Genomic DNA, 115,343 nt, shown 5'->3' on the forward strand with positions numbered 1-115,343 from the left:
GGGCTTCGGTGACCGCCGCAAGGCCATCCTGGAAGACATCGCCGTGCTGACCAATGGCACCGTGGTGTCCGAGGAAGTCGGCCTGCAGCTCGAAAAGGCCACGATCGCCGATCTGGGCCGCGCCAAGCGCATCGTCGTCACCAAGGAAAACAGCACCATCATCGACGGCGCCGGCGATGCCGAGCGCATCCAGGCCCGCATCAAGCAGATCAAGGCGCAGATCGAGGAAACCTCCTCCGACTACGACCGCGAGAAGCTCCAGGAGCGCGTGGCCAAGCTGGCCGGCGGCGTGGCCGTGATCAAGGTCGGTGCGGCGACGGAAGTGGAGATGAAGGAAAAGAAGGCGCGCGTCGAAGACGCCCTGCACGCGACCCGTGCGGCGGTGGAAGAAGGTGTTGTGCCGGGCGGCGGCGTTGCGCTGATCCGCGCCAAGGCTGCGGTTGAGCAGCTCAAGGGCGCCAACGAAGACCAGAACCACGGCATCCAGATCGCCCTGCGCGCGATGGAAGCGCCGCTGCGCGAAATCGTGGCCAACGCTGGCGAAGAGCCTTCGGTCATCGTCAACCAGGTCAAGGCCGGCACCGGCAACTTCGGCTACAACGCCGCCAACGGCCAGTTCGGCGACATGGTGGCCTTCGGCATCCTGGATCCGACCAAGGTCACCCGCACCGCGCTGCAGAATGCGGCCTCCATCGCCGGCCTGATGATCACCACCGAAGCCATGGTGGCCGAGGCTCCGAAGAAGGAAGAGCCCGCGGCTGCCGGTCACGGCGGTGGCATGGGCGGCATGGGTGGCATGGATTTCTGATCCGGTTGGCCCGGTCGTCAGGGAACCGGACCGCGCCAGCGCGGTCCGATCCCGGCAACGACCCGACATCAAGGCCCCAAGGACGGGGCCGGAGCCCGGCAGCGATGCCGGGCTTTTTGTTGTGCCCGCGCCGCGGCAATGTCTGACGCGAAGATCAGAACGCACCGATACGAACGTGCGAACACAGGCGCAACACTGAGCAGCCGTCCCCGCACCGGAGCGCTGCGTGCCGCGCCTCGCCACATCCCGGCGGCAAGCCGCGGGATGCGCGCCACTGCCGTCCGCCCACACCGGTTCGCGGTACGCGCGCCACGCGCCCGAGCGCACGCTGCTGTACGCGTTGGTAGAGGCGCACTACCCGGACTTCATTGCACGGATCGAAGCGGAGGGCCGCTCGCTGCCCGGGTATGTCCGCGAGGCGTTCGATGCCTACCTGCGTTGCGGCGTGCTCCAGCACGGCTTCCTGCGGGTGGTGTGCGAGCACTGCCGTGCAGAGAGGCTGGTGGCCTTCTCCTGCAAGAAGCGCGGGTTCTGCCCGAGTTGCGGCGCGCGACGCATGGCTGAGAGTGCGCGGCACCTGGTCGAGGAGGTGTTCGGCCCGCGGCCTGTGCGGCAATGGGTGCTGAGCTTTCCGTACCCCTTGCGTTTCCTGTTCGCCAGCAAGCCAGAAGCCATTGGCCCGGTGCTGGGCATCGTGCAGCGCGTGATCGCCGGCTGGTTGGCCGATCAAGCCGGCATCGACCGCGCCAGCGCCCAGTGCGGCGCGGTGACGCTGATCCAGCGTTTCGGCAGCGCGCTGAACCTGAACATCCACTTCCACATGCTGTGGCTCGACGGCGTGTACGTGGAAGCCACCGAGCTGCCGCGGCGCGAACTGCGCCTGCACCGCGCCCGTGCGCCCACCACCGCGCAGTTGACCCAGCTGGCAGCTACCATCGCGCACCGGGTGTGTCGGCACCTGACGCGCAAAGGCTGGCTCGAAGGGGAGGGCGAATCGGCCTTCCTGGCAGACAGCGCTGCAGGCGACGACAGCATGGATGGGCTGCGGATGAGTTCGATCACCTACCGCATCGCCACCGGCCGCGACGCTGGCTGCAAGGTCGTCACGCTGCAAACGCTGCCCGGTGACGCCGGTTCGCTGGAGGGCGAAGCCGGCAAGGTCGGCGGCTTCTCACTGCATGCCGGCGTGGCGGCCGAAGCACACGAAAGCCACAAGCTGGAAAAGCTGTGCCGCTACATCACGCGCCCGGCGATCAGCGAGAAGCGGCTGTCGATAGCGCTCCAGGGCAGGGTGCGTTACCAGCTCAAGACCCCGTGGCGCAATGGCACCACGCATGTGGAATGGGATCCGGTGGATTTCATCGCCAAGCTGGCGGCGCTGGTCCCGCCACCGCGCGCCCACCTGACCCGCTTCCACGGGGTGTTTGCCCCGAACGCCGCCCTGCGCGCACAGTTGACGCCATCGGGGCGCGGCAGGCGGCATGACGCCGCTGTGGAGCCGGCGGACGCAAGCGCGAACGACGCGCCGCGCAGCCCCGAGGAGAAGCGCCGTTCGATGAGCTGGGCGCAACGCCTCAAGCGGGTCTTTTCCATCGACGTCACCGCCTGCGTCCACTGCGGTGGCACCGTGCGGATCGTCGCCAGCATCGAGGAACCTGCCGCCATCCGCGCCATCCTTGGCCACTTCGTGAAGCAGGGCGCGCGGGAAGAAGCGCACTACAGGCCCGCAGCGCGCGCACCGCCAGTGCAAGCCGCGTGACGATCTGCCGGCTGCACAGCCGACGGCGAAACCGGAATCCGAGCCGATGCGGCCACGATCCGCAGGGCGGCGCTCGGCCCGCTGTCGGGAATCAGCGAAGCATGGCTGCTGACAACGCCGCTGCGTGGCCCCGCGATGCCGAAATCCCACTCACAGACGTCCGATCCGTGCCCAAAACGGGGCTTGCGCGACCGCCGCCTACCCAGCAGACTGCCCGAAAAGGGCGTTTGAACTTCCTATACGCCGAACATCCCGGCCTTGCCGATCCACACCGTCTCGTCGCCGAGCGTGGCGGTGACGCCGCGGCCGATCAGGTTCTCCAGGTCGTTGGCGGCGGGGATCTCGCGCCCACCCAGCCGCTCGCGGCCATCCCGGGCGATGGCCGAGGCCAGCGGATGATCACTGAGCGACTCGACCGCGACCGCAACAGTGAGCAGTTCCTCTTCGGTCACCCCATCGACGGCGATGACGTCGGTGATGCGTGGACGGCCCTCGGTCAGGGTGCCGGTTTTGTCGAAGGCCATCGCGTTGAGCGCGCCTAGTTCCTCCAGCGGCGCGCCGCCCTTGATCAGCACGCCGCCACGGGCCGCACGGGCGATGCCCGACAGGACCGCGCTGGGCGTGGCGATGGCCAGCGCGCAGGGACTTGCGGCCACCAGCACTGCCATGGCGCGGTAGAAGCTGTCGCGGAAGGGCTCGTCGATCACCACCCAGGCGAACAGCAGCAGGACAGCCAGCGCCAGCACTGCGGGCACAAAGATGCGTTCAAAACGGTCGGTGAAGCGCTGGGTCGGCGACTTGCGCGTCTCGGCTTCGCTGACCAGCTGGACCACGCGCGCCAGGGCCGAATCTCTGGACTTGCGCGTGACCTCGACCTCGATGGCACCGCTGCCGTTGATGGTGCCGGCGAACACGCGCGAGGCGGCATCGACACCATCGGGCCGCATGCGCGCCATCGCGGGATCGTCCACGGGCCGTTTGTCGACCGGGATGCTCTCGCCGGTCACCGGCGCCTGGTTCACGCTGGAGCTGCCGAGCACGAGGAAGCCGTCGGCGGGCAGGCGCTCGTTCGGTTTGACCAGCACCACGTCGCCGACAACCAGCTCCTCGACCGCGATCTCCTGCACCCGGCCGTCGCGCCGCACCGTTGCCGTGTCGGGCGCAAGCTCGGCCAAGGCCTCAATGGCGCGCTTCGCCCGCCCCATCGCATAGTGCTCGAGTGCGTGGCCGAGGCTGAACAGGAACAGCAGCAGCGCGCCCTCGGCCCACGAGCCGAGCGCCGCGGCGCCCGCCGCCGCCACCAGCATCAAGGTGTCGATCTCGAAGCGCTTCAGGCGCAGGTTGTCGATCGCCTCGCGCAGCGTGTAGAAGCCGCCGAAAAAATACGCCGCGACGTAACAGGCCAACGGCACCCAGGCGGGCGCACCGGCGCTGAGCGTGTCCACCAGGAAGCCGGCGAGGAGCAAGGCACCGCAGGCCAGCGAGAAGATCAATTCGGTGTTCGGACCCAGCAGCCCGCCGTGCGCGTGCGCCGCCCCGCCCTTGCCATGCGCATGGTCGTCATCCAGGGGCTTGGCCGGAACGACCCGCATCCCGGCCAGGTCCGCCAGGATGCGATCCTCCGACACCTCGAGGCGGTCGTACTCGACATGGACCATGCCCGCCGCGCTCGCCTCGGCCTCCAGCACGCCTGCAAGCGACTTGAGCCGCTCGGCGACGGTTCGCGCACGGCGCGGGTGGCCGATCCCCTCCACCTCCCACAGCGCATGACCATAGCGCTCGCTGATCGCCGCGCCCGCGCTTTCAACCACCTCGCGGATGCGGGCGAGCGGCACGACGTCCGGGTTGTAATGGACACACAATTCCGCTGGCACGCTGTCCGAGCCCGGGCGGAGATGCACCTGTTCGATGCCGTTGCGACCGTCCAGATCGTCGATCAACCGCCTGACGCAGGCGTCGGCCTCGTCCGGCACCTGCGGCAGCAGGATTTGCAGATCGATGCGCAGTTTCTCGGTCATGGCCGTCATCCCTCGATTCGAAGGCATGCGAGTCACTTGCGCGAGCACCTTGTGCATGAGCCCCTCGGCCGAAAACCCCGGCGCAGCCAGAACCTATCCATCGGATCGCTTGTCCTCGCGCACGCTCTGCAGGATCTCGATGCCGCCCTTGAACGCGACTGCGGCAATCAATGCACCGGCCACCAGGTCCGGCCAGGACGAACCGAGCCAGAGCACGAGCGCTCCGGCCACGATCACGCCGCCATTGGAAACGAAGTCGTTGACGCTGAAGGTCTCCGCCGCCTTCATGTTCACGTCGTCGGAACGGACACGGCGCAGCAATACGAGACACCACAGATTGATCGAAGCGGCGACCAGCGCGAGCCCGATCATGACCGGGCCGACCGGCTCTGCCCCGTACATCCATCGCCGGACGACGTCCGCCAGCACCGCAACGGCGAACATCAACAGCAGGATCCCCGACACGGTCGCCGCTCCTCGCTTCCACGTGGAGTGACGGTCGATGGCGAGGTAGCTCAGCAGGTACACGGCCGCATCCGAACCGTTGTCGAGGGCATTTGCGAGCAGGGCGCTGGAATCGGCCACCCAGCCGGCCACGCCCAGGCCTGCGAACAGCGCGAGGTTCCACAGCAGCACCTGCCGCAGCACATTCTTCTGACGAGCCAGATCCTGCATCATGTCGCTTGCCCCTTCGGTCTGTGTGCCATGGCCTGCGCCGCGAAAGTGGGCAGTACCAGCAAGGTCAGCACGGTAGCTGAAATCAACCCGCCAATGACCACCGTGGCGAGCGGCTTCTGCACTTCCGCACCCGCGCCGGTCGCGATCGCCATCGGGATGAATCCGACGATCGCCACCAGCGCCGTGGTCAGCACCGCGCGCAGGCGGCCTCCCGCACCGTTGGCGGCGGCTTCCCGTGGCGAGTCGCCGGCCGTGAGTCGTTCGCGGATCGCCTGCATCAGCACAAGACCGTTGAGTGTCGCCACGCCGGAAACGGCGATGAAGCCCACCGCCGCCGACACCGAGAACGGCATGCCGCGCACCAGCAGCGACAAGACACCGCCGACCAGCGCCAATGGCACGCAGACGAACACCAGGGCTGCTTCGCGGATCGTTCCGAGCGCCATGTACAGCAGGCTGCCGATCATCAGGAACACGAACGGGATCACCAGCGCCAGGCGTGCTTCGGCACGCTGCAGGTTCTCGAACTGCCCGCCCCAGTCCAGGTAGACGCCGCTGGGCAGGGAAAGATCGGCCACGGCGGCCTGTGCCTCGCCGACGAAGCCGCCCAGATCGCGGCCGCGGACGTTGGCCTGGACCACGATGCGGCGGCTGCCGTCGTTCCGGCTGATCTGGTTGAGACCTTCGCTGACCGCGATGCGCGCCACCGAAGACAGCGGCACCACGGTGCCGTCGGGTGCGACCACAGGCAGGGCAGCAAGCTGCGCCGGATCGTTGCGGGCGTCCTCGTCGAGGCGCACCACCACGTCGAAGCGGCGATCGCCCTCGAAGATCTGGCCGGCCGCGGTGCCGCCGACGCCGGTCGCCAGCGCCTGGCTGACGTCGGCCGCGCTCAGGCCGTACTGCGCCGCGGCAGCATGATCGATCCGCACGGTGAGCGTGGGCAGGCCTGATACCTGCTCCACGCGCACGTCGGCCGCGCCTTCGATCCCGCGCAACTTGACCGCGATCTGCTCGGCGACCGGCTGCAGGACATCGAAGTCGTCGCCGAACACCCTCACGGCCAGGTCGGTGCGCACACCGGAGATCAGTTCGTTGAAACGCATTTCGATCGGCTGGCTGAACTCGAACGCATTGCCGATCTGGTTTTCGATGCTGGACTCGATCCGACCGATCAAGGCCTCCTTGTCCAGGGCGCTGTCCGGCCATTCGGCTTTCGGCTTGAGCATGATCACGCTGTCGGTGACACTGGCCGGCATCGGGTCGATTGCCGCCTCCGCGGTGCCTGTCCGCGAGAAGATCGTCTTGACCTCGGGTGCGCTTGCGATGACCGTCTCCAGGGCCAGTTGCATCGCCAGCGACTGCTCCAGCGAGGTGGAAGGCACCCGCACCGCCTGCATCGCCAGGTTGCCTTCATCCAGCGTCGGCTGTAACTCCCGGCCCAGCGAAAGAAACGTGGCGAAGCCGATGGCGAGCATGGTGACCGCGCCGATCAGGACGGTGCGCGGCCGCATCACCGCGGCGCGTATGACGGGTTCAGCCTTGCCACGCACGTAGCGGATAATCCGCGTTTCATGCTCGCCATGGTGCGCGGCCTCGTGTCCTTGCTCGGGTGTCGCATCGGACTTCATCTTCGGGTCGCGCACGAACAGCGCCGCCATCGCCGGCACGAGGGTGAAGGACAGGATGAAAGCGCCGATCAGCGCGAGCATGAACGTGGCCGCCATCGGCTGGAACGTCTTGCCCTCGACCCCTTCGAGCGTGAGGATCGGTGCGAACACCAGCAGGATGATCAACTGGCCGAACGCCGCCGGCCGCACCATCTTCCGTGCTGCCTGGATCGCCACGCCCAGCCGCTCGCCCGCCGAGAGCCTGCGCCCCAGCTCCGCCTGCTTCTGGCCGAGCATCAGCAAGGTGGCCTCGATCACGATCACCGCCCCGTCGACCAGGATGCCGAAGTCGAGCGCGCCCAGGCTCATCAGGTTGCCGCTGATCCCGAAGCGGTTCATGCCGATCACCGCGAACAGGAACGAGAGCGGGATCACCAATGCGGTGATCGCCGCCGCGCGCATGTTGCCCAGCAGCAGGAACAGCACCACGATCACGAGCAATGCGCCTTCGGTCAGGTTTCTGGCGACCGTCTTGATAGTGGAATTGACCAGCACGCTGCGGTCGAGCACCGGTTCGGCCACGATGCCGGCAGGCAGGGAGCGGTTGACCTCCGCCAGTCGCTCTGCCGCCGCCTGCGCCACGGTGCGGCTGTTGCCACCGGCGATCATCAGCGCCGTGCCGAGCACAGCTTCATGGCCGTCCCGGCTCGCGGCGCCCAGCCTCGGCGCCTGCCCAATGCCGACACTCGCCACGTCCCCGACCCGGATCACCACGCCGTCACGATTGGCGACCGGAGTCTGCGCGACGTCGTCGACGGTCTGCGCCAGGGCATCGGCACGCACGACCAGCCCTTCACCGGCACGCTGGACATAGCCAGCGCCGGCTTGGACGTTGGAACGTTCCAGCGCTTCCACCAGGTCGCCCAGGCCGAGGCCATTGGCGGCCAGCTGCGCGGTGTTCGGGCGGACGGCGTACTCCTTGACGTAGCCGCCGATCGTATCGACCCCGGCCAGGCCCGGCGTCGAACGCATCTGCGGTGCGATGATCCAGTCCTGCACCGTGCGCAGGTAGGTGGCGCGCTCTTGCGCCGTCGCCAGCCGCTCGCCCTCCGGGGTCAGGTAAACCTCATCGGCCTGCCAGCCGGGGTTATTCGGTTTGCCGACGGTCTTCGGGTCGAACGGTACATAGTCCACGGTCCACATCAGCACCTCGCCGAGGCCCGTGGTCACCGGCGACATCATCGGCGTCACGCCCTCGGGCAGGTCCTCCTGTACCTCGCGCATGCGCTCGGCCACCTGCTGGCGCGCGAAGTAGACATCGGTCTGGTCGGTGAAGATCGCCGTGATCTGCGAGAACCCATTACGAGAGAGCGAGCGCGTGCTGGTCAGTCCCGGGATGCCCGCAAGCGCGGTTTCGATCGGATAGGTGACCTGGCGCTCGATCTGGCCCGGGGGAAGCGCGGGCGCGATGGTGTTGATCTGCACCTGCCGGTTGGTGATGTCGGGCACTGCGTCCATCGGCAGCTTGCCAAGCTGGAACAGGCCGTAGACGGCTACGAGCGCCGCGGCGAAGACCACGGCCCACCGGTAGCGGACCGCTGTTTCGATGATGATCTTGAACATGTCGGGTCCTTAGTCGTCGTCCCCGGCCTCGCCCTTGGCGAGTTCGGCCTTCAGCAGGAACGCGTTGCTGCCAGCGACGCGCTCATCGCCGGCAAGCCCGTTGAGGATCTCGATGCGTCCGCCCGCGCGTCGGCCGGCCAGCACCGGGGTCGCGCGGAAGCCGTCGTCGCCGGCCACGAACACGACCGATCGGCCCTCCACCGTCTGCACGGCGTCGGCAGGCACAGTCAGGGCCTCGCCGTTTGCCGCGGCCACGACGATGCCGGAGACGGGCGAGCCCGCCGGCGGCAGCGGGCCGGACTCGGCGCGCGCGCGGATGATGGCCATGCCCCCTTGTTCACGCACATCGGCGGCCACCCCGATCACGAGTGCACTGAAGCTTCCATTCGTGCCAGTGACTTCGACGCGCGCACCGGGCGCGATCTGCGCGGCGAGCGCGGGCGGAGCGGAAAAGACGAGTTCGGTCTGAGAGGGATCCGCCACATTGGCCACGACGTCGCCCGCGGCGACGAAGCCGCCGGGCGTCACCTGGACCGCGCCGACGACGCCGGACACCGGGCTGGTGATGGTCACGCGTCCGCCCGCGTTCGGCGAGCCGGCCGCAGCGACCTCCGCTGCTGCGGCCCGGGACGCCGCATCGGCCGCCAGCGAGCGGGCGCGGGACGCCTCGAGTTCCTGCCGGGCGACGACGCCCTGGGTCACCAGCGCCTGGTCACGTTGATAGACCAGCCGCGCCGCTTCCGCCTCGGCGCGCGCGGCATCCGCGTTCGCCCGCATCGTCGCCGCTTCGCCGCTGACGATCACCGCGAGCGGCTGGCCGGCGCTGACCGAAGTTCCGGGCGCGACGATGACGCGCTCGACGCGGCCGCCGACCGAGGCGGCGACTGCGGCGCGTGCGCCGATCGCCGACTCGACGCGACCGCTCAGGCGCGTCTCACTTCCGCCGCCCCGGCCCACGGCAACGACCTGGATGCCCGACGCTTCGATCTGCGGCTGCGTCAGGACGACCAGGCCTTCCTCGCCCTCGGCCTCGCCAACGGCCTCTTCCTCGCCGTGGTCGTCATGCTCGCCCTTCTCGTCATGGCCATCATCGTCGGCGCGACTCGCCGGGGTGGGGCCGGCGTCCTGCCCGCCGGTGAGCTTGGCAAGGCCATAGCCTCCGATGACGGCGATCAGCAGCGCCGCGGTGAACATCACCAGTCGCCTGGAATCGGTTTTCATCGGGATTCTCCAAACGGGGCGCGGCCTTCCAGGCGCGCCAGATCGATTTCGGCAAGGACGCGCGCGATCCGCGCATCCACGGCGGCGTTGCGCGAAGCGATCAGCGCCGAGCGTGTGCTGCGAAGTTCAAGTTGCGAGATGCGGCCAGCCTCGAAGCCGATGCGGGACAGGCGGTAAGCCTCCTCGGCGGCTGCGACGCCACTGTCGGCGGCACGCGCGCGGGCATTGGAGGCGGCAAGCGCGGCCGTGGCGGCGAATCGTTCCGCCTGCACCGCCTGCTTCTGTGCGATCAGCCGGGCTTCGGCGGCCCGCTGCTCGGCGTAGGCGGCGCGGATACCGCCCCGGTTGCGATCGAACAGCGGGACGGTCAGTTCGATGCCGAGCGTGAACGCCTCATCGTCGGTTTCCCGGTACCGGCGCATGCCCACGACGGCTGTGACATCCGGGCGTGCGCGGCGCTGTTCGACCGTGACCAGCCGGCTGGCGGTGTCGAGCTCGGCCTCGGCGACCTGCACCGCCAGCGGGTCGTCATCCCCGGCTCCAGGCTGGCCCGGCGCACGGTCGAGCAGGCTCGCGCCGATGGCCTGGACCGGCCGGTCGAGCATGGCGATCGCCGACAACCGTGCGAACGCGCCGTCGCGAAGCGCGCGGGCTTCATCCACCGTGGCCCTCGCGGATTCGACCTCGCTCCGGGCCTGGATGCCCCGCAGGGTGGCTTCGCGCCCTTGCTCGACCATCGCGGCGACTCCGCGCGCATCCTGCTCGGTCAGCGAAAGGGCCTCGGCCGCGAGATCATGGCGCCGTGCCGCGGCTTCGGCCTCAGCGTAAGCCAGCGCCAACTGGGCCGCGACCTGCCAGCGAGCCTGTTCGCGGCGCAGGCCTGCCGTGTTGGCGTCAGAGCGTGCCGCCTGGATCCGGGCGCTGCGCTGGCCGAACAGTTCCAGGGGTTGGTTGATCGTCAGGGTCGTTTCGGCGTTGCCGACGCCGTTGTACGGGCCGGTGCCGTAAACGTTCTCCCGGTCGTACGCGATCGAGGGGTTGGGCAAGGCCCGCGCCTGCTCGGCGCGCGCGAGCGCCGCGTCGTAACGGGCAACGGCCTCGAGCGACGACGGCAGTGCGTCGAGTCGAGCGATCAGATCTTCATAGGGCGGGGCAATGTCGACGACGGGTTCGATCGCCACTGATGGCAACGCGAATGCCAAGGCAGCCACCGCGAACCCGACCGCCATGAGCGGCCGGACAAGGTGCGTGAACATGGGAACTCCAGAAGCAAAAGTTGACGTGGGAGCCCGTCATGACGGGCACGGCACGTCAGCTCTGCGGAGGTCTCATGGGTCTTTCGGACAGTCCGAACGCGCGACCGGGATCCTGCAGTGCAGGCTGCTCGACATGCACACCGAGGTACAACACGCCCGCGCTGAAAAAGAGATTGGCTGCCGCATGCTGGCAATGGTTATGGGCACACGCGCCATGCGAGCCGTCCGGAACATCGCCCTTGCCGGCTTCGTCTTGCAGCGATGATCCCGTGTGATCGTTTGTTGCGTGTTGCGCGTCGGATTCAAACGAGCACAAGAATGCATCGGCGACAGGCACGATCACCATCACTGCGACCAGCAGTGCAGCAACGGTGCTTCTCAGTCTGGCAAGGGCGCGATGCATCTGTCGAATAGTATCAATCACGCGTATCCGGATACAACAGCAACGCCGGCCAAAGACCTCAGCGGACGGCAGACTTGGGATTCCAAGGTCTAGCGAGACTCGCAGGAGCTACGCACCATGGCGGTGCCCCGAAGTTCCTGCCACGTACCGCGCATCACTCGGCTGGCGGATCGCAGGAACAGCAGCAGCAGGGCGGAGGCAATGACCAGGTCCGGCCAGCCCGCTCCGAACACCCACACCGCAAAGGCCGCCAACAAGACCGCGAAGCCCTCATAGATGTCGTTCCGCGAGCACTCCCAGGCGGAGGACAGATTGATGTCGCCGTTTCGATGCGGAGTCAGCAGCCAGAGGCAGAATGCGTTGGCGGCCAGGTTCAACACCCCCGCCAGCCCCATCGCCTCGAATACAGGCACGCCGGGATTCTTGAGCCGCCATGCGATCTGGACCGCGACCGCAACTGCTGCGCCCAGGATCAGCAGCCCTTTGAGGAAGGCGACTTTGGCCTTGGTCTGCAGGGACGAGCCGACGACGGCCAGGCTCACGGCGTATGTGAGTGCATCACCAAGGTTGTCGAGCCCACCCGAAAGCAGTGAGGAAGAACGGCTGAACCAGGCCGCGCCCATCATCATGACGAAGGTGGCGAGATTGATGGCCAGCACGACTTTCAAGGTGCGCCGCTGCGAATCCTCCATCGCCGCCACATCCACGACCTTTCCACAACTGCTGCAATCTGACATCACCAACTCCGGTCGCCAACTGGCACTGGGAACCGACACAGGGTAAAGTCCGTAGCCGCTACAGAGTCAAGCGGGATGCGCATGAAAATCAGTGAAGCCGCCGCCGCCAGCGGCTGCCACCTGGAAACCATCCGCTACTACGAGCGGGTGGGGCTCATCCCATCGCCGAAGCGGACCGGGAGCGGATATCGCGCCTACACGCCGGCAGACGTGGAGCGGTTGCGGTTCGTCAGCCGCGGGCGCGAGCTGGGTTTCAGCCTGGAGGAGATCCGCAGCCTGCTGCGCCTGAACGACGATCCGCAGCTGTCGTGCGGCGACGTCGATGCGCTGGCGCGCGTGCACTTGACCGACATCCACCAACGGCTTGAGGCACTGAAGCGCATGGCTGGCGAGTTGGAGCGGGTGATCGTCCAGTGCGCCGGTGGCGAGCGCGGCGCGTGCGCCATCCTGGGGGCCTTGCGGTGTACGGGCGACGACTCCGCGTCGTGTGCGAAGCCGGAGGGCCGCCAGTGACCTTGGTGCCCTATCTGGCGAGCAGGCCCAGCGGGGCTGATCGAAGCCTTGGCGTGTGACGGTGGCGTCGAGTCATCCGGCAACCGCCGCGTGTACCCGGGTCAGCCGCAACATGGCTTGTGCTGCTGGATCGGCGGACAGGGCACCGTTCCGAACGAGCAGAACACGCAGCAATCGCCCTGATTTGGCCGCAATACCACTCCACAGCCGGTGCACTCGTAGAAGAACTGGCACGCTGTGACCGGCATGGTCTCGGTCGCCCGGTGGCCGCATTCCGGGCAGGTCAGCACGCTTTCGAGCTCAACGTCACTCACCGCCGCCGGTCCGTGCCTTGGCCGGGAAACCTGCCTCGGTGACTGCTCGCGCGATCGCGGACGTATCCGTCTGGCTGGAATCGAACGTCACCGTGACGGTTTCAGCCCGGGTGTCCACCTTGGTGTCGGTCACGCCCGGCACCTTCTCCAGAGCCTTCCTGATGGTGATACCGCAGGCAGGACAGGTCATGTTTTCCGCATCGAGCACGACCGTCTCAGGCGCCGCCGCCAAGGCGACACCAACCGAAAGAAGGGCCACGAGGGCCAGTATCCACGTGCGCATTGCGCCTCCTACAGAATCCAGACGATGTAATAGGGAAACAGCAGCAACAGGGCGATGATGGCCGTCGCGAACCAGAGCCAACGCCGCCTGCGTCGCAGGGTGCCGGGTTCGATGCATTGGCCGTCCGCTCCGCACTCGGCCGCCGGGCGATACAGCATCCAGAACGCCACTGCCAAGCACAGCACGGCGGCCGCGCTGAACAAGGGCCTCAAGGGATCCAGCGCCGTGAGGGTGCTGATCCAGGCGCCGCTGATTCCCAGCAGCACGAGGACCAACGGCACCACACAGCAAACTGAAGCTCCGAGGGTGGCAAGGCTTGCGCCAACGAGGACGGTGACCGGGGATTTCGGCGACGTACGCGACATGATGGCTATACTAACTTCCGTACCATGGTACGGAGTCAAGATAATGAGTACCCCGACGCTGACCATCGGGCGGCTCGCAGCCGCCGCGAACGTGAACGTGGAAACCGTGCGCTATTACCAGCGCCGCGGCCTGCTTCCTGAACCCGAACGCCCTTCAGGCAGTGTCCGCCGCTACGGGGCTGATCACCTCGGGCGACTTCAGTTCATTCGCCGTGCCCAGGCCATGGGCTTCAGCCTTGAAGAGGTTCAGGCTCTCCAGCAGGTTGTGGGAGCGTCTTCCTGTGAGCAGACCCGGCTGCTCACCGAGCGCAAGCTGGCCGATGTCCGCAGACGGATTTTCGATCTCCGGAGGCTGGAAGTCGACCTGGAGAAGCAACTGGATCAGTGTGTCCAGACACCCGCCGGAACGCCCTGCCCCACGCTTGATGTGTTGAAGGGACGTAATGATCTGGAAGGCACCTCAAGCGCGGCATCGACAAGGCCGTGGTCGCCGCCGTCGACGAGCTGAAGAAGATCAGCAAGCCGACCGCCGACGACAAGGCGATCGCCCAGGTCGGCACCATCTCGGCCAACTCCGACGAGTCGATCGGCACCATCATCGCCGACGCCATGAAGAAGGTCGGCAAGGAAGGCGTGATCACCGTCGAGGAAGGCTCGGGCCTGGACAACGAGCTGGACGTCGTCGAGGGCATGCAGTTCGACCGCGGCTACCTGTCGCCGTACTTCATCAACAACCAGCAGAACATGTCGGTCGAGCTGGAGAGCCCGTACATCCTCCTGCACGACAAGAAGATCGCCAACGTCCGCGACCTGCTGCCGGTGCTCGAGGGCGTCGCCAAGGCCGGCAAGCCGCTGCTGATCGTCGCCGAGGAAGTCGAGGGCGAGGCGCTTGCCACCCTGGTGGTCAACACCATCCGCGGCATCGTCAAGGTGTGCGCCGTCAAGGCGCCGGGCTTCGGCGACCGCCGCAAGGCGATGCTGGAGGACATGGCGATCCTGACCGGCGGCCAGGTGATCTCCGAGGAAGTCGGCCTGCAGCTCGAGAAGGCCTCGCTGAAGGACCTCGGCCAGGCCAAGAAGATCGTGGTCACCAAGGAGAACACCACGATCATCGACGGCGCCGGCGACAGCGGCAACATCGAGTCGCGCATCAAGCAGATCAAGGCGCAGATCGAGGAGACCTCCTCCGACTACGACCGCGAGAAGCTGCAGGAGCGCGTCGCCAAGCTGGCCGGCGGCGTCGCCGTGATCAAGGTCGGTGCCTCGACCGAGATCGAGATGAAGGAGAAGAAGGCGCGCGTCGAGGACGCCCTGCACGCGACCCGTGCGGCGGTCGAGGAAGGCGTGGTGCCGGGCGGTGGCGTCGCGCTGATCCGCGCCAAGGCGGCGATCGAGGGCCTGAAGGGCATCAACGAGGACCAGAACCACGGCATCGCCATCGCCCTGCGCGCCATGGAGGCCCCGCTGCGCGAGATCGTCACCAACTCCGGCGACGAGCCGAGCGTGGTGGTGAACAAGGTCCGCGACGGCCAGGGCAACTACGGCTACAACGCCGCCAACGGCGAGTACGGCGACATGGTGGCCCTGGGCATCCTGGACCCGACCAAGGTGACCCGCACGGCGCTGCAGAACGCCGCGTCGATCGCCGGCCTGATGATCACCACCGAGGCGATGGTCGGCGAGCTGCCGAAGAAGGACGCCCCGGCCGGTGGCCACGACCACGGCGGCGGCATGGGCGGCATGGGCGGCATGGATTTCTGATCCAGGCCCGACCTCCGGTCCCGCTTCCCTGCCGGGGCGCGGGCCGGTGCCCAGGTTCGACACGGAAGGCCCCGCAGCGATGCGGGGCCTTTTCGTTTCCGGTCCGGCGACGTCGGAAGGACCCGGCGGGCCGGTTTTCACAGATGCGACTTCGGATGCCGCTGTCCGGACCCGGCCGTGCCCGGCTGTCGGATCGGCGAGAGGCCGACCGCTCGCGCTCCGGAAACCTTGGCGATGTCCGGGTTTATGCAACAGTTGGCCGTTTCCCCCTTCGCCTGCTAACGTGACGCATCGTCCAAGGGGCAACGCGCATGGATCGCCACGCGAACCCGTCCGCCGTGCAGCGCGATCGACGAATCCCGTGGCTGATGGCAACAGCGTTGATCGGCCTGGCGATGGCGGGCCGGATGCCGACGGCGGCCGCGCAGGAGCCGCTGCCGGTGCTGCGCGCGCAGCCCGACCTGTTGCTTCTTCGCGAGGGGCGGGTCGCCATCCTGGAGCGTCTGGACGACGGCAGCCTGCTGGCGGCCGGCGACATCGACTGGGCCAATGGCCGGGCCGTCGGCCGCGGCGTCGTACGCCTGCAGGCCGACGGCACGCCCTACCCGGGCTGGCAGGTGGCGCCGATCGGCACGCAGAATTCCGGGCTCTGGCTCAACTACGCCACCGCAACCAACTGCGGCGACTGGATCTACGTCGCCGGCACGCTGGCCTCACCCTCGGGCGGTGACGACGTCAACCTGCGGCGCATCGACCGCGACACCGGCGTGCCGGACCCGACCTGGACGTCGGCGGTCACGGGCAACATCAGCGCATTGGCCTGCGACGGCAACGGGCGCCTGCTGGTCGCGGGGGAGTATCTGTCGGTAGCCGGCACGATCTACTACGGGCTGGTGCGGCTGCACGCCGACTCCGGCGCGCACGATCCGTTCTGGACCGTGCAGGCGTCCGGGCGCATCCAGCGCCTGCTGGTCGCAGCCGACGGCACCCTGTATGTCGTGGGCTGCCATGGCATCGGCACACCTGCTCTGTCGTTCCTGCGCAAGGGTCTTGCCCGTGTCCTGCCCAGCGGCGCCGTCGATCCGGACTGGGATCCGGCGCAGGCGTTCCTGGACAACGGCCGGGTGTCTGCGATCGCCCTGGGCGAAGACGGCTGGCTCTACGTCGCCGGTCAGCTGGCGACCGCATCGCCGCCGCGCCACGGGTTGTTGCGGGTGTCGACCAGCGGCAGCGGCGCCATCGATCCGACCTGGCATCCGAACCCGGACTGGCCAACGGGTTTCAATGGCGAGCGCGTGGATGCGCTGCATGTCGACGGGCCATGGCTGTTCGTCGGCGGAAACTTCGGCCAGTTCGGCGGCCTGGCACGTGCGTCGATGGCGCGGGTGTCGACGATCGGCCACGGCGACGTCGACCCGGCCTGGGACTCGCCGCTGCGCCCGGCTGCGCCCTGGGGCAACGCGCTGGTGGCCATCGTGCCGGGGCCTGACGACTCGCTGTGGGCGGCCGGCCGGCTTCGCAGCACCGGGGCGACGCCGAGCGCCGGCCTGGTTCGCGTCGCGCGCGCGGACGGCACGCGCATCGGCAGCCACCTGATCGCGCTCGCGGGCAACGTGCTCCACGTCGCCGCGCATCCGGCCGGCGGTGTCGTCGTCGCCGGGGACTATTTCCATGCCAACGGCATGGAACGCGAGGGCATGCTGCGCCTGGACGCAAGCGGCGGCATCGATCCCGGGTTCGCCCCGGCCGTGACCGGCCAGGTGAAGGCCTTGGCCGTCGACGCTGCCGGTCGCGTGCATGTCGGCGGCGATCTGCACCATCCCGATCTGCCGCAACCGCTGCACCTGCTGCGCCTGCAGGCGGACAGCGACCAGCCCGACCCGACCTGGCTGCCAGCGGTGGACGGCACCGTCGATGCCCTGGCCTTCGGCCCCGATGGCCGCCTCCACGTCGGCGGGAACTTCGACCAGGTGGCCGGCCAGGCGCAGGCGCGGCTGGCGCGTTTCGATGCCACCGGCGCGTTCGATGCCGATTGGCGGCCGGTAGTCGCCGATGCCACGGTGGTGGCGATCGCCCTGGCGGACGGCTGGGTCTACACCGGGGCCGGCCATGGCCGCCTGAGGCGGTTCGCGGGCGCGGCGCCGGGTCTCGCGGATCCGACCTGGACCACAATCGTGGGCGATTGGTTGCGGCCGAGCCTGTTCGTACGTTCCGGCGGTCCGCTGGTGGTCGCTCACGGGCGCACGGTGTTCATGCAACTGAGGGGAAGCATCAGCCTGGTCTCACAGGCGCCGGGCACGCCGGCGCAGACGCTGTGGCAGCGAACGGTGCCGTGGACCCTGCCGGTCGTGAGCGGGGCAGCGACCGGACCGATGTTCGGTGCCATGCTCGCCGAGGGGCAAAGCATCGGCTACGAGGTTTTCCGCTTCGACGAGTCCGGCACGCTGGACACCGCCTGGCGCCCGCAGCTGGATCGCAGGGCGGTGATGATGCGGCCCTTGACGGACGGCACGACGCTATGGCTGGCCGGACAGTTCAGCCACGTCGACGGCGAACGCCGCTTCGGCCTGGCCGCCTTCGACCTGCGCGGCGACGCGCTGTTCGAACACGGCTTCGACTGATGACGGGCGACTGACGTCGATGGCGTCCCAGGTCGTGATTTGACCGCCGGCGGAATCGTGAGCCTTCGCCAGCGTTGGGCTGCTGGGATCACCTGGCCACGGCGGGAAGGCTGACGGCGGGATTCTTGCCGAGGCCCGCGAGGGTTTCCAGCGTCATGCAGCGGCGCTGGATCGACCGAGGCACATCATGACCAGGACCGCGGATCAACGATCTCCTGCGTTGCCCGATCAGGGGTTCTGGAAGCCGTCGGCGAACAGCTGGTCGATCTCGTAGACCCAGACCTGGCCGCGCCGGGCGCCCGGTGCCGGCAGGCTGCTGCCGACGCCGGGGTAGCCGACCGCCAGGCGCCGGGCGCCGACGCTGAAGTCGATACCGGTGCCGAACCGGCCTTCGGCGAGGGTGGTCACGGCCAGCGGCGCCGGGCGGACCACGCCCCGGTAGCTGTTGGCGTTGTAGTTGTTGCCGGTCGGGCGGCGCAGTTCGACCAGGCCGACATTGGTCGCGGTGGAACTGGACTGGGCGCGGGGGCCGTTGGTGTTCGGCGCGGCGACCGCGATATGGAAGTCGAAGCCGAAGGCGACCGCCGCGCCGAACTGCATGTCCGCCTCGGGGCCGGCCACCACACCGCCCGGCACGTTGGTCGGGAATCCGGTTTCGGCGAAGTTCCAGTTGCTTCCCGAACGTGCGTACCGGTACACGCGGCCGCAGCGCTGGCTGCCGGAAGGGCAGAAGTCGTTCGGTGCGCCGACCAGCAGGCTGGAGCGGACCAGGTCGACCGACAGTCCGAAAAGGGCGAACGAGGCCTGGGCCGGCGCGGTGAGGAAGGCGCTCTGGGTCCAGACCGGCGTGTCGCCGCTGGTGCTGCGCTCGAAGACGTGCACGCCGCCGGCCGAAATGAACGGGGTCGGGCTGCGCAGCGGCGCGCCGGCGGCGAGCAGGGGCGGCATGCCCAGCGACTGGTTCAGGGCCACACTGTCGCCGAAGCGAGCGTTGGCCATCGCGTTCGGCGGGCTGAGCGTCACTTCCAGGGAGGGGCTGCCCGTGGAGGGGTTGACCCGATAGACGCGCACGCGACCCCCCTGGTTGCTGGTGGCGACGGTGGGGCAGCCGACGGCCAGATAGTCCTCGCTGAGCGCCAGCGCGCTGCCGCAGCGGCCGTTGCTGGTGCCATTGATGGTGATGTTCACCGAGAACCAGTCGTTGGCCGGGATGTAGCGCGCCATGCGCACCCTGCCGGTCACCTGGCTGCCATCGGCATTTTCCGCTTCGGGGCAGCCGATCACGAGCTGCGGCATGCGCAGGGCCACGGCATGGCCGCAGCGGGCGCCGTTCGGGCTGAACGCGGTCTCCAGGAGCTGGTGCAGGGTCCAGCCGCCAGCGCCGCGCCGGAACATGAACACCGCGCCGTGCGCGGCAACGCCGTGATTGAAATCGTTCCAGAGCGCCCCCGGCGCGCCGACCGCGAGCCAGTCGCCATCGATGGCGACGCTGTGTCCGAAGCGCGCCCCCTCGCTGGTCTGGCCATGGCCGTCCGATGGGTAGTCCAGGACCGCGGTACGGACCAGGCCATGCTCGCTGCCGAAGGTGCCCCGCCCGAATCCGGAGGGGCCGGCGGCCCGCTCGCGATCGACCTCGGCCGCGATCTGGCGTTCGATCGCGGCCCAGGCCAGGTCATCGATGCCGATGTCGTCCGGCAGTGTTGCCGCGGCCAGCGAGGGTGCGAACAGACACGACAGCAGGGCGGGGAGCAGGGACGGTTTCATTGCAGCGTGCTCGGCTGGGGACTTGCCCATCGAAACGCCGCGCAGCACGCGACCGAACATCGGCCTTGAACAACACGACGCCGCGCGATCCGCGCCATGCATCCTGCACACGGTCGAACGGCGCACCCCCGAAGTGGGTGCATGCCCAGTATCTGGTCGAGATCTCCTGGCCAGCAGCGTGATGACCTGCACGAGCACGGCCGTGATCGGCGACGGCCGTGCAATCCGCGCGCACACACTCGAGTGCCACCCGTTTCCAGGCGGGACGACTGCCGGAAAACGCCCGATGCAGGGCCGGGCTGCCAGATCGCTGGTGTGGCGATCGAAGTTTTCGCCCGTCGCCGACAAGCAGCCTGGCCCGCGCGCGCCGCGGCCTGTGGCCCTGCGGCCACTCCGCAGGCTCGACAGCGCTCTTCAAGTGAACTAGCAAACTACAAGTCTGATTGACAAACCTATACACGTGTGCTATCCGGCAACTGGGACGGAGTGCCGTGAGGGCGGCCAGGCAGTTGCGGGCATGAGCCCTGAGGGACGGACCGGGGACGCCTTCACGCACGAACGGCTCGAAGCCGCGCATTCCGCGTCGGCGAAGGAGATCCTCATGTCGGTTTCGGCTCAGCGATCCTGTGGGCAGTTGGTGTCCTGCTCCCCTCCAGCGAATTCTTCTCCAGGCCTGATCGGGCGAAGAGTGCTTGGCGTGGCTTTCGTCTGGTCGCTGTGCGCGACCGGATGGACAGCGCTTTGGGCATCTCCGCTGGACAATGTCATTCGCAACGACGCCGCGGACCAGGAGGCCGTGGAGGCCTACTGGACCGAAGAGCGTCTGAACAACGCCACGCCTCTTCCTGTTCCGGAAGTCTCCGAGGAGGAGTTCCAACGCCTTCTGCAGCAGGAGGTGGCGCCAAGCGGACCGGTAACCATCCAATCGATGGAGGGCGGCGAGTCGACTGCGAGTACCCCCGGCGTGCCGGAACGGGCCAACGTGGGCGAGCGCCCGTTCTGGAACGGGGGCAGGCTGTTCTTCACCATGCCCGATGGCAAGGACTACTCCTGCACGGGCGCCTTCGCGGGGCAGAACAACATCGTCCTGACCGCCGCCCATTGCGTTCGCGACGGACAGACCGGGGCGTGGTACAGGAACTTCAACTTCCGCCGCGCCTACAGCAACGGCGGCGGTCAGTCCGTGGGCTGGAACTGCGCGAGCGCCTACTACATGTGGTACACGCCCCCGAACAACTACCGGTACGACTATGCGTTCATCCGAACCACGTCCGCTTCGGGCGCCGGCTGGCTCGGATGGAAGACGCAGATCCCCTACACGTCATGGACGGCGATCGGCTATCCGCAGAACTACGGCAGCAACCAGTACATGTACAAGGTCGTTGGCGACAAGGGACCGATCTCGGGCAACATCGTCCAGATGAACAACAACCCGTTCAACTTCGGCGCCAGCGGGGGCGCGTGGATCGCGGAGCTGACGACACCGCATGTGGGCGGCAACTTCGCAGTGGGGGTCAATTCCTTCATCAGAAGCTCCGACCCCGGCAAGATGTGGGGACCGTTGTTCGATGCGGATTTCGCCGCGCTGTACACGAAGGCGGTGAACTGCACCAACTAGCAGCTCGTTGAAGAACGACCACCCGGGTCGTTCTTCAAGTCGCCTGTCCGGCGCAGGCCCGCACGCGCTCCCGTCGAATCAACTGCCTACGCGGTTGATTCGACGAGCGGCCATCCATGGCCGCAGCCAGCTGGCCTGGTTTCATCATGGGGCCGCAACTGCGGCCTCATGACCGTACCTGGGCTGGGGCAAGCCACGTCGTCGGTGGCGCCGTCACGGAGCCAGGGCGGGGAGGTGTTGGTGCCCCCGTCCATGCGGCCGGATCCCGCCACCGTGGTCGGGCGCCGGCCGGCGCAGGCAGGTCTTCGCGAAGCTCGGGATGCCGCATCGCGGCAAGTGCAGCAGGCCAGTCACGGACAAGGACGCAACCCGGCCCGTTGCTGGCGCCGGGCGCGCGTTGCCCGTTCAGCAATCCTCTCCGTCGGCTACGGACGCGCAGACCACCAGGGTCCTGGTGTCCGCCAGCAGCCTGGCCGCCCGCTCGCTGCCCTCGGGCAGGGCGGCCAGGGCGGCTTCGGCCTGGTCGAGACGGGCACGCGCCTCGTCGGCCTGGTTGCCGCGTGCCAGGGCCTGGGCCAGCACGGCCAGGGCCATGACCTGTTCCTCGGCCGGCCTGGCGAACAGGCGCTCGGCCATGGCGACCGCTTCTTCGGCGTGCGCCAGTGCGTCCCCGGGCCGATCCACGGTCAGTGCCTGCCGGGTCAGGTTGACCAGGCCGAACACCACCACCGGATGGTCGCCGCGATAGACCTGGCGGCGCATCGCCACCGAGCGCTCCAGCAGGTCCAGGGCGCCGGCCTGGTCGCCGCGGTCGCGCGCCAGCAGGGCGCGGTTGTTGAGCAGGATGGCGATGTCGCGGCTGCCATCCGGGAATTCGCCGGCCAGCAGCGACGCGGCGCGCGCATACAGGTGGTCGGCCTCGTCGAGCCGGTCCAGGCCGTGCAGCGCCTGGGCCAGGTTGGCGACCATGTTGGCGTGCTCGTGCACGGTGACCTCGACGCCTTGGCGTTCGACCAAGGCCAGGGCCTGCTCGAGGTGCTCGCGCGCCTCCTCGTAGGCCGAGCGGTTCAGCAGCAGCACGGCCAGGTCGTTGCGGGTCACGGCATCGAGGCTGCTGCGCCGCCGGCCGGTATCGCGCAGGCGCGCCAGCACCTGATCGAAGGTGGCCTCCGCCTCGCCGCTGCGGCCCTCGTACTCGTGCAGCCAGGCCAGCGCGTGCAGCAGTTGCAGGGTCCGCGGATGGTCCTCGCCGAGCGCGGCCCGTGCCTGGGCGTGACCGGTTGCCAGTTGCTGCCGGGCCGCCTCCAGGCGGTGGCGGCTGACCATGCTGTAGCCGATCGCGTGGCGGATGCCGGCGGCCAGTGCCGGGCGGTCGTCGAAACGCGCACCGACCTGGGCTGCGGCCTCATCCAGGGCCTGCGCGAGCGTCGTCTCCTCGCTGGTGTTGCCGGGATCGGCGCGGGCCAGAATGTCGAGCAGGAACTGGTTGATGCCCTCGGCGTCGGCGGCGGCGCGCGCGGCCTGGCGGGCCTGGTGCAGGGCCAGCGCGGTCGCGCCCAGCACCGCGGCCAGGGCCAGGGCGGCGGTGGCGCTGGCCAGACGGTGCCGGCGCAGGAAGCGCGACAGGCGATAGCCGCGGCTGTCGGGATGGGCGCTGACCGGGCGGCCATCCAGCCAGCGACGCAGGTCGTCGGCCAGTTCCCGCGCCGAGCCGTAGCGGCGTTCGGCCTCGCGGTGCAGGGCCTTGCCGGCGATCCGTTCCAGGTCGTTGTCGAAGCGGCTGCGCGCGTTGCCGCGATCCGCCGCAGGCACGGCGCGGGCCAGGCCCTGGGCAAGGCTGGGCGCGGTCTGCTCGCCGACCCGCCGTTCCGCCTGGGCTGGACTCAGGCCCGCGAGGTCGTGCGGCAGCACCCCGGTGGCCAGCTCGTACAGGATCACGCCCAGCGCGTAGACATCGGCGCGGGTGGTGATCGCTTCCCCCCGGAGCTGTTCGGGGCTGGCATAGCCGGGCGTCATCGCCTGCACGGCGGTGGCCTCGGGACGGGCGTCCGGGCGCGCCGGGTCGAGCAGCTTGGCGACGCCAAAGTCGAGCAGGCGCGGCTGGCCGTCGCCGTCGACCAGGATGTTGGCGGGCTTGAGGTCGCGGTGCACCACCAGGTGCCGGTGCGCGGCCTCGACCGCCTCGCAGACCCGGCACAGCAGGCGCACGCGCGCGCGCAGGTCCAGGCCCTGGGTCTCGCACCAGCGCGTCAGCGACAGGCCGTCGACGAACTCCATGACCAGGTAGGGCACGCCGTCGGCGGTGCTGCCGGCATCCAGGATGCGGGCGATGTTGGGATGCTGGAGCTGGGCGAGGATGTCGCGCTCGGCGGCGAAGCGCGCCACCAGGGCCGCGCGCAGCGCGTCGCGTCCGGCCAGGTAGGCCGGCTGCACCAGCTTCACCGCGACGTCCTGGCGATAGGCGCCGTCGGCGCGCCGGGCGCGGTAGACCACGCCCATGCCGCCGGCCTCCAGCAGGGCGGTGAGCTGCCACGGGCCCAGGCGCTCGCCGACCGCCGGCAATTGCGGCAGGGACGATGCCCCGGGGCTTGCCGGCGACTCCAGGAAATTCCCGGCCTGATCGTCGCGTGCCAGCAGGTGTCCCAGGCGCTTCCGCACGCCGACGCTGACCGGCAGGGCCGCCAGCCAGGCGTCGCGTGCGTCGGCCGGCAGGGCCTGGCCCTCGGCGAGCAGGTCCAGGACCTGGCGTTCGGTCTCGGCGTCCATCCGGCCTCAGTCCGCCAGCGCGTCGTACAGCCAGGTCCGCGCCGCCTGCCAGTGCCGCTTCACGGTGGCCGGCGACATCGCCATGGCGGCGGCGGTCTCCTCGATGGTGAGTCCGGCGAAATAGCGCAGCTCGACGATCCGGCCCTTGTCGGCGTCCAGTGCCTCCAGGCGCACCAGGGCATCGTCCAGGGCCTCCAGGTCCAGGGCCGGCAGTTCGCCGGCGATGTCGAGCTGGGTCAGCGACAGCCGCTCGCCGCCGTCGCGCTTGGCGGCGTTGCGACGGCGCGCGTGGTCGACCAGGATCTCGCGCATCAGCCGCGCCGCCACCCGCACGAAGTGGCCGTGGCCCTGCCAGTCGATGCGGGCGACGCCGCCCAGGCGCAGGAACACCTCGTTGACCAGCGCCGTGGGCTGCAGGGTATGACCGCTGCGCTCGCCGGCGAGCTGGCGCACCGCGGCGGCGCGCAGCTCCGGATAGACGGCCTCGATCAGCCGGTCGCGCGCGCCCTCGTCGCCGGCGCGCCAGGCCTCGAGCAAGCGGGTCGCCTGGTCGTGCATGGCGCCAGTCTAGCCGCGCCCTTTCGGGAATCCTCAGCTGCTGGCGCGCCGCCGCGGCCGACGCCGCCGTGCAGAGGCGATGGCTGCCCCGCGAGCGGACGCCCTGGGCACCTTTGGCCGGCCGGCTCTACCATCGGGCCATGACCGACCCGCACCGCCCCTACGACAAGGCCGCCGGCGGCCTCGACGCGCTGCGCAGTTCGCTGAAGGCGCTGCGCGAGCAGGGCATCGTCGGCAAGGGCGCGCGCACCCTGGCGCGGGTCAACCAGCCCGAAGGCTTCGACTGCCCGGGCTGCGCCTGGCCGGACCGCAATCCGCATTCCAGTTTCGAGTTCTGCGAGAACGGGGTGAAGGCGGTTGCGGCCGAGGCCACCGCGCGCCGTGCCGACCCGGATTTCTTCGCCCGGCACCCGCTGGCCGAGCTCGCCGGCTGGGACGATTTCGCCCTGGAGGCGGTCGGGCGGCTGACCCATCCGATGGCCTGGGATGCGGCCAGCGACCGCTACCTGCCGGTGTCCTGGCAACAGGCCTTCGAGACCATCGCCGGCGTCCTGCGCGACCTCGACCACCCCGACCAGGCGGCCTTCTACACCTCCGGGCGCACCTCCAACGAGGCCGCCTTCCTGTACCAGCTGTTCGTCCGCGAGTTCGGCACCAACAACCTGCCGGACTGCTCGAACATGTGCCACGAGCCGACCAGCCTGGCCCTGCCCGAGGTGATCGGGGTCGGCAAGGGCACGGTGACCCTGGCCGACTTCGAACGCGCCGATGCGATCTTCATCTTCGGCCAGAACCCCGGCAGCAACCATCCGCGCATGCTCGGCGAGCTGCGCCAGGCGGCGCGTCGCGGCTGCCGCATCGTCGTGTTCAATCCCTTGCGCGAGCGCGGCCTGGAACGCTTCGCCGACCCCAAGCATCCGGTCGAGCTGGTCACCGGCCGCGGCACCCGGCTGGCCTCGCACTACTACACGGTGCGGGTCGGCGGCGATCTCGCCGCGATCACCGGACTGGCGCGCGCGGTGCTCGAGGCCGGCGCCATCGACCAGGCGTTCATCGCCGCGCACTGCGCGGGCTTCGACGTCTTCCGCGACGCCGTGCTGGCGACGCCCTGGCCGGACATCGAGGCCGGCAGCGGCCTGTCGCGCGCGCAGCTCGAGGAGGCCGCCGGCGTCTACATCGACAGCCCGGCGACGATCGCCTGCTGGGGCATGGGCCTGACCCAGCACCCGCGCGCGGTCGCCACCATCCAGATGCTGGCCGCCCTGCTGCTGCTGCGCGGCAACATCGGCCGGCCCGGGGCCGGGGCCTGCCCGGTGCGCGGCCATTCCAACGTCCAGGGCGACCGCACCATGGGCATCTGGGAGCGGCCGCCGGCGGCCTTCCTGGACCGGCTCGGCGCCGAGTTCGGCTTCCAGCCGCCGCGCGCGCCGGGCCTGGACACGGTCGGCACCATCGAGGCCATGCACGCCGGCCGGGTCCGGGCCTTCATCGCGATGGGCGGCAACTTCGCGGCCGCCACGCCCGACAGCGAGTTCACCCACGCGGCGCTGCGCCGCTGCGCGCTGACCGTGCACGTCGCCACCCGCCTGAACCGCTCGCACCTGGTGCACGGCGAGGCGGCCCTGTTGCTGCCCTGCCTGGGCCGCACCGAACTGGACCGCGTCGCCGGCCGCCGCCAGGCGGTCAGCGTCGAGGACTCGATGAGCATGGTGCACCTGTCCTCGGGCATGAACGCACCGGCCTCGCCGCACCTGCTCTCCGAGCCGGCGATCGTCGCCGGCATCGCGCGCGCCACCCTGCCCGGCAGCGCCACGCCCTGGCAGGCGCTGGCCGACGACTACGACGCGCTGCGCGCGCGCATCGCCCGGGTGGTCGAGGGCTTCGAGGACTTCAATGCCCGGGTGCGGGTGCCGGGCGGCTTCCATCTGCGCAACCCGGCGCGCGAGCGCGAGTGGCGCACGCCGGGGGGTCGCGCGCGCTTCATCCACCATGCCCTGCGGGGCGAGGGCGCCGCGGACTCCGGCGACCTGCTGACCCTGACCACCGTACGCAGCCACGACCAGTACAACACCACGGTGTACGGCTTCGACGACCGCTACCGCGGCATCCACGGCGAGCGCCGGGTGCTGTTCATCGGCGGTGCCGACCTCGCGCGCCTGGGACTGGCGGCCGGGCAGCGCGTCGACATCGTCTCGGTGTGGCACGACGGCGAGCGGCGGGTGAGCGGTTTCCGCCTGGTCGAGTACGACATCCCGGCCGGCTGCGTGGCCGCCTACTATCCGGAGACCAACCCGCTGGTGCCGCTGTCGCACCACGCGCAGGGCGCGCGGACGCCGGCCAGCAAGGCGATCCCGGTGCGCCTGGAAGCGCGGCCGGCGCCATGAGCGAAGCGGCGGTGCAGCCCGGGCTGGATCGCCTGCCGGGCGAGCGCCATGAGGCCGGTGCATGCATGGCGGTGCTGGACGAGGTCGCCGTCGAGGTGCCAGTGGTGCTGGTCTACAACGGCCACGACCATGCCGTGCTGATGGCCAGCCCGGGCGACCTGGCCGACTTCGCGCTCGGCCATTCGCTGGCCGAGGGCATCGTCGCCGCGCCCGGCGAGCTGGACCTGGTCGATATCCGTGCCAGCGCAGCCGGCATCGCCGTGCAGATGGCGATCCCGCCGGCGCGCTTCCATGCCCTGGCCGGACGCAACCGCGCGCTGACCGCGCCGGTCGGCTGCGGGCTGTGCGGTGCCGCCTCGCTGGCCGCGGCGATCCGGCCGACGCCGGCCCTGCCGCCCGGCCCGGTGCCGAGTGCTGCCGAGGTCGCCGCCGCGTTTGCCGCGTTGCCGGCCCTGCAGGTGCTCAACGCCCGTTGTGGCGGTCTGCATGCCGCCGCCGTGGTGCACGCAGGCGGCCTGCTGGTGCGCGAGGACGTCGGTCGCCACAACGCCCTGGACAAGGTCATCGGCGCCCGGGCCCGCGCCGGCCTGGACGGCGGCTTCGCCCTGGTCACCTCGCGGGCCTCGCACGAGCTGGTCCACAAAACCGCCAGCGCCGGTCTGTCGGCGCTGGCGGCGATCTCGGCGCCGACCACGCTTGCGGTGCGCCTGGCACGGGAAGCCGGGCTGGCGCTGTTCGCCTTCGCCCGCGGCGGCGCGGTCACCGTCTACAGCCCGGGCGGGGGTGTCGGCACGGCGGATGCGGCAGGCGTTGCCTGAGATGTCGTCGGCGCCTGCCCGCAATGCGCCACTTGCCGCCCGCGGCCTGCCCGGACGGGGCCCCAGGCTGCCGATCCCAGCCCTGACCTGACCACACCCATGGCCCGATTGCCCGCTCTTGCCGCCCTGACCGTCGCAACGCTCGCCCTCGTCGCCGGCACCGCACGGGCGGCTTCGCCGGCGCCGCCTGCGCCGGATGCCCCGATGGACTGTCGCGCCTGTGCGGCCTGGAACGCACCGCAGGCGCCGTTCCGCATCCATGGCGACACCTGGTACGTCGGCCCGCGCGGGCTGAGCGTGCTGCTGATCGACACCGGCGCCGGCCTGGTCCTGCTCGACGGCGCCCTGCCGCAGTCGGCGCCGCAGGTGCTGGACAACCTGCGCAGCCTGGGCTTCGACCCCGCGCAGGTGCGCTGGGTCGTCAATTCCCACGCCCACTTCGACCACGCCGGCGGCATCGCCGCCCTGGCCGCGGCGACCGGCGCGCGGGTCGCCGCCAGCCCCCAGGGCGCCCGTGCGCTGGCGCTGGGCGACGCTCTGTCGGGCGATCCGCAGGCCGATCCCACGGGCGGCTCGATGCGCTTCCCGGCGGTGGCCGGCGCGCACGGCCTGGCCGACGGCGAGTCGATCCGGCTCGGCCGGCTGCGACTCACCGCCCACCACACGCCCGGCCACACGCCCGGCGGCACCACCTGGAGCTGGCGCAGCTGCGAGGGCGCGCATTGCCTGGACCTGGTCTATGCCGACAGCCTGACCGCGGTGTCGGCGCCGGACTTCCGCTTCGGTGCCGACCCGCGCGCGCTGGCCGCCTTCCGCGCCAGCATCGACAAGGTCGCCGGCCTGCCCTGCGACCTGCTGGTCACCGCCCATCCGGAGGCCTCCGACCTGTTCGGCCGCCAGACCGCCGGCACCCTGGCCGATGCCTCGTCCTGCCAGCGCCTGGGCGAGCGCTCGCGCCGGGCGCTCGACGACCGCCTGCAACGCGAGGCGGGCGACTGACGACCGGAATGGCGTCGCGGTCCGGCCACGACCCTGCGCGAGGCCCGACGCTGGTCAGGCCTCCCGGAAGGACAAGCGAACAGTTCGCGTTCCGAATCCCGAATCCGGAACCTGGAACCCAGAACGCCTTGGTCCTTGCTCCCCCGGTCCCCGGTCCCCAGCCACTGGGCGACGCCAGTCCTCAACGCCCGACGCAGGCGTGCGCGCAGGTACAGGCGGCCTGCAGCCAGGGGTCGGACGCGGCGCCGGGCGGGTCGCAGCGGGTCGCGGCCGCGCCGGGATCGGCGAGCACCTGCAGGGCGCGCACCCAGGGGTGCGCTTCGCCCAAGGCGCTGGCGGCATCGGTCGCAGCGTCGGCGGCCAGCGCGCGAGCCTCGGCGGTCGCGCCGGCTTCGGCCACCGCGAGCGCCAGCACCAGGCGGGGCAGGGTGAGTCCGGGTGTCCGGTCCTGCGCCAGGCGGTCGAGGGTCGCTCGGACGGCGTGCAGGGCGGTGGGGTCGGCGCAGTCCGCCCGGGCGCGCTGGCAGGCCAGGGCCGACAGCGCCTCCACCAGGACCGCGGCCGCGCGGTCGGCAGCGCCATCGAACACGCCACGCAGTCCCTGCAGGCGCTCCAGGGCCGCCGCCGGTCGCTGCTCGTGCAGGTCGATCTCGGCGCGCAGACGTTCTACGCGGGCGCGGTTGCGGCGATGCGCCACCGGGTCGGGGAGGCGTGCCCAGGCGGACGAGAGGTGATCGGCCGCCTCGCTCAGTGCGCCCCGGCCGAGCAGTCGCAGGCCTTCGAAGCTCAGCGAGTCGCCATGGCCTGGCGAGTCCACGCCGGCCATGCCGGCACTGAGCGCCAGCATGCGCCCGCAACTGTCCGAGGCCTCCGGCAGGGCGAGCTGGATGTCGACCAGGCACAGCTTCTGCAGGTTGACCAGGTGCAGGCCGCGCGGCTGCCCGGGCACCCGCTGCAGCCCGTCGTCGACCTGCGCCAGGAGGGGCCGGGCCGATCGCGACTCGCCGGCCTGGACCAGGGCCCAGCCCCAGTTGGACAGGGTGTTGAGCACGTCGTAGCTGCCCGGGTCGCGGTGCCGCAGGTCGATGGCATGCGCGCGTTCGTAGGCGTCGGCGGCGTCGCGGTGGCGACCGACGCCGACCAGGGCATAGCCGAGGTTGTTCCAGCCGGCCGCGGTGCTTTTTCCGGCGACCCCATGGCGGCGGATGCGCGCGGCCAGGGCCTGCTCCTTGTGGGCCAGGGCCGCCTCGCGATCGTCGCGCTCCATCGCCAGAACGCCGAGATCGTCCAGCACGTCGATCCAGGCGGGGTCGTCCGGGTCGCCGCCGCGCAGCCGCTCGGCCGCCTCGTTCAACAGGCTTTCGGCCGGAGCCAGATGTCCGGTCGCCAGGTGCAGCCGCGCCTGGCGCGCCAGCGCGGCGATCGCCAGCGGATGGCGGGGCTCGAGATGGATCCGGGCCTGGTCGTGGGCCTGCTCGCCCAGGGCCAGCGCCTGGGCACGGTCGCCGAGATTGCCGGAGAGCCGGGAGAACAGCAGCAGCAGATCGACCCTCTCCGCCGGCCCCAGGTCGTCGACCTGCGACAGGCGGGCCAGGCCGGCGGCGACCAGCTCGGGCAGGGCCGGCATGCGACCCAGGGAGACGCCCTCGCGCACCGGTTCGAACAGCTGCTCGAGGAAGTCGCGCACGGTGTTCGCACGCGTCGCCTCCCGGCCGGCCAGCAGGGCTTGGCGGGAGGCCTGGTCGGCCTGCCGCAGGGCCACCACCAGCGTGCCGAGCAGCGCCACGGTCAGGCCGAGGATCACCGTGAAGGCCAGCCGGTGGCGACCGGCCACGCGCACCGCGCGCCGCCAGGACGGCGCCGGCAGGCTGCGCGGCAGACGCCCGTCCAGGCAGTCGGCGACGTCGTCGGCCAGCCTGCCGGCGGCCTCGTGGCGCAGGCCGGGCTGGGCACGGGTCGCCCTGGCGACCACGCGTTCCAGGTCCGCCCTCACGCTGGCCGGTGCCGCTGTCCCCTCGAGCAGGGCGGCCAGCAGCAGGCCCAGGGCATAGACGTCGCCAGCCACCGAGGCCGGCGCGCCGGCCAGCCGTTCCGGTGAAGCCCATGCCGGTGTCGCGCGCGCCGGCAGGCGCGCCTCCTCGCCATGCTCGTCGTCGCCGATCACCCGGGCGATGCCGAAGTCCAGCACCTTGGGATCGCCGGCGCGGGTCACCAGCACGTTGCCCGGCTTCAGGTCGCCATGCACGACCAGGGCGGCATGGGCCGCCTGCACGGCCCGCGCGATGCGCACGAACAGCGCCAGGCGCGCCCGCCAGTCCAGGCCCGCGGCATGCGCCAGCAGGGGCACGCCATCGACATGTTCGATCACCAGGTAGGGCGTGCCGTCGGTGTCGACGCCGCCGTCGATCAGCCGCGCGATGTCCGGATGCTGGAGGCGGGCCAGGATGCGCCGCTCGCGCCGGAACAGGTGCTGCTCGACCGGGTCGCTGATGTCGCGATGCAGCAGCTTGACCGCCACCCGCTGGTCGAAGTCGGCGTCGCAACGCCGGGCCAGGTGGACGCTGGCCATGCCGCCGCGTCCGAGCAGGCCGAGCAGTTCGAAGGCGCCGACCCGCCGGCCGACCATCGCCTCGGACGCCGCGCGCTCGCCGGGGGCCGGGCCGGTGGCCGCGTCGCCGCCGTCGTCGTCGAGTGCCCAGGCATGCAGACGGCCGGTGTCGTCGAGCAGCGGATCGGCGCGCAGGTCGGCGGCCGCGAGGTCCGCCAGCCGGGCACGCATCAACGGGTCGGCGACCTCCCGGGCCAGCCAGCGGGCACGCGCATCGGGCGGCACGGCCAGCATCCGGTCGAACAGCGCGCGGAGTCGTCGGGTATCCATGGCGTGTCGCCCCCGTCGCGATCACCGGACCGGGCGCAGCGTAGCCCGGATCGCCTGCTTCCGGCGCGGCGCCCGGCGGCCGGGTCCAGGCGCCGGGTCACTGGAAGCCATTGCGGAACAGGGTGTCGTCGGTGAGTTCGTAGGCGCCCAGGTCCTGGGGGCCGCCGGTGTCGACGATCCAGGGCAGATCGATCACCCGCGGCCTGCGGTCGCGCGTGGAGTTGGCCGGTTGCGCGGGCGCCGCGTCCAGCGCTGGCGAGTCCTGGCGCAGCCGGAAATCCGCGCCGGCCGCGTCCAGGAAGCGGGGGTCGGCTACCCGGTGGCTCGGCGACGGCGGCAGGCCGGCCTGCGGGTGCAGCAGCAGGTGCTCGAAGCAGGCGGCGGTCGTCGCTCCCGCGGTCACGTTCAGCACCTGGCGGCCGGGCTGCCAGACGATGCTGCGGTACAGGTGGCTGCCGTCGTAGTTGATCAGGTTGCATATGCCACGGCCGCGAAGCACGGCCTCGCCGGTCGCGACCTGATTGCTGGCCAGGGTGCTGGCCGAGACCACCACCGAATTGAACTCGCCCGGCGCATGCAGCAGCGGGCCCTGGCTGGTGTTGCCATCGATCACGCCACCGTCGATGGCGAACTGCCCGAAATCATGGCTGAAGTAGACCAGCGAGGCGCCGGTGTTGCCCCGCAGCCGCGTGCCGCGCAGGGTGGCGCCGACCCGTGGCCACTGCCATTGCTCGCCGTAGATGCGAATCGCGGCGCCGGGACGGGGCGTGCCGTCGGCGGCCTCCGCCCGGTTGCCGACCAGCAGGTTGCAGGATTCGGCGTTGGCGCAGGTGTTGGCGCCGGCCGGTGCGCCCAGGGTGGTGCCCTGCAGCAGCAGGTGGGTACCGCTGCCGCTGCCGCGGCTGTCGTGGAGGGACACCGCACCGCCGCTGCCCCGGGCGATGTTGTTCTCGATGCGGATGTCGTAGGCCGCGGCCTGGGCGCCGCCGGCCAGCGAAAGCGCGCCGCCGTCGCGGCCGGCGGTGTTGCCGGAAAGCCGGGTCGGCTGCTGCGGATCCACGGTGACGACATCCGCGCGGGCCTGAGGGCCGGACAGGTGCAGGCCGCCGCCGGAACCGGTCGCCGTGTTCACCGCCAGGACGGCGCCGAGCTGGCCGGTGCTGGCCAGGTGCAGGTGGCAATCGACCGCATGCAGGCCGCCGCCATTGCCGCTGCTGGAGTTCAGCCACAGCCGCGACTGCCCGAACAGGCGGATCGTCGATTGCCGGCAGTCGATGCCGCCGCCGTTGCCGGCGGTGGCCGAGTTGCTGGCGACCTGGCTGTCGCCGTGCAGCTCGAGCAGCACGCTGGCCGGCGTCGCCGTCGCGCTGTTGAATACCCGGATACCACCGCCGAAGCCGGCCTGGTTGCCGCGGACCCAGGTGTCGATCAGGAGCACGCCGGCATGCGGGCCGCCGGCGATGTCGATGCCACCGCCGCCGCGGTTGCCGGGCAACTGGGCCTGGCGGATGTCCAACCCGCGCAGCACCACGGCGGCGGTGCTGCTGCCCAGGATCGAGATCACCGGCGCCTGGCCGCCCAGCAGTGCCGTCCGCGCACCGGGTGCCGGGTCGTCGTCGAGGCAGCCCTCGCCGCCGCCGACCAGGATCAGCGGGCCACCCGGGTTGGCGATAACCAGGGCCTGGCCGGTCAGCGACTGCTGGCGGTGTACCAGCACCGTGTCGGTCCCCGGGTTGGCCACGGCGGCATCGATGGCGGCCTGCACGGTCGCATGGCTGCAGCCGGGTCCGGTGCCGACCCGGTAGACGGCGGCACCGGCCGGCCCGGTGCCGGGCAGGGTGGCGACAAGCACCAGGACGAGTGCGGGCAGGAGGTGGCGCATGGTCGGGCTCCGCTGCGGGTTCAGCGGGTCAGACGCCGTCGGTGGCGCCGATGGGACACGGTTAGGGCGTCCTGTCCTCCCGCGGTGCGGTCGCCGCGGGGCAGGGCGGCCAGGGTTGCCCCGCGATCAGTCCAGGGCCGCCAGCAGCCAGGCGCGGGCGAATCGCCAGTCGCGATGGATGGTGCGGCGGTCGCGTGCCAGCAGGCGGGCGATGTCGGCGAACGCCAGGCCGGCGAAGAAGTGCAGTTCGACCACTTCGGCCGCGCGCGGTTGCTGGTCGCGCAGGGTCGCCAGCGCCTGGTCGAGCTCGATCAGCCGGCCGGCCCAGGCATCGCCGGCGGCGTTCGCCTCCAGCCCCGGCCCGAGCTCGACCTGGCGCAGATCGCCCCCATGGCGGGCCCGACCGCGGCGGCGGGCACGATCCAGCAGCAGGTGGCGCATGGCGCGGGCTGCATAGGCGAAAAAATCGCGCGGCTCCAGGGCTTCGGGTCGATCCCGGAACTCCAGGTAGACCTCGTGGACCAGGCCGGTGGTATCCAGCGTCGCGCCGTCGATGCGGCGCCGCTGCTGGTGGGCCAGGGCATGCAGGCGCGCGTACACGGCCTGGAACTGGGCATCGACGTCCTGCGCGCGGCCGGCATCCCCACTCATCCCCGGTACCCCGTCGGGGCCGGCGGTGAACCGGCCCGGTCGCGGCAGTGTAGTCGCGCACGGCCCGGGTTCGCCCGCCGGTGTGCGCTCCGGCTGCTGCTCAGGGTGGGAGCTCGAAGCCGGCAAGCAGCAGGCCGTCCTGGGCGACCGACACCCGGTCGAGGTGGCCGAACACCGGTCCGTCCAGCCCGTCCCGCTCTGCCCGCCCGGTCACTGCCACGGAGGCGCCCGCGGGAAGTTCGCCCGCGAACGCCAGCGTCTGCGACAGCGGAATCCAGGCGCCGCTCAAGGTGGTCGTCAGGGGCACGATCGCCACCGCGCCGCCCGAGCAGTCCGGGCTGTGCCGGTGCACGTTGAGGGTGGCGGTGATCCGGGCGGAGGGCTGGCCGCCAGGAAGCAGACCACGCATCGAGAACACCAGAACGTGGGTGGGCCGCGTCAGGGTCGCGCATTGGTGGATCAGCAGCGGCGGCGGAACGCCCGGTCCGGTGGCGGGGTCGGTGAGGCGCGCCGAGCCCGATGCGGGGTCGTTGTCGGCATCCAGGGGCGACCAGGTCACACCGGGTGCCAGCCAGCCGGAGAGGTCGGTGTCGAAGCCGCCGTTGACGAGCAGTTCTCCGGCGCGCAGCGGAGTGGCTGCGGCCAGACCGGCGGCGAGGGCGAGGCAGAGCAGTGCGGTGTGGGTCCGGTCGATCATGGCTTCGGGCTCGGGGCTGTTGCCGCCACAGACGCCGGCAGCGGGGCGAATGGGACATCGGCCCTGGCCGCCGGTCGGACCAGGGCCCTGTGGGGGCGGCGCCGGCGGGGCGGAAGTCCGGCCCCCGCGCGGCGAAGCGAAGGCGCGCCGCCTCCGCAGCGCCGCGCAGCCTGCAGGGGCGCCACCGACGGGCGATCCCGCATCGCCTGCCGGACCAGGCACGCGCCGCGTGGTCCGCGCCGCAGCGTGACAGCGCCCGCCGCCCCGGGCAGGCTGGCAGGCCCGGTCCCGTGGAGCTGTGCCATGACCCTCGTCCGCCTCCTCGCCCTGATTGCCGGCGTGTTGACCGCCGGCCTCGCCGCCGCCGCCGAGGTCACCGTGTTCCGCGGCGTCGACGTGCTGCCGATGGATCGCGACACCGTGCTGCGCGACCAGACCGTGGTGGTGCGCGGCGAGGTCATCGAGGCGGTCGGTCCGCGCCGGCGGGTCGAGGTGCCCGAAGGCGCCCGCGTGGTGGAGGGCCGCGGTCTGTGGCTGATGCCTGGCCTCGCCGAGGCGCACGGCCACCTGCAGCCGCTCGACCACCCCGACCTGCAGCCCACCCTCGACCTGTTCCTGGCCCATGGCGTGACCACCGTGCGCGGCCTGCTCGGCGAAACCGGGCAACTGGTGCTGCGCCAGCAGTTGCTGGACGGCGAGCGCGACGGCCCGCGCGTCGTGCTGGCCGGGCCTTCGCTCAACGGCAACAGCGTCACCGACTCGGAACAGGCCGCCGCGTTCGTCGAGGAGATCCACCAGGCCGGCTTCGACCTGCTCAAGATCCACCCCGGCCTGGACATCCCGCGCTTCGACGCGGTGATGGCCGCGGCGCGTGCGCACGGCATGCCGGTGGTCGGCCACGTGCCCGAGGCGGTCGGGCTGATGCATGCGCTGGACCGCCGCATGGCCGGCATCGAGCACATGGACGACTACGTACGCGCCCTGGTCCCGGACGACCACCGGGCGCGCACCGCCAGTCCCGGATTCTTTGGACTGCTGGCCGTCGAGGCCGCCGATCCGGACCGGATTCCGGTGCTGGTGGAAGCCACCCGTGCCGCAGGCACCGCGATCTCGCCGACCGAGACCCTGATGCGCTGGATGCTGGGCGACGAGGACGTCGATGGCCTGCTGGCGCGGCCGGAGATGGCCTATGTGCCCGGGGAAGTGCAGGCGCGCTGGCGCACCCAGCGCGGCCAGATCCAGTCCGGTCCGGGCTTCAGCCGGGCGCGCGCCGACCGCTTCCTGGAACTGCGCCGGCAGCTGCTGAAGGCCCTGCACGACGGCGGTGTGCCGATCGTGCTGGGTTCGGACGCGCCGCAGTGGTTCAACGTGCCCGGCGTCTCGGCCCACCGCGAACTGGCGCTGATGGTCGAGGCGGGCCTGACGCCCTGGCAGGCCCTGCGCACCGGCACGGTCGCGGCGGCCGCCCACCTGGGCGCGGCCGGCGAACGCGGCGCAGTGGTCGCCGGGCAGGCCGCCGACCTGGTCCTGCTTGATGCCGACCCGCGCCGGCGGATCGGTCGGGTCGACCACATCCGCGGCGTGATGGTGGCCGGCCGCTGGCACGACCGCGCCGACCTGGACGCCCGTCTGGCGGCGCTGCGCGCGCGGGCCGCGGCGATGCCCTGATGTGCGGGCGCTACAGCCGGGCGGTCGGCTGGGATCAGGTCCGGGCGTTCTCGCAGCCGCTGGCGATCGCCGCGCCCGAGACGGACCCCGAGCCGGCCTGGAACATCGCGCCCACGCAGTCGTCCTGGGTCCTGGTCGCCGGACCGGCCGGCACCGGTGCCGTCGCCAGGCAGATGCGCTGGGGCCTGGTGCCGGCCTGGACGAAGGCGATCGGCACCGGCTACAGCACCATCAATGCGCGCGTCGAGACCGCCGCGGTCAAGCCCGCCTATCGCGGACCGTGGCGTCACCGCCGCTGCCTGGTGCCGGCCTCGGGCTGGTACGAGTGGCCGCGGCCGAAACGGCCGGTGTACATCCGTCCGGACGGGAGCCCTGTGGCGCTGTTCGCGGGCCTGTGGGACCACTGGCCGGGCACCCCGGAGCAGCCCGGTCTGGACAGCTTCAGCATCGTCACCACGGAGGCGCAGGGACCGCTGCGCGCCGTGCACGACCGCATGCCGCTGCTGCTTTCGCCGCCGGTGCTGACTGACTGGCTGCACGCCGACGGCGAGGCGGCGGCCGCCATCGCCGCCGCCGCGCAACCGCCGGTGCTGGCCTGGCATGCGGTGGCGCCTGCGGTCGGCAACGTCCGTGCCCAGGGCGCGGGCCTGATCGCGCCGGTGCCCGACGACCCAGCCGCGCCTTGAATGCCGGCAGCGCGTCGCCAGCGTGGCGGCGAAGGCTGCGGCCGGCGCGACGGCGGACCGCCAGGGGCGGCGCGGTTTATCCGGCGACGCGAGCCGGGCTAGACTGCCGGCGGCCGAAAAGGTGAAAACTGGCGATGGCTGACACAGGCAACCTCACGGTGCTGATGCGGGCCTGGCAGGCTGGCGATGCGCAGGCGCGCGAGCGCCTCAATGCAGCGGTCTACGACGAGCTGCGCCTGATGGCGCGGCGGCGTCTGTCCGGCGAGCGCGGTGGCCATACGCTGCAGCCGACCGCGCTGGTCCACGAGGCCTGGCTGCGCATGGCCGACGGCGACGCCGACTGGCGCGACCGCGCGCATTTCTTCGCCACCGCGGCCCTGCACATGCGTTCGGTGCTGGTCGACCATGCGCGCGCGCGCCTGGCCGACAAACGCGGCGGCGGCGCGCTGCGCGTGACCCTGGACGATGGTCTGGCGAGCAGCGATCCGGACGCCGACTTCCTGGCGCTCGACCAGGCGCTGGCCGAGCTGGAATCGGAGGACGAGCGCACCGCCAAGGTGATCGAGCTGACCTATTTCGCCGGCCTCAAGCGCGACGAGATCGCGCACGTGCTCGAGGTGTCGGTGCCGACCGTGGACCGCGCGCTGCGCTTCGGCCGCGCCTGGCTGCGCCAGGCGCTGGCGGCGTGAGCAGGATCGCGCGCCTGCAGGCGCTGTTCCACCAGGCGGCCGACCTCGATCCGGCAGCGCGTGCCGCCTTCCTGGACCAGGTCGGCGCCGACCAGCCGGAACTGCGTGCCGAACTCGAGGCATTGCTGGCGAGCGACCAGGACGACGACGGCGCCACCCTGGCGGCGCGGGTGGTGCCGGTTGCCGAGGCGCTGGTCGCCGGCGTCGGCCATGGCGCACCCGGCCAGCAGGTCGGCGGCTACCGCCTGCTGCGCGAGATCGGCAGCGGTGGCATGGGCACGGTGTTCCTGGCCGAGCGCGACGACCGGGAGTTCCGCCACCAGGTGGCCATCAAGCTGGTCCGCGGCTTTCCCACCTCCGAGGTGCTGGAGCGCTTCCGGCGCGAGCGCGAGCTGCTGGCGACGCTGCGTCATCCCAACATCGCCCGGCTGTTCGATGGCGGCACCACGACGGCCGGCCAGCCCTGGCTGGCCATGGAGTATGTCGAGGGTGAGCCGCTGGATGCCTGGATCGCGCGTCACCATCCGCCGTTGCGGGAGCGCCTGCGCCTGTTCCAGGCGCTGTGCTCGGCGGTCCAGCATGCCCACCAGCAGCTGATCGTGCATCGCGACCTGAAACCGGCCAACGTGCTGGTGCGTGCCGACGGCTCGCCGGTGCTGCTCGACTTCGGCATCGGCAAGCTGCTCGACGGCGGTGCCGAGGCCGCCGAGCAGACCCGCCTGCAGGCGATGACCCCCGCCTACGCCAGCCCGGAACAGCTGCGCGGCGAGCCGGCCACCACCCTCAGCGATGTGTTCGGCCTGGGCCTGGTGCTGTTCGAACTGCTCGCCGGCGTGCCCCTGCGCAAGCAGCAGGGCGACACCACCCGGCTGGCGCCCAGCCGGGTGGCCGCCACCGGCCAGGACTGGCTGCGCGCCGATGCCCGGCTGCTGCGCGGCGACCTCGACAACATCGTCCGCAAGGCCCTTCGCGAGGAGCCGCAGCGCCGTTACGCCTCGGCAGCGGCGATGGCCGCCGACATCGAGGCCTGGTTCGCCGGGCGGCCGGTCAGCGCGGCGCCGGACGCCTGGCACTACCGCATGCGCAAGTTCGTTGCCCGGCATCCGTTCGCGGTCGGTGCCACCCTCGCCAGCATCGTCCTGCTGGCGGCGTTGTCGGTGCAGCTCGCGCTGCAGCGCGACCGTGCCCTGGCCGCGCAGGCGCAGGCGCGCGCCGAGGCCGAGGGCGCAAACCAGGCGGCCGGGTTCCTGGTCGACCTGTTCAAGCTGGCCGCGCCGGAGACCACGCGTGGCGACGCCCTGACCGTGCGCGACCTGGTCGGCCAGGCACGCGACCAGCTCGAGACCCGCGATTTCCCGCGGCCGGAGGTCAAGGCACGGCTGCAGGTGGCGCTGGGCGACATCAACACCAGCCTGGGCCTGCCCGGGCCCAGCATCGAGCTGCTCGAGGCCGCGGTGGCGAACGCCAGGGCCGCCGATGGCCGGGGCGACCCCCGTGTCCTGGTCGCTGCGCTCCGCCACCTGGCCCGGGCCTACGAGATGGCCGGTCGCGACGGCGAAGCGGTGCCGCTCGCCCAGGAGGCGCTCGATCGTGGGCGCGTCGTGTTCGCCGAGGGCGATCCGGAGCTGGGCCATGTCCTGCAGATCCTGGGCGTCGCGCTGGAAGGCACCGGCGATCCGGCCGCTGCCGCGCTCCGCTTCGAGGAGGCACGCGCGCTGTTCGCCGCGGCAGGGGACAGCCACCGGGCGGAACTGGCCGCGGCGCTGCACAACCTCGGCTGGCTGGAGAGCCGCCATGGCGATCCGGGGCGGGCGACGGAGATCCTGGAGCAGTCGCTGGCGATCAAGCGGGAGGTGAACACCCTGGTGCATCCCTCGACCTTCAACACCCTGCAGGTGCTGGCCTCCAGTGCGGCGCGCGCCGGCGACCACGCGGCCGCCGCGCAGCGCCTGACCGAGCTGCTGGCCGCGCAGCGGCAACTGCTGGGCGAGCCCTCGGTGCGCGTCGCGCAGACCCTCAACGAACTCGCCTCCGCGCATCAGGACGGCGGCGATTTCGCGACCGCCGAAGCGCACTACCGGGAGGCGCTGGCGCAGCGGCAGGCGCTGGCGCCGGACGGCAGCGTCGACGAGGCGGTGGTGCTCAACAACCTGGCCAGCCTGCTCGAGGATGGCGGCCGCCTGCCGGAAGCCGAGCAGATGTCCCGGCGCGCCCTGGCCATGCGCATCGCCCATGGCGCCCAGCCGCTGGCGATCGCCCGCAACCAGCACAACCTGGCGCGCATCCTTTTCGCCAGCGGCCGGCCGGCCGCCGCGCGCCAGTACGCACAGGCCGCGGCACAGGTGCGCGCGACCCTGCCCGACACCCATGGGGAGCGCCTGGACACGGAGGTCCTGCTGGCCCGCCTGGACCTGGCCGGGGGCGCCACGGAGGCGGCGGTCCAGCGCATCGCCGCGTTGTCCGACGTGACACTGCCGGCACTGGGCCGGGTCCGTCTGGACCAGGCGCTCGCGGAGCTCGCCCATGCACGTGGCGACCGCGACGCAGCGCGCAGCTTCTGGGACCGGGCCGAGCACGGCCTTGCCGCCCTGCTGCCGCCCGGCCACCCGCGCCTGGCCAGTCTGGCGCGGGCGCGCACCGCCGCCGGTTACTGACCGGCGCCGTGGCCCGGCGTGGCGCCGGGCCGCTCAGGCCAGCCGGGTCTGGCCGGAACGCCGCAACAGCCGCGGCGTCACCCCGAAACGTTGCCTGAAGCGCGCCGAAAAGCGCGATGCGCAGTGATAGCCGACCTCCGCGGCGATCCGCCCGAACGGCTGGTCGGTACCGGTGACCAGTTCGAGCGCGCGGTTCATGCGGGCATCCTCGAGGATCGACCGAAAGCGCTGCCCCCCCTCGGCCAGTCGGCGACGCAGGGTCTGCGAGGACATCCCGAGCCGGCTGGCGATCTGCTCCGCGGTCTGGAAGCGAAAGGGGTCTGACAGCACCAGGGTCGCCACCTGGTCGCGCAGCGACAGGTCCCGGTCCGGGGGGGAGGGCAGCTCGACGCCGTCGATCGCCAGCTGCAGGAGGACGGCCAGCCCGTATTGTTCGATCAGCCAGGCGTGCAGCCCGGAATGCGCGCCCAGCACCAGGCACCGCCAGGCCGCCCGAAGATGCGGCGACTGCCCGACGATGGTGATCTCGGGCAGCATCCGTCGGGCGACCGGCGAGCTCAGCGCGGAGATCAGTCCCTGCGCCCGCTGGTGCATTCCGTCATCGACCATCAGCTGGTCCAGGCGTACGCCCCGGGCGCCGGGCTGAACGGTGACGTCGAAGACCAGGTCGCCGGGCACCAGGGCGAACTCCCCGGCCTGGGCCTCGACCGTGCCACGGGAGTGGCGAAGCTGCATGCGGCCGGATTCGACGTGGAGCACGGCCAGGCAGGGCAGGGCCAGCCGCTCGCCGCTCAGGCGACGCTCGCTGACGAGTTGCCGGAATCCTGGCGAGGGCGCGGCGAGCATTCTGGCATCCACAGGGGTCAATGCTCCTCGGGCGCGGGACTATCGACGAGGCGGGGATCCTCGGCGCGGTGGCGCCTGATCCAGGACCCGTCGGAGCATCCCTTGCCAAGCGGTGCAGACGACCACGCCCGCGGCCAGGACCCCGGCCCGCGCTGTGATGATGCCCCCGGATGTGGCACAAAAGTTTGCACAGTCTGGGCGATCCTGCTCAATGCGCCACCGTATCCGCACAATTCGCTCACGTACTGCTGCGTAAATTAGCGGCATACGATCCAAACGATGTGAAAAATTTTTGATGCGTGCCGGGACCGCTGCTGGCGGTACAGGCCGCACTTGTCGAAAGGTCCCGCCGATGCCAACCCGATCCACCGCCGACGTCGCCGCAGGGCGACGGCTGCTCGCTGCGCCCGATTTCCGTGGTCGATGCGAGAAGCGGCTAAACCACGCGCTGTCCGGGCAGTCCGATATCGACCTGCTGTGCCTGGCCTCGGTCGACGGCCGGGCCATCGCCTGCGTGCAGCGTACGGGCGCCAATCCGGCCCGTGTCGCGGCGATGACGGCCACCTTGATGAGCGTCAGCGAATCCCTGTCCAGGGAACTCGACGGCAGCGGCGTCGAGCATGCGCTGCTCTCGCTGCGGCACGGCGTGGTGGTCAGCCGCAGGTTGGGCGACCGGACCGGCATCTTCACGCTTTCCGCGCTGGGGCGCGGCACCACCAACCTGGCGCTCGCCCTGCGTTTCACCCTTGATCTGGCCGACAGTCTCGCGGCCGACATCGAGGCACTGATCGCGATGCCCGCCGGCATCCAGGTCAGCCCGGCCTGAGCCGGGGACCCCTACCGAGGCTGCATATCCAATCATTCCACGCTCAAGGAGCACGCAAACATGTCGTCCAAAGTGAGTCTCGAATCGCTGCGCAGCATCGATGGTTATGTCGCCTCGGCCCTGGTCGATTGCGAGAGCGGCATGCTGATGGCCGGCGACGGCAGCGGCGTCAATCTGGAAGTCGCGGCCGCCGGCAACACCGAGGTGGTCAAGGCCAAGCGCAAGGTCGCCAACGCCCTGAAGCTCAACGACACCATCGAGGACATCCTGATCACGCTGACCAAGCAGTACCACCTGATCCGGCCACTGGAATCCAACCAGAAGCTGATGCTGTATCTCGTGATCGATCGCGCGCGCGCCAACCTGGCGATGGCCCGGCACGAGCTGAAGACGTTCGAGAAGGACCTCAATTTCGCCTGATCCCCGGGAGATCGCCGGCATGGAAATCAAGGTGGCGCTCCCGGAGCTCCGGGAAGATTTGGCCCGCCGGGTGCGTATCGCCTGCAATCTCCAGGCCGGTTTCGGTCACCGGGTGAAGTACGTGCCCGTGGCCGACCGGGATTGCCAGATCCTGTTCGTCGAGTCGGCCGCGGCCGGCGCGGCCGACAGGATCCGGCAGGCCGTGTCGAGCGGCGTCACGGTGGTCGTTTTCGGGGTCGTCGACCTTCCCGGCCAGGCCGGGATCGTCGTTGCGGATGACCGCTCGATCGCCGAACTGGCGTCCGACATCCAGGCGGCGATCGCGCTTCGACGCGAGCGCCCCGTGGCCGCCGCCAACGGCCACGCCGGTGGCGATGCAGTCGGCAACCGCGGGCGGCTGGGGCCAGGGCAACTGCTGGAACGGCTGGCCGGACCGGACCTGGCGGGATCGGGCAATCTCAAGGTGACGGCCGGGTCTGTGGTACTGCTGATCCGTCGCGGCACCTCGCGCGTGCTCGGCCGTTCCCACAGCGACATCATGGCCGGCGCCGAACGTCTGGCCCAGGAAGGCGGGCAGATTGAGGCGATCGTCGATTTCGACCCGAAGCACTACGCAAGCTGGGCAGCGCGCAGCCTCGACAGTTTCCTGGTCCGCCTGGCCAAGGCCGCGCCCGGATTGCCGCCGGCGCGCGAGGACCTCAGCTTCCGGCTCGACGACTGGCCGGACCTCGCCGAATCCGGCGACCAGGTGGCGATCCACGTCGCGGCCCGCCTGGTTGCCGGCCCGGCGAACATCGCGCAACTGGCCCGCGAGACGGGTGCGGAGCCGGATGCCCTGTCCCGCCTGCTCTGGGCATTCCGGGCCGCCGGCCTGCTGGCCGATGGCGCTGGCACCCGCCCCGGGGCGGGCGCCAGCGTCCAACAACCCATTGTGCGACCGGCCGCCTCCCGGCCCGGTCTGCTGACCCGGATCGCGAGGCGCTTCGGACTGGAGATGGCGCGATGATCCACGATCACGATGTGCCCAAGATCGTCTTCGCCGGTCCGGTCGGAGCCGGCAAGACCACGGCGATCCGCTCGGTGTCGGACATCGCGCCAGTGTCGACCGACGTGCCGATGCTGGAAGAGCCGACCGGGGACAAGACCACCACGACGGTGGCGCTGGACTTCAGCACCGTCGAGCTGGATGACGGAACCCTGCTGCACCTGTTCGGCATGCCGGGACAGGACCATTTCGAGTTCATGCGCGCGATCGTGCTCGAGGGGGCGCTGGGTGTCGTTCTGGTGCTGGACGGCTCAGGAGCCGGCGTGGCCGAGGACTGCCGGCGCTGGGTGGCGTCGTTGCGGGACCATGCGCCGGACGTGCCGGGCGTGGTCGGCATCACCCATACCGACCAGGCGCCGGACTTCGACCTGTCGCGGATCCGGGCCGTGCTGCGCGAACTCGGCGCGACGCTGCCGGTACAGACTTTCGACGCGCGCGAGTCTGGGGAGACCACCCAGGTGTTGCGTGCCCTGGTGGCGATGGCCCTGGTCGATGTCGGCAGCTGAATCGGCGGCCCTGCGGCTGGACGCCTTCGCGACGTCCGGCCTGCGGCTGGACCGCCGACTGGAGGAGATGCTCGCCGACCATCCCTCGCACTGCACGGAGCGGCGCGGTTGCGGGTTCACCCAGGCGACCCGCCACCTGGCCGAGGCGATCAACCGGCCGCGGGACCCCCTGGATCCCGCCGACCTGCTGCTGATCGCCCGGCTGCCGGCCGAACGGCTCAGACAGCTGGCGCACCAGGCCCAGGCGCGCGGCTGGCCGGCCGGCTGGCGTGACCTCGAAAAGGCGCCGGGACACCTCCTGGCCGAGCTGTCCGAACCGCTGCTGGTGGACGCGCTGGCTCGGCTCGGCGGCCATCTCGCGTCGCTGTCGGGCGGAGCGGACCTGCCGGAGATCCGGCTGCTGGCGGCCCTGATGCGGGCCGTGCTCGCAGGGCCGGATGGCTGCCCCGACGACCTCCCGCCGATGCCCGAGAAGCCGGCCATCGGCAGCTGTTCGCAGGCCGAGGAGTTCTTCCTGGAGATCGCCCACGGCAAGATCCGACGCGGCGGCAGCGTCCGTGTCCATGTCGGCCGCGAGGGCGCCCCGGTCCTGCTGGAAAAGATGGGACTGGGCGAATCGCACTCGGCGATCTCGATGGTGCCCCTGCGATTGAACGGGGTGTCGCTGCCGGCGGGCAGCCTGTTCGCGCTGGCGCCGACCGGCGACCCGGCGGTAGCGGCAGCCGGCCAGACGGTGTGCCTGGTGCCGCCCGGGGGAATCGCCGCGGCCCGCTTCCTGCGCCTGTCGACCCTGGTGGTCGCACCCCGGGACCGGTCCCGGGTGTTCACCCGCCAGTTCCAGCACCAGTTGCACAGCCGCTTCCTGTCGCCGGCCTCGACCACGCTCGCGGACCTCGAGGCATTCTGCAGCCGGGCACTCCGGCCACCGCCATGACGCATGCCATCCCGGGTTTCTTCGCCCAGGCCTATGCGCCGGCCACCGTGCCCAGCCTGGCGCGCCTGGCGGTTGCCGCGGCGCGCATGCGGCGGCTCGGCCTGGTGGCGTTCCAGGAACCTGCGCCGCTGCCGCCGGAACTGCTCCGCGGCCTGCATGCCGATCACTACATCGACGCCTTCCTGACCGGCAGCGAGCCGCTGGCCTCGAGTCAGGGCCTGCCCTGGAGTCCGGCGATGCGCGACGCGACGCTGGCGATGCTGGGCGGCCAGCTGGCGGCTGCGCAGCATGCCCTGCGCCACGGCATCGCCCTGAACCTTGCCAGGGGTTTCCACCATGCGGTTCCCGAACGCGGCTCCGGCTACTGTCCGGTCAACGGCCTGGCGCTGGTCGCCCACGCCATGCCCGAGCGGCGAATCTTCGTGATCGACTGCGACGAGCATGGCGGCGACGGCACCGAGGAGTTCGCGGCGCTGCTGCCCAACCTGTACGCGGCGACCGTGTTCGGAACCCGGTTCGGCTGCCGGGGCGGCGAGCGCGCCTGGGCCTGGGAGGCCAAGGTCTGGCGCGACGGCTTCCAGACCTACGAGCGGGCACTGGCCGGTGTCTTCGAATGCATCGACCAGGTCCGGCCCGACCTGGTGCTCTACCAGGCCGGCGTTGACTGCCATGCCAACGATCCCAAGGGGCGGTCCGGCCTGAGCACCGCCCAGTTGTTCCGGCGGGACCTGTTCGTGTTCAGTGCCCTGGCGGAACGCGCGCTGCCGGTGGTGTTCGTGGTGGCGGGGGGCTACCAGGACCCGGTACGGGTCGCCCGGCTCAACTGCAATACCGTGCGCGCTGCGAGAAGGGCGCGACAGATCGCCCGCGCCGGCGTCGACTGAGCGGATGCGGCGGGCCGGCACGGCCGGTCCGCGCGGGCGGACCGTCCAGATCCGGACACCGACGTCCGCCGACAGCGCGCGCACGGCCCGGGGCGCCCCGGGGCAACCAGGCAAGTGACTGATCCGGAAAGGTGCAGGGGCGTTGGCACGGGGCCTGCTTCAAGTCCGCCATGGACATCCAGCGAAACGACCTCAAGCTGCGCAAGCGCCGACGCCAGATCGCCGCGACCGTCGGTGCCGTGCTGGCTGTGGCCGGACTGGCGCTGGTGGTAGCGCGCCTGGAGCCGGCCGCACCCCGTGTCGACCGCGGCACGGTGTGGACCGACATCGTCAAGCGCGGCGAGATGCTGCGCGAAGTGCGCGGCCCCGGCACCCTGGTGCCGAAGGCGATCCGCTGGATCGCCGCCGAGACCGATGGCCGGGTCGAGCGCATCGTGGTGAAGCCGGGCGCCGTGGTCGAGCCGGACACGGTGATCCTGGAACTCTCCAACCCGGTGCTCGACGACCAGCTCGCCGCCGCGCAGTCGGAGCTGGTTTCCGCGCAGGCCAGCTACGTCGCCCGCGAGACCGAGCTGGAAAGCCAGGTGCTGGACCAGCGTGCGCGTCTGGCCGGCTTCGAGGCCGAGCACGAGGGCGCCCGTCTGCAGGCCGAGGCCGAGCAGGAATTGTCCGAGCGCGGCATCATCTCGACCATCCAGTACCGGCGCAGCCGGCTCAGCGCCGACAGCCTGAAGGTGCGCGTCGACATGGAGCGCGAGCGCCTGGACAACAGCCGACGCAACATCGCCAAGCAGCTCGAGGCCGAGCGCGCCCGCATCGACCAGCTGGCCCGCACCCGCGACCTGCGCCAACGCCAGGCCGACGCCCTGCAGGTGCGCGCCGGCATCGCCGGCGTGCTGCAGCAGGTGCCGGTGCAGGAGGGCCAGCAGGTGATCGCCGGCGGCAACCTGGCGCGGGTTGCGCGCCCCGACGAGCTGATGGCCGAACTGCGCATCGCCGAGACCCAGGCCAAGGACATCGTGCTTGGCCAGCCGGTGCGGGTCGACACCCGCAACGGCATCGTCGCCGGCCAGGTGCTGCGCATCGATCCGGCGGTGCAGAACGGCACCGTGCAGGTCGACGTCGAGCTGACCGGGGCCTTGCCGGCCGGTGCCCGCCCCGACCTGTCGGTGGACGGCACCATCGAGATCGAACGCCTTCCCGACGTCCTGCACGTCGGCCGTCCCGCCTTCGGCCAGCCGGGTGGCCAGACCACCCTGTTCCGCCTCAACGGCGACGGCAGCGCACTGCGCGTCCCGGTGCGCCTGGGCCGCGCCTCGGTGAACCTGGTCGAGGTGGAACAGGGCCTGGCAGAGGGCGATGTCGTGATTCTTTCCGACACCTCGGCGTGGGACCAGCATGATCGGATACGGGTGGATTGAGGACCGGGGACCGGGGACCGGGGCAAGAGCAGGAGCAGGAGCAGTACCGAGCGACCGGGGTTCGTCCGGACAGTCAGGAACGTTGTGATGACCAACCAGAACCCGAACACGGACCAGGGCACGGCGAGCCGCGCGGTGTACCGGTCCCCGGTCCCCGATGCCATTGGGATGCGGAATCGACCAGACAGCAGGAGTGATGCGATGAACAATCAGAATTCGAGCGCGGGCCGAGGCGTGCCGGACCTCGCGGGCTTGCAGGCCCCGGTCCCCGGTCCCCGGTCCCCGGTCCCCGCTGCCGCCAACCAGCCCCTGATCAAGCTCGAAGGCATCACCAAGGTGTTCCTGACCGACGAGGTCGAGACCCATGCTTTGTCGGGGGTGCACTTCGACATCCGCCGCGGCGAATACGTGTCGATCTCCGGACCGTCCGGCTGCGGCAAGTCGACCCTGCTGTCGATCCTGGGCCTGCTCGACACGCCCAGCGAGGGCAGCTACCTGCTCAACGGCCGGCAGGTCGAGGACATCGGCGCCGGCGAGCGCGCCCGCATCCGCAACAAGGAGATCGGCTTCATCTTCCAGGCCTTCAACCTGATCGGCGACCTCACCGTGTTCGAGAACGTCGAGCTGCCGCTGACCTACCGGGACGGCATGGCCAAGGCCGAACGCCGCACCCGCGTGCAGGAGGCGCTGGAACGCGTCGGCATGGCGCACCGGCTGCGCCACTATCCGGCCCAGCTCTCCGGCGGCCAGCAGCAGCGCGTCGCGGTCGCCCGCGCCCTGGTCGGCCAACCATCGATCCTGCTCGCCGACGAGCCGACCGGCAACCTCGATTCCAAGAACGGCGAGGCGGTGATGACCCTGCTCGACGAGCTGCATCGCGCCGGCGCCACCATCTGCATGGTCACCCACGATCCCCGTTACGCCGAGTTCGCGCAGCGCAAGATCTTCATGTTCGACGGCCGCGTGGTCGACGAGGAGACCATGCACCGGCTGCGCACCGAGGAGGATGCCCGGCTGTTCCGGCGCAACGAGCCGGAACCGGTCGCCTGAGACCGCGCGGCGATCCCGACCCCCACAAGACCGACCGGTACCTGGCCATGCCCGAAGCCCTGATCCGAGACCTGCGGCTGGCCGCTCGCGCCCTGCTCGCCGCTCCCGCCTTCCTGGCCATCGCGGTGCTCACCCTGGCCCTGGGCATCGGCAGCGTCGCCGCGGTGTACAGCGTCGTGCACGGCACCCTCATGCACCCGCTGCCCTATCCCGACGCCGGCCAGATCGTGCGCATGCCGCGCGTGCAGGGCGCCTATGGTGGCCCGGTTTCCCAGCCGGCCTTCGAGGACTGGCGTGCAGGCACCGGCGAGGCCTTCGCCGAACTCGCGGCCTTCGCCGAATCGCCGGTCAACCTGGCCGGCGCGGGCGAGGTCGAGAGGGTCAGCGCCTATCGGGTGACGCCCGGCTTCTGGGCGGTCATGGCCCTCCCGCCGGCCGCGGGCCGCTACTTCGACGAGGCGGACGAGAACGCCGGCGAGCGGGTGGCGGTGCTCAGCCACGCGCTCTGGCAACGCCGTTACGGGAGCGATCCGCAGCTCATCGGCCGCGACATCCAGGTCAACGGCCAGGCGCACCGCGTGGTCGGTATCGCCCCCCCGGCATTCCGGTATCCGGCCGCCGGTACGCTCTACCTGCCCACCCATCTTCCGGCGGCGACGCCGGACCGCGGCACCAACTACCTGTCGGTGCTCGGGCGGCTGCGCCCGGGGGTGACGCTCGAGCAGGCGGCCGCTGCCCTGGCCACCGTCAATGCCGGGCTCGCGCAGGCGCATCCGGACGAGCACCGCGACCTGTCGGCGCGGCTGGTGCCGCTGCCGGAACTGCTGGTCAGCCAGGTCCGGCAGCCGTTGCTGGTCCTGCTCGGCGCGTCCGCCCTGGTCCTGCTGATCGCCTGCGCCAACCTGGCCAACCTGATGCTGGCGCGCGGCAACAGGCGGCGCCGCGAACTGGCGGTGCGTGCCGCGCTCGGCGCCGACCGGCGGCACCTGCTGCGCGCGGTGCTGGCCGAGGCCGGGTTGATTGCGCTGGGCGGGGTCGGCGCCGGCATGGTGCTGGCCTGGCTGGCGGTGCCCGCGCTGCTCGCCGCTGCCCCCGACCTGTTGCCGCTGCACAGCCGCCCGGGGCTCTCGGGCGGCGCCCTGGCGATCACCGTGGCGGCCGGCGTCGCCACGGTGCTGCTCACCGCGCTCTGGCCGGCCTGGCGCACCGCCTCGCCGGCGCCGGTCGCCGGTCTCGGCGATGAGGGTCGCACCAGCAGCGCCGGGCGCAGTCGGCGCAAGGCCCGGGCCGTGCTGGTCGTCATCGAGGTGGCGTTGTCGCTGGCCCTGCTGGTGGGTGCCGGCCTGCTGATCGAAAGCCTGCGCCAGCTTGCCCGCGTCGACACCGGCATCGACGCCGACGGCGTGCTCACCGCGGCCGTGGTGGTGCCCGGCCGCAGCGACCTGGAATCCGACTTCGTGGGCGCCTATCCCGAGCACACGCGGATGATCGCGCCGCGCCTGGACGCCCTGCGCGAGCGGGTGGCGGCGATTCCCGGCGTGCTCGCCGTGGGCGTCACCGACGCGCTGCCGCTGGCGGGGCGCGACAACGTCAGCTCCAACATCGAGGTGGTCGGCCGGGCCGGCGCCGACGGCGGCGTGGCTGCGGGGGGCGCAAACTGGCGGTTCGTCAGCCCGGGCTACTTCGCGGCGATCGGCCAGCGCGTCGTCGACGGGCGCGACCTGGGTGTTGCCGACCAGCGTCCCGGAGAGTTCCCGACCCATGTCCTGGTCAACCAGGCGTTCGCCCGTCGCTACCTCGATGGCGAGGATGCGGTCGGCCGCGAGATCCGTTTCCTGGGTGGCGCCAAGACCATCGCCGGCGTGGTCTCCGACGTGCGCCAGGCGGGTGCCGCCTACGAGCCGGTGCCCGAGGTCTACATGACGCACGCCAATGCCGTGCAGACCCAGTTCCATCTCGCCCTGAAGGTGGCGGGCGACCCGTCCGCGTTTGCGGAGACGCTGCGCCGCGCCCTGCAGGAGTTCGATCCGGCGATGCCGGTGTTCGAGGTCCGCGCCCTGGCGGAGCTGGGTGGCGACGGCGAGCTCATGCGCCGGTTCAACCTGTACCTGCTCGGCCTGTTCAGCCTGGTCGCCCTGGTGCTCGCGGCCGTCGGCCTGTACGGGGTGGTCAGCCAGATGGTCGCCGAGCGCCGCCACGAGTTCGGCATCCGGCGTTCGCTGGGCGCGGGCGCCACGCGCCTGTTGACCATGGTGCTCGGCCAGGGCCTGGCCCTGGTGGCCGCCGGCCTGGTGTTCGGCAGCCTGGCGGCCCTGGCGCTGGGCCGTCTGCTGGCTTCGCAGTTGTATGGCGTGGCTGCGGCCGAGCCGTTGATGATGCTGTCGGTCGCCGCCCTGCTGACGATGGTGGCGGCGCTGGCCTGCCTGGCGCCCGCCCTGCGCGCCGCACGCGCCGACCCGATGCTCGCCCTGCGCAACAGCTGATCCCACGCGCGAACGTGCAAACGCAACAGGAGCCGATGCCATGACCGATACCTTCCGCCAGGACCTGCGCTACAGCCTGCGCAGCCTGTTCGCGCGGCCGGGCTTCCTCATCGCCGCGGTGCTGACGCTGGCGCTGGGCATCGGCGCCAATACGGCGATCTTCAGCGTCGTCAACGGCCTGCTGCTGCAGCCGCTGCCCTATGCGGACGGCGAGCGGCTGGTGCTGGTGCACAATGCGTATCCGCGCATGGGCCTGGACTACGCGGGCACCTCCATCCCGGACTACTTCGACCGCCGCGAGCAGGCGCAGGCACTGGAAGATCTCGCTCTGTACACCGGCGAAAGCCTGAACCTGGCCGCCGAGGGCACGCCGCAGCGCCTGGTCGGCCTGCGCGCCACCGCCTCGCTGTTCAGCACGCTGCAGGCCAGTCCCCAGCTCGGCCGGGTGTTCGACGCCGAGGCCGAGACGCCCGGGCAGGATCGCGTCGTGGTGCTCAGCCACGACCTGTGGCGCAGCCAGTTCGCTGGCGATCCGGGCGTGCTGGGTCGCGATATCCGCCTCAACGGCGAGGCCTACCGGGTGATCGGGGTGATGCCGGCCGACTTCGTGTTCCCCAACCGCAACACCCAGTTGTGGCTGCCGTTCGCGACCACGCCGCAGCAGCGCAGCGACGACGAGCGCGGCAACGAGTACTCCGAGTCGATCGGCCGCCTGGCGCCCGGCGCCAGCATCGCCCAGCTGGAGTCGCAGCTGCAGGCGATCGTCTCGCGCACCGCCGACCGCGTGGCTGGCTCCGGCGACCCGCGCGGGCCCGGCTTCGCGCAGTTCCTGCGCGACGGCGGCTTCATGGGTCGCGCCGTGCCGTTGCGCGAGCAGTGGGTTGGCGATGTCCGGCCGGTGCTGTGGCTGCTGCAGGCGGTGGTCGGCTTCGTGCTGCTGATCGCCTGCGCGAACGTCGCCAACCTGATGCTGACGCGGGTCAGCGGCCGCCAGAAGGAGCTGTCGGTGCGCAGCGCCCTGGGCGCCAGCCGCGCGCGCATCGTCCGGCAACTGCTCATCGAGGCGGTGTTGCTGGCCCTGGCCGGCGCCGTCGCCGGGGTCGCCGTGGCGATGGCCTGCCTGCAGCTGCTCGACTCGATCAACCTGGCCCAGAGCCCGCTGCGTGCGGCGATCGGCATCGACACCCCGGTGCTGGTCTTCACCCTGCTGCTGTCGGTGGCCACCGGGCTGGTGTTCGGCCTGGTGCCGGCATTCGCCCAGCGATCGGGGCGGGCCTTCGAGGCGCTCAAGGAAGGCGGCCGCGGCAACACCGGCGGCCGCGGCGCGCGCGCCACCCGCGACGTGCTGGTGGTGGTGCAGATCGCTCTGTGCGTGACCCTGCTGGTCGGTGCCGGCTTGCTGGTCAAGAGCTTCCAGCGCCTGCAGGACGAAAGTCCCGGCTTCCAGCGCGACGGTCTGATCACGGTGCGCCTGGATCTGCCGGCCGGCAAGTACCCGGACGACGCCGCCATCGTGCGCTTCCACGAACGGGCGCTGGCCGAGCTGCGCGCCATCCCCGGCGTCACCCTGGCCGGCTACACCAGCAACCTGCCGTTCGGGCAGAGCACCTGGCAGAGCTCCTACGTGGTCGAAGGCCGCGACCAGGCCGCCGGCGAGGCGAATCCGCACGGTTTCGCGCGGATCGCCGATCAGGCCTTCTTCCGTGCCTTGGAGATCCCCCTGCTGGCCGGGCGTTACTTCACCGACGCCGACGTCGAGGGCGCACCGCGCGCGGTCATCGTCGACGAGCTGCTGGCCCGCAAGTACTTCCCGGACGGCGCGATCGGCCGGCGCATCCGCAGCACGGGCAGCGAGGAGGAGAGTCCGTGGTGGACCATCGTCGGCGTGGTCGGCACGGTCAAGCACGGCAACCTGGCCGCGGAGATGACCAAGGAGGCCTACTACTTCCCGTTCGGGCAGTTCCCGTTCAACCGCTTCGGCAACCGGGGCGGCTTTTACGTGGTCAAGACCGGCCTGGCTACCGGCGGCCTGGTCGAGCCGATCCGCCAGGCGGTGCTGCGCGTCGATCCGGAACAACCGGTCTACGACATCCGCACGCTGGACGAGCGCATTGCGCTGTCGCTGCAGGGACGGCGGGCGCCGATGCTGCTCCTGCTGCTGTTCGCCGGGGTCGCGCTGGCGCTGTCGGCGATCGGCATCTACGGCGTGCTCGCCTATTCGGTGGCGCAGCGTACTGGCGAACTCGGCGTGCGCCTGGCGATCGGCGCGCAGCGCGGCGACGTGGTGCGCATGGTGCTGGGGCAGGGCGGGCGCATCGCGGCGGTGGGCCTGGCCGTCGGCCTCGCCGGCGCGCTGGCCCTGGGCGGCTTCCTCAACGCGCAGCTGTTCGGCGTCTCTCGCTTCGACCCCGCCACCTTCGTGGCGGTGGTCCTGGTCCTGGCGGCGGTCGCGCTGCTCGCCTGCTGGTTGCCGGCACGCCGCGCCGCCCGCGTCGACCCGATGGTGGCGTTGCGGCACGAGTAGGGGCGGGACTGGGGACCGGGGACCGGGGACCAGGGACCAGGGACCGGAGCCGGAACTGGGACACGGACGCGGGACGCGGGACGTGGACACGACTCCCGAAACCCGATCGCCATGCGCTATACCCCACGCCCCAAGCGTACCGTCCCTGGTCCCCGGTCCCCGGTCCCCGGTCCCCGGTCCCGAATCGATGGCGTGTTTTTCGTGGATTCCGCGCTGGGAGGATCGGAGCCCGACATGGGCGATCCGATCCCCTCCCAGGAGTTCCCGAGATGTCCCAGCAAGTCCTCCTCGCCCGCCGTGGGTCGTGTTTTCGCCGACCAGGCCTGGCCGCCCTCGCGCTGTCCGCCCTGCTGCCCGCCTTGCCGGCCCTGGCCACGACCTACTCAGTGGGCTCCGGTCCCGCCTGCACCCACCTCACCCTGCTTTCCGCGATCAATGCCGCGGTCGCCGATGCCTCGCCCGGCCCGCATCTGATCAAGATCGACGCCGGCAACCGCCTGATCAGCAACTACGAGATCGTCAATCCCGCCCAGGACATCACCCTGGAGGGCGGCTACGCGGTCTGCACCGATCCGGCACCGGCGACCGGGCAGCGCAGCACCCTGGACGCCGGGGGCGCGTCCGGCACGCGGGTGTTCCGGATCGCCAACGACAACGGCAACCCGCGGCGCACCATCCGCCTGCGCAACCTGACCATCACCGGCGGCCTCAATCCGTCCACCCAGCTCGGCTGGGGCGGCGGCATCCATGCGCAGGGACGCCTGAGCCTGATCCTGGACGCCGAGACCCGTGTCGATGAGAACAGCGCCAGCAACGGCGGCGGCATCGCCCTGTTCAACATCACCGCCAACCCGGACCAGTTCACCCGGCTTCGGGTGGCCGGCGGCTCGCGGATCTGCCTGAACTCGGCCACGGGACCGGGAAGCAACGGCAATGGCGGCGGCATCCACGCTCTCGGCGGAACCGAGGTGACGATGTGGCGGGGACGCGTCTGTAGCAACCAGGCACGCCGCCACGGTGGCGGCCTGTTCATGGGTTCGCAGAACGACCGGCTGGTGTTCGACCCGCTCGGCAGCGAGGTGGCCGAATTCTCCGGCAACAGCGCTGGCGGTGCCGCATTCTCGGCCAGCGAGGGCTTCGGTGGCGCCATCTACGGCTTCCGCGCGGACATCGCGTACGGATCCGGGTCCACCCAGGCGACCCTGCGTTCGGTGGAGCTGCTCGGCAACAGCGCGAACTTCGGCGGCGCCCTGTACCTGGAGGGCAGCGCGAACGCCGCCGATCCGTTCACCGCCGCCGAGCTGCGCAACGCGGCGATCAGCGGCAACGATGCGCGTGCGCGCGGCGGCGCGGTCTATCTGCGCAACGCCGTCGATCTGCGCCTCGTCAAGTTCGGTGCCGGCAGCTGCACCTTGTTCGGCCAGCCCTGGCCCTGCGTCGACCTGTTCAACAACACGGCCTTCAACGAGTCTTTCAGCAACACCTTCGGCGCCGGCGGTTTCGCCTTCCTGGAGCAGGCGACCGGCGCGCCCCGGCCGGCCCTGCGCGTGGCCGGCGCGATGTTCGACAACAACGCCGATCCGAACGGCACCGCGGCCGTGGTCGATGCCCGCGGCGAATCCTCGGTGCGCATCCTGCGCAGCGTGTTCCGCGGCAACTCCGCCGGCGGTTCGGCCAGCTTCCGGACCCTGGTCGAGGCGCGCACCAGTTTCCTGTTCGCCTACAACACCGTACTCAACAACCCGGTCACGCACCTGCTGATCGTCAACGGCGCGGCGAACTCGGTGCGCACGACCGGCAGCATCCTGCACTCGCCAGGTGCCAGCCTGATCAGCGGCGGCGGCACCATGGTGCACGACGAGTGCCTGCTGGCGCACACCGACGTCGGCGTGCCGCCCGGCGTCAAGGTGGTCGCCTCGCCACGACTGGCCCCGGGCTTCGCGCCGCGGCCGCAGTCCGCGGCCATCGACACCTGCGACTTCGGCATCGCGGACAACTTCTGGCCCGCGGACCTGGACGGCTACGGCCAGCCGGCCCCGGTCGACATCGCCAGCATCGCCAACCAGCCCTGGGGGGGTTGGGATCTCGGCGCCATCGAGCAGCGCGACGTGCTGTTCTACGGCGGCTTCGGCACCCGCCCGAACCATTGATCGGGGTAGGGCACGCACCTGCCGGTGCGACCTGATTGGCGTCGTGTCTCAGCCCAGGATCGGGGACCGAGGACCAGGACTCGGTGTTCGGTGAGCGGAGTGTGCTGTGCTCCCCTCTCCGACCGGGGGAGAGGGCCGGCACTTGCCATGATCTGCATCGTTGCCGGCCCGGCGGCGCGCGCTGGGCCGGGCAGCCCTCTCCCCCGCCCCTCCCCCGCAGGCGGGGGAGGGGAGAAGTGCGGTGCCGCGGCCGGTCCGGGACCTGGGACCCGGGAATCGGGAATCGGGAATCGGGAATCGGGAATCGGGAATCGGGAATCGGGAATCGGGAATCGGGAATCGGGAATCGGGATCTGGGGTGCCCGATTTGAAGCGTGCTCTGCTCCCCTCTCCCTCTGGGAGAGGGGCCGGGGGAGAGGGTCGGGGCTGGCCATGATCTGCATCGTTGCCGGCCCGGCGGCGCGCGCTGGGCCGGGCAGCCCTCTCCCCCGCCCCTGCCCCGCAGGCGGGGGAGGGGAGAAGTGCGGTGCCGTCGCACCGGCGACACGTGGCCTGGCATTGGGCTGAGACACGACGCTGATCAGGTCGGCGCGACGGGTGCGTGCCCACTTCACTTGACTGAATCCGGCGCGATCCGGGTATTGGCCACCTCGCCGCAGGGGCCGATCGCGACATCGACCGCCGAGGCGCCCACCAATCGACTGGCAGGGGAGTTGCCCTGTGCTGCCGCATGCGCGCAGCACAGGGCAGCCAGCAGGGCTGTGCTCGACAGGGAAGGCATGCGAACCGGTTTCACGGTCATCCTCCTAGGGCGGGCGGGCCAGGGACAATGCCGCCGGCATTTCTTGGGCTCGGGGATTCGGACAGGTCATAGCCGAGCCTTCCGGGGCGGATCAGGCCGGGATCGGCGGTGATCGCTTCCGGTCGGGGCGTCCGGGAGCGGACGCCGGCTGCGCCGCGTGCGTTCGCGGGCGATGGCCGGGACGCGCCACTTTCCAGACCTGGCATCCTGCTTGCAGCGGGGCACCTGGTATCAGACCCGCCCGCCGACAGGAGCAGTCCATGGCAATCGATGCGTTCAGGCAGGCCGGACGGCGACTGCGAGCCCGGCCGGCGCACGCGATCCTGGCCCTGCTGACGCTCTCCCTTGGTCTGGCTGCGACGCTGTTCCTGTTCGGCGGGCTGAACAGCATGGTGCTGCGTCCCCTGCCATTTCCCGATGCAGGGCGCCTGGTGCAGGTGGGCTGGCAGTCGCCCGGCAGCGACGAGCTGGACAGCCTTTCGGCGGCCGACTACGCCCGGATCGACGGCATGCTGGCGGGGCTCGAGGCGGCCGGCGTCGATGCCGGCGCGGCCACGGTCACCCTCGGGCAAGGTGACGACTTCCGCCGCTACCACGGCACTCTGGTCGATCACGGACTGTTGTCCCTGCTGGCGGTTCGCCCCTTGCTCGGACGTGTCTTCACGTCCGCGGACGACGCGCCGGGGGCAGCCCTGACGGTCCTGGTTTCCGAGCGGGTCTGGCGGAACGACTTCCAGGGCCGGGCCGACCTGCCGGGCGCGGTGGTCAGGGCCAACGGCGAGACCGCCACCGTGATCGGCGTACTGCCGGACAGCTTCGGCTTTCCGGGCGGCCAGGACGTATGGTTGCCGCGCCGCCTTGCGCCCGAGGACCCCCTGGCGGTGTTCGTGACCGGACGCATCGCGCCGGATGCCTCACTCGAGATCGTCAACCTGGGTCTGGCGGCGTTGCAGCAGCGGCTGGAACCGGAGTTCCAGCGCAGCGAGCCCGGGCGCAGGCTGGCCGCCGTGCCGCTTGCCCACCGGTTCGTCGATCGCACCACGCGCAGCCTGCTGTGGGCCATGTTCGTGGCCGGCCTGCTGGTGCTGCTGCTGACCTGCGCCAACGTGGCCAACCTGCAAGTCGGTCAGGTGATCGGACGGCAGCACGAACTGGCGATCTGCGGGGCACTGGGCGCGCAGCGCAACCGCCTGCTGGCCGAGCTGATGGCCGAGGCCCTGTTGCTGACCATTGCAGCCACGGTGCTGGGCGGCCTGCTCGCCCACCTCGGCGGCATCTGGGTGATGGCGGACATGCTGGCCAACGACAGCCTGCCGGCCTGGTACGTGGACCTGAGCTATGACTGGCGGGACGTGGCCTTCATGGCCGCCGTCGCGCTCGCCACCACAATCCTGGCTGGCTTGGTGCCGGCCCGACGCGCGGCCGGCACCCCTGCCGCACAAGCCCTGCGTGCCGGCGACCGTGGCAGCCGCGGTGGACTGTTCTCGGGACTGACGCGCGGCCTGGTCGTTTTCGAGATCGCGCTGACCGTGGTCCTGCTGGTCGGCGCGGCGCTGTTCCTGCGCACCTTGATGATTCTGGGCACGTTCTCCCAGGGCGGCCTGACCGACCCGGCACAGGTGCTCACCGCGCGCATTGGCCTGTTTCCGGACCGCTACCCGGACGCCACCGACCGCCTCGCCGTATTCGAGCGGCTGCAAGGACGCCTGGCGGGTGAACCGGGCGTGCTGGCGGCAAGCGTCGCCACCGGCATCCCGGGGTCCTCCGGCCAGGGCGGGGAGTGGCTGGCGGTGCCTGGCCGGCCGCGGCCCGCCGAGGGGCACCTGCGCGTCGAGCAGGCGCGCATCGATCCGACTTTCGCGGACGTCTACGGTCTGCGACTGCGCGAGGGGCGCTTCGTGGATGCCGGCGACCGCGCCGACACGGCGTTGGTGGCGGTCATCGACGAGCGCATCGCCGACCGCCTGTTCCCGGGCGAATCGGCCCTGGGCCGGTCCGTGCAGGTCGATCCGGAGGGCGATGCGCCCCAGACCTACCTCGTGGTTGGCGTGGTCGAACCGGTGCATCTGCGCCCAGTGGATGCCAGTCCGCGTCCGGCGGTGCTGTTGCCCTTGAGCCAGGCGCCACCGCGCTTCGTCACGCTGGCGGTCCGGACCTCGGGTGATGCCGCCCTGTTCGCCCCGCGGTTGGCGGCGGTGCTGCGCGAGGTCGAGCCCGAGGCGCCGCCCTACTGGGTACGCAGCCAGGCGGATGCGATCGGTGCCGGTCGCGCGGGCATCGACCTGGTCACGCGGATCTTCACGGTGGTTGGACTGCTGGCCCTGGTACTGGCAGCCACCGGTCTGTACGGCGTGCTCGCCTTCTCGGTCGCCCGGCGCGCCCGTGAACTCGGTATCCGTCGGGCGCTGGGTGCCGGTGCAGCGGCGACGGTGCGCCCCGTGGTGGTCGGCACCGGCGCGCAGGTACTGCTCGGCCTAGTGCTGGGCCTGCTTGCTGCGGTGCCTTGGGCTGCGCTCCTGGCCGGTCTCGGCGTGGCCGGCGGGCGTCAGGATCCGCGCCTGTTCGTCTGGGTTGCCGGCTTGGTCGTGCTGGTTGCTGCCGCAGCGGCCGCGGCGCCACTGCGCCGCGCCTTGCGTGTAGATCCGATGGTCGCCTTGCGTCAGGACTGAACGACTTCGGGTGCCGACGTCCGGAACCGGACGCGGCGCTCGCACGCAAGCCGTTCAGCACTGGCCACTGCTGGCTTGGCCCGTCCCTTGCAAGACAGTCTCCAGACGCCGGTCCAGGAACGCCTTCCGAGAAGGCGGTCGGCCTGTACGGCGTGCTGGCGTTCTCGGTCACCCAGCGGATCCGCGAGATCGGCATCCGTCGCTCCCTGGGTGCCGGCGTGCCGGGCGTCGTCGCCCTGGTCGCGCGCCGCACCGGCTGGCAGGTCGCCGCCGGGCTGGCGCTGGGCCTTGCCCTGGCGGTGCCCTGGGCCACGGCGCTGGCCAGCCCCGTGCTGACCGGCGGCCGGGCGCAGCCGATGCTGTTCCTGGCCGCAGCGGCGGTCGTGGTCCTGGTGGCGCTGCTGGCCAGCCTGGTGCCGATGCGCCGGGCCCTGCGGGTCGATCCGGTGGTCGCCCTGCGTCACGACTGATCGCCCGGCAGCAGGGTCCGCCCGCTGTGTCGGAATCGTCCCAGAGGCCTCCTGTGATGAACACGGTGGGCGTTCTGGTCGCCGGACTCCGCAAGGCCCGGCCCGGCGCGCTGCGTCGTACCGACTTCCGGCGGTGGCGACACCGACCCTGGCGCTGGGCCGCCATCCGGCGCGGTTGCGGCGCCGACGTGGGGTTCCCGGATATCGCACCAGGGGCGGGCACGCAGGTCAGGCCTCTCGTCCCGCGTCAGCCCCCAGGCATCCCGAGAAGGGCGAAGTTCGCGACCCACGCTGCAATCGCTGGAATCCCCGGCGAGGGTACCGGGGTCTGCGCCGCCGCCTACGGGCAGGTGCCGGCAGTCGCCCGCCAGGAGGCGCCGCGCCCAGCGCACCGATCATCTCTCGAGTGCACCGGAACTGGACGTCGGCGCCCGAATACGTCCGGATACGGACGCGAATCGATCGCCCAAGCCATTGAGACAACGGGTGCCAAGGGTTGGCCCGTGGCTTGCAACAGGGATCGCCACCGGGCCATCGCCGGTCCCAGGTCGCAGGGAGCCCCAGATCATGACCGAACTCCGCAACGCATGGCGCCGACTGCAGTCGCGTCCCGGCTATGCCGCCCTGTCGATGACTGTGCTCGGCATGGGCCTGGGGGCCATGTTGTTCCTGTTGACCGCGGTCAACGGCCTGATCCTCAGACCGCTGCCGTTCCCCGACGGCGAGCGCCTGGTGACCATCGGCTTCCAGCGCGAGGGCAACAGCAACGTCGGGTCGATGTCCAGCGCGGACTTCGTCCGGCTGGCGCCCGAGCTGCGCAGCTACGAGTCGATCGGCGGCTACAGCCAGATGACCATCGTGCTCGGCCTGGAGGGCGGCCCCAAGCGCTATGAAGGCGCCGCGCTGAGCCAGCAGATGCTGCCGATGCTGGGCGCCCAGCCGGTGCTGGGGCGGATGTTCACGGCCGAGGACGAGCGCCCGGGATCGCCGCCGGTGCTGCTGCTCGGCCACGATGTCTGGCGCGATGATTTCGGGGCCGACCCGGCGGTGGTAGGTCGTGCGGTGCGGGTCAACGGGCAGGGCGGCATCGTTGCCGGAGTGATGGCGGCCGACTTCGGCTTCCCTCAGCGGCAATCGGTCTGGATGGCCAAGCGCGCCTACCCCGGCTCGGACTTCTCTCACCAGATGCTGGCGAAGCTGCGCCCAGGCATCACGCTTGCCCAGGCGCGCGCCGAGCTGGATGCGATCGCCGCGAACCTCGGGCACCAGCTCGAGGGACTGGCAGGCGACAGCCGACTCGTCAACCAGCCTCTGCATTTCAGCTTCGTCGATGCCACCACCCGCGGGCTGGTCTGGATGATGTTCGCCGCCGGCCTGCTGGTGCTGCTGCTGGCCTGCGCCAACGTCGCCAACCTGCAGTTGTCGCAGGTGCTGGGCCGGCGCCGGGAACTGGCGGTGCGCAGCGCCCTGGGCGCCGGCCGCGGCCGGCTGCTGCGGGCGCTGCTGGTCGAGAGCCTGCTGCTGAGCCTGGGCGCGACGGTGATCGCGCTGGGGCTGGCGCAACTCGGTGGTCGTTGGGTCATGGACACCTTCATTGCCGCCGAAGACGGGCCTGCCTACTTCATCAGCTTCGACATCGACCTGCGCATGGCCGGCTTCGCCGCGCTGGCCGCGCTGCTCACCACCGTACTGGCCGGCCTGGTGCCGGCGCTGCGCGCCTCGCGTACCGATGTGCAGGACGCCCTGCGCGATGGCGACAAGGGCAGCTCCGGCAGCGGCTTCGCCCGGGTCGCCCGCGGCCTGGTGGTGGCGGAGATCGCCCTGACCGTGGTCCTGCTGGTCGGCGCCGGCATGTTCATCCGCGCCCTGCAGTCGGTTCTGGCCTTCGACTTCGGCACCCGCGCCGACCCGACCACGATCATGACCGGCCGGGTCGGGCTTTTCCCCGAGCAATTCCCGTCCCCGGCCGAGCAGCTGCAGTTCTTCGAGCGTGTCGCCGGGCGCCTGCGTGCCGACCCCGAGGTGGTCGCCGCAACCGTTGCGAACACCGTCCCCGGCACCAGCTCCGGCGGCTGGCGCCGCTTCGTCGCCGAAGGCGAGCCCAAGCCGGCGCAGGGCTTCGCCGGCGCGCTGATGGCGCCCGTCGATCCGCACTTCGCGGACACCTACCAGGTACGCCTCGTCGCCGGCCGCTTCTTCGACGGCCGCGACCGTCCGGACAGCGACAAGGTGGCGGTGGTCGACGCGCGCATGGCACAGGCGCTCTGGCCGGGTGTGGACCCGCTCGGCCGCCGCTTCGTGGTCGATCCGGAAACGCCGCAGGCGACCACCCTGACCGTGGTCGGCATGGTCGAGGCCATGCACCTGGAGGACGCCGACGACACCGTGTTCCCGACCTACCTGGTGCCGTTCGCGCAGCAGCCCACGCGCTTCGCCACGCTGGCCGTGCGCCTGCGCGGCGACGCCGCCGCCTTCGGGCCGAAACTGGCGGCGCACGTGCGCGCAGAGGATGCCGATACCGCGGTCTACTGGCAGCGGACCCAGCAACGGGCGATCGAGATGGGCCGGGTCGGCCCGGTGATCCTGACCCAGATATTCACAGGCGTCGGCGTGCTCGCGCTGGTGCTGTCGGCGGCAGGCCTGTATGGCGTGCTGGCGTTCGCAGTCGCGCAGCGCACCCGGGAGATCGGCATCCGGCGGGCGATCGGCGCAGGCCGGCGCGGCATCGTCGGCGTGGTCGGTGGCCGGGTGCTCTGGCAGGTGCTGCTTGGACTCGCGATCGGAGTCGCCCTGGGCCTGCCCTGGTCGCTCCTGCTGGCCACGCCGGAGATGCAAACGCGCGGCCTCGACCCGCTGGTGTTCTCGGGGGCGATCGCGGTCGTGATCGCGGTCGCCGTGGTGGCCTCGCTGGCGCCGCTGCGGCGCGCGCTGCGCGTCGACCCGATCATCGCGCTTCGCCATGAATGAACCCCACGCCCCGGCACAACCGGGGGGCGGGTCAGCCCAGTCGAACGGAGGACCTCGATGGCCCCACTGATCGCCGAACTGCGCCAGGCCTGGCGCACCACCCTGCGCCGGCCCGGCTTCCTGGCGCTGGCGGCGCTGACCCTGGCGCTGGGCATCGGCGCCAGCGTCGCCGTGGTCGCCCTCGTCGACCGGGTATTGCTGCGGCCGCTGCCCTATCCGGCGCCCGGCCAGTTGTTCGCAGCGGGGCTGTTGCAGGGCGACGGCTCGGCCAGCATCACGCCGCGCGAGTACCAGGCGATCCGGAGTCTGGACGGCATCGCCAGCAGCGGCCTGGCCTCGCACACACCCCTGCCGGTCAACCTGGCCGAGGTCGACGACCCCCAGATGGCCCGCGCCCTGTGGGTCGATGCCGGGTTCCTGGCGGCGCTGGCACCGACGATGCCGCTGGGCCGCGGCTTCGCCGCCGACGAGGACCGGCCAGGGGCCGCGCGCGCCGTGGTGATTTCGTACCGGCTGTGGCAGGCGCGCTTCGGCGGTGACCCGCAGGTGATCGGCCGCACGCTGGCGATCGAGGGCGAGGCGACGCCGGTGATCGGCGTGCTGCCTGCCGATTTCCGGTACGCGGCGCCGTTCGACCTGCTGCTGCCCCTGGCGCTGCCGGCCGCCAGCGCCGACGACGGCCGCAACTTCCTGGCGATCGTGCGCCTGGCCGACGGTGCCGGCGCGCAGGCCCTGGCCGGCCGGGTCGACCGCCGCCTCCACGAGGTCTACGCCGGCACGCCCGGCGAGCGCTGGTACGCGACCACGCGCTTCGGCCTGCGGCCGTTGTCCGGTGCCCTGAGCGCCTCGTCGCGGCCGCTGCTCCTGTTGTTCCTGGGCGGCGCCTTGTGCGTGTTGCTGCTGGCCACCGTCAACCTGGCCAACCTGATGCTGTTGCGGGCGCTGTCGCGCAGCCACGTCAACGTGATCCGCAGCGCCCTGGGCGCCTCCACGACGCGCCTGGCGATGCCACAACTGGCCGAAGGCCTGCTGGTCGCGACCGCAGGCGTCGCTGGCGGCCTGCTGCTGGCCCAGGGCGGTCTGCGCCTGGCCGAAGGCTGGATCCCACCGTCCTGGTTCGGCGGTGAGGCCGACTTGCGCCTGGGCACCGTCGCCTGGGGCTTCGCGATCGCCAGCGGCCTGCTGGTCGCGCTGCTGTCTGCCGGCCTGGGCATCTGGCGCGGCCGCAGCGGCGCTGGCAGCAGCGATCTGGTCGCCGGCGGCCGCAGCGGCCTGGGCCTGGGTGCAGGACGGCTGGCGCGCACGCTGGTGGTGACCCAGGTGGCCCTGGCAGCGCTGTTGCTGACCAGCGCCGGCCTGTTCGCGCGTTCCCTGGCGCAGTCGGCGACCGTCGACCTCGGTTACCGCATCGAGGGCCGGCTCGGCTTCGATCTGGCGCCGGTGCGTGCGCGCTTCCCCGACAGCGCCAGCAGCAAGGCGCTGGCCCAGCGCCTGCTCGAGCGCCTGCAATCGCAGCCCGGGGTGATTTCCGCGGCGGCCGGCACCAACCTGCCGATCGGCGCGCCGTTGAACTACTCCATGCAGGTGCCCGGTGGCGAGATGTTCAGCGTCGAGTTCCGGGGCATCAGCCCCGGCTTCCTGGAGGCGTTCTCGATCCCGCTGCGCGCCGGTCGCGATGTCCTGGCCAGCGACGGTCCGGGCGATGCAGCGGTGGCGCTGGTCAATGAGGCCTTCGTGCGCACGCACCTTGCGTCCGATCCGGTGGCCGGCGCGTCGTCCGCGGTGCTGGGCGGCCTGCTGGAGCTGCCCGACCCGGAGTCCGGCGCGCTGCTGCCGCTGCGCATCGTCGGCGTGGTCGGCGACACCCGCCAGCACGGCCCCGAGACGGCGCCGCCGCCGATGGTCTACCTGCCGCTGGCCCAGGTGCCCGATGGCCTGCTGCAGCTGCTGCGCGATTTCGCGCCGCTGCGCTTCGCGGTCCACGTCCAGGGCGAGCCGGCCGCTCATGCCGAGGCGATCCGGGCGGCGGTGACCGAGGTCGCGCCCGGGCAACCGATCGCCCACCTGCAGCCGCTGGCCGGACTGGTCCGGGAGAGCACCGATGGCACCCGCCTGAACCTGCTGCTGGTCGGCATCTTTGCTGCCCTGGCCGTCCTGCTTTCGGCTGTCGGCCTGTACGCAGTGGTCGCCGTCGCCAGCGCCGCCCGCCGGCGCGAGTACGGCGTGCGCAGCGCGCTGGGCGCGCGCACCGTCGGCCTGCTCGGCCTGGTGTTGGGCGACGGCCTGCGCCAGGTCCTGCTCGGCCTGGCCCTGGGCCTGGTCGCGGCGCTGGCGCTGTCCCGGGTGCTGCAGGCCTACCTTGCGGGAATCAGCGCCAGCGATCCGCTGGTTCTGCTGGCAGTGGCCGGCGTGCTGGCCACGGTGGCCCTGCTGGCCTGCCTGTGGCCGGCCCTGCGCGCCGCCCGCACCGATCCCGTCATCGCCCTGCGTCAGGAGTGAGCAAGCCCATGACCGCCGTGCTTTCCGACCTGCGCTTCGCCGCCCGTCGCCTGCGCCACAGCCCCGGCTTCGCCGCCGCCGCGGTGCTGATGCTGGCGCTGGGCATCGGCGCCAGCGTGGCGATGTACTCGGTGCTGCAGGGCGTGGTGCTGTCCGGACTGCCGTACCCGGGCGGCGAGCGCGTGGTCGCGGTCGCCGCGCACAACCCCCAGCAGGCCGACAGCTTCGCCCGCCTGAGCACCGCCGAGGCGGTGCGCCTGGCCAAGGACCCGGATGCTTTCGAGGCCTTCGGCTGGTACGACTGGGCGGGCATGACCGTGCTCGACGGCGAGCGCCCGCGCGAGGTGACGATCAACTTCGTCAGCGCCGGCTTCTTCCCGGCCCTGGGCGTGGCGCCGATGCTCGGCCGCACCTTCGAGCCTGCCGACATGGGCGACGAACAGGGCGCGGTGGTGCTGTCCTATCTGGAGTGGCAGCGCCTGACCGGCGGCAGTCGCGAGGCGGTCGGCCAGCTGATCGACACCGCCAACGAAGGCCGGTTACGGATCATCGGCGTGATGCCGCCGCAGTTCGCCTACCCGATCGCCGACGTCGGCGCCTGGCGGCCCTACCGCAATGCGCGCCTGCAGGCCGACCAGCCCGGCTACTGGAACGCCCGCTTCCTCGATGCCGTCGGCCGCTTTCCGCCCGGCATCGGCGCCGACGCCGCCCTGCAGCGCGTGCAAGCGCTGGCCGATTCGGTGCGCGAGGAGCGCGGCCAGCCCGACGCCGGCTGGCGCATCACCGCCACGCCGCTGCTGCGCGACGCGGTCGGCAGCGCACGCGAGGCGCTGTGGGCCGCCTTCGCCGTCGCCGTGCTGGTGCTGCTGATCGCCTGCGCCAACGTCGCCCTCCTGCTCGACGCCCGACAGATCGCCCGCCGCCACGAGCAGGCGGTGGCGCAGGCGATCGGCGCCACCCGTGCCCGGCTGTACCGCGTGCTGCTGCTGGAGCTGGGTCTGCTCGGCCTGGCCGGCGCCGCGCTCGGTATCGCGCTGGCGGCCCTGGTCCTGGCCGGCCTGAAGACCCTGGCCGAGGGCAGCGTGCCGCGCGCGGGCGAGATCGACCTCGACCGCGGCGTGCTGCTGTTCGCCCTGGCCATCGCCCTGGCGACGCCACTGCTGGCGGCGCTGATGGGTTCGCTGCGCCTGCGCGGCGCGCCGATCGAGGCGATGCGCAGCGGTGGCGGCAAGGGCGCGATCGCCGGCGGCAGCCGCACCCGGGCTTTGCCGGTGCTGGGCGTCGCGTTGTCGACCCTGGGCCTGGTCGCGGCGGCGGCGATGGCCGCGAGCCTGGTCCGGATCAAGGACGTCGAACCCGGCTTCGCCAGTGCCAATGTGCAGGCGCTGCAGCTTTTCCGCGGGGGTGGCCCGGCGGTCTGGACGGGCTTCGCCGGGCGGTTGCGATCCGAGCTGGCGGCATTGCCCGGTGTCGCCGGCGTGGCGGTGACCACGGCCGCGCCGCTGTCCAGCATCGGCGACCTGCAGCTGGACATGCGCGTGCCCGGCCGCGCCGAGCCCGAGCCGATCCAGGCCAGCGTGCGCCGGGTATCGGCCGGCTATCTGGACGTGCTCGGCATCCCGCTGCTGGCCGGGCGCGCGATCGCCGACAGCGACGGTGCCGGCAGCGAAAAGGTCGCCGTGGTCAGTCGCGCGCTGGCGCGGCGGGTGTTCGACGGCGCCGACCCGATCGGCCGGACGGTCGAGATTCCCCTGGGCGAGGGCGGCTTCACCGGCTACCGGATCGTCGGCGTCGCCGGCGATATCCGCAACGCCGGCCTGCGCCGCGCACCGGAGCCGGAAATCCTGGTGCCGTTCGCGCAGGCGCCCTGGGTCGGCATCACCTTCCTGGTTCGCAGCGAAGGCGCACTGCCCGGCATGGCCGCGCAGATGCGCGAGGCGATGTGGCGGATCGACCCGCTGCAGGCCGCGACCCGCGAGTTCGCGCTGGCCGACGAGCTGGCCGACGAGCTGCGCCCGGCGCGTTTCTTCGCCAGCACGGTCGGCGGCTTCGCCCTGTGCGCCCTGCTGCTGGCCGCGCTCGGCGTCTACGCGCTGGCCGCGCAGCGGCAGCAGGAGCGCCGCGCCGAGTTCGGCCTGCGCCTGGCGATCGGCGCGCAGCCGAGGCGACTGGCCCGCCAGTCGCTGGCTGCCAGCTTGCGCGGTGCCGCCGCCGGAATCGTCGTCGGTGCGGTGCTGGGCTGGGCGATGCTGGCCCTGATGCGTGCCCAGTTGCACGACTTCGGCGCCGGCTATGCCGTCTGGTTGGCGCTGGCCGCGCTGGCCATGGTCGTGTCGGTGCTCCTTGCGGCTCTGCCGCCGGCGCTGCGCAGCGCCCGCGTCGACCCGATGACTGCGCTGCGCCAGGACTAGGCGTGGCGCTGTCGCATGCCCGGGCAATGCCACCACGTGTCCCTACCTTTCCCCGCCGCTTCGTTGCCTCGCAACCGAGAGTCGTCCGATGAACCTGAGTGCATTCCTGCGCCGCACCGTCCGCCGCCCGGGTTTCGGCCTCACCGTCGCCGCCCTGCTGGCGGCGGTGGTGGCGGTCAACGCGATCGCCTTCAGCGCGCTGTGGGCGCTGGAACGCAAGGCGCTTCCGTGGGCCGACAGCGACGAGCTGGTGCAGCTGCGCACCAACCTGGTCAACTTCGGCTTCATGGTCGGCCTGTCCGAGTCGCTCGCGCAGACGCTTCGCGGTCAGGACGACACCTTCGCCGGACTGGTGTACTGGGCCGGCAACATCCCGGGCCGCCGCGACGATGAGGGTCGGACCTGGCGCGAGCGGCGGATCAGCCACGACTTCGCCCGGGTGCTGGGCGTGGCGCCGGCACTTGGCCGCAGCCTGTCGGCGTCCGACCTGGAAGGCGACGGCCGCGTGCTGGTGCTTGCCGACGGCACCTGGCGCGACCGTTTCGGCGCCGATCCCGCCGTGATCGGGCAGACCGTCCGCCTGGGTGGCGAGGCGTTCACCATCGTCGGTGTGATGCCGCCCGGCTTCGTGTTCCCGGACCGCCGCACCGAGGCCTGGATGCCCTACATCGCCAGCAGCGCCGAGCGCGAGCAGGATGCCCAGGGCAATGTCGGCGGCATCGACGTGGTCGCGCGCCTGGCGCCGGGCGCCAGGCCCGGGCAGGCGCGCGCGCGGGTCGACGCGCTGCTCGGGACGGTCGACCACCTGGCCGGCCTGCGCGCGTCAGCGGGTCTGCGCGCCGACGTCCGTGCCTGGCGCGAGAACTTCGCCGCCGAGCATCGGCAGGGCCTGGTCCTGCTGCAGCTGGCGGCGATCGGCCTGCTGCTGGTGATCGGCTTCAACCTGGCCAACCTGTGCCTGGACCGGCTGCTGGCGCGGCAGCGCGAGTTCGCGATCTGCCATGCCCTGGGTGCGCGCGGCCGCGACCGCATGGCCGCCATGCTCGGCGACCTGCTGCCGGCGGCCGTGCTCGGTACGCTGGCCGGCCTGGCCCTGGTGCCGGCCGGCCTGGCCCTGCTCGACAGCCGCGGCCTGCTGCCCACGCAACTGCCGGTGCGTGCCGCGCTGGATCTTCCCACCCTGCTCGCCGGTCTGGCCTGCGCGGCGGTGGTGATCGCGCTGGCATTGCTGGTGGCGCTGGCGGCCGGTCGCCGACCGGCCAGCGCCGCCGGCCTGGGCGAACGCAACCGCATCGGCGGCCTCGGCCGCGCCCGCAGCGTGCTGCTGCTGGGCCAGATCGCGTTGACCACCGCCCTGCTCGGCGGCGGCCTGCTGCTGCTGCGCAGCGCCATCAACCTGGCCGCCGAGGAACGCGGCTTCGACGAGCGCGGCGTGCTGGTCGCCGCGCTCGACCTGGCCGGCGTCACCCAGGGCGGCGAGTTCGATGCCGGGCGCGACAGCGCGCGGCTGGGTGCGCAGCTCGACACCCTGCGCGAGGCGCTAGGCGGCCTGCCCGGCGTCGCCGCCGTCGCCGCGGCCAACATGGCGCCGTTCAGCGGCTGGGAAGCGGTGTCGAGCCTGGGCCTGCCGGGCAGCGAGGACGAACTTCAGGCGCGCCTGCGCCTGGTCGGGCCCGGCTACTTCCAGGCCCTGGGCATCCCGCTGGTCGCCGGCCGTGGCTTCGCCGACGGCGACGCCGCGGCGCAGCCGGTGATCGTCGACGAGGTGTTCGTGCGCCGCTGGCTGGCCGGACGCGATCCGCTCGGCGCTCAAGTGCGGCTGAGCGAGGGTGCCGGCGAGCCGCCGCGGATCTCGCAGATCGTCGGCGTCGCCGCCACGGTCAAGCACGAGGCGCTGGACGAGGCCGATCCGCTGCCGACCCTGTACCGCTTCGGCCCCACACCGCTGCCGGTGGCGATGCTGGTGCTGCGCACCGACGGCGATCCGGCCAGCCTGGTCGCGCCGGTGCGCGAACGCATCGCCGCGCTGGCGCCCGACGCCCGGCTGGTCGTCAACCGGCCGCTGGCCGAGCTGGTGGCGCAGTCGCTGGCCGGCCGCCGCGCCCTGGTCGAACTGGTCGCGGTGTTCGCCACCATCACCCTGGGCCTGGCCGCGGTCGGTCTCTACGCCGTGCTCGGCTTCGCCGTGCGCCGGCGCACCGGCGAGCTCGGCGTGCGCATGGCCCTGGGCGCGCGCCCGGCGCGGATCCGGCGCATGGTGCTGGCGCAGGGCGCCGCGCTGGCGCTGGGCGGCGCCGCGCTCGGCCTGCTGGTCGGCCTGCCCCTGGCGCGCCTGCTCGCCGACCGGCTGCACCAGGTCGGCAGCGGCGATCCGCTGAGCTGGGCCCTGGCCGTGCTCGCGGTCGCCGGCGCCGCGCTGGTCGCCTGCGCAATGCCTGCCTGGCGCGCCGCGCGGGTTCCGCCGCGTGTGGCGCTGGATTCCGCGCACTGAGGTCCCTCCCGCAGGCCACGACGATGAACGAACCGCATGCACGCCCCTCCGGAGATCGCGCCATGATCGAACTCAAGAACGTCGAGCGCAGCTACCCGCTTGCCGGCGGCCGCAGCTGGGTGCTGCGCAACATCAATCTGTCGGTCCAGCCGGGCGAGTTCGTCTCGATCATGGGTCCCAGCGGCAGCGGCAAGAGCAGCCTGCTCAACGTGCTCGGCCTGATGGACGGCGACTTCGGCGGCGAGTACCGCCTGGCCGGCGTCGAGGTGCACACGCTGGGCGGCAAGCAGCGCCAGGCCCTGCAGCGCGACGCCATCGGCTTCATCTTCCAGCAATACCACCTGATCGACGACCTGACCGTCGCCGAGAACCTGGACTTGCCGCTTTCCTACCGCGACATCAAGGCCGCCGAGCGCAAGGCCCTGGTCGCCGACATGCTCGACCGCTTCGCCATCGTCGGCAAGAAGGACCTGTACCCGCGCCAGCTCTCCGGCGGCCAGCAGCAGCTGGTGGCGGTGGCGCGCGCGGTGATCACCCGGCCCAAGGTGCTGCTGGCCGACGAGCCGACCGGCGCCCTGCACGCCAGCCAGGGCGCGATGATCATGGACCTGCTCGGCGAGCTGCACCGTGACGGCGCGACCATCGTCCAGGTCACCCACAACCCCGACAACGCCGCCCGCGGCCAGCGCACCGTGCATCTGCGCGACGGCTGGCTGTCGGCGGCGGATTGAGCGGCCGTGGCCGGGTCGCCGGGCCGCCGGCGCGGCGCGCCATGCCGCCGGGCCGGTCGGCCGCGTATGCTTGCCGCATCGGGCCTCGACCCGCACGCCACGGAAGCCGCCTTGCCGCAGAGCCGTCCACACCGATGATCCTGATCGCCGACGACCAGCGCGACGTGCTCGAGGCCCTGCGCCTGCTGCTCAAGGGCGAGGGCCTGGCGAGCCGCTGCGTCGGCAGCCCGGACGAGGCGCTGGACGTGGTCCGCAGCGGCGCCCCGTCGCTGGTGCTGATGGACCTCAACTACACGCGCGACACCACCTCCGGCCAGGAAGGGCTGGACCTGCTGGCGGGCATCCGCGCGATCGATACCGAGGTGCCGGTGGTGGCGATGACCGCCTGGGGCAGCATCGAACTGGCGGTCAAGGCGATGCAGGCCGGCGCCGGCGACTTCATAGAGAAGCCCTGGGACAACCGGCGCCTGCTCAGCGTGCTGCGCAACCAGCTGGCGCTGGCCGAGAGCCGGCGTCAGGCCGCGCGCCTGCACCGCGAGAACGAGATCCTCAAGGGCGAGGACGACGCCGATTTCATCGCCGGCTCGCCGCCGATGCGGGCGCTGTGCGAACAGATCCGCAAGGTCGCGCCGACCGCCGCCAACATCCTGGTGCTGGGCGAGAACGGCACCGGCAAGGGTGTGGTGGCGCGCCTGATCCACGCCAATTCGCCGCGTGCCGACCGGCCACTGGTCAAGGTCAACATGGGCGGCATCGCCGAGAGCGTGTTCGAGTCGGAGATGTTCGGCCACGTCCGCGGCGCCTACACCGATGCCAAGGGCGACCGCATCGGCCGCTTCGAGCTGGCCGACGGCGGCACCCTGTTCCTGGACGAGATCGGCAACATCCCGCCCTCGCAGCAGCCCAAGCTGCTGCGCGTGCTGGAGGACGGCGAGCTGGAGCGCCTGGGTTCCTCGAAGACGATCCGCGTCGACGTGCGCCTGGTCAGCGCCACCAACGCCGACATCGAGGCCGAGGTCGCCGCCGGCCGGTTCCGGCGCGATCTGCTGTACCGGCTCAACACCGTGGTGCTGACCGTGCCGCCCCTGCGCGCGCGCGGCGAGGACATCGTGCCGATGGCGCGCGCATTCCTGGCGCGCAGCGCGGGCCGCTACCAGCGCGGTGCCATGGGCCTGTCGCCGGCGGCGGAACGTGCCCTGGCCGCCTGGTCCTGGCCCGGCAACGTGCGCGAGCTGGCCCACCTGATGGAGCGCGCCGCGCTGATGGCCGCCGGCAGCCAGGTGCAGGCCGGCGAACTGGGCCTGGGCAGCGCGCCGTCGCCGACGCCCACCGGTGCGATGCCGGCCGGCCTGACCCTGGACGCCGCCGAGGAACTGCTGGTGCGCAAGGCGCTGGAGGACAGCGGCGGCAACATCCAGCGCGCCGCCGATGCGCTGGGCGTCAGTCGTCCGGCGCTGTACCGGCGCATCGAGAAGTACGGTCTGGCGGCGGCCGACGGCGAGTCATGAGCGCCGCGCCGGGCGTGACGCGACCGCGCCGACTGCGGCCATGAGCAAGGGTCCGGGCGCAAGGTCCGGGCAGGAGGCCCCGGCGGGGATGAACTTCGAGCGCCGGGTGCTGCTGATGGGCCTGCTGGTCGCCGCGCCGGGCCTGCTCGCCAGCGGCCTGCTGCTGTGGCTGTCGGAGGTCGCGGCATCCAGCGCCGCCCTGGCGCTGGCGGCGCTTGGCCTGGCCAGCCTGGCGCTGGCGGCCTGGCTGCGGCACCGCGTGGTGTTCCCGCTGTACACGCTCAGCAACCTGCTGGAAGCGCTGCGCGAGGGCGACTTCAGTCTGCGCGGCACGCGCGCGCGTCGCGGCGACGCGATCGGCGAGGTGGTCTGGGAGGTCAACGCGCTCAGCGAGACGTTGCGCCAGCAGCGCCTGCGCGTCGAGGAGACCCTGGCGCTGCTGACCAAGGTGATGGCCACCGTCGACATCGCGATCTTCGCGTTCGACGCCCAGCAGCGGCTGCGCCTGATCAACCCGGCCGGCGAACGCCTGCTGCGCCTGTCCGCCGAGCAGGCGGCAGGGCAGGACGCGGCGCACCTGGGGCTGGCGGATTGCCTGGCGGTGGAGACGGCGGCCACCGTGCAGCGCGCCTTCCCGGGGGGCGCCGGCAGCTTCGACGTGCGCCACGCGGTGTTCCGCGAGGGCGGGCTGCGCAACGACCTGCTGGCGATCACCGACCTGTCGCGCGCCCTGCGCGAGCAGGAGCGGCTGGCCTGGCAACGGCTGATCCGGGTGCTCGGCCACGAGCTCAACAACTCGCTGGCGCCGATCAAGTCGATGGCCGACACCCTGGCCGACCTGATCGGCCGGCAGCCGCCGCCGCCGGACTGGCGCGAGGACGCCCGCGGCGGTCTTGCCGTGATCGCCGAACGCGCCGACGCGCTGGCCCGGTTCATGGCCGGCTACACGACGCTGGCCAGGTTGCCGCCGCCGCGCAAGCGCGAGGTCGAGCTGGCGCCCCTGCTGGCGCGCATCTGCGCGCTGGAGACGCGGGTGCCGGTGCGCCTGGGCGAGGTGGCTGCGGTCCGCCTGGCGCTGGACCCCGACCAGATCGAGCAGGCGCTGATCAACCTGCTGCGCAACGCCGCCGAGGCCAGCGCCGGCAGCGGGGGCGCGGTCGAGGTGCGCGCCAGGAAGAACACCGGTGGCGTGGTGGTGGAGATCGAGGACGAGGGGCCGGGCCTGGCCGGCAGCGAGAACCTGTTCGTGCCCTTCTTCACCACCAAGCCCGGCGGCTCGGGCATCGGCCTGGTGCTGGCCCGGCAGATCGCCGAGGGTCACGGCGGCAGCCTGGTGCTGGGCAATCGCGGCGACCGCAGCGGCTGCCTGGCGCGGCTGAACCTGCCGACCTAGCCTGGACATCCACGGCCGGGCACGGCGGATGGCCCAGGTCCGGCGGGGGGCTTGCCGGGTGCCCGGGGGCATGGCAGCTTCGTCCCTGCCTTCCATGCGAACGGCGCTGGCCCCGGCGGTGCCGGGCACCGACGCCGGACCGTGGCCGGGATCGGTCGCCCGGCGCGACCCGCCGTGGCCCCCACGGTGCGCCGGATGCGTGGCAGGGGTGTCGGCGGGCGGCACGGCCACGCGTTCGCCGCCGGCACCGCGGCACGGGATCATTCGGGGAGGCGGTCCATGCAGTCCGGACAGGAGACGCACTGGCAGGCGGTCTGGGCCGAGTTCGACCGGCTGGTGGCGCTGGATGCCGGCGCGCAGGCGACCGGACTGCAGCACCTGGAGACCACGCAGCCGACGCTGGCGGCACGGGTGCGGCAGCTGCTGGCCGCCGATGCCGCGGGCAGCGGCCCCCTGGACCGCTCGGTCGCCGAGTCCATGCGCGACCCCGACGAACCCGACTGGGAGACATCGGCCGGCACCCTGGTCGGCCCCTACCGTTTGCTGGAACCGATCGGCGAGGGCGGCATGGGCGAGGTCTGGCGCGCCGAGCGCGCCGACGGCGCCTACCGCAGCCAGGTCGCGGTCAAGCTGCTCAAGCGCGGCATGGACACCCGCGCGGTGCTTCGACGCTTCCTCCAGGAGCGCAACATCCTGGCGCGGCTAGACCACCCGGCGATCGTCCGGCTGCTGGACGGCGGCATGACCGTCGATGGCCGGCCCTGGTACGCGATGGACCTGGTCGAAGGCTCGCCGGTCACCGTCCACGCGGCGCGCTGCGCGCTCGACGTGCGCGCGCGGGTCGCCCTGCTCTGCGACATCGCCGATGCCGTGGGCCACGCCCATGGCCACCTGGTGGTGCACCGGGACCTCAAGCCCGGCAACATCCTGGTCGACGCCGCCGGCAAGCCCCGCCTGCTCGACTTCGGCATCGCCAAGCTGCTGGAAGACACCAGCGACAGCACCCGTACCGGCACCGGCGTGCGCGTGCTGTCGCCCGCCTATGCCGCCCCCGAGCAGCGGCGCGGCGAACCGGTCGGCACCGCCACCGACGTGCACGGCCTGGGCATGGTGGCCTTCGAACTGCTTGCCGGTGCGCTGCCGCCGCTGTCCGGAGGCGACGACGGGATGCCGATGCGCGCCAGCCAGCAGGTCGCGCAGGCCGCGCCGGCGACTCTGGCTGCGCACTACGGCCGGCCCGTCGAGCCCCGCGTGCTGGCCCGGACGCTGGCCGGCGATCTCGACCAGATCCTGGCGATGGCCTTGCGACCCGAGCCGTCCCGTCGCTACGCAAGCGTCGACGCCTTCGCCGGCGACCTGCGCGCCTGGCTGGCCGGGCGACCGGTCGCGGCGCGTGGCGACAGCACCGGCTATCGCATGCGCCGCTTCGTGCGCCGCAACCGGGTCGGCGTCGCCGCCGCCACGGCCGCCGCCCTGGCCCTGGTGGTCGGCCTGCTGGCCGCGCTGTGGCAGGCCCGTCTGGCGCACCGGCACGCGCTCGAGGCGCAGGCGCAGGCGCTGCGCGCCGAACAGCAGGCCGACCAGGCACGGGCCCAGGCGCGACAGGCCCAGGTGACCCGGGATTTCGTGGTGAGCGTGTTTTCCAGCCTCGACCCCGCCCAGTCGCGCGAGGGCACCAACCTGCGGCTGGCCGACTTCCTGGCCGCCACGCTGGACCGGCTGCCGCGCGACCTGGTCGAGGACACGCAGTCCCGCCAGGAGCTTCATCTGGCGCTGGTCGGCGCGCTGTTCGAAGTCGGCGAAGTGGCGCAGGCCGACATCCGCCTGGCTGCGCTGGTTGCCGAGCTCGACGCCGATGAGGGCGCTGCGCCGCCGGCCCTGCATGGCGTGGCACTGCATCGCTGGGCGATGACCGGGCACCGCCTCGGCGACACGGCCGCGGCGACCGCCCGGCTCAATCGCGCCCGCACCCGGCTGCGCGACGCGGACGACACGCCTGCCGTGCTGACGGCGCGCATCGCCACCGACACCCTGCTCGGCCAGTTGCTGACCGACAGCGGCCGCTATCCCGAAGCGCTCGCGTTGTACGAGAACATCCGCGACCAGCGCGTCGCCCTGAACGGCCTGGCCGATTCCCGTTCCGCGGTGGATCATCTGAACCTGTGCGTGGCCCGCATGTACGTGGCCCACTACAGCGCCGCACTGGCCGAATGCGATCGTGCCGAGGCGCTGCTGCGCGCCGACCCGCAGGCGCCCAGGGCGCGGCTCGCCTGGATCGAATCGGCGCGCATCCTGATCGAGTCCCGGCTCGGCCTGCACGAACGGGCGCTGGCCACGGCCGAGCGCGCCGCGACCCTCATCGACACGCACCTGGGCGCTGCCCACCCGATGGCGCGCACCGTGCGCTGGAACCACGCCGCGGCGCTGCTGGCCGCCGGGCACCCGGCCCGGGCGCTGGCGGACATCCGCACCCTGGCCGCCGATTCGTCGCCCAGCAACAACGACCTGACCCGCCAGGTGCGCCTGGCCATGGCCGAGGCAGCGACCGGCGGAACGGCGGCCGCGGCAGCCATCCTGGAGCCGTTGCTGGCCGACGAGACCGTGCCGGCGACCGTGCATGTCCTGAACGCCCGCCGCCTTCTGGCCGAGGTCCGCGCCGCCCAGGGCCGGACCGACGAAGCCCTGGTCGAGGTCGACCGGGCGCTGGCCGGCTTCCAGCGCGCCGGCCTGTCGCCGCACGACGACCACGCCCTGGCCCTTGCCCTGAAGGCGCGCCTGCTCGTCCGGCAGGGCGCCAGCGACGAAGCGGCGCCCCTGGCGCAGCGCGCAAGTGACATGCAGCGCGCCGTGTTCGGCGCCGGGCACCCCGGCGTATCCGCCGCCGAGGCGCTGCCCGGCAGCAGGTAAGGGTCTGTGTCCCGACTAACAGGTGGTCGCCGGAAAGCCCCTCGGTCCCTACCGAGGCTGGATGTCCTGGCGCTGCTGGTGTGAACGACCGGAGATAGGACACCGGGCGCGATCGCGTCGGGCCGGGCGGCCTCGACCGCAGCCCTGTCGCAGCTACCGCTCTCCCTGACTTCGCCAGAGATTCGGATCGCCCGATGCCCGCGGACTTGCGGCGATTCCCGGCGTCAGAGCGGCAACCTGCGCAGCGGGGTCTCGACCTGGGGGGCGGAGGGGTCGACCGGTCTGAGGATGAACCAGGCCTCGTCGTGGCGAAGGCTCAGGAACGTGCCCTGGCCGATCAGGGTCCGGATCACCTGGTCGCCCTCCCGGTGCGAGCGGTACACCGGGCCGGACAGGCGGCCGTTGCGGTGGCTGGTGGACTGCATCACCAGCCAGGTCGGCTCGCCGTCGGCGTCGTAGCCGACCCAGGTGAACATCAGGCGGTCGGGGACGACGTGCTCGACCAGCCAGCCCTCGCCGCGGTCCTGCTCGCCATGCATCCACCAGCCGGAGTAGTCGTGCAGGGGTTCGAACTCGTCCGGCAACACGCCCGGGGGCGGAGGTTCGACGGTAAAGGCCAGCTCGGGGGCGAGCAGGGGACGGTCCGGCCGTCCGGCGTCGACCAGGCGGACGCGGTACTCGCCCTGGGGCAGTTTGCCCAACGCCAGCGTCCGGGGGTTCCGGAAGCCCGGCCTGGGGATGAAACAGCCGGCGGTCGGGCGCACCTCGACCTCCAGGGTTCCCTGGATATGGCGGACGCCCGCGAAAATCTGGCAGTCCGGCATCATCACGTGCAGCCAGGTCGCCTGCAGGGTCCGTGGTTGTTCGGGCAGCGTCTGCATCGGCCAGTCCGGGACCTGGGCGCTGGCCTGCCCGATGCAGGCCAGCATCAGCAGTGCCGTGAGCAGGCGGGTGCGGGATGTGGCGGCCAGGCCACGGCGGGGCGCATCGCCAGCGGGGACAGGTCGGTTCATCGGAAACCTCCGTTGGCACGCATCGACATGCCAGGCTGCCGGTGGCCGCGTGCAAACCGGCGACCGGCGACATGCCCGAGCGTCCACCTTGCCACGATTGGCGCCGACCGGACAGTCCGGATCGACCGGCGGGGGTTGGGGCTGTGGAATCAGGGAGCGGGAACCGGGGCGGGGAACGGTGTATGGGGTCCGGGGCTCGGGATTCGGGAAGCGGAGCGCGATCCGATCCACTCTCACTCCGGGAGAGCTGATTGGCGTCGTGTCTCAGCTCCAGGTTCGGGGACCAAGGGTCATGACCCAGTGTTCGGTCAGCACAGCGCGCTGTGCTACCCTCTCTCCCTCTGGGAGAGGGGCCGGGGAAGAGGGCCGGCACTTGCCATGATCTGCATGGTGGCCGGCCCAGTGGTGGTGCGCGCTGGCCCGGGCAACCCTCTCCCCCGCCCCTCCCCCGCAGGCGGGGGAGGGGAGAAGTGCGGTGCCGTCGCATCGGCGATACGCCGCCTGGCAGTGGGCTGAGACACGACGCCAACCAGGTCTGGGAGAGCGGCCCCGGGAGAGACCTCTGCAGTTTGCTGCGCTGCCCGCTTGTTCCCCGGAACCGGGGCGGCCTGTCGACCGTCAGGGCGCTTTGCAGCCCCAAAAACGCGTCGCCAAGCCACGGATTCCAAGAAGGTTCCCGGGTAGGCCCCTACGGGACCGCCAGCACCTGCACGCGCCGCGAACTCGAGATGCCGCCGACCGCCATGGAGCCGGGCAGCACCAGCAGGCGATCGCCCAGCGCCACCGCTGGCGCGCCGTGCACAGCAAAGGGCAGCGGCGGCAGGGGCCGCCAGGCGCCGGTGGCCAGGTCGAGATACTCGGCCTGGCCGATCATCGCCGGGGGGAAAAGGGATTCGCCGCCGGCAACCACGATGTGGCCGGCCAGCACGGCCGCCGCATGGCCGCTGCGCGCGGTGGCCATGGCAGGTCCGGGACGGCTGGTGCCGGTGCCGGGGTCGATGATGGTGACCACGTTGTGGGTGATGCCGGAGACCGGCTCGCGGCCGCCGACCAGCCACAGCTCGCCGGCGATCGCGACAGCGCCAAGGTGGTCGCGGGATGCGCCGGGATCGATGGCCAGGCTGGTCCAGGTGGCGGTGGCCGGGTCGTAGCGGTCCAGCCAGTTTTCCGCCGGGCCGATGCCGCCGACCAGCAGGATGCGGTTGCCGATCGATACGGCGGCACCGGTGGCGCGCGCACGGGGCATCGGGGGCAGCGTCGACCAGCGGTCGGTGGCGGGGTCGTAGCGCCAGGCGTCGCTCGTCACCTGCAGCATCTGCGGACCGCTGGAGAAGCCGCCGAACAGCCAGATCGCGCCCTCGTGCGCGGTCATCTGCGCATGGTCGCGGGGTGCCGGCAGATCGGCCAGGCGGGTCCAGGTGTCGGTGCCGGGGTGGTAGCGCCAGAATTCACGGTGCGTCGTGGTCAGGGTCGACAGGCCGCCGGCCGCGTAGACCTGGCCGTCGAGGACGGTTGCCGGCCATTCGGAGCGGTCCGGTCCCGGGTTCGCGGCCAGGCTCCAGGTGGCGCGATCGAGGTCCAGGCGCGGCGGCAGTTCGCACTGCGTGCCGGCCAGGCGGGTCAGTGGCGCCAGGCTCAGGCTGCCGGCCGGGAAGCCGTCCAGCACCGGGGTGTGCGAGGAGCGGCCGCCGCTGCAATCGAAGTCGAAGCGCAGCTCGCCCCAGGCGATGCGTTCGACCGCGTCCGGATCGAAGGCGGCACCGAACCGGCCGCCGCGGGTGGTGTGCACCTGGGGGAACACCAGGACCCCGTCGGCGTCGCGTTCGCCGACATCGAGCATCCAGTGCTGCGCACCGGCCGGGTCGAAGCTGTACCAGACCATCAGGGCGCGGCCGTCCGGCAGCCACTGCATCGACCAGCCTTCGCCCGAACGTGCCGGGTCGAACCAGGATCCGCTCTGGCCGGCACGGCCATCGGGCGCTGGCGGCGTGTCGCCGGGGCAGGGCAGGCCCATGGCGCTGGTGATGCGTTGCCAGGGCAGCGTCATCTGCTGGCCGAAGGCATCGAAGCTCAGGCTGCCGGTCGCGCAGTCGGTGAAGCTCAGCCGGGCACGGCCGACCGGCTGGCGCACGATGCTGTCCGGGTCGAAGTCGGGTCCGAACCGGCCGCCGGTGGTCAGGACCACCGGGTCGAAGTCGATCCCGGTGGCATCGATCTGTCCGGCCGAGGTCAGCCAGCGCTGCGCGCCGGCCTCGTCGTAGGTGAACCAGTAGAGCAGGGCCTGCTCGGGCGACAGCATCTCCAGCATCCAGCCCTCGCCGGAACGATCCGGCGAGAACCAGTGACCGCTGTGGTGCGGCTGGGGGGACACCGCTGCGGCCAGGGGGGTGGCCAGGGCCAGGCAAAGAAGCGGGGCCAGCAGGCGCAGACGACGCATGGAGAGCGAGACGGAAGGCGGACGATGGGTCATGTTGGCTTCCTACGAGGTTCGTCGTACGAAGAATGCACAAGATCCGGGCGGCCTGTCAATCCCGGACTTGCCAGTGGCGCGATCGGGCAGCCATGCTGGCCCTGCGACCGGCGACCGGCGACCGGCGACCGGCGACCGGGCGGCCAGTCCGCGCCCTGCGCCGCGGCGTCCGGCTCCTGGCCGGGCGCGGGTCGGCCGGAGCGATCCGGGCTGTAGTGAGGCGATCGCAGCGGAGAATGCCATGACCGTGATGCTGCTGGGCCTGGTTTCGTTCCTGGGCGTGCACAGCGTGCATGCGCTGGCGCCATCGTGGCGCGCAAGGCGCATCGTGGCGTGGGGCGAGGGTCGCTGGAAGCTGCTGTACAGCCTGGTCTCGCTGGTCGGTTTCGTGCTGCTGGTCTGGGGCTATGGCCAGGCCCGCGCCGACGCCGCGCAGCTGCTCTGGCTGCCGCCGGTCTGGGCCCGCCACCTGGCCGCGGCGCTGACCCTGCCGGCGATCGTCCTGCTGGTGGCCGCCTATGTGCCGGGCAACCACCTGCGCGCGCGGCTGGGCCATCCGATGCTGGTCGGCACGGTGCTGTGGGCCGCGGCGCACCTGCTGGCCAGCGGCTGGCTGCATGCGGTGGTCCTGTTCGCCGCGTTCGCCGTGTGGGCGCTCCTGGCCCTGGTCGCGGCACTGCGGCGCGACCGGCGTGCCGGCGTGCGCCGAGTCGGTGGCCGCTGGCACGCCACCGCGCTCACCGTGGTGCTGGGTGGCGGCCTGTGGTGGCTGTTCGCCTTCCACCTGCACGGCCGCCTGATCGGCGTCGCGCCCCTGGGTTGAACCGGCGGCGTCGCGCGCCGGTCCAGACCGTTCCGCAGGCCGCAGGCGGCCGGTGCCCTGGGTCAGTCGCTGGTGCTGGTCGTGTTGATCGCGTCCATCCGCCAGCGCTCGTCGATCCTCAGCATGACGGCGGTGCCGCGGATGGCCCCCGTCGCATCCCGGCCGGTGAACTCGACCCAGGCGCGCTCGCCATCGACGGTGCCGCCCTGGATCGCCAGGCCGTCGACGCCGGGCGTGAAGGCCTTGGCCATCTCCAGCACCTGGGCCGCCTCGCCGGAGGCCACCGCGGCGCGCAGCTGCTCGGCCTGGTCGCGCGCCGAGTAGTTGATCATGCCCTCGATGTCGCCGCCATGGATGGCCTCCAGCATGGCCCGGAACGCGGCGCCGGGCTCGCCGCCATCGGCCGCCAGCGGCTGGCCGGCCCGCGGCACTTCCTGGGGCAGCACCGGCAGGTCGAACTGCACGGCATGACCGCCCTCATCCTGCCAGCGGCCCTTGATGCGATCGGCGCCGGCGTTCTCCAGGCTCAGCCCGTCGTTGCTGCTGCCGGAGATCGTGCTGCCGCCGGACATGGTGCTCCAGGACCACAGGAACCCCCCCTCGGGGTCGACCGTCAGCTGCAGGCTGTTGCCCGGGTGGTCCATGAAGTCCCACAGGTCGTACTTGCCGTCCGCGGCGAACGCGACACGGTCGAAGGCCTGGTCGCTGAACACGATGCGGACGTTGCGGCCATCGCGCACGGCCATGCCGTCGGCCACGGTGCGCAGTTCGCCGGCGGCCTGGAAGCGGCCGCTCGCGCTGCCGTCGTCGGCCAGGGCGGTATGGGCCAGCAGGACGCTGGCAGCGAGGGCGATGCAGGTGGCAAGGGTGTTCATGGTTCCTCCGGTAGCGATGTGGCGCCGCCCACCGGCGCCTTCCCCTGCCCCACGCAGCAAGCGGCAGGCGGGGGCCACCTGGCACTGGCGACGGCGACGACGGATCGCCCGCGTCGCGGATGCCGGCCGGGCAGGGCGGAAGGCTGCACGCCATGGCGCCCGCCGGGACCGTGGCACGGGAGCGCTGGCGCTTGCCCCCTGCGCGCGCGCGTGGCACGGTTGCCCGACGCCACGCCAGGGTGACGGATGCATGGTGCCGGAAGAGCCGATCGACGCTGCACAGGACGGGGCCCAGGCTGTCGGCGACATCACGCGGATGCTGGGCGAGGCGCGCGACGGCGACCGCGCCGCCACCTCCGCCCTGTTCAGCGCGCTCTACGGCGAGCTCAAGCGCCTGGCACGCGGACAGCTGCACGGACCCGCACCGCCGATGCAGGCCACCTCCCTGGTCCACGAGGCCTGGTGCAAGCTGGCCACCGGTGCCGCCGTCGATGCCTGCGACCGTGAGCATTTCTACGCGGTCGCCGCGCGGGTGATGCGCCAGGTGGTGATCGACCACGTGCGCGCTCGCGCAGCCTTGCGTCGCGGCGGCGACCTGGTCATCGGCAGCCTCGACACCCAGGCGCTGCGCATGGCGGCCAGCCCGGAAAGCGACCTGGAGCTGCTGGCCCTGGACGAGGCCCTGGTCCGCCTGGCCGAGGTCGACCGCGATCTCGCCCGGCTGGTCGAGATGCGCTTCTTCGCAGGGCTGGAGCTGACCGAGATCAGCGCGTTGACCGGTCGCTCGGAACGTTCGCTCAAGCGCGACTGGCGTCGTGCGCGCGCCTTCCTGCATGCCCAGGTCGAGGACGGCGGCCCGACGGCCTGTTGAAGCATGACGTGGTGAGGGTTCGGTGATTCGCCAGTCCGACACCTGTCCGGACGGGCACCCGACCGCAGGACCGCTTGCGCAGGCGCCCTGCCAAGCGGCAGCCCCTGGCCGCTCCGGGCTTGCGCCGGCCGGGCCGGGGCGATAAGAAGTCCCTTGTCCACCCGCGCCGGGCGCCCTGCCCGCGGGGTATCGCCCGGGGAAGGCCAGGGATGGGAGGCAAGCCCGAACGCAGGTCCGCATGGCGACTCCACCGTGGCCAGTTGCTGGCGGCGCTGCTGGCGGCGCTGCTGCCGGGCGTGGCGCGGGCCCAGGATGCCGGCCCGGCACCCGAGCTGCTGCGCCAGCATGCCTGGCAGACCTGGAGCAGCGAGTCGGGCCTGCCGCAGATCTCCGGCAAGGCGCTGGCCCGCGATCGCAACGGCCTGCTCTGGGTCGGTACCGAGAACGGCCTGGCGCGCTTCGACGGCAGCCAGTTCGAGACCTTCACGCCGGGCACCACGCCGGCGCTGGCGGCAAGCTGGATCACCCACCTGCGCAGCGATGAAGGTGGCGCGATCTGGATCGGCACCCTGCGCAACCTCGCCGTGCACGTCGACGGGACGTTCCTGGGCAGTCCGGACATCGGCGAGGTCGGCGACCTGGCGGTGCTCGACGACGGCAGCGTGCTGGTCGGCGGTGCCTCGCTCTGGCGTGCCCGCATCGAGACCGGCGCGCTCACCCTGGCCGCCGAGCCCGGCTGGCACGGTCCGGTCCGCCGGATGCTGGTGCGCGAGGATGGCGGCCGCTGGCTGCTGCGCGGCCAGCGCGAGCTGTGGTGGTGGCCGCCGGGCGGGGCGCCTGAACCAGCGACCCTGCCGCCGGAGATCGGCCTGGTCTCGGCCCTGCTCGACGACGGCCGGACGCAGTGGCTGGGCACCGATGCCGGTCTCTACCGGTACCAGGATGGTCGCTTCGTGATGGACCCGGTGGCACCCGGCCAGCGCAGCGTGGCGGTCCAGTCGCTCGGCATCGATGCGTCGGGAACCCTGTGGATAGGCAGTTTCGGCGAGCTCGTGCTGCGTCACGCCGATGGCCAGATCGAGGCGGTCGAACCGGGCGCGCCGGAGGCGTTTCCGTGGATCGTCAGCTTCCTGGCGACGCCGGAGGGCGTCTGGCTGGGCAGCCAGTACCACGGCATCCGTCACTACTGGCGCCCGGGCATCCGGCGCCATGGCCAGCGCGACGGCCTGCCCGACCCGACCGTCTGGTCGTTCGCCATGGACGGCGAGCGCGTGCTGGTAGGCACCGATCGCGGCGTCGCGGCATGGTCGGGGGGGCGCTTCGAGCCCCTGCTGGTGCCGGAGAACCTGCCCCATCCGGCGGTCTATGCATTGCTTGCCGACCCCGGTGGACGGCTGTGGGCTGGCACCCGTGCCGGCCTGGTGCGCCGCGATCCCGGCGCCGCCGGCCTGTTCGTCTATGCCGCGCTCGACGGGGTCCAGGTGAACGGCCTGCTCGCCCTGCCGGGCCGTGGCGTCCTGGTGGCAGCCGCCAGCGGCCTGCTGCTGGCTGACGACACCGGGGTCGTCGAGCGCTACCCGGGCTCGCCACTGGGCGGTCGGCGCGTCCGTTCGCTGGTCCCCGATGCCGACGAGGGGCTGTGGATCGCGACCGAAACCGGCCTGTTCCGGGCCGTCGGCGAGCAGGTCGAGGCGGTGCCCGAGGCCGGGCTGGACGGCGCCTTCGTGACCAGCGTGCGCCTGCTCCCGGACGGCCGGGTGGCGGTCGGTAGTTACGACCGCGGCATCGCGGTCGGTCGCGGCCAGGGCCCCTGGCTGCGCCTTGGGCACGCCAACGGGTTGCCCTCGGACACGGTGTTCAACCTGTTCGAGCACGACGGCACGCTGCTGGTTTCCTATCACGACGGCGTCTATCGCCTGCCGGCCGCGTCGTTCGCGGAGGGCAGCGCGCCGGACATGCCGCGCAGCTTCGAGATGCTGCTGCTGGACCAGGGCGAGCGACCCGGCCGCAGCCGGATCCGCTGCTGCAACGGCGCCGGCAACGACAAGGGCATCCTGCTCGCGGACCGGATCCTGCTGCCGTCGCTGGCCGGCGTCGTCGAGCTGCCGCTCGATGCCCGTCCGGCGCCGCCGCCGCGGGCCGAGGTCCTGGAGCTGGTGATCGGCGGCCAGGCACGCGCACCGGCCCCTTTGGTGATCCTGCCGGTGGGCGTGCGCGATTTCGAGGTGGGGTTCCGGGCCGTGGACTTCCGCGATGCCGCGCGGCAGCGTTTCCGCTATCGGCTGGACGGTTTCGACGCCGCCTGGCTGGAGGTGGCCGGACGCCCGCGCGCCAGCTTCACTCGCCTGCCGCCAGGACGCTACCGCTTCCAGGTGCAGGCGCGGTTGACCCAGCAGCCGTGGGGGCCAACGGCCGGCTTCGAGCTGGTGGTGCCCCGGCGCTTCGTGGAGGGTTGGCCGTTCCGCATCCAGCTGCTGCTGGCGGCGATCGGCCTGGTCGCCGTGCTGTTCCGCTGGCGCCTGCATCGCCTGAACCTGCAACGCCTCGCCCTGGAGGCCAAGGTCGACCAGCGCACGCGCGATCTCGCCCTGGCCAACGCCCGCCTGGAATCGCTCAATCGCGACCTCGCCGAGGCCAGCCTGGTCGATCCGCTGACCCAGCTCCGCAATCGCCGCTTCGTGCTGGAGCGCATGCCCGGCCTGCTGGCGCAGGTCCGCCGGCAGCGGCAGGAGAGCGGCCGCGACCTGGTGCTCGGCCTGATGCTGGTCGACGCCGACCGCTTCAAGCAGATCAACGACCGTTACGGCCACGAGACCGGCGACCGCGTGCTGTGCCGCATCGCCCAGGCCCTGCGCGAGGCCGTGCGCGCCGGCGACGAGGTGGTGCGCTGGGGTGGCGAGGAGTTCCTGGTGGTGCTGCCGGGCGTGGCGCGCGCCGATCTGGTGGCGGTGGCCGAGCGTATCCGCACCGGCATCGAGGCGGCCCCCGGCGCTGCCGGCCAGCCGACCGGCGTCACCGCATCGGTGGGCGCGGCCGGCTGGCCGCTGTCGCCCGACGGCGGCGAGCGCCACGACTGGCAGGTCGCCCTGAGCATGGCCGACTTCGCGCTGTACCGGGCCAAGGATGCTGGCCGCAACCGCAGCGCCATGCTGGACATGGCCCTGGTGGCGCCCGACGCCTGGCCGGATCGCCCCGACGCCACCTTCCTGCAGGGCATGGTCGAGGCCCGGCGGCTGCCGCTGCGGATCGAGCCGACAACAGCGCCCTGACCCTGCACCTGGGAACTCTCGCCCAGGCCGATTCGAGCGCCGTCGGTCGCGCGCAGGTCCGCATCAGGCCCGGCGAGTCCGCTGCGTGCGCAGCCGCCGCGCCGGGCGGGCCTCCGCGGCCGCCGCCCACGGGTTGCCGGTGCCGGACCACGGCATCCGGGAGGGCTGCCGCATCGCCGAGGCGGCGTCTGTGGGCGGTGAGGGCGGTCAGGCGCCCGGCAGGGTCCTGCAGCCCAGGGCGCCGAGCAGGCTGTGCAGCGCCGGCACCTGGGCAAGCCACGGTGCGGCCAGGGTCAGTGCGCCTGCCAGGACCACCATCAGGCCCAGTCCCCGGCGGCTGCCGGGACGGGACAGTCGCCGGGCCAGGCGTGCGCTGCCCCAGGTCAGCGGCAGCACGGCCGGCAGGGTGCCGACGCCGAAGGCCGCCATGGTCAGGGCGCCGTTCACGGCATCGACGGTGAACAGGGCCACCAGCAACATGCTCCATGACAGGCCGCAGGGCAGCCAGCCCCACAGCGCACCCAGCGCCAGCCGCCGGGGCAGGGTGGTCGCCGGCAGCAGTCTGCGGCCCAGGGGTTGCAGACGGCGCCAGGCGCGCTGGCCGACGCCCGCCACCGCACGCAGGCGATCGCGGCCGTCGAGCAGACGCAGGCCGACCAGGACCAGCACCGCGCCGACGCCCAGACGCAGCATCCAGGCCAGGCGCTCGACATCGATGGCGTGCACCACGCCCGCACCCAGGCCGGCGATCAGGGCGCCCGCGGCGGCGTATCCGAGCACGCGACCCAGGTTGAGGCTCACGGCCACCGCGGCGGCCTCCCGGCCGGTGCCGCCGTCGCTGGCGGCCGCCAGCGAGGTGGCCACCCCCGAACACATGAGCAGGCAGTGCACGCTGCCGAGCAGGCCGGTCAGGGCGGCCGCGGACAGCGTCAGCAGGTCGATCGGCATCAGCGCGGCCGGTCCGGGTCGCCGCCGTCCTCGTCGGCGCCTGCGGCGTCATCGGGCACCGACGATGCTGGACGGTCGTCCTCGAGGATGCGCAGGGCCGGCGTGTCGAGGTCGTCGAACTGGCCGCGGTCGACCGCCCAGAAGAAGGCCCAGACCGCGATCCCCAGCAGCACCAGGCTGACCGGGATGAGGATCAGCAGGGCGTTCACCCGGACAGGCCCGGCGCAGGCCTGGGGGTTGGCGCCGCCCCGCGTGCCGGCGCGCCTTCCGGTGCGCGGGCGCTGCCGGAGCCGGCCAGCCGCAGGGCGTTGCCGGTGACCAGCAGCGAGGACAGCGCCATGCCCAGGGCGGCCAGCCAGGGCGTGACCAGGCCGAGCGCCGCCACCGGCAGGGCCACCAGGTTGTAGGCCAGCGCCCAGGCCAGGTTCTGGCGGACCACCCGGCGCGTCGACCGCGCCACCGCCAGCGTCTGCGGCAGGCGCACCAGGTTGCCCCCCATCAGCACCACGTCCGCCGCCCGGTGCGCGCTGGGCGCGCCGCTGGCCAGGGCCACCGAGACATCGGCGCCGGCCAGCACCGGCGCGTCGTTGACGCCGTCGCCGAGCATCGCCACCACCCGGCCCTGCGCCTGCAGGTCGCGTACCCGCGCGAGCTTGTCCTGCGGCTGCTGGCGCGCGGCATGGACCGGAATCGCCAGCGACCGGGCCGCGGCGGCGACGGCGTCGGGCGCGTCGCCGCTGGCCAGTTCCAGTGCCAGGCCTTGGGCGCGCAGGCGGGCGCAGGCCTCGGCGGCGTCGTCACGCAGGCGGTCGCCGAGCCGGAAGCGGGCGACCAGCCGCCGGCCATCGCCCAGCCACACGCCGGTTTCGTCGGCGTCGGATGCCGGCATTCCTTCGGCCGCGAAGCCGGCGCGTCCGAGCCGCCAGGCCTGGCCGTCGACCTCGCCCTCGATGCCGGCGCCGGCGATCACGCGCACGGCGTTCGCGGCCGGCGCCTCGATGCCGGCGAAGGCGCTGGCGATGGGGTGGGGGCTGTGCCGCTCCAGCGCGGCGGCGATGGCCAGCGCCTGCGCGGCATCGAGATCCGCGCAGGGCTCGACGGCGGCGAGGCGGAACTGGCCGGTGCTGAGCGTGCCGGTCTTGTCCAGCAGCACGGTGTCGACCCGCGCCAGCACGTCCAGGGCGTCGGCGCGCAGGACCAGCACGCCGATGCCGGCGAGCCGCGCATGGGCGGCGGCCAGCGCCGCCGGAATGGCCAGGGACAGGGCGCAGGGGCAGGAGATGATCAGCATCGCCAGGGTGACTTCGAAGGCGCGTTCCGGCTCGATCCGCCACCACACCGCGGCGATCGCCACGGCGCAGGCGATCAGCCCCAGGACGAAGCGGCCGGCCACCGCGTCGGCGAGACGGGCGGCGCGCGGACGTTGCGCCTGGGCGCGTTCGACCAGGCGCAGCAGGTCGGACAGCACGGTGTCCTCGCCGGTGCCGGTGACCCGCATGCGCAGGCCTTGTGCGACCGCCAGGCTGCCGGCCAGCACCGTGTCGCCGGCCGCGCGCAGCACCGGTCGCGATTCGCCGGTGAGCAGGGCCTCGTCGAGTTCGGCGGCAGCGCCGAGCAGGACGCCGTCCGCCGGCACCACCTCGCCCGCGCGGACCTGCACGGTGTCGCCGGCGGCCAGGGCGTGCAGGGGCACCTGGGCCACCCCGCCGCCGGAGCCTTCCCGCCAGGCCAGCGCCGGCCGGGCGCGCGCCAGCGCGTCGACGGTCGACTGCGCACGCTGCCTGGCCATGCGCTCCAGGTAGCGCGCGACCAGCAGGAACAGCACGAACATCACCGCGGCGTCGTACCAGACGTGCGGCCCGCCGCGCACCGTCTCGACCACGCTGGCCAGCCAGGCCAGCAGCACCGAGGTGGCGATCAGGGTATCCATGCCGAACCGGCGCAGGCGCAGCTCGTTGGCCATCCCGGCCAGGAACGGCCGGCCGGCGTAGAACACCACCGGTGCGCTGACCGCCATGGTCAGCCAGCGCAGCGCATCGCGGGTCGCCTCCGGCATGGTCCGGTGGAAATCCAGGTACAGCGCCTCGGCGAACATCATCGCCTGCAGGGTGCCGATGCCGGCCACAGCCAGGCGCTTGAGCAGGTCGCGGCGTTCGGCGCGACGAGCCTGTTCGGTGGCCTCGCCGGTGGCCAGGTGGGGCCGGTAGCCCAGCGCGGCCAGGCGATCCAGCACCGTGCTGAGCGGCGTGCGCTTCGGATCCCAGTGCAGTTGCAGGCGACCGGTGACGGCGTTCGCCTCGGCCTCCAGAACGCCGGGCAGCCCGGACAGCGCGCGGCCGATCAGCCAGGCGCAGGCCGCGCAGCGGATGCCCTCGACGACGACGGTGATGCGGCGCCCCTCGCCGTCGACCAGGCTGTGGCCGGCCAGCACGTCTTCGCGGTCCCATGCGGCGTGGTCCGGCAACTCGGGATCGGCGCGTAGCCCTGCGGCGGTGCGCAGCGTGTAGTAGTCGGCCAGTCCGGCTTCGCCGATCCAGCAGGCGGCGGCGCTGCAGCCATGACAGCAGAACGCCTGTGCCGCGCCGGCCACCTGCGCCGTGACCGCTTCCGCGGCAAGCGGCTCGCCGCAATGGAAGCAGGTGCCGGCGGCCATGCCCGGCGCTCAGCCGTCGGCGGGCAGGGCCGCCGCCAGCTCGAAGCCATCGCTGCCCGCGGTCAGCCTGCCGACCAGGCGCCAGCCGCCGTCCGCCGTGGCCAGCAGCAGATTCCAGTCGTGTTCGAGGTCGATGCCGTCCAGGCGCCCCAACCAGACGCCGGCGCCGCCCGGCACCAGCTCGAAGTCGCGGTCCTCCGATCGGCGGACCGGATGGGCCAGCGTCAGCTGCAGCCGGCCGGCACCGGCGGCATCGCCGGCCAGGGACAGGCGGACGGCACCGGTCTGCGGATCCAGGCTGGCCTGGCCGGAGAGGCCGAGCCGGGCGGCCTCACGGTCGGCGCGCAGGTCGCTGTCCTGGACCTGGGCGGTGCGTCGGACCGGATCGATGACCGCGTCGGTGCTGCCGGTCCGGGTGGCGATGACCACGGTGCTGATGCCGGCGACCACGGTGGCGAGCGGGATCAGCACCACCAGCCACAGCATGGCGCCGCCGCTGCGCGGGCCGGAGGATCGGGAGGAGTCGTCGTTGGCGTTCATTGCGGTGCGAAGAAAGCGGTTTCGTGCCGGACCACCACGGGCGGCTCGTCCAGGCGGGTGACCACCACGGTGACGTCGTGCCGGCCGCGCAGCGCGGCCGGGGCGCGCAGCGTGACCGGCAGTTCGAGGGTGGCCTCGGGCGCCAGGGTGCGCTCGACCGGCGCGCCTGCCATGGTCACCCCGTCCGGTGCGTCGATGCTGATGCGCACGAGGCGGTCGACGGTGTCCTTGTTGGAGATCTTCAGGGTGTAGGCGTTCTCTGTGCCGCCGTCGCCCAGCACCCGGTACAGGGCGTTGCGGTCGCGCAGCACGTCGAGCAGCAGGGGCGAGCGCTGGCTGATGCCCCAGGCCCAGGCGACCAGCAGGGCGAGCAGCAGTGTCGCATAGACGGCGATCCGCGGCCGCAGTACGCGGCTGTCCTTGCCGTCGACGGCGTTCTGGGTCGTGAAGCGCACCAGTCCGCGTGGATAGCCCAGCTTGTCCATCACGCCGTCGCAGGCGTCGACGCAGGCCGCGCAGGCGATGCACTCGTACTGCAGGCCGTTGCGGATGTCGATGCCGGTCGGGCAGACCTGCACGCAGATGGTGCAGTCGATGCAGTCGCCGAGGTCTTCCGGTGCGGCCACCACCGGCGCGCCCTCGTCCGGCAGGTCGAGCAGGCCGGTGGTGACGCGCACGCCGCCGCGCTGCGCTTCCTGGCGTGCGGCGCGGACCACCGCGGCCTGCGCCGGCGCCAGCGGCAGCAGGCCACGGGCGCGCTCGAGCACGCTGGCCAGGCCGCGCTTGCGGGCGCCGCGCGGTTCGCCGCGCAGCGGGTCGTAGGCGATCACCAGCGTGTTGCGGTCGAACATCGCGCTCTGGAAGCGCGCGTAGGGGCACATGTACTTGCAGACCTGCTCGCGCAGGAAGCCGGCGTTGCCCCAGGTCGCCAGCGCGTAGAACAGCACCCAGAAGGTCTCCCAGCCGCCCCACTGAAAGGGAACCAGGCGCGCGCCCAGCTCGCGAATCGGCGTGAAGAAGCCGACGAAGGTGAAGCCGGTCCACAGGGCCAGCACCAGCCACAGGCCGTGCTTGGCGAACTTGCGGCGGAGCTTGTCCAGGCTCCAGGGCGCGGCATCCAGGCGCATGCGTTCGCGGCGGTCGCCCTCGATCCAGCGCTCGATGCGGATGAACACCTCGGTCCAGACCGTCTGCGGACAGGCGAACCCGCACCACAGCCGGCCGGCCAGGGCCGTGAAGAAGAACAGGCTGAGCCCGGCCATGATCAGCAGCAGGGCCAGGAAGATGAAATCCTGCGGCCAGAACACCAGGCCGAAGATGTAGAACTTGCGCGCCGGCAGGTCGAACAGCACGGCCTGGCGGCCGTCGAAGGACAGCCAGGGGAACACGTAGAACATGCCCAGCAGCCAGATCACCGCGGCGATGCGCAGACGCTGGAAGCGGCCATCGGTCTCCCGCGGGTAGACCTTGCCCTCCGACTGGTAGAGCGATTCGCCGCGCTCGACGCGGATGTCGATCGATCCGGACATTGCTCAGTCGCGTCCCGGTCCGGGTGGACGATTGAAGCGGCGCGCCGGCCGCAGCAGGATCCAGGTGAACAGGCTGGAGGCCGCGGTGGCCAGCCAGAACGCGAAGAAGCCCAGGGTGTAGCCGGCCTCGCGACCGATCGGCAGGTCCACGAAGCTGATGTCGCGCAGGTCGATCGGATCGACGAAGGCGAACAGCACCATGGTCGCCACGCCGGCCGTGAAGAAGCTCGGCCACAGGATCGCCCCGAGCCGCTGCGCCAGCGGCCGGGGCGGGTGGTCGATCACGGGGTCGGGCCCGGGCCCGGTCACGGCGCGCCGCCGGCGTCCGCCGGATTGGACTGCGCCCAGACCCAGGCGGCGACCAGGCGGGCGCGGATCGGCCCGATGATGTCGCGGTGCGCGGGCATCTGGCCGTGGCGGCCGTGCTCGATGGCGTAGCGGATGCTGTCGACGCTGCCGCCGTACGTCCACACGTTGTCGGTGAGGTTGGGGGCGCCGAGCAGGGGGTTGCCCTTGCCGTCGATGCCGTGGCAGGCGGCGCACAGGGTATCGAAGCGACGCTTGCCGCTGGCCGCCATGCCGGGGCTGACGCGCTGGCCGGACAGGCTCTGCACGTAGACCGCGGTCTCGGTGATGGCCAGGTCGGAGCCCAGCGCCGCGCCCATCGGCGGCATCAGCCCCTCGCGGCCATCCATGATCGACGCCAGGATGGTGTCCGGATCGCCGCCCCACTGCCAGTCGCCGTCGACCAGGCTGGGGAAGCCGAGCGCGCCCCGCGCGTCGCTGCCGTGGCACATCGCGCAGTGGTTTGCGAACACCGAGCGGCCCAGGCGCAGGCCCTCCTCGTCGCGGGCGATGGCCGCCACGGGCATCGACTCGAAACGCGCGAACAGCGGCGCCAGGCGCGCCTCGTTCTCTTCGCGCTGGGCGTCGTGCTCGCCCTGCGATGTCCAGCCGCTGGTGCCGGGCAGGCCGCCCAGTCCCGGGTACCAGATCAGGTAGGCGATGCTGAACACGATGGTGATGTAGAACAGGTACAGCCACCAGCGCGGCAGCGGCTTGTTGTATTCGCGGATCGCGCCCTCGTCCCAGGCGTGGCCGGTGGTCTCGCCTTCGCCGGCGGCGGGCGCACGGCCGGTCCACCACAGCAGAACGACGCAGCCGACGATGTTGATCGCGACCAGGACAATGATCCAGGTGGTCCAGGCGGTACTCATGGCGATTTTCCGTTGTCGTCATCCAGGGGCAGGCGGGACGCCTGCTCGAAGTCCTTCTTGCGCTTGCCGCTCCAGGCCCAGGCGACCAGGCCGAGGAAGGCCAGCAGCAGCACCGCGGTCACGATGCCGTTGAACACGCCGGCGCTCATCACGGTCACCGCGTCCTGGGCGCGTGCCGGCCCAGGCCCTGCAGGTAGGCGATCACGGCGTCCATCTCGGTCTTGCCGGCCAGCGCCGACGGCGCGCCGTCGATCTGCTCGTCGGTGTACGGGTCGCCGATCATGCGCAGCGCGCGCATCCGCCGCTGCACGTCGCTGCCGTCCAGTTGCCGCCGGGCCAGCCACGGGTAGGACGGCATGTTCGACTCCGGCACGACGTCGCGCGGATTGATCAGGTGGACCCGGTGCCATTCGTCGCTGTAGCGGCCGCCGACACGGGCCAGGTCGGGGCCGGTGCGCTTGCTGCCCCACTGGAACGGCCGGTCGTACACCGACTCGCCGGCCATCGAATAGTGGCCGTAGCGCTCGGTCTCGAAGCGCAGGGTGCGCACCATCTGCGAATGGCAGTTGTAGCAGCCCTCGCGGATGTAGACGTCGCGGCCGGCCAGCTCCAGCGGCGGGTAGGGCTCGACGCCCGGCAGGGGCTCGATCGCCTCGGCCTGGTACATCAGGGGGATGATCTGCGCCAGTCCCCCGAAGGACACCGCGATGACGATCAGGATCATCATCAGGCCGACGTTCTTCTCGACCTTCTCGTGGCTCTTGCTCATGGGATGCGGTCTCCTCAGGCGTGCGCGGCCACCGGGACCGGAACTTCGTCCGGCACCCTGCGGGAAAGCGTCCAGGTCTTCCAGGTGTTCCAGGCCATCAACAGCATGCCGGCGATCACCAGCAGGCCGCCGAGCAGGCGCACCAGGTAGTACGGGTAGGTCGCCACCAGCGACTCCACGAAGGTGTAGGTCAGGGTGCCGTCATCGTTGGTGGCGCGCCACATCAGGCCCTGCATGACGCCGGCGATCCACATCGACGCCGCGTACAGCAGCACGCCGATGGTGTGCATCCAGAAGTGCACGTCGATCAGCTTGGTCGAGTACATCGCCTTGGTGCCGAACACCCAGGGGTAGAGCATGTACATGGCGCCGATCGAGATCATCGCCACCCAGCCCAGGGCCCCGGAGTGCACGTGGCCGATCGTCCAGTCGGTGTAGTGGCTGAGCGCGTTGACGGTCTTGATCGACATCATCGGGCCCTCGAAGGTCGACATCATGTAGAACGAGATGGCGACCACCATGAACTTGATGATGGGATCGGTGCGCAACTTGTACCAGGCGCCGCTCAGGGTCATGATGCCGTTGATGCCGCCGCCCCAGCTCGGCGCCAGCAGGATCAGCGAGAACACCATGCCCAGCGACTGCGCCCAGTCCGGCAGCGCGGTGTACTGCAGGTGGTGCGGGCCGGCCCACATGTAGATTGCGATCAGCGCCCAGAAGTGCACGATCGACAGCCGGTAGGAGTACACCGGCCGGCCGACCTGCTTGGGCACGAAGTAGTACATCATTCCGAGGAAGCCCGCGGTCAGGAAGAAGCCGACCGCGTTGTGCCCGTACCACCACTGCACCATCGCATCGACGGCGCCGGAGTAGACCGGGTAGGACTTGCCCAGCCCGGCCGGGATCCAGATGTTGTTGAAGATGTGCAGGATCGCGACCGTGATGATGAAGGCGCCGTAGAACCAGTTGGCCACGTAGATGTGCTTGATCCTGCGCCGCATGATGGTGCCGAAGAACACCACCGCGTAGGCCACCCAGACCAGGGTGATCAGGATGTCGATCGGCCATTCCAGCTCGGCGTACTCCTTGCCCTGGGTCAGGCCCAGCGGCAGGGTGATCGCGGCCAGCACGATGACCGCCTGCCAGCCCCAGAAGGTGAACGCCGCCAGGGGGCCGCCGAACAGCCGCGCGTGGCAGGTGCGTTGCACCACCCAGTAGCTGGTCGCGAACAGTGCGCTGCCGCCGAACGCGAAGATCACCGCGTTGGTGTGCAGCGGCCGCAGCCGGCCGTAGCTCAGCCACGGAATGTCGAAATTGAGGGCCGGCCAGTACAACTGGGCGGCAATCAGGACGCCGACCAGCATGCCGACGATGCCCCAGATCAGGGTCATGACGGCGAACTGGCGGACGACCTTGTCGTTGTAGCGCTCTACGGCGGCAGCGGTGGACATGGGCAAGGACTCCGGTGGATCGGCTGCAATGTTCTTCGATGGTCGGCGCGTGGGGCTTGACCTGGGTCAAGGGTACCCCCGGGTGGCGGTCAAGGGGCGCGCGAACCGGCGCGGGAAGCGGTGCGACCGCGCTGGCGCGCGGCCCCCCGCCCGGGCCTTCCATGGCCCGCCAGGCTGGCCCGTCGGCGGTCGCGCCGGCCTGGCCCGCGCCGGTCCGGCGCCGTCAACTCACGGAGTGCGCCGCAACCGGTCAGAAGCGGTAGCCGACGTAGGCGCCGAACACGATCGGATCGATGTTCACGGTGCCGACATCGGCGCCGTTGACGCGGACCTTGGTGTCGATGTCGATCCAGCGGGCGTCGAAGCCGACCAGCCACTTGTCCGAGACCCGGAAGTCGATGCCGGCGTGGGCGGCCAGGCCCCAGGACGCGCCGAGGTCCAGGTCGGTGCCGGCGATCGGGCCGGCGCTGCGTTCACCGGAGAACAGCGTGTAGTTGATGCCGGCGCCCAGATAGGGCTGCACGGTGCCGCGCGGATTGAAATGCCATTGCAGGGAGACGGTCGGCGGCAGGTGCTTGGTCGAGCCGGCGTGCGTGCCGTTGAGCTTGATGTTGTGTTTGAACGGCAGCGAGGCCAGGACGTCGAGGCCCAGGTTGTCGGTCAGCATCCACTCGGCCGCGAAGGTCGGCCGGGTGTTGGCGCCGACGTCGACGGCGAGTGCGCCCGCGGCGAGCGTGCCGTTGTCGGACTTCGGGTCGACCGTGTGCGCGCCGACGCGCAGGATCAGGTCGCCTTTCTCGTGGGCGCGGGCGGCAGGGGCGGCCGCCAGCGCGGCCAGGACGGAAACGGCGATCAGGGTGCGGATCATGGTGGAGCTCCAGTTCGGATCGATGGATGGATCAACTGGCGCCACTATGCGCCTGCGTACGGAGGCGCCGCTTGACCCAGGTCAAGCGGCCGTACGCCAGGTCCGGCGGCGTCGCGCCGCCGTCGCGATCAGTGCCGCAGGACGGGCAGGGCGAGGGATTCCAGGCGGCCCAGGTCGAGCAGCCGCAGGTCGCGCCGGTCGATCTGCGTCACGCCTTCGTCGCGGAACCGTCGCAGCACCCGGCTGACCGTCTCGGGTGCCAGGCGCAGGTAGTTGGCGATGTCGGTGCGTGGCATGGTCAGGTTGAACCGGGTCGGCGAGAAGCCGCGCCGCGCGTAGCGGCGCGACAGCGACAGCAGGAACGCGGCCATCCGCTCGTCGGCGCTGAAGTCGCCCGAGAGCAGGGCGGCCTTGCCGATGTCCTCGCTGAGCAGCCGGAACAGCCGGGACTGCAGGTCGGGGATCAGCGCGGCCAGCTCGCTCATGCGCCGGAACGAGAACCGGCACAGCACCACCGGCTCAAGCGCCACGGCGTTGCAGGGGAAGGACTGGGTATGGATGGCGTTGAGGCCGACCACTTCGCCGGGCAGGTGGAAGCCCAGCACCTGCTCGCGACCTTCCCGGTCGAGCACATAGGTCTTGACCGTGCCGCCCCGTACCGCGGCGATCGAATCGAACGGATCGCCCTCCCGGAAGATGTGCTGGCCTTCGGCGTACTGCGAGGTCTCGTCGACCAGCAGGGCCTCCACCTGGGCGACGACGTTCTCGTCGATGCCGTCGTTGCGGCACAGGTTGGTGAAGGCGCAGGTCGAGCAGGAGTGCGCGCGCCCGGTCGCGGCCTCCGGCAGCCGGGCCGGGTTCACGGCCATGGCCGCTCCGCGCCGGCGTGGCCGGCGTTCACACCGCGCGCGAGTACCGGGCCGGCACCTGGGCGGGTTGCTGCAGGTAGCGGTCGAAACATGCGCAGATGATACGCAGCAGCAGCCGGCCGCGCGAGGTGGCGCGGATCCGGCCCTGGCCGACCGCCACCAGGCCGTCCGCCGCCAGGGCCGTGAGCCGCGCCAGGTCCGGGGCGAAATAGCTTTCGAAATCAATCCCGTGGCGATCCTCGACGGCCGCGATCTCGACCTCGCCCTGGCAGATCAGGCGCTGGATGACGTCGGCACGCAGCAGGTCGTCGGCATCCAGTCGCAGGCCGCGCCACACCGGCAGGCGGCCGGCGTCGATCGCCGCCTCCCAGGCCGGCAGTTCGCGGGGATTCTGGCTGTAGGTCGCGCCGATATGGCTGATCGAGCTGACGCCCAGCCCGACCAGGTCGCAGTTGGCGTGGGTGGTGTAGCCCATGAAGTTGCGGTGCAGATCGCCGCGCGCCTGGGCGCGGGCAAGGTCGTCATCCGGCAGCGCGAAGTGGTCCATGCCGACGTAGACGTAGCCGGCGGCGGTCAGCCGTTCGATGGCCAGCGCCAGCAACGCCAGCTTGTCCTCGGGCGCCGGCAGGTCGGCCTCGTCGATCTGGCGTTGTGCCTTGAACAGGTCCGGCAGGTGCGCATAGCTGTAGACCGCCAGGCGGTCCGGACGGACCTCGACGATGCGGTCGAGGGTGCGGGCGAAGCCGTCGCGGGTCTGCCGGGGCAGGCCGTAGATCAGGTCGACGTTGACCGAGCGGAAGCCGCTGTCCCGGCAGGCCCTGATCACCTCCAGGGTTTCGGCCTCGGTCTGGATGCGGTTGACCGCGCGCTGCACGTCCGGATCGAAGTCCTGGACGCCCAGGCTGGCGCGATTGAGGCCGGCGCGAGCGAGCTGGGCGATCGCGCCCGGGCCGACCGTGCGCGGGTCGAGTTCGATCGAGAAGTCGCGGCCGGGGTCCCGGCTGAAGCTGAAGTGCTGTCCCAGGCTCTCGATGACCTCGGTCAGCTGGTCCGGCGACAGGAAATTGGGCGTGCCGCCGCCGAAGTGCAGTTGCACCACCTCGCGGTCGCGGTCGAACAGCGGCGCCAGCAGCGCCGCCTCGCGGACCAGGCGCGTGACATAGGGTGCCGAGCGGCTGAGGTCGCGCGTGATTACCCGGTTGCAGCCGCAGTAGAAGCACGGGCTGACGCAGAACGGCACATGCACGTAGAGCGACAGCCGCTGCGGGATCGGGTCGTCGTTGCTTTCCCGGGCGGCGCGCTCCAGGTCGCCGGCATCGAAGCCGGACTGGAACTGCGGTGCGGTCGGGTAGGAGGTATAGCGCGGACCGGGCCGGTCGTAGCGGCGCAGCAGGCCTGCATCGAAGGTGGGGACGGCGATCATGGCGCCAGTGTCCGTCGCCGCCCGCCCTGCCGCCTTGATCCGCGTCAAGTGGCGGCCGTGGCCCTTCAGCCTGGATGTCTCATGAGACCGCTACTGCGGCCGCCGAGCTTCGCGCCGGCCTCGCGACGCGCCCTCACGAAACTTCCAGGCCAGCCGGTCGTTGTTGCAGCGCGGCGTGACACGACCGCGCCGGCTGCGGAAAGTTCCGGTACCCAGGGGAGGGTAGCCCGTCGTGACTCCGGTCCGACGGGTTTTTCATTTCCGGTGGCGCCTGCGGCCCGGACCCTTGCCAGCGTCGCCCTCGGCGGTCATGGTGTCGGCGCCAGACGGGCAGACCAAGGAGACGCCATGACCCTGCATTTCGAACTGAACGCCCTGATCGCACTGATCGCCGGCATCCTGATCCTGATCCGCCCCCGCCTGCTCAACTACATCGTCGCGATCTACCTGATCGTGATCGGCGTGCTCGGCCTGATCCGCTGACCGAAAACCCGGTCGCCGGACCATGTCCGTGCAACTGCCGGGGGCGCTGGCCGATCTGGTCGGCCAGCGGCTGGCTGCCCTGGCCGGCGCAGGTCCGCCACCGCCCTGGCTGCCGCGCCTGTTGCTCGCCAGCGATTTCGCGTGGGACGTGCTGCGCGAAGACGCTGGACGGCTTGCGGAACTGGTCGCCCGCGTCGATGACCTGGGCGACCCGGCCACGCGCTGGCCGGGTGCCGGTTCGGACGCTGCCCGCGCCCTGCGCCGCTTCCGGCGCATGGAAAGCGTCCGGCTGGTGGTGCGCGACCTGACCGGTGCCGACGATGTCCGGGCCACGCTGGACGGCGCCAGCGCGCTGGCCGACTGCGCTCTGGACGTCGCCCTGGCGCTCGCCGTGGAGCGCGTCGCCGCCCGCCATGGCCGTTGCCGGGACGGGCAGGGCGAAGCGATCGCGCCCGTGCTGTTCGCGCTCGGCAAGCTGGGCGGCGGCGAGCTCAACTTCTCCTCCGACGTCGACCTGGTGTTCGCCTATCGCGGCGGTGGCGGGGACAGCGACGGTGCCCGGTCGCTGGCGCCCGATGCCTGGCAGGCGCGGGTGGTCCGGGAAACCGCCGCCCTGCTCGGCGAGATCACCCCGGACGGCTTCGTGTTCCGCGTCGATCTGCGGCTTCGGCCATTCGGCCAGTCCGGCAAGCCGGCCCTGCCGTTCCCGGCCATGGAGCAGTACTTCCAGCGCGAAGGCAGGGACTGGGAGCGCTACGCGTGGCTGAAGGCGCGCCCGGTGGCCGGCGACAGGGCGGCCGGCGCCGAGTTCCTGGACATGCTGCGGCCCTTCGTTTACCGGCGCTACCTGGATTACCCGGCGATCGATGCCCTGCGCGAGATGAAGGCGCAGATCGACCTGGAGGTGCAGCGCCAGGACCTGAGCGACGACATCAAGCTGGGGCCTGGCGGCATCCGCGAGATCGAGTTCCTGGTGCAGGTGGTGCAGCTGGTGCGCGGCGGACGCGACCCGACGCTGCGCCAGCGTGGGCTGCTGACTGCCCTGGCCGCCTGCGCCGAAGCCGGCTACATCGCGCCGGCGACCGCCACCATGCTGCGCGATGCGTACCTGTTCCTGCGCCGCCTGGAGAATCGCCTGCAGATGCTTCGGGACGCCCAGACCCAGGCGCTGCCCGAGTCGGACGTGGACCGCCTGCGCATCGCCCTGGCGCTGGATTTTCCGGACTGGTCGGCGCTTGCCGCGGTGCTGGCCGGGCACCGCGAGCGGGTGGCCGGCGAGTTTGCGCAGGTGCTGGCGCCGCGTGCGCGCGCCGGTGGCGATGCGCCGGCCGCCATGCTGGCGCTTTGGCGGGCGCTCGCCGAGGACCGGGCCGGGCCGGCACAGATCGGTGCCGCCGGTCTGTCGATCGGGGACGCCCTGCACGATCGCCTGCGCGCGCTCGCCCGCAGTCCAGGGGTGCAGGCGCTTTCGGCCCGGGCGCGCGACCGCCTGGACCGCCTGATGGCGACCCTGCTCGAGCGCCTGCGGGGCGCGCCTGGGCAGGACGAGGAAGCCGCCGCCATCGTCGAGCTGCTGCACGTGCTGCTGCGCCGATCCAATTACCTGGCACTGCTTGCCCAGCAGCCGCGCGCGCTCGAGCGCCTGTTCGCGCTGGCGCGGGGCAGCCGGGGTCTGCTGCGTCGTCTGGTCGAGCAACCGCTGCTCCTGGACGATGTCTTCGATCCCCGGGCACCGGCGCCCCCGGCGGGCGAGGAGATCGCCCAGGAACTGGTGCGCGCCGCGACCGGCGCCGGCGGGGACCCGGAAGCGGTGCTGGCGGCCCTCGCGGAGGCCCGCACCAGCCTGCATTTCCGGCTCGGGCTGGCGGCCGTCGACGGCACCTTGCCCGCGGCGTCGATCGCCGCCGGCCTGGCGGCGATCGCCCGCGGCGTGCTTGCCCAGGTGTTGCACCTGGCGCTCGCCGATACCGTGCGCAGCCACGGCTGGCCAACGGGAGGCGGACCTGCGCGATGCGGCCTGACCCTGGTCGGCTACGGCAGCGTCGGTGCCGGGGAGCTCGGTTTCGCCTCCGACCTGGACCTGGTGTTCGTGTTCGATGACGCCCTGGGCGCTGCCGAAACGGCCGGGCCACGGCCGATCGAGGGGCAACGGTTCTATGCCCGCGTGGTGCAGAAGCTGATCGCCTTCCTGGCGGTGCCGCTACCTGGCGGGCGGCTCTACGAGATCGACGCCCGCCTGCGTCCCGACGGCGCCAAGGGGCTGCTGGTCACCAGCCTGGACGGTTATGCGGCCTACATTCGCGAGCGGGCCTGGACCTGGGAGCAGCAGGCCCTGGTCCGGTCCAGCGTGGTCGCCGGCGACACCGCGCTGGCGGCGCGCTTCGAGGCGCTGCGCGCCGCCGCCCTGGGCCAGACCCGGGATATTCCGGCCCTGCGCGCCGCGGTCGCCGCGATGCGGGCCAGGCTGCGGGCGCAGCTGGACCGCTCGGCACCCGGCCGCTTCGACCTGAAGCAGGGCACCGGCGGACTGGTCGATCTCGAGTTCCTGCTGCAGTTCCTGGTGCTGGCCCACGGCCACGCCCACACGGCCCTGCTCGCCGGGCGCGGCAGCGCCGAGCTGCTGGTCGCCCTGCGGGACGCCGGTGTGCTCGACCCGGCGACCGTCCTGGCGCTGCTGCAGTCGCACGCCGAGCTGCTGTCGCGGGCCCTGGTCAGGACCCTCGACGAGCGGCCCCGGGTGGTGCCGCCCGACGCCGTCCTCGACGCGGCCCGGTTGCCGGTCACTGCCGCCTGGCAGGCGTGGTTGGGTGAGCCCGATGGCGCGCATCCGGGGGGCGCGCCAGCCGAGACCGCCCCTTAGTGTGATGTACATCACATTTTGATACCCTGCGCGGGCGGCGGCTTCGGGGAAGCCGGTCGCAGCGACCTGTGCGGCGACCCGGCCAGGCACCTGGCCCGGGGTCGTTGCGGCCACCCTTCGGACGACGCCATCCGTCCCGCCACCTGCCAGGAGAGACCATGCCTCGCGCCACCGTCCCGCCCCTGTTCCGACGCGTCCTGTCCGCCCTTGCCGCGGTCACCCTGCTCGCCGCCGGCGCGGCACCGGCGCTGGCCGGGGTGCCTTCCCAGTTGAAGGTGTTCAAGTACATCACCGGTGACGTCAACCCGCCTGGACTGTTGTTCAGCATCACCGTGAGCTGCGCCGACCCGGAGTACACGCAGACCCTCCAGGTGCCCTCGGAAGGAAACATCGAGCTGATCGACATCCCGACGCCGAACCAGTGCACGGTCACCGAGAATCTGCCGCTGCCGGCACCGCCGGATGGCTACGCCTGGAACCCCGACAACACGCCCCCGGCGCCGCAGACGGTGTTCGTGCCGACCGGCGAGGAGGTCGTGGTCAGCGTGTTCAACAACCTGTTGCCACTGGGCGGCAACGGCATCGTGCTGGTCGACAAGGTCGTGGTCGGCGGTGCCGCGCCGGGCGCGCAGTTCAGCGTCGACATCCAGTGCAGTTCGCCGCCGTTCGCGACCACCGTCCTGGTGCCTGCCGGCGGCTCGGTGCCGGTCGACGGCATTCCTGCGCCGAACACCTGCACCATCACCGAGAGCGGTGCGTTGCCGCCGCCGCCGCCGGGCTTCATCTGGAACCCGCAGAACACGCCGCCGCCGCCGGTCACGGTACCGCTCGCGATCGGCGGCACCGCCAGCGTCAGCCTGGTCAACACCCTGGTCGGCGTGCCGCCGCCCGCGCCGCCGCAGGCGGTGCCCGGGCCGGGGGGCTGGGCGCTGACCCTGCTCGCATTGCTGATGATCGGACTGGGGCTGCTGCGGGTTCGCCGTTCCGCCGCCTGAGCGACGCCAGCCCGGAACAATTCCCAGGGACCCGCAGCGAGGCCGTCGAGATCGCATCGTGGTGCGGGCCGCGGTGCGTTGGACAGCGAAGGCGCAGCCGACACGGCGTCGAACTGGCCAACGCGAGCGGACCGCGCGACGACGTGGCGATCGGCAGGCGCCGCAGCGGCCTCATGAGCTATCCGGGCCGGGCATCGGCCGCCGCCCGCATTCAGGGCGGCGTCGTCGGCAGGTCCAGGCGCTCGCGCAGCACGGGGGTGATCCTGGCCAGTTCCCGGACGGGCAGGACATGCCAGGCAGCAGGCTCCTCCCGGAGCGGGCGGATCCGGTCCAGCGCCACAAGCTCGCCGATCAGGCGGCCGACCCGGCCCGTCGGAGCGCGCGGCAGATGCACGTGCACCGGCACCCGGGTGGCGCTGGCCTCCGACAGGAGGTTGGCCGAGTCGGCCGTGCAGACCACGTGCTCGGCCCAGCCGAGCAGGCCGGCGTAGGGGTTGTCGCCATCGGCAGGCCCGGCCCAGAAGCGGCCGGGCAGGCCCGCCAGGCGCCGGCGCAGGTGGGCCGCCGGTCCGGCCGGCGTGCGCCGCGAACAGGTCACCAGGAGGCTGCCGCCCTGGCGCTGCAGCCAGCGCTCGAGCAGGTCCAGCATGCCGTCCAGATAGGCGCGATCCAGGCGCAGGGCGCGGGTCGGGCCGCCGACCAGCACCGCGATGCGGGGACCGGGCAGGCGTCCCAGGTCGGCGAACGCCTGCCGGCCAGCCGCCAGCCAGCCGTCGTCGATCTCGTTGAGGGCGCCCAGGGTGGTGACCACGTTGTCGCCGCGCACCCGGTCGTGCGCCGGCAGCACCAGGGCATCGTAGCGGTGCCTGCCGCGGCGCGGATCCAGGACCTGCACCACCCGCGTCGCGCCGCCGGAAACCTGGCGCAGACCGGCGGTGGCCAGGGCGGCGGCGCGTCCGCAGCCGACCGCAAGCGCAGGCCAGGGCGGCCCCAGGTCGACGGCCGACGTGCCGGTCAGCGCGCGTCGGAAGTCCGCCGGCCCGGAAGGTGCCAGCCACCGCCATGGCAGTCGCAGCGCGACCTCGACCTCCCGCATCGTCGCCTGGGGCAGCAGCGCCCGCGCCAGGGCGCGCGCCTGCCTCTGGTTGCCGGCAGCGGCATCGCTGAACACCCAGCAGGCCTTCATTGCGGCGTGTCCGGTGGGCGCTCCGACAGGGTTGCGGTGATGTCGAGCTGGGCGCGCGTGTACAGGCTGGCGAGCTGCCGCCACAGCACCGCCGCGATCGCCACCAGCAGCGCGAGCAGAACCAGGCCCGGTCCCGGCCCGACCGCGGCGATCGCGAACCCGAACACGATGAGCAGCAGCGGCACCAGCATCAGCACGAACAGCAGGTGACGAAGCAGGGCGCGACCGAACGGCCGGCCGCTGCCGACGCCGAGGTCGGCCAGTGCCATCGCCAGGGCGCGCTGCTTGCCGATCGCGTGGATGACGATCGGCAGGCACAGCACCAGGGCCGCGATCGGCACCGTCCAGGATGCGTGCGGCCAGAGCGCGTCGAGCTCGCTCCGGAACCGGTTGGCGAGCAGGCCGGCAAAGGCCAGCAGGGCCACCACGAGGGCCAGGTCGAGCACGATGTACAGGGTGATCCGGCGCAGGATGCGGCGGATCATGCGGCGGTCGTCCTCGGCGACCGCGCCCAGCGAATGCAGCCAGCGCTGGTAATAGCGTGCCGGCTGCTTGAGGGGTTCCGGCAGCCAGCGCGACAGCAGTCGGGCGAAGCCGTCGGAGCCGCGGATCAGGTAGGGGGTGAGGAAGGTGGTCACCGCCGAGACCGCGACCGTGATCGGGTAGAGGAAGCTGCTGACCACCCCGGCGGCGGTGCCGTGCTGGGCGATGATGAAGCTGAACTCGCCGATCTGCGCCATGCCCATGCCCGAGCGCAGGGCCCGTTGTGGCGGCGCCCCCGCCAGGAACGCGCCGAGCGCGCAGCTGCCGACCTTGCCGACCACCACCACCAGGGTGATCAGCGCCACCGGCAACCAGTACTGCGCCAGCACGGCCGGGTCGATCATCATGCCGATGGCCACGAAGAACACCGCGCTGAACATGTCGCGCACCGGCGCCACGCTGGCTTCGATGCGGGCGCCGGCGGGGCTTTCGGAGACCAGCACGCCGGCCAGGAAGGCGCCCAGGGCGATGCTGTACTCGAGCTGGTACGCCAACAGCGAGATCGCGAAGCACACGCCCAGCGCCGTGACAAGAAGCATCTCGTCGCTGTCGTAGCGGGCGACGAAGGCGAACAGCCGGGGCAGCACCAGCAGGCCGGCGACCGTGGTCAGGACCAGGAACAGTGCCAGCTCGCCCAGCTTGCCGGCGACCGTCTGCATGCTCAGCTGTTCGATGCCGCCGACCGCGCTCAGGCCCGAAAGCAGGGCCAGCATGGCGATCGCCAGGATGTCCTCGACGATCAGGGTCCCGAAGATGACCTGGGCGAACGGCCGCTCGGTCATCTTCAGGTCCTGCAGGGCCTTGATGATGATCGTGGTCGAGGAGATCGACAGGATCGCGCCGAGGAACAGGGCATCCATGGTGCCCCAGCCGAACGCCCGCGCCAGCGAGTACCCCAGCGCGACCATGGTGACGATCTCGACCAGTGCGACGATCACCGCGATGCGGCCGACCCGCATCAGCTTGCCGATCGAGAAATGCAGGCCCAGCCCGAACATCAGCAGCACCAGGCCGACCTCGGCGAACGCCTGGATGGTGTGGCCGTCGGCGATCAGCGGCCAAGGCGGCGTATGCGGACCGATCACCAGGCCGGCGATCAGGTAGCCCAGCACCACGGGTTGCCGCAGGGCGTGGCAGAGCAGGGTGGCCGCCGCCGCCACCACCAGGATGATCGCCAGATCCTGCAGGAGCGTGATCGGGTGCATGCCGGCATGCTATCAGGCGACCGGCGGCTGCCCGGCGTCGCTCGGGCGCGCCTGCGCGTCGGTGCCCGCGGTGGCCTGCGTCCGGTCTCGGGCACGGGTGCCTGCCGCTATGATCGCGGCATGAGCTTGCCGTGGCTGTCCTTCCTCATCCAGGTGCCGACCTTCGCCATCCTGGCCTGGCTTTTCGCACGGGGCCGGCCGCTACGGGTCTGGCTGCCGGCCTGCTCCGGCGCCCTGCTGCTGGCCCTTGCGGCGACCTTGGCAGGCCACGCCGCGGCCAGCGCCAGCCATGGCCCGATGTGGCCCCAGGTGCTGGCGGCGCTGTCCGGCTACGGTGTCTTCCTGGCCGCCCTGGGCCTGGCCTGGTGGCTGCCGCTGCGGGGTCGGCGCTGACACCTCCACGCCATCGCCACCGCCACCGCGTCATGTTCGCCGCAACGCCGTGAACCCCGTCCGTCCAACCAAGGAGTCGCCCCATGCGTAGTCTTGCCCTGGCCACCCTGCTCGTCGCGTCGACGGCGGCCCCCGCGCTCGCCATCGAGTACAAGGTCGATCCGCGCCACAGCCAGGTGCGCTTCACCTATTCCCACCTGGGCTTCGCCAACATCACCGGGCGCTTCGACACCATGGAAGGCAGCATCGTCTACGACGCCGCCGACCCCGGCGCCTCGTCGGTGACCATGACGGTCGCGATCGACAGCATCTCCACCGGCGTCGCCGCGCTCGACGACCATCTCAAGCGCGACGACTTCTTCGATGCCGCCGAACATCCATCGGCGCGGTTCGCCAGCACCGCCGTCGAGGCCGCCGGCGAGGACCGCCTCAAGGTCACGGGCGAACTCAGCATCCACGGCGTCACCCGCGAGGTCGAGTTCGACGTCACCGTCAACAAGGTCGGCACCCATCCGATGCGCAACGTGCCTGCCGCCGGCTTCGATGCGGTCGCGACCATCCGGCGCTCGGATTTCGGCATCGACAAGTACGTCCCGAACATCCCCGACGAGGTGCGCATCGAGGTGACCGTCGAGGCCCTGGGCAGCGCGGCGGAGTGAGCCCGGACGGCCGCCGCGCGCGTCCGGCGCGCGGCAGCCAGGCAGCCGCGTCCGCGGGCCATCCGCAGTCGCGGGCGAGGTGCGGGTCGGGGCCAGCAACGGCCCACCCTGCGCTTGCGGGACCGGCGCGCACGCGGACAGCAAGCCCGGACGTTTCGTGAGGACGCGCAGCGATGTCGTCGAGACCGCGTCGCGGTGCCGGCTGCGGAGCGCTGGACAGCGACGGCCCGGCCGACACCGCGTCGAGCTGGCCAACGGGAGCTGACCGCGCCTGGGCAGAATGATCTGCGACCGCCGTGGCGGCCTATCGGGACGTACGGGCCAGGCTCGGGCCCGGCGCCGGGGCGAGCCCCGGATTCATCCGCGCCCCTCGTTGTCCTGCCAGCGCAGCACGCGCCGGGTCAGCCAGTTGTAGAGCCGCTTGCCGCTGCGCCGCCAGGCGCGCGACAGCCAGGAGCGCCGCGCCAGCAGGCGCCGCTCCACCGGCGTCAGGTGCTCCGGACAATAGGTGCGCTTGTGCTTGAGCAGATGGCGGAGGTCCTCGCGCGCCAGGAGGCGGAACCAGCGCGAGCGCGGCGCGCCGATGCCGGCGATCTGGAAATCGACGATCGCCGGCCGGCCGTCGTCGCGGACCAGCCAGTTGGGTTCCTTGGCGAGGTCGTTGTGGACCACGCCGCGCGCCCGCAGTTGCCGCAGCAGCCGGTGCGCGGCGCGGAAGTAGTCCGGGTGCCGCGGCTGGCCCTGCTGCATGGGCAAGCCCGCGATGTGGCTGCGCTCCAGCGCCATGCCCGTCCATGACAGCAGGCGCGGCACGCCGTCGACATCGTGCAGCCGGCGCAGGGCGCGTGCCTCCCGGGCGGCGCCGCGGCGCGCCAGGGGCCGCAGCCACCAGCGCACGGCCGAAAGGTCGCGCCGGATCCGGGCATCGTCGCGGTCCTGGCAGAGCCAGATGGCGCCGAAGGCATCGCGCTTCAGGAGCGTGTCCATCGCGCCATTGTGCGGGTCGGTGCCGGTGCTGTCACCGTCAGCGTCGGCGCAGCCGTGCCAGGATCCGGCGTGCGAAGTGTTCGATGCGCCCGATCAGGCCGCGCGCCAGTGCCGCCTTGGCGCCTTCCAGCTGCGTGTTGAGGCCGGAGATGTCGCCGTAGAGGCGTTGCAGGTGCATGTCGCGACGCTTCAGCAGCACGCGCAGTTCCTGGACATCGGCCTCGTCCAGGACATGGCCGGAGCGGAAGCGGCCGGGCAGGGGCCGGTCGACGTAGATCGTCGAATGGGTGGGCGCCAGCTCTTCCGCGGGCCGCTCGCGGCTGTAGAAGTACAGGGCGATGGAGCGGCGGCTCTCGCTCTCCCGCCCGGGCGGAAGCCGGATCGGCGGGAAGGCGTGCCAGCTCCATTCGGTGGTCTCGAAGACGACCGCGCGGTTGAACAGCGGCGTGATCGTGCTGACCTGGTCGTCGTCGGCGCGCGGGTCGCTGTGCAGCTGCAGCGAGCCGCCCCATTCGTCCTGCCACTGGCGGTTGAGATAGACGATCAGGTTCAGGCGCCGGTGCCAGGGCTCGACCGGGTGCCGGTTGAAGTCGACGTGGGCATCCAGGTCCTGGCCGTTGCGGTTCTCATGGGTGCCGCCGCCGAAGTACCAGGGGTCGTAGAGCAGGTCCGGGATGCCGGTGGCGCGGGACAGCCAGTCCAGGAACGGACGCGACTGCACCAGGTCGTCCAGGGTCGCGTAGGCCGGGCCCAGTTCGCGGATCCGCTCGACGGTCGACTTGTTGCCGAGCGACCCGTCCTCGGCGACCGCGCTGCCCCGCTCGAACGGCGGAAACTGCGCCAACAGCGCGTTCGCGAACCCCTCGTCCAGGAACCCGTCGAGCACCAGGTGCCGGAAAGGACGCGCGGTGTCGAATCGCTTGCGCAGGGCGGTCGGGTCGGCGCGGTGGGGCGCTGCGATGGCGTCGGGCATTGGCGGGCGGGTCCGGGTAAGCCGTACAATGATGCCCGATCCGTCCCCGCCGTTCTAAGCCCCTGCCGGCCGCCCGACCATGTCCGACACCGCCCAACGCCAGGCCTGCGCCGTCCGCCGCTACGAGGTCACCCGCGAGGCGCTGCCGCTGAGCTGCCCGATGCCGGAAATGGCCCTCTGGAACGCCCATCCGCGGGTCTACCTGCCCCTCGAGGAGAACGGCCAGGCGCGCTGCCCCTACTGCGGCGCCGACTACGTGCTGGTCGAGCGGCGCGCCGCCGGGTGAGCCCCGGCCCGGACCGCCGGTCATCCCCGCGGCGGCACGGGTGACCCCGTGCTGACGGTGCTGCAGGTGTTGCCGGCGCTGGACAGCGGCGGAGTGGAGCAGTCGACGCTGGAGATCAGCGACGCCCTGGTCGCCGCCGGTCATCGCTCGGTGGTGGCCAGCGCGGGTGGACGCCTGCTGCCGGCGCTGCTCGCCGGCGGGGCGGAGCACCACCGGCTCGCGGTCGGGCGCAAGTCGCCGGCCCTGCTGCCGGCGGCGCTGCGCCTGCGGCGCCTGCTGCGGGGACTGCGCCCCGACATCGTGCATGCCCGTTCCCGGCTGCCCGCGTGGCTGGCCTGGTGGGCGCTGCGCGGCCTGCCGGACGGACAGCGGCCGCGCTTCGTCACCACTGCGCACGGCCTGAACTCGCCGGGCCGCTACAGCGCGATCATGGCGCGCGGCGAGCGCGTGATCGCGGTGTCGGCGACCGTGCGCGACTGGCTGCTGCGCCATTATCCCGTGCCGCCGGCGCGCATCGAGGTGATCCCGCGCGGCATCGATCCCGCGCGCTGGCGCTGCGACCTCGCCGATGCCGCCGCGTGGCGGGCGCGCCTCGAGCAGGCGCACCCGGCCCTGGCGGGCAGGCGCCTGCTTGTGCTGCCCGGGCGCGGCACCCGGTTGAAGGGCCACGTCGATGCCATCGCCGTGCTGGCCGGTCTGGTCGCTGCCGGCACCGACGCGGCCCTGCTGCTGCAGGGCGCCGCCGACACGGGGCGCCCGGCCTATCTTGAAGGTCTGCGCGCGCAGGCCGGCCGTCACGGCGTCGGCGACCGTCTGGTCATCGCGCCGGCCAGCGCGGACATCGTCGGGACCCTGGCCTGCGCCGACCTCGTCCTGCAGTTGTCGAGCCGGCCGGAGGCGTTCGGTCGCACCGTGATCGAGGCCCTGTCGCTGGGTCGGCCGGTGCTCGGTTGGGCCCACGGCGGCGTTGGCGAGCTGCTCGCCGAACTCTATCCGGAAGGTGCGGTGGCGCCCGGCGACATCGCGGGGGCAGTGGCGCGGGCAGGGGCCCTGCTCGCCGACGCGCCGCGACCCGGGCCGGTGCCCTACACCCTGTCCGCCATGCAGGAGCGCACGCTGGCGCTCTACCAGAGGCTGGTCGGGAGCGCTTCGCGATGAACGCCGCCCACGCCAGCGGCGGCGGACCTGTGGGTGGCGCGCCTCTGCCGTTCCCGGCGCTGGCGCCGGTCCTGCTGCTGTGGTCGGTGCTGGCCCTGCTGCCGGTCGGCCGGCTCTCGGAAGTGCCCCTGCTTGTGGCGGCGGGCTGGGGCCTGGTCCTGCTCTGGCGGGAGGGTTGGGACCTGCTTCGGCTGCCCGGCGTCCGCCTGGCCCTGCTGGCCTTCGCCGGCTACTGGTTGCCGGCGCTGGTGTCGGCCTTCGATGCGGTCGACCCGGGTCGTACCTGGGGCCAGGTTGCGGCGCAGTTGCGCTTCGCACCGTTCGCGCTGTTCGTCGCGGCAACGCTGCGCACCGCCGCGCAGTGGCGGTGGCTGCTGGCCGCCAGTGCATTGCTGGTGGCGGCCTGGGTACTCGACGCCTGGCTGCAGGCGCTGACCGGCGTCAGCCTGGGCGGGGCGATGACCAGCGACCGCCTGAGCGGCGTGTTCGGGGCCGGCAATCTCAAGCTCGGTGGCGTGCTGGCAGCGCTCTCGCCGCTGCTGCTGGCCTGGACCCAGCGGCGATTCGGACTGCCCGGGGTGTTCGCGGTCGGCCTGCTGCTGGCGGGCGTCATCCTGCTCGCCGGCGCGCGAGCGGCCTGGCTGGTCTACCTGCTGGTGCTGGCCGGCTGGTGCGTGCGGCCGTTCGCGGGCGGCAGCGGCCGGGCGATCGCGGTCGCCGGCCTGCTGGTGGTGGCGGGCGCGGGCATCGGGCTGGCTGCCTACCAGCTCTCGCCCAGTTTCGCCGAACGCTTCGACCGCACCCTGCACCTGGGCCGCGGCAGCGCCGGCGACCTCGATCACGCGCTGGCCGGGCGGCTGCCGATCTGGCGCACCGCTGCGGCGATGGCCCAGGCCCATCCGGTCAACGGCGTGGGCGTGCGCGGCTTCCGGCATGCCTATGCCGACCATGCCCGCCCGGACGACCCCTGGCTGGCGCAGGGCGTCGCCCTGCATCCGCACCAGCTCCTGCTCGAGCTGGCCAGCGAGACCGGCCTGTTCGGGCTGGTCTGCTGGGCCCTGACCGGCCTGCTCCTGCTCGCCGCTGGCCGCCGTGCGCCGCCGGAGGCCCGCGAGCGTGGCTGGCCGGTGGCCCTGGCCCTGCTGGCCATGACCTTCCCCCTCAACACCCACTACGCCTTCTACTCGAGCTGGTGGGGTCTGTTCTTCTGGTGGTTGCTGGCGGTGGCGATCGCCGTCCTGCACCTGCGGCCGGAACCGCCGCGATGAGCCGGCGGCCGTTGTCGGTGGTGGTGACCACCTTCAACAACGCCGCCACCCTGGCGCGCTGCCTGGACAGCGTCGCGTTCGCCGAGGAGATCGTGGTGCTGGATTCCGGCAGCCACGACCAGACCTGCGCGATCGCGATGGCGGCCGGCGCCCGCCTGTACACCGAGCCCTTCAAGGGCTACGGCGCCCAGAAGCAGTCGGCGATCGACAAGGCCAGCCACGACTGGGTGCTGCTGCTCGATGCCGATGAGGAGCTGACCGCGGCGGCCGCCGCCGAGATCGCCGCGGTGCTGCGGGCGCCGCGCGCCGACGGATACACCCTGCCGCGCCTGGAGTGGCTGTTCTGGCGCTGGCCCAGCGCCCTGGCCCGACCGAACCGCTTCCTGCGCCTGTTCGATCGCCGCCGGACGCGGATGGGCGACATGCCGGTGCATGCGGCGCCGCAGGTCGACGGCCGCGTCGTGCGCCTGCGTGCGCCCTTCCTCCACCATGGCGAGCGCGACCTGCACACCAAGGTCGACAAGCTCAACCACTATTCGACCGGCCTGCTCGCCGATGCGCGTCCCGGCAGGAACCGCTTCCTGCGCCTGCGCATGGTGCTGTATCCGCCGTTCGTGTTCCTGCGCCAGTACCTGTTCAAGCGCCATGTCCTCAACGGCAGCGCCGGTTTCATCGCCAGCGTCACCATGGCCTGGTATGCCTTCCTGAAGTCGGCCAAGCGGCTGGAGGTGGCGCGGCGGGGTCGATCCGCCACGAAGGGGCCTGACGCCGCGACGGTGCGGACCGGTCCGGATCACGAGTAGGAATTTTCCTACAACATCGCGCGCGCCGTTCCCATGACACGCCGGATGCCCACGGGCAGGCTTCCGCGTGCCGAGCGGACGGGAGCGACCACGGTGAAGCCGGATCCTGCGCGAGAAGAGGGGAAGCCGTCACCGGGGCGCACGCCGGATCGGCGATGTGCGGCGATTTCGCAGCGCCAGTCGCCCGCCCGGGTTGCGGCGGCGTCGCGCCCGTCCGCGCTGCGGGATGCGTGGGACAGAAAAGACCTACGGCTGCGAAAGATCGTCTTGCCCGGCGCCAGCGCTGGCAGCGGGACAGGCGAACGACATGACTTCGCCTGGCAACAACGTCGGCGGCGGGTGCCCGGCACAGGCCGGTGGCTTCGCCCCGGCAGTCACCCGCGTCCTGGTTGCGAGCGGGGCGTGACCGAGAAAGGGCGTTCTTCGGCATTCCTTGCCCGGGCCGGGCGAGGGCGGGCCGGATGAGGATCGAGGCGGGCGCGATGCGCCGCAAGGCAGGCGGGCGGGGCAGGGTGAGCGGGGCGGAACTGCGCTGGCGGTTGCATTGGTGGCTGAAGGCCTGCCGCGGGCTGGCCGCGGTGATCGTCTCTCTCCTCCTCAGCGGCCTGGTGATGACGTCCCTTGGGTCGGCGCCCTACGTGGTTTTCATCGACCTGGTTCCCGCCACCGGATCCGCGCCGGTCGACCGGCTGTCCGAGCTGGTGGAAAACGAGCTCAAGCGTCTCGGCGCCGACGAGGCCATCGTGGTCACTTCCGCGCCCGGTGATGGGGTTGAGACGGGAGCCTGCGGGGGCACCCTGCTCACCGCGCGGTTCCACCTGTCGCGAGGGGATGCGTCGGCCTTCTTCCGCAGCCTGCCTGCGCTGTCCGAGCGGGCCGGTGCGCCGATCTGCGGATGGGGATACAGGCAGGAGACGGATATCCTGACGTTGCGGACGCTCGCCGTTGCGAGTGGCATGCCGATCATTGCCTTGGCGCTGGCCATCCTGCTGGTTCGGGGTGGCGGCTCGTCGCGCCGGCGGCTGATCGGCACCCTGCCCGGCGTCGGGCCGGCTCTGTGGATGGGGACGCAGACGGGCGCGCTGTGCCTGTTGCTGCCACTGCTGGTGGTTCCGGCGATGGTCCGCCTGGGGGTGCCCGTGGATACGGCAGGCGACGTCCGGACCTGGGGTCTGGAGGAACTGGCGTGGCTCACAGTCATTCTGGTGCTCTGCGCGCCGCTGGTCGAAGAGTATGCCTTCCGAATGCGCTTCCTGGGGGCCGCCCGCAAGGCGGTCGGGCCGGGCAGCGCCCTGGTGCTCTCGGCCTTGGCCTTCGCGGCGTTCCACCTGCCGGGCACGATCGGTATGTGGTCGATCTACTGGGCGATCGGCATGGTACTGGGCCTGCTCTGGTTGCGCTCCCGTTCCCTGCTCGCCTGCTGCACTGCGCACGCCAGCTACAACGCCACATTGCTCGCCTGGTCAATCTGGGTCCGCTCCGGGACCTGAGGAGGGCGCTGAGGGTCAGTCGCCGCCCGGATTGCCCTGCCGGTACAGCACCACCCGCCGCTTGCCGGCCTGCTTGGCCTGGTACATCGCGGTATCGGCGCAGCGCAGCAGGTCGCTGGGCGTCCGGGCATGGTCCGGGAACAGGGCGATGCCGATCGATGCGGTCAGGACCGGGATGTCGCCGGCACGGTTTGCAGGCTCATCCGCGGGCCGCCGGGCCAGTGCCTCGGCAAGCGCGACCGCGGCGCCGCTCACCGGGGTGCCGGTGCTGAGCACGGCGAATTCGTCGCCGCCGATGCGTGCCAGCCAGGCCTGTCCGGACGCCGACCGGGCCAGGTGCTGGACGGCCTGCTGCGCGAACTCGACCAGGGCGGCGTCGCCGGCGTCGTGACCATGGTGGTCGTTGACCTGCTTGAGGTTGTCCAGGTCCAGGAACAGCAGGGCGAACGGGCGGGCGGGCTGCTCGGCGACCTGGGCCGCGAGGCGCTCGTCGAACGCGCGCCGGTTCGGCAGGCCGGTCAGGGTGTCCAGGTAGGCCTTGGCGGCGACCTCCTCGTGGGTCTGCCGGATCTGCGCGGCCATGCCCTGGAAGGTCCGCTCCAGTTCGCCGAGCTCGTCGCTGCGGCCGCTGTCCACGGCGATGTCGCGGTAGTCGCCGGCCTCGATCCGGCGTGCGGCGCCGGCCAGGCGCAGGATCGGCCGGACGATCTGGCGCTGGATCGACCAGCCGGCCGCCAGACCGCTGAGCATGACCAGCGCCAGCAGCACCGCCATGCCGGCAAGCCGCCAGCGGCTGGAGCGCGCCAGGCGCTCCTCCAGGCGGCGGTTGCCCGCCTCTATCGCCTGGTTCAGCGCCACCAGGTCCATGCGCACCAGGACCCCGCCAAGGACTTCGTCGCCGATCCGGATCCGGTGCGCGGCCTCGATGGTGTTCTCGTCGTCGCGAAGGGCGACCAGGTCGCCGGCGAGCGCGGTGCGCACCAGGGCGTTGTCCAGCGCATCCCCGTAGGTCGAGATCTCCGGGCTGCCGTCGTGGACGATGCGACCCTGGCCGTCGAACACCACCACGCGCTCGATCTGCGGCAGGTCCAGCGCGAACGCCAGCTGGTTGCCGATCGCCTGAAGGTCGAAATAGTACAGATCGTTGCTGAGCGTCCAGGCGAGCTGGCCGGCAAGCACCGAGGTGCGCTCACGGGCGCTCTCCGCCAGCAGATGCTGCTGGCTGGCCTGGCTCAGGCGCAGGGCGGCCTGCTGGCTGCCACGCTCGTACACCACCATGGCGCCCAGGGCCGCGAGCAGGACGCCGGTGACCGCGACGACCCCGGTCAGCACCTTGCGGCGCAGCCCCCAGCCCGGCTTCATTCGACCTCCCTTCGGACGCGCTCGAAGTCGCGCTGCATGCCGGTCAGGCCGGCGCGCAGGTCGGGGTCGATGGCGATGAATGCCGTGGTGCCGAAGAACGCGCTCAACGCCGGCCGCGCCTGCGGGTCGCCAGAGGCATCCAGCAGCAGTCGCCGCAGACGGTCGCGGACCGGGGCGGGCAGGTCGCCGCGCACCACCTCGAGGGCACGGGGAATCGGATCGCTGCGGTGGATCACGCGCAGGCGCTCGCGCAACGCCGGCGGGATGGCGCGTGGGTTGTCCCAGTCCAGGTCGCTGACCGCACCGGCGTCGACCAGGCCCTTGTCGATCCAGATCGCGATGTTGGTGGGCGTACGCGCGAACAGGTAGCCGACATCGCCTGGATCGGGCCGGTCGGCGATCGTCGACAGCGGTGCCAGCCGTTGCCCGGCGCGCAGCATGTCCGCTGCCGGCATCAGGTAGGCGCTGGTCGAGGCGACATGCTC

At 71.9% G+C, this 115,343-nt stretch carries 87 protein-coding genes and 1 pseudogene (1 of these 88 running past the window's edge); 48 read left to right on the forward strand and 40 right to left on the reverse strand.

Translation table 11 applies throughout. The features are described 5' to 3' along the window. Positions 1-808, forward strand: an 808-nt coding sequence (groEL, locus tag KF823_05205) for a chaperonin GroEL (GenBank protein MBX3725296.1), incomplete at its 5' end; no start/stop codon positions are given. A gap of 226 nt (positions 809-1,034) precedes the next feature. After that, positions 1,035-2,567, forward strand: a complete 1,533-nt coding sequence (locus tag KF823_05210; GenBank protein MBX3725297.1) for a transposase — start codon at positions 1,035-1,037, stop codon at positions 2,565-2,567. Between the two features lie 236 nt (positions 2,568-2,803). Here the strand turns inward: KF823_05210 and KF823_05215 are convergent, their stop codons facing one another. From KF823_05215 to KF823_05245, 7 genes are all read right to left on the reverse strand, one after another. After that, positions 2,804-4,585 (reverse strand): heavy metal translocating P-type ATPase, encoded by a 1,782-nt coding sequence (locus KF823_05215; GenBank protein MBX3725298.1) that lies wholly within the window; start codon positions 4,583-4,585, stop codon positions 2,804-2,806. A gap of 93 nt (positions 4,586-4,678) precedes the next feature. Further along, positions 4,679-5,263: a cation transporter gene (locus KF823_05220; GenBank protein ID MBX3725299.1), complete on the reverse strand. Its 585-nt coding sequence runs from the start codon at positions 5,261-5,263 to the stop codon at positions 4,679-4,681. Further along, positions 5,260-8,496, reverse strand: coding sequence for a CusA/CzcA family heavy metal efflux RND transporter (locus KF823_05225; protein ID MBX3725300.1), 3,237 nt, complete (start codon positions 8,494-8,496; stop codon positions 5,260-5,262). Before KF823_05225 ends, KF823_05220 begins: the two co-directional genes overlap by 4 nt. Before the next feature lie 9 nt (positions 8,497-8,505). Then, complete coding sequence (locus KF823_05230; protein ID MBX3725301.1) at positions 8,506-9,690, reverse strand: efflux RND transporter periplasmic adaptor subunit; 1,185 nt, start codon at positions 9,688-9,690, stop codon at positions 8,506-8,508. A gap of 23 nt (positions 9,691-9,713) precedes the next feature. Next, the gene (locus KF823_05235; GenBank protein MBX3725302.1) at positions 9,714-10,946 is read right to left on the reverse strand and encodes a TolC family protein; all 1,233 of its coding nucleotides are present in this window, start codon (positions 10,944-10,946) and stop codon (positions 9,714-9,716) included. 82 nt (positions 10,947-11,028) lie between these two features. After that, complete coding sequence (locus tag KF823_05240; protein MBX3725303.1) at positions 11,029-11,376, reverse strand: hypothetical protein; 348 nt, start codon at positions 11,374-11,376, stop codon at positions 11,029-11,031. Between the two features lie 89 nt (positions 11,377-11,465). Then, positions 11,466-12,113: a cation transporter gene (locus KF823_05245; protein MBX3725304.1), complete on the reverse strand. Its 648-nt coding sequence runs from the start codon at positions 12,111-12,113 to the stop codon at positions 11,466-11,468. An 81-nt stretch (positions 12,114-12,194) separates the two neighbouring features. Here KF823_05245 and KF823_05250 point away from each other — a divergent pair, with 81 nt between their 5' ends. Beyond that, positions 12,195-12,626 (forward strand): helix-turn-helix domain-containing protein, encoded by a 432-nt coding sequence (locus KF823_05250; protein MBX3725305.1) that lies wholly within the window; start codon positions 12,195-12,197, stop codon positions 12,624-12,626. A gap of 306 nt (positions 12,627-12,932) precedes the next feature. Here KF823_05250 and KF823_05255 read toward each other — a convergent pair whose 3' ends face one another. Together KF823_05255 and KF823_05260 are read right to left on the reverse strand one after the other, a co-directional pair. Further along, the gene (locus KF823_05255; GenBank protein MBX3725306.1) at positions 12,933-13,223 is read right to left on the reverse strand and encodes a heavy-metal-associated domain-containing protein; all 291 of its coding nucleotides are present in this window, start codon (positions 13,221-13,223) and stop codon (positions 12,933-12,935) included. A gap of 8 nt (positions 13,224-13,231) precedes the next feature. Beyond that, positions 13,232-13,588, reverse strand: a complete 357-nt coding sequence (locus KF823_05260) for a mercury transporter MerT (GenBank protein MBX3725307.1) — start codon at positions 13,586-13,588, stop codon at positions 13,232-13,234. Between the two features lie 43 nt (positions 13,589-13,631). Between KF823_05260 and KF823_05265 the strand changes: the two genes are divergently transcribed. From KF823_05265 to KF823_05275, 3 genes and pseudogenes are all read left to right on the forward strand, one after another. After that, on the forward strand, positions 13,632-14,096 hold the full coding sequence (locus tag KF823_05265; GenBank protein ID MBX3725308.1) for a MerR family transcriptional regulator: 465 nt from the start codon (positions 13,632-13,634) through the stop codon (positions 14,094-14,096). After that, a pseudogene (groL, locus tag KF823_05270) lies at positions 14,048-15,349 on the forward strand (chaperonin GroEL). Before KF823_05265 ends, groL begins: the two are co-directional and overlap by 49 nt. A gap of 311 nt (positions 15,350-15,660) precedes the next feature. Next, positions 15,661-17,970: a delta-60 repeat domain-containing protein gene (locus KF823_05275; protein MBX3725309.1), complete on the forward strand. Its 2,310-nt coding sequence runs from the start codon at positions 15,661-15,663 to the stop codon at positions 17,968-17,970. Positions 17,971-18,198: 228 nt separating this feature from the next. Here KF823_05275 and KF823_05280 read toward each other — a convergent pair whose 3' ends face one another. Further along, positions 18,199-19,734, reverse strand: coding sequence for an FG-GAP repeat protein (locus KF823_05280; GenBank protein MBX3725310.1), 1,536 nt, complete (start codon positions 19,732-19,734; stop codon positions 18,199-18,201). A 697-nt stretch (positions 19,735-20,431) separates the two neighbouring features. On the opposite strand from KF823_05280, the gene KF823_05285 reads away from it, so the two are divergent. Beyond that, positions 20,432-21,352, forward strand: coding sequence for a trypsin-like serine protease (locus tag KF823_05285; GenBank protein MBX3725311.1), 921 nt, complete (start codon positions 20,432-20,434; stop codon positions 21,350-21,352). A 405-nt stretch (positions 21,353-21,757) separates the two neighbouring features. Here KF823_05285 and KF823_05290 read toward each other — a convergent pair whose 3' ends face one another. Together KF823_05290 and KF823_05295 are read right to left on the reverse strand one after the other, a co-directional pair. Beyond that, positions 21,758-24,118, reverse strand: coding sequence for a serine/threonine protein kinase (locus KF823_05290; GenBank protein MBX3725312.1), 2,361 nt, complete (start codon positions 24,116-24,118; stop codon positions 21,758-21,760). Positions 24,119-24,124: 6 nt separating this feature from the next. After that, on the reverse strand, positions 24,125-24,676 hold the full coding sequence (locus KF823_05295) for a sigma-70 family RNA polymerase sigma factor (protein ID MBX3725313.1): 552 nt from the start codon (positions 24,674-24,676) through the stop codon (positions 24,125-24,127). Positions 24,677-24,816: 140 nt separating this feature from the next. Here KF823_05295 and KF823_05300 point away from each other — a divergent pair, with 140 nt between their 5' ends. The 3 genes from KF823_05300 (at position 24,817) to bla (ending at position 28,877) form a co-directional block, all read left to right on the forward strand. Then, complete coding sequence (locus KF823_05300; protein MBX3725314.1) at positions 24,817-27,060, forward strand: FdhF/YdeP family oxidoreductase; 2,244 nt, start codon at positions 24,817-24,819, stop codon at positions 27,058-27,060. Further along, the gene (gene fdhD, locus KF823_05305) at positions 27,057-27,878 is read left to right on the forward strand and encodes a formate dehydrogenase accessory sulfurtransferase FdhD (GenBank protein MBX3725315.1); all 822 of its coding nucleotides are present in this window, start codon (positions 27,057-27,059) and stop codon (positions 27,876-27,878) included. Before KF823_05300 ends, fdhD begins: the two co-directional genes overlap by 4 nt. 99 nt (positions 27,879-27,977) lie before the next feature. Beyond that, positions 27,978-28,877, forward strand: a complete 900-nt coding sequence (bla, locus tag KF823_05310; GenBank protein ID MBX3725316.1) for a subclass B3 metallo-beta-lactamase — start codon at positions 27,978-27,980, stop codon at positions 28,875-28,877. Between the two features lie 181 nt (positions 28,878-29,058). Here bla and KF823_05315 read toward each other — a convergent pair whose 3' ends face one another. From KF823_05315 to KF823_05330, 4 genes are all read right to left on the reverse strand, one after another. Beyond that, positions 29,059-31,755, reverse strand: coding sequence for a protein kinase (locus tag KF823_05315; GenBank protein ID MBX3725317.1), 2,697 nt, complete (start codon positions 31,753-31,755; stop codon positions 29,059-29,061). Positions 31,756-31,852: 97 nt separating this feature from the next. Beyond that, a complete protein-coding gene (locus KF823_05320; GenBank protein MBX3725318.1) occupies positions 31,853-33,637 on the reverse strand; it encodes a hypothetical protein in 1,785 nt (594 codons plus the stop codon). A gap of 126 nt (positions 33,638-33,763) precedes the next feature. After that, positions 33,764-34,288: a sigma-70 family RNA polymerase sigma factor gene (locus KF823_05325; protein ID MBX3725319.1), complete on the reverse strand. Its 525-nt coding sequence runs from the start codon at positions 34,286-34,288 to the stop codon at positions 33,764-33,766. A gap of 100 nt (positions 34,289-34,388) precedes the next feature. Beyond that, the gene (locus KF823_05330; GenBank protein MBX3725320.1) at positions 34,389-34,985 is read right to left on the reverse strand and encodes a hypothetical protein; all 597 of its coding nucleotides are present in this window, start codon (positions 34,983-34,985) and stop codon (positions 34,389-34,391) included. A gap of 303 nt (positions 34,986-35,288) precedes the next feature. Here KF823_05330 and KF823_05335 point away from each other — a divergent pair, with 303 nt between their 5' ends. The 4 genes from KF823_05335 (at position 35,289) to KF823_05350 (ending at position 40,682) form a co-directional block, all read left to right on the forward strand. Then, entirely contained in the window at positions 35,289-36,653 is a 1,365-nt protein-coding gene (locus KF823_05335; GenBank protein ID MBX3725321.1) for an amidohydrolase family protein, read from the forward strand. Next, positions 36,653-37,339: an SOS response-associated peptidase gene (locus KF823_05340; protein ID MBX3725322.1), complete on the forward strand. Its 687-nt coding sequence runs from the start codon at positions 36,653-36,655 to the stop codon at positions 37,337-37,339. Before KF823_05335 ends, KF823_05340 begins: the two co-directional genes overlap by 1 nt. A gap of 134 nt (positions 37,340-37,473) precedes the next feature. After that, positions 37,474-38,028 (forward strand): sigma-70 family RNA polymerase sigma factor, encoded by a 555-nt coding sequence (locus KF823_05345; GenBank protein MBX3725323.1) that lies wholly within the window; start codon positions 37,474-37,476, stop codon positions 38,026-38,028. Beyond that, entirely contained in the window at positions 38,025-40,682 is a 2,658-nt protein-coding gene (locus KF823_05350) for a serine/threonine protein kinase (protein ID MBX3725324.1), read from the forward strand. The genes KF823_05345 and KF823_05350 overlap by 4 nt, the downstream gene beginning before the upstream one ends. A 33-nt stretch (positions 40,683-40,715) precedes the next feature. Here KF823_05350 and KF823_05355 read toward each other — a convergent pair whose 3' ends face one another. Beyond that, a complete protein-coding gene (locus KF823_05355) occupies positions 40,716-41,528 on the reverse strand; it encodes a helix-turn-helix transcriptional regulator (GenBank protein MBX3725325.1) in 813 nt (270 codons plus the stop codon). Positions 41,529-41,880: 352 nt separating this feature from the next. Between KF823_05355 and KF823_05360 the strand changes: the two genes are divergently transcribed. From KF823_05360 to KF823_05410, 11 genes are all read left to right on the forward strand, one after another. Next, positions 41,881-42,354 (forward strand): roadblock/LC7 domain-containing protein, encoded by a 474-nt coding sequence (locus tag KF823_05360; protein ID MBX3725326.1) that lies wholly within the window; start codon positions 41,881-41,883, stop codon positions 42,352-42,354. A gap of 60 nt (positions 42,355-42,414) precedes the next feature. Then, positions 42,415-42,774 (forward strand): roadblock/LC7 domain-containing protein, encoded by a 360-nt coding sequence (locus KF823_05365; GenBank protein ID MBX3725327.1) that lies wholly within the window; start codon positions 42,415-42,417, stop codon positions 42,772-42,774. A 19-nt stretch (positions 42,775-42,793) separates the two neighbouring features. Beyond that, entirely contained in the window at positions 42,794-43,780 is a 987-nt protein-coding gene (locus KF823_05370; protein MBX3725328.1) for a hypothetical protein, read from the forward strand. Further along, positions 43,777-44,325 carry an ATP/GTP-binding protein gene (locus tag KF823_05375; protein ID MBX3725329.1) on the forward strand — a complete coding sequence of 183 codons (549 nt, stop codon included), beginning with the start codon at positions 43,777-43,779 and terminating at the stop codon, positions 44,323-44,325. Before KF823_05370 ends, KF823_05375 begins: the two co-directional genes overlap by 4 nt. After that, positions 44,312-45,259, forward strand: coding sequence for a hypothetical protein (locus KF823_05380; GenBank protein ID MBX3725330.1), 948 nt, complete (start codon positions 44,312-44,314; stop codon positions 45,257-45,259). The genes KF823_05375 and KF823_05380 overlap by 14 nt, the downstream gene beginning before the upstream one ends. Next, positions 45,256-46,143, forward strand: coding sequence for a hypothetical protein (locus KF823_05385; protein ID MBX3725331.1), 888 nt, complete (start codon positions 45,256-45,258; stop codon positions 46,141-46,143). Before KF823_05380 ends, KF823_05385 begins: the two co-directional genes overlap by 4 nt. A 170-nt stretch (positions 46,144-46,313) precedes the next feature. Continuing rightward, a complete protein-coding gene (locus KF823_05390; GenBank protein MBX3725332.1) occupies positions 46,314-47,564 on the forward strand; it encodes an HlyD family efflux transporter periplasmic adaptor subunit in 1,251 nt (416 codons plus the stop codon). 201 nt (positions 47,565-47,765) lie between these two features. Beyond that, positions 47,766-48,614, forward strand: coding sequence for an ABC transporter ATP-binding protein (locus KF823_05395; GenBank protein ID MBX3725333.1), 849 nt, complete (start codon positions 47,766-47,768; stop codon positions 48,612-48,614). Between the two features lie 47 nt (positions 48,615-48,661). After that, a complete protein-coding gene (locus KF823_05400) occupies positions 48,662-51,097 on the forward strand; it encodes an ABC transporter permease (GenBank protein ID MBX3725334.1) in 2,436 nt (811 codons plus the stop codon). Between the two features lie 40 nt (positions 51,098-51,137). Beyond that, positions 51,138-53,621 (forward strand): ABC transporter permease, encoded by a 2,484-nt coding sequence (locus KF823_05405; protein ID MBX3725335.1) that lies wholly within the window; start codon positions 51,138-51,140, stop codon positions 53,619-53,621. Between the two features lie 269 nt (positions 53,622-53,890). Then, complete coding sequence (locus KF823_05410; GenBank protein ID MBX3725336.1) at positions 53,891-55,771, forward strand: hypothetical protein; 1,881 nt, start codon at positions 53,891-53,893, stop codon at positions 55,769-55,771. A 610-nt stretch (positions 55,772-56,381) separates the two neighbouring features. Here the strand turns inward: KF823_05410 and KF823_05415 are convergent. After that, positions 56,382-56,567, reverse strand: a complete 186-nt coding sequence (locus KF823_05415) for a hypothetical protein (protein ID MBX3725337.1) — start codon at positions 56,565-56,567, stop codon at positions 56,382-56,384. 266 nt (positions 56,568-56,833) lie between these two features. Between KF823_05415 and KF823_05420 the strand changes: the two genes are divergently transcribed. From KF823_05420 to KF823_05465, 10 genes are all read left to right on the forward strand, one after another. Then, positions 56,834-59,242, forward strand: a complete 2,409-nt coding sequence (locus KF823_05420) for an ABC transporter permease (GenBank protein ID MBX3725338.1) — start codon at positions 56,834-56,836, stop codon at positions 59,240-59,242. 152 nt (positions 59,243-59,394) lie between these two features. Next, the gene (locus KF823_05425; GenBank protein MBX3725339.1) at positions 59,395-59,712 is read left to right on the forward strand and encodes a hypothetical protein; all 318 of its coding nucleotides are present in this window, start codon (positions 59,395-59,397) and stop codon (positions 59,710-59,712) included. A 567-nt stretch (positions 59,713-60,279) separates the two neighbouring features. Next, the gene (locus tag KF823_05430) at positions 60,280-62,679 is read left to right on the forward strand and encodes an ABC transporter permease (GenBank protein ID MBX3725340.1); all 2,400 of its coding nucleotides are present in this window, start codon (positions 60,280-60,282) and stop codon (positions 62,677-62,679) included. 57 nt (positions 62,680-62,736) lie between these two features. Beyond that, a complete protein-coding gene (locus tag KF823_05435; protein MBX3725341.1) occupies positions 62,737-65,178 on the forward strand; it encodes an ABC transporter permease in 2,442 nt (813 codons plus the stop codon). Between the two features lie 8 nt (positions 65,179-65,186). Next, complete coding sequence (locus tag KF823_05440; GenBank protein ID MBX3725342.1) at positions 65,187-67,589, forward strand: ABC transporter permease; 2,403 nt, start codon at positions 65,187-65,189, stop codon at positions 67,587-67,589. 88 nt (positions 67,590-67,677) lie between these two features. Next, on the forward strand, positions 67,678-70,080 hold the full coding sequence (locus tag KF823_05445; GenBank protein MBX3725343.1) for an ABC transporter permease: 2,403 nt from the start codon (positions 67,678-67,680) through the stop codon (positions 70,078-70,080). A gap of 62 nt (positions 70,081-70,142) precedes the next feature. After that, the gene (locus tag KF823_05450; GenBank protein ID MBX3725344.1) at positions 70,143-70,811 is read left to right on the forward strand and encodes an ABC transporter ATP-binding protein; all 669 of its coding nucleotides are present in this window, start codon (positions 70,143-70,145) and stop codon (positions 70,809-70,811) included. Between the two features lie 134 nt (positions 70,812-70,945). Beyond that, the gene (locus tag KF823_05455) at positions 70,946-72,319 is read left to right on the forward strand and encodes a sigma-54-dependent Fis family transcriptional regulator (GenBank protein MBX3725345.1); all 1,374 of its coding nucleotides are present in this window, start codon (positions 70,946-70,948) and stop codon (positions 72,317-72,319) included. Positions 72,320-72,407: 88 nt separating this feature from the next. Beyond that, positions 72,408-73,712, forward strand: a complete 1,305-nt coding sequence (locus KF823_05460) for a histidine kinase (protein MBX3725346.1) — start codon at positions 72,408-72,410, stop codon at positions 73,710-73,712. A 279-nt stretch (positions 73,713-73,991) separates the two neighbouring features. Beyond that, the gene (locus KF823_05465) at positions 73,992-76,619 is read left to right on the forward strand and encodes a protein kinase (GenBank protein ID MBX3725347.1); all 2,628 of its coding nucleotides are present in this window, start codon (positions 73,992-73,994) and stop codon (positions 76,617-76,619) included. 224 nt (positions 76,620-76,843) lie between these two features. Here the strand turns inward: KF823_05465 and KF823_05470 are convergent, their stop codons facing one another. After that, positions 76,844-77,632: a hypothetical protein gene (locus KF823_05470; GenBank protein MBX3725348.1), complete on the reverse strand. Its 789-nt coding sequence runs from the start codon at positions 77,630-77,632 to the stop codon at positions 76,844-76,846. Positions 77,633-78,320: 688 nt separating this feature from the next. Then, positions 78,321-80,102, reverse strand: coding sequence for a hypothetical protein (locus KF823_05475; GenBank protein ID MBX3725349.1), 1,782 nt, complete (start codon positions 80,100-80,102; stop codon positions 78,321-78,323). A 241-nt stretch (positions 80,103-80,343) separates the two neighbouring features. Between KF823_05475 and KF823_05480 the strand changes: the two genes are divergently transcribed. Then, positions 80,344-80,925, forward strand: coding sequence for an NnrU family protein (locus tag KF823_05480; GenBank protein ID MBX3725350.1), 582 nt, complete (start codon positions 80,344-80,346; stop codon positions 80,923-80,925). Positions 80,926-80,987: 62 nt separating this feature from the next. Here the strand turns inward: KF823_05480 and KF823_05485 are convergent, their stop codons facing one another. Beyond that, on the reverse strand, positions 80,988-81,800 hold the full coding sequence (locus KF823_05485; GenBank protein MBX3725351.1) for a hypothetical protein: 813 nt from the start codon (positions 81,798-81,800) through the stop codon (positions 80,988-80,990). 250 nt (positions 81,801-82,050) lie between these two features. Here KF823_05485 and KF823_05490 point away from each other — a divergent pair, with 250 nt between their 5' ends. Together KF823_05490 and KF823_05495 are read left to right on the forward strand one after the other, a co-directional pair. Beyond that, positions 82,051-82,671 carry a sigma-70 family RNA polymerase sigma factor gene (locus tag KF823_05490; protein ID MBX3725352.1) on the forward strand — a complete coding sequence of 207 codons (621 nt, stop codon included), beginning with the start codon at positions 82,051-82,053 and terminating at the stop codon, positions 82,669-82,671. Positions 82,672-82,880: 209 nt separating this feature from the next. Next, positions 82,881-85,940 carry a diguanylate cyclase gene (locus KF823_05495; protein MBX3725353.1) on the forward strand — a complete coding sequence of 1,020 codons (3,060 nt, stop codon included), beginning with the start codon at positions 82,881-82,883 and terminating at the stop codon, positions 85,938-85,940. Between the two features lie 207 nt (positions 85,941-86,147). On the opposite strand, the gene KF823_05500 is transcribed toward KF823_05495, so the two are convergent. From KF823_05500 to hemN, 13 genes are all read right to left on the reverse strand, one after another. Continuing rightward, positions 86,148-86,888, reverse strand: coding sequence for a sulfite exporter TauE/SafE family protein (locus KF823_05500; GenBank protein ID MBX3725354.1), 741 nt, complete (start codon positions 86,886-86,888; stop codon positions 86,148-86,150). Beyond that, on the reverse strand, positions 86,888-87,097 hold the full coding sequence (gene ccoS / locus KF823_05505; protein ID MBX3725355.1) for a cbb3-type cytochrome oxidase assembly protein CcoS: 210 nt from the start codon (positions 87,095-87,097) through the stop codon (positions 86,888-86,890). Before ccoS ends, KF823_05500 begins: the two co-directional genes overlap by 1 nt. Further along, on the reverse strand, positions 87,094-89,541 hold the full coding sequence (gene cadA, locus KF823_05510) for a cadmium-translocating P-type ATPase (GenBank protein MBX3725356.1): 2,448 nt from the start codon (positions 89,539-89,541) through the stop codon (positions 87,094-87,096). The genes ccoS and cadA overlap by 4 nt, the downstream gene beginning before the upstream one ends. Positions 89,542-89,550: 9 nt before the next feature. Then, the gene (locus tag KF823_05515) at positions 89,551-90,081 is read right to left on the reverse strand and encodes a FixH family protein (GenBank protein MBX3725357.1); all 531 of its coding nucleotides are present in this window, start codon (positions 90,079-90,081) and stop codon (positions 89,551-89,553) included. Continuing rightward, the gene (locus tag KF823_05520; GenBank protein ID MBX3725358.1) at positions 90,078-91,610 is read right to left on the reverse strand and encodes a 4Fe-4S binding protein; all 1,533 of its coding nucleotides are present in this window, start codon (positions 91,608-91,610) and stop codon (positions 90,078-90,080) included. The genes KF823_05515 and KF823_05520 overlap by 4 nt, the downstream gene beginning before the upstream one ends. A gap of 3 nt (positions 91,611-91,613) precedes the next feature. Beyond that, the gene (locus KF823_05525; protein MBX3725359.1) at positions 91,614-91,895 is read right to left on the reverse strand and encodes a hypothetical protein; all 282 of its coding nucleotides are present in this window, start codon (positions 91,893-91,895) and stop codon (positions 91,614-91,616) included. A gap of 20 nt (positions 91,896-91,915) precedes the next feature. Next, positions 91,916-92,827, reverse strand: coding sequence for a cytochrome-c oxidase, cbb3-type subunit III (gene ccoP, locus KF823_05530; GenBank protein MBX3725360.1), 912 nt, complete (start codon positions 92,825-92,827; stop codon positions 91,916-91,918). Then, complete coding sequence (locus KF823_05535) at positions 92,824-92,976, reverse strand: cbb3-type cytochrome c oxidase subunit 3 (protein ID MBX3725361.1); 153 nt, start codon at positions 92,974-92,976, stop codon at positions 92,824-92,826. Before KF823_05535 ends, ccoP begins: the two co-directional genes overlap by 4 nt. 5 nt (positions 92,977-92,981) lie before the next feature. Next, on the reverse strand, positions 92,982-93,596 hold the full coding sequence (gene ccoO / locus KF823_05540) for a cytochrome-c oxidase, cbb3-type subunit II (protein ID MBX3725362.1): 615 nt from the start codon (positions 93,594-93,596) through the stop codon (positions 92,982-92,984). A gap of 14 nt (positions 93,597-93,610) precedes the next feature. Next, positions 93,611-95,047, reverse strand: coding sequence for a cytochrome-c oxidase, cbb3-type subunit I (gene ccoN / locus KF823_05545; protein MBX3725363.1), 1,437 nt, complete (start codon positions 95,045-95,047; stop codon positions 93,611-93,613). A gap of 250 nt (positions 95,048-95,297) precedes the next feature. Further along, complete coding sequence (locus KF823_05550) at positions 95,298-95,915, reverse strand: OmpW family protein (protein MBX3725364.1); 618 nt, start codon at positions 95,913-95,915, stop codon at positions 95,298-95,300. A 128-nt stretch (positions 95,916-96,043) separates the two neighbouring features. Next, entirely contained in the window at positions 96,044-96,784 is a 741-nt protein-coding gene (locus KF823_05555; GenBank protein MBX3725365.1) for a cyclic nucleotide-binding domain-containing protein, read from the reverse strand. Between the two features lie 28 nt (positions 96,785-96,812). Then, complete coding sequence (gene hemN / locus KF823_05560) at positions 96,813-98,207, reverse strand: oxygen-independent coproporphyrinogen III oxidase (protein ID MBX3725366.1); 1,395 nt, start codon at positions 98,205-98,207, stop codon at positions 96,813-96,815. Positions 98,208-98,555: 348 nt separating this feature from the next. Between hemN and KF823_05565 the strand changes: the two genes are divergently transcribed. The 3 genes from KF823_05565 (at position 98,556) to KF823_05575 (ending at position 102,545) form a co-directional block, all read left to right on the forward strand. Continuing rightward, a complete protein-coding gene (locus KF823_05565) occupies positions 98,556-98,690 on the forward strand; it encodes a DUF3096 domain-containing protein (GenBank protein ID MBX3725367.1) in 135 nt (44 codons plus the stop codon). 22 nt (positions 98,691-98,712) lie between these two features. After that, positions 98,713-101,550, forward strand: a complete 2,838-nt coding sequence (glnE, locus tag KF823_05570) for a bifunctional [glutamate--ammonia ligase]-adenylyl-L-tyrosine phosphorylase/[glutamate--ammonia-ligase] adenylyltransferase (protein MBX3725368.1) — start codon at positions 98,713-98,715, stop codon at positions 101,548-101,550. 158 nt (positions 101,551-101,708) lie between these two features. Further along, on the forward strand, positions 101,709-102,545 hold the full coding sequence (locus tag KF823_05575; protein MBX3725369.1) for a hypothetical protein: 837 nt from the start codon (positions 101,709-101,711) through the stop codon (positions 102,543-102,545). A 211-nt stretch (positions 102,546-102,756) separates the two neighbouring features. Here the strand turns inward: KF823_05575 and KF823_05580 are convergent, their stop codons facing one another. Together KF823_05580 and KF823_05585 are read right to left on the reverse strand one after the other, a co-directional pair. After that, positions 102,757-103,731 carry a mitochondrial fission ELM1 family protein gene (locus KF823_05580; GenBank protein MBX3725370.1) on the reverse strand — a complete coding sequence of 325 codons (975 nt, stop codon included), beginning with the start codon at positions 103,729-103,731 and terminating at the stop codon, positions 102,757-102,759. Beyond that, a complete protein-coding gene (locus KF823_05585) occupies positions 103,728-105,479 on the reverse strand; it encodes a cation:proton antiporter (GenBank protein MBX3725371.1) in 1,752 nt (583 codons plus the stop codon). Before KF823_05585 ends, KF823_05580 begins: the two co-directional genes overlap by 4 nt. A gap of 126 nt (positions 105,480-105,605) precedes the next feature. On the opposite strand from KF823_05585, the gene KF823_05590 reads away from it, so the two are divergent. Further along, complete coding sequence (locus KF823_05590) at positions 105,606-105,872, forward strand: hypothetical protein (protein ID MBX3725372.1); 267 nt, start codon at positions 105,606-105,608, stop codon at positions 105,870-105,872. 83 nt (positions 105,873-105,955) lie between these two features. Further along, a complete protein-coding gene (locus KF823_05595) occupies positions 105,956-106,531 on the forward strand; it encodes a YceI family protein (GenBank protein MBX3725373.1) in 576 nt (191 codons plus the stop codon). A 357-nt stretch (positions 106,532-106,888) separates the two neighbouring features. Here KF823_05595 and KF823_05600 read toward each other — a convergent pair whose 3' ends face one another. Beyond that, positions 106,889-107,518: a serine/threonine protein kinase gene (locus tag KF823_05600; protein MBX3725374.1), complete on the reverse strand. Its 630-nt coding sequence runs from the start codon at positions 107,516-107,518 to the stop codon at positions 106,889-106,891. Positions 107,519-107,555: 37 nt separating this feature from the next. After that, entirely contained in the window at positions 107,556-108,491 is a 936-nt protein-coding gene (locus KF823_05605) for a 2OG-Fe(II) oxygenase (protein ID MBX3725375.1), read from the reverse strand. 79 nt (positions 108,492-108,570) lie between these two features. Here KF823_05605 and KF823_05610 point away from each other — a divergent pair, with 79 nt between their 5' ends. The 5 genes from KF823_05610 to KF823_05630 all read left to right on the forward strand — a co-directional run bounded on the left by KF823_05610 (position 108,571) and on the right by KF823_05630 (position 113,496). Next, positions 108,571-108,777 carry a zinc-finger domain-containing protein gene (locus tag KF823_05610; protein MBX3725376.1) on the forward strand — a complete coding sequence of 69 codons (207 nt, stop codon included), beginning with the start codon at positions 108,571-108,573 and terminating at the stop codon, positions 108,775-108,777. Positions 108,778-108,825: 48 nt separating this feature from the next. Continuing rightward, positions 108,826-109,935, forward strand: coding sequence for a glycosyltransferase (locus tag KF823_05615; GenBank protein ID MBX3725377.1), 1,110 nt, complete (start codon positions 108,826-108,828; stop codon positions 109,933-109,935). Further along, positions 109,932-111,203, forward strand: a complete 1,272-nt coding sequence (locus KF823_05620; protein ID MBX3725378.1) for an O-antigen ligase family protein — start codon at positions 109,932-109,934, stop codon at positions 111,201-111,203. Before KF823_05615 ends, KF823_05620 begins: the two co-directional genes overlap by 4 nt. Continuing rightward, positions 111,200-112,006, forward strand: coding sequence for a glycosyltransferase family 2 protein (locus KF823_05625; protein MBX3725379.1), 807 nt, complete (start codon positions 111,200-111,202; stop codon positions 112,004-112,006). Before KF823_05620 ends, KF823_05625 begins: the two co-directional genes overlap by 4 nt. Before the next feature lie 461 nt (positions 112,007-112,467). After that, positions 112,468-113,496 carry a CPBP family intramembrane metalloprotease gene (locus KF823_05630; protein MBX3725380.1) on the forward strand — a complete coding sequence of 343 codons (1,029 nt, stop codon included), beginning with the start codon at positions 112,468-112,470 and terminating at the stop codon, positions 113,494-113,496. Positions 113,497-113,511: 15 nt separating this feature from the next. Here KF823_05630 and KF823_05635 read toward each other — a convergent pair whose 3' ends face one another. Further along, positions 113,512-114,858 carry a diguanylate cyclase gene (locus KF823_05635; protein MBX3725381.1) on the reverse strand — a complete coding sequence of 449 codons (1,347 nt, stop codon included), beginning with the start codon at positions 114,856-114,858 and terminating at the stop codon, positions 113,512-113,514. Continuing rightward, positions 114,855-115,343 carry the 3' portion of a PhnD/SsuA/transferrin family substrate-binding protein gene (locus KF823_05640; protein ID MBX3725382.1) on the reverse strand. The gene runs 447 nt beyond the window's last position, so 489 of the gene's 936 nt are visible here — the last part of the coding sequence; its start codon lies off the right edge, out of view; it ends in the stop codon at positions 114,855-114,857. The genes KF823_05635 and KF823_05640 overlap by 4 nt, the downstream gene beginning before the upstream one ends.

Source organism: Lysobacterales bacterium (assembly GCA_019634735.1).
GTDB lineage: Bacteria > Pseudomonadota > Gammaproteobacteria > Xanthomonadales > UBA2363 > Pseudofulvimonas.

What these genes read in the sequence shown, in the direction of transcription:
- KF823_05215 (MBX3725298.1), bottom strand. Translation starts at nt 4,585, where the DNA reads ATGACCGAGAAACTGCGCATCGATCTGCAAATCCTGCTGCCGCAGGTG.
- KF823_05220 (MBX3725299.1), bottom strand. Translation starts at nt 5,263, where the DNA reads ATGATGCAGGATCTGGCTCGTCAGAAGAATGTGCTGCGGCAGGTGCTG.
- KF823_05225 (MBX3725300.1), bottom strand. Translation starts at nt 8,496, where the DNA reads ATGTTCAAGATCATCATCGAAACAGCGGTCCGCTACCGGTGGGCCGTG.
- KF823_05230 (MBX3725301.1), bottom strand. Translation starts at nt 9,690, where the DNA reads ATGTTCACCGCGGCGCTGCTGATCGCCGTCATCGGAGGCTATGGCCTT.
- KF823_05235 (MBX3725302.1), bottom strand. Translation starts at nt 10,946, where the DNA reads ATGGCGGTCGGGTTCGCGGTGGCTGCCTTGGCATTCGCGTTGCCATCA.
- KF823_05240 (MBX3725303.1), bottom strand. Translation starts at nt 11,376, where the DNA reads ATGCATCGCGCCCTTGCCAGACTGAGAAGCACCGTTGCTGCACTGCTG.
- KF823_05245 (MBX3725304.1), bottom strand. Translation starts at nt 12,113, where the DNA reads ATGTCAGATTGCAGCAGTTGTGGAAAGGTCGTGGATGTGGCGGCGATG.
- KF823_05250 (MBX3725305.1), top strand. Translation starts at nt 12,195, where the DNA reads ATGAAAATCAGTGAAGCCGCCGCCGCCAGCGGCTGCCACCTGGAAACC.
- KF823_05255 (MBX3725306.1), bottom strand. Translation starts at nt 13,223, where the DNA reads ATGCGCACGTGGATACTGGCCCTCGTGGCCCTTCTTTCGGTTGGTGTC.
- KF823_05260 (MBX3725307.1), bottom strand. Translation starts at nt 13,588, where the DNA reads ATGTCGCGTACGTCGCCGAAATCCCCGGTCACCGTCCTCGTTGGCGCA.
- KF823_05265 (MBX3725308.1), top strand. Translation starts at nt 13,632, where the DNA reads ATGAGTACCCCGACGCTGACCATCGGGCGGCTCGCAGCCGCCGCGAAC.
- KF823_05275 (MBX3725309.1), top strand. Translation starts at nt 15,661, where the DNA reads ATGGATCGCCACGCGAACCCGTCCGCCGTGCAGCGCGATCGACGAATC.
- KF823_05280 (MBX3725310.1), bottom strand. Translation starts at nt 19,734, where the DNA reads ATGAAACCGTCCCTGCTCCCCGCCCTGCTGTCGTGTCTGTTCGCACCC.
- KF823_05290 (MBX3725312.1), bottom strand. Translation starts at nt 24,118, where the DNA reads ATGGACGCCGAGACCGAACGCCAGGTCCTGGACCTGCTCGCCGAGGGC.
- KF823_05295 (MBX3725313.1), bottom strand. Translation starts at nt 24,676, where the DNA reads ATGCACGACCAGGCGACCCGCTTGCTCGAGGCCTGGCGCGCCGGCGAC.
- KF823_05300 (MBX3725314.1), top strand. Translation starts at nt 24,817, where the DNA reads ATGACCGACCCGCACCGCCCCTACGACAAGGCCGCCGGCGGCCTCGAC.
- fdhD (MBX3725315.1), top strand. Translation starts at nt 27,057, where the DNA reads ATGAGCGAAGCGGCGGTGCAGCCCGGGCTGGATCGCCTGCCGGGCGAG.
- bla (MBX3725316.1), top strand. Translation starts at nt 27,978, where the DNA reads ATGGCCCGATTGCCCGCTCTTGCCGCCCTGACCGTCGCAACGCTCGCC.
- KF823_05315 (MBX3725317.1), bottom strand. Translation starts at nt 31,755, where the DNA reads ATGGATACCCGACGACTCCGCGCGCTGTTCGACCGGATGCTGGCCGTG.
- KF823_05320 (MBX3725318.1), bottom strand. Translation starts at nt 33,637, where the DNA reads ATGCGCCACCTCCTGCCCGCACTCGTCCTGGTGCTTGTCGCCACCCTG.
- KF823_05325 (MBX3725319.1), bottom strand. Translation starts at nt 34,288, where the DNA reads ATGAGTGGGGATGCCGGCCGCGCGCAGGACGTCGATGCCCAGTTCCAG.
- KF823_05330 (MBX3725320.1), bottom strand. Translation starts at nt 34,985, where the DNA reads ATGATCGACCGGACCCACACCGCACTGCTCTGCCTCGCCCTCGCCGCC.
- KF823_05335 (MBX3725321.1), top strand. Translation starts at nt 35,289, where the DNA reads ATGACCCTCGTCCGCCTCCTCGCCCTGATTGCCGGCGTGTTGACCGCC.
- KF823_05340 (MBX3725322.1), top strand. Translation starts at nt 36,653, where the DNA reads ATGTGCGGGCGCTACAGCCGGGCGGTCGGCTGGGATCAGGTCCGGGCG.
- KF823_05345 (MBX3725323.1), top strand. Translation starts at nt 37,474, where the DNA reads ATGGCTGACACAGGCAACCTCACGGTGCTGATGCGGGCCTGGCAGGCT.
- KF823_05355 (MBX3725325.1), bottom strand. Translation starts at nt 41,528, where the DNA reads ATGCTCGCCGCGCCCTCGCCAGGATTCCGGCAACTCGTCAGCGAGCGT.
- KF823_05360 (MBX3725326.1), top strand. Translation starts at nt 41,881, where the DNA reads ATGCCAACCCGATCCACCGCCGACGTCGCCGCAGGGCGACGGCTGCTC.
- KF823_05365 (MBX3725327.1), top strand. Translation starts at nt 42,415, where the DNA reads ATGTCGTCCAAAGTGAGTCTCGAATCGCTGCGCAGCATCGATGGTTAT.
- KF823_05370 (MBX3725328.1), top strand. Translation starts at nt 42,794, where the DNA reads ATGGAAATCAAGGTGGCGCTCCCGGAGCTCCGGGAAGATTTGGCCCGC.
- KF823_05375 (MBX3725329.1), top strand. Translation starts at nt 43,777, where the DNA reads ATGATCCACGATCACGATGTGCCCAAGATCGTCTTCGCCGGTCCGGTC.
- KF823_05380 (MBX3725330.1), top strand. Translation starts at nt 44,312, where the DNA reads ATGTCGGCAGCTGAATCGGCGGCCCTGCGGCTGGACGCCTTCGCGACG.
- KF823_05385 (MBX3725331.1), top strand. Translation starts at nt 45,256, where the DNA reads ATGACGCATGCCATCCCGGGTTTCTTCGCCCAGGCCTATGCGCCGGCC.
- KF823_05390 (MBX3725332.1), top strand. Translation starts at nt 46,314, where the DNA reads ATGGACATCCAGCGAAACGACCTCAAGCTGCGCAAGCGCCGACGCCAG.
- KF823_05395 (MBX3725333.1), top strand. Translation starts at nt 47,766, where the DNA reads ATGAACAATCAGAATTCGAGCGCGGGCCGAGGCGTGCCGGACCTCGCG.
- KF823_05400 (MBX3725334.1), top strand. Translation starts at nt 48,662, where the DNA reads ATGCCCGAAGCCCTGATCCGAGACCTGCGGCTGGCCGCTCGCGCCCTG.
- KF823_05405 (MBX3725335.1), top strand. Translation starts at nt 51,138, where the DNA reads ATGACCGATACCTTCCGCCAGGACCTGCGCTACAGCCTGCGCAGCCTG.
- KF823_05410 (MBX3725336.1), top strand. Translation starts at nt 53,891, where the DNA reads ATGTCCCAGCAAGTCCTCCTCGCCCGCCGTGGGTCGTGTTTTCGCCGA.
- KF823_05420 (MBX3725338.1), top strand. Translation starts at nt 56,834, where the DNA reads ATGGCAATCGATGCGTTCAGGCAGGCCGGACGGCGACTGCGAGCCCGG.
- KF823_05430 (MBX3725340.1), top strand. Translation starts at nt 60,280, where the DNA reads ATGACCGAACTCCGCAACGCATGGCGCCGACTGCAGTCGCGTCCCGGC.
- KF823_05435 (MBX3725341.1), top strand. Translation starts at nt 62,737, where the DNA reads ATGGCCCCACTGATCGCCGAACTGCGCCAGGCCTGGCGCACCACCCTG.
- KF823_05440 (MBX3725342.1), top strand. Translation starts at nt 65,187, where the DNA reads ATGACCGCCGTGCTTTCCGACCTGCGCTTCGCCGCCCGTCGCCTGCGC.
- KF823_05445 (MBX3725343.1), top strand. Translation starts at nt 67,678, where the DNA reads ATGAACCTGAGTGCATTCCTGCGCCGCACCGTCCGCCGCCCGGGTTTC.
- KF823_05450 (MBX3725344.1), top strand. Translation starts at nt 70,143, where the DNA reads ATGATCGAACTCAAGAACGTCGAGCGCAGCTACCCGCTTGCCGGCGGC.
- KF823_05455 (MBX3725345.1), top strand. Translation starts at nt 70,946, where the DNA reads ATGATCCTGATCGCCGACGACCAGCGCGACGTGCTCGAGGCCCTGCGC.
- KF823_05460 (MBX3725346.1), top strand. Translation starts at nt 72,408, where the DNA reads ATGAACTTCGAGCGCCGGGTGCTGCTGATGGGCCTGCTGGTCGCCGCG.
- KF823_05465 (MBX3725347.1), top strand. Translation starts at nt 73,992, where the DNA reads ATGCAGTCCGGACAGGAGACGCACTGGCAGGCGGTCTGGGCCGAGTTC.
- KF823_05470 (MBX3725348.1), bottom strand. Translation starts at nt 77,632, where the DNA reads ATGAACCGACCTGTCCCCGCTGGCGATGCGCCCCGCCGTGGCCTGGCC.
- KF823_05475 (MBX3725349.1), bottom strand. Translation starts at nt 80,102, where the DNA reads ATGACCCATCGTCCGCCTTCCGTCTCGCTCTCCATGCGTCGTCTGCGC.
- KF823_05480 (MBX3725350.1), top strand. Translation starts at nt 80,344, where the DNA reads ATGACCGTGATGCTGCTGGGCCTGGTTTCGTTCCTGGGCGTGCACAGC.
- KF823_05485 (MBX3725351.1), bottom strand. Translation starts at nt 81,800, where the DNA reads ATGAACACCCTTGCCACCTGCATCGCCCTCGCTGCCAGCGTCCTGCTG.
- KF823_05490 (MBX3725352.1), top strand. Translation starts at nt 82,051, where the DNA reads ATGGTGCCGGAAGAGCCGATCGACGCTGCACAGGACGGGGCCCAGGCT.
- KF823_05495 (MBX3725353.1), top strand. Translation starts at nt 82,881, where the DNA reads ATGGGAGGCAAGCCCGAACGCAGGTCCGCATGGCGACTCCACCGTGGC.
- KF823_05500 (MBX3725354.1), bottom strand. Translation starts at nt 86,888, where the DNA reads ATGCCGATCGACCTGCTGACGCTGTCCGCGGCCGCCCTGACCGGCCTG.
- cadA (MBX3725356.1), bottom strand. Translation starts at nt 89,541, where the DNA reads ATGGCCGCCGGCACCTGCTTCCATTGCGGCGAGCCGCTTGCCGCGGAA.
- KF823_05515 (MBX3725357.1), bottom strand. Translation starts at nt 90,081, where the DNA reads ATGAACGCCAACGACGACTCCTCCCGATCCTCCGGCCCGCGCAGCGGC.
- KF823_05520 (MBX3725358.1), bottom strand. Translation starts at nt 91,610, where the DNA reads ATGTCCGGATCGATCGACATCCGCGTCGAGCGCGGCGAATCGCTCTAC.
- ccoP (MBX3725360.1), bottom strand. Translation starts at nt 92,827, where the DNA reads ATGAGTACCGCCTGGACCACCTGGATCATTGTCCTGGTCGCGATCAAC.
- KF823_05535 (MBX3725361.1), bottom strand. Translation starts at nt 92,976, where the DNA reads ATGAGCGCCGGCGTGTTCAACGGCATCGTGACCGCGGTGCTGCTGCTG.
- ccoO (MBX3725362.1), bottom strand. Translation starts at nt 93,596, where the DNA reads ATGAGCAAGAGCCACGAGAAGGTCGAGAAGAACGTCGGCCTGATGATG.
- ccoN (MBX3725363.1), bottom strand. Translation starts at nt 95,047, where the DNA reads ATGTCCACCGCTGCCGCCGTAGAGCGCTACAACGACAAGGTCGTCCGC.
- KF823_05550 (MBX3725364.1), bottom strand. Translation starts at nt 95,915, where the DNA reads ATGATCCGCACCCTGATCGCCGTTTCCGTCCTGGCCGCGCTGGCGGCC.
- KF823_05555 (MBX3725365.1), bottom strand. Translation starts at nt 96,784, where the DNA reads ATGGCCGTGAACCCGGCCCGGCTGCCGGAGGCCGCGACCGGGCGCGCG.
- hemN (MBX3725366.1), bottom strand. Translation starts at nt 98,207, where the DNA reads ATGATCGCCGTCCCCACCTTCGATGCAGGCCTGCTGCGCCGCTACGAC.
- KF823_05565 (MBX3725367.1), top strand. Translation starts at nt 98,556, where the DNA reads ATGACCCTGCATTTCGAACTGAACGCCCTGATCGCACTGATCGCCGGC.
- glnE (MBX3725368.1), top strand. Translation starts at nt 98,713, where the DNA reads ATGTCCGTGCAACTGCCGGGGGCGCTGGCCGATCTGGTCGGCCAGCGG.
- KF823_05575 (MBX3725369.1), top strand. Translation starts at nt 101,709, where the DNA reads ATGCCTCGCGCCACCGTCCCGCCCCTGTTCCGACGCGTCCTGTCCGCC.
- KF823_05580 (MBX3725370.1), bottom strand. Translation starts at nt 103,731, where the DNA reads ATGAAGGCCTGCTGGGTGTTCAGCGATGCCGCTGCCGGCAACCAGAGG.
- KF823_05585 (MBX3725371.1), bottom strand. Translation starts at nt 105,479, where the DNA reads ATGCACCCGATCACGCTCCTGCAGGATCTGGCGATCATCCTGGTGGTG.
- KF823_05595 (MBX3725373.1), top strand. Translation starts at nt 105,956, where the DNA reads ATGCGTAGTCTTGCCCTGGCCACCCTGCTCGTCGCGTCGACGGCGGCC.
- KF823_05600 (MBX3725374.1), bottom strand. Translation starts at nt 107,518, where the DNA reads ATGGACACGCTCCTGAAGCGCGATGCCTTCGGCGCCATCTGGCTCTGC.
- KF823_05605 (MBX3725375.1), bottom strand. Translation starts at nt 108,491, where the DNA reads ATGCCCGACGCCATCGCAGCGCCCCACCGCGCCGACCCGACCGCCCTG.
- KF823_05610 (MBX3725376.1), top strand. Translation starts at nt 108,571, where the DNA reads ATGTCCGACACCGCCCAACGCCAGGCCTGCGCCGTCCGCCGCTACGAG.
- KF823_05620 (MBX3725378.1), top strand. Translation starts at nt 109,932, where the DNA reads ATGAACGCCGCCCACGCCAGCGGCGGCGGACCTGTGGGTGGCGCGCCT.
- KF823_05625 (MBX3725379.1), top strand. Translation starts at nt 111,200, where the DNA reads ATGAGCCGGCGGCCGTTGTCGGTGGTGGTGACCACCTTCAACAACGCC.
- KF823_05630 (MBX3725380.1), top strand. Translation starts at nt 112,468, where the DNA reads ATGAGGATCGAGGCGGGCGCGATGCGCCGCAAGGCAGGCGGGCGGGGC.
- KF823_05635 (MBX3725381.1), bottom strand. Translation starts at nt 114,858, where the DNA reads ATGAAGCCGGGCTGGGGGCTGCGCCGCAAGGTGCTGACCGGGGTCGTC.